Source organism: Solirubrobacter ginsenosidimutans, assembly GCF_027587205.1.
Genome location: NZ_JAPDOD010000003.1, coordinates 1 through 113,750, shown reverse-complemented (window position 1 = coordinate 113,750; position 113,750 = coordinate 1). Strand labels below are relative to the sequence as shown.

Below are 113,750 nucleotides of genomic sequence, written 5' to 3'. Positions count from 1 at the left end.
GTCGGAGATCGCGAGCACGCCGCCCTGGGTGATCGCGGCGGCCGGGCCGAGCAGCGGGTGGACGGCGCGGAAGAAGTCGGTGACCTCGCGGCGGAGCAGGTAGATCCGGTGGGTGGGCGCGTGCGCGCCCGAGAAGACCGTGTGCTCGACCTCCTCGATGTCAGATTCGAGCCCCTCGACCACCGGCGCGTAGTCGTCGACGATCTTGTCGAGGATCGCCCAGAGCACTGCAGCGGGGCCCTCTTCCAGGAGCTTCGGGTGCTGCTCGAGCTTCAGGCGCGCCTCGTGCAGATCCGCGGCGATTCCTTGGCGCACGGTGATGATGAAACCGGGACCGATGAAGATCGATACCTCGCCGAACTCGACCTCCTCGAGCTCTTCGACGTAGCGGGCGGTGCGCAACACGACGAACGTGACGCCGCCTTCGTAGGCCTCGACCTTGGGGCGCAGGTGGAAGCTCTGCGCGTCCTCGACCGCGAGCTCATGAAGGCCGAAGATGTCCTGGACGCGCGTCAGTTCCTCCGCGGACGGCTCGACCATGCCGAGCCACACGAATCCGGGGTCCTGCTTGCAGATCAAGGCGGCGGCCTCGGGGGCCATCTTGCCCTCGTGCTGGCGGCGCCCGTCGCGGTAGTGCGCGCAGTCGACGATCATCGAAGCGCGAAGTGTTCCAGCGCCTCATGAGCACTGCCGGCCACGAACGCGACCGTTGACAACTCCGCAACATCGAGCGCCCGGCGGAACGGCGCGCCGGCCGGAGCGACGACCGCGAGCCGGACGCAGCGGTTGGCCAGACCGAAGAGCACGCGCAGGCCGGCGCTGGCCAGGAACGCGAGCTCGGACAGGTCGACGATCAGCGGGCCGGGGGCGAGCGCGAGCAGCTCGGCTTCGATCGCATCCGCGTTGAAGCCGTCCACCTCGCCGCTCAGCCGCGCGATCGGAATCCGCCCGCCACGATCGACCTCGACCGCCGCCGGACCGATCTCCGGCACCCGCGCCGGCGCGGCCCCGCCCGGGCGATAGCGCGCGCTCACCGTCGTGCCGTCGGCGCCCTCGTCGACGTCGACCGCGTGCATCAGCGCCCGCACGATGCTCAACCCCCGCCCCCGGAACCCGGGATCGGCGGGCGGCGGACGCCAGCGCCCGTGATCGCGGACCAGGAGCGTCATGACACCGCCAGGCTCGCGCGCCAGGGCGACCTCGACCGAGGCGTCGGTGACCCCGCGCGGATACGCGTGCTCGACCGAGTTCGCGCACAGCTCGCCCCCGGCGAGCACCACCAGCTCGGCGTCGCCCGGCTCCACACCCGCGCCCGCGAGCCACGTGCGCATCGCCTGGCGCACGACCGACAGCTGGTCCGCGCGGGCGGCGAACCAGAGGTGCAGCGGAGTGACCCTCAGCGGCAGCGCCCGCGCGGCGAGCAGCGCGACATCGTCGCGGCGTTGCTCACCGCCCGCGAACAGCGCACCCACCAGCGCCGAGCACAGCTGCTCCGGATCCAGCCGTGCCGCCGCCGACGCCGCGTCGCGCAGCCGCTCGAGCCCGACGTCCAGCGGTTCATGCCGGCGCTCGATCGCCCCGTCCGAGTACAGGACGAGCGTCGCGCCCTCGGGCACCGCGGCCGTGGTGTCCGCGTAGACGTGCCCGAGCGCGCGATCGAGCGGAACCCCGCGCGCGCCCTCCAGGAACCACGCCTCGCCATCCGCGCTGACCAGCAGCGGCGGCGGATGCCCCGCGCAGGCGTAGCGCACCTCGTGCGCGCCGGGGTCCAGGATCGCGTAGGCCACCGTCGCTCCGCGCGCACCCGCCACGCCGTCCGCGTAGCGCGCCAGCAGCTGCAGCACCCGCGCCGGCGGGCGCCCCTCGAGCGCGTAGGCGCGCAGCGCGCTGCGCAGCTGTCCCATCGCCGCGGCGGCGTGCGGCCCGTGCCCGACGATGTCACCGACCGCGATCCCGACCCGCCCGCCCGGCAGCTCGACCGCGTCGTAGAAGTCCCCGCCCGCCGCGATGCCATCGGCCGCCGGGAGGTAGCGCACGGCCAGCTCGAGCCCGTCCGTCTTTGGCAGCGATTCCGGGAGCAGCGCGTGCTGCAGCGTCGCGGCGAGGTCGTGCTCGACCTGATAGCGCCGCGCGCGCCCGAGCGCCTGCCCGCACAGCCGCGTAAGCGCCAGGAGGTAGTCGCGGTCGTCGGGCGTGAAGCGGTGCGGAGTGTCGAAGACCAGCCCGATCGCCCCCAGCGCGCGACCGTCGTCGGCGAGCGGCAGCAGCGCGGCCGACTGAGCTTGCGGGCGGACCTCGGCGAAGCGCGGATAGCCGCCGAAGATCGCTGCCGCGCTCTCCAGCCAGACCGGCGTGCTCGTGCGCGCCGCTTCGGCGAGCGGCAACTCGGCGTCGATCGGCAGCGACGCGAAGCGCTCCCGGGTCTCCGGCTCGTGCCCGGCGGCGTGGGCCAGCTCGAGCGAGCGGCCGTCCTCGGCCAGCAAAGCGACCCACGCGCTGCTCGCTCCCAGCGCTTCCGCCCCCTGCGCCGCGGCCGTCGCCGCGACCTCCTGCGGCGTCAGCGCCCTCGCCAGAGCCGCGGTCATCGTCTGCAACCGGTGGAGGCGATCGTTGACCAGTTGCTGACGGCGATAGAGCCGCGCGCGTTCGAGCGCGAACCCGGTCTGGAGCCCGAGGGCCTCGAGCAGCTCGATGTCCGCGCCGGTGAACGCGTACGGCCGGCTGACGCCCACGGCGCCCAGCACCTCGTCGCCGGAGAGCAGCGGCACGCCGCACACCGCCTCGCCCTCCATCAGCGACGGGAGCCCGGGGAACTCCAGCAGCGTCGCGGCCGCGATCGTGCGCCGCTCGCGGGCCGCGGTGGCCGACGGGGTCTTCGCCGACAGCGGGAGTGACCGGCGCCCGTCGAGGTAGCGGACCGCGTCGCCCCAGTGGCCGATCACCCGCAGGACCGTCGCCTCCAACGCGAAGACCACGCCGCCGGTCCCGTCCAGCGCGCGGGCGCCGTGCTCGGCGATCGCTTGGCCGACCTGCTCCGGCGTGGCCGCCCCGGACAGCGCCGACGTGACGTTCTGCAGCGCTTCCAGCGCCCGCAGTTGCGTTGCGGAATCAGACGGAACAGCCAACCAATGCGGAACTCTACCCCCGCTCGGAAGTTGGAGCGCCCCATGCCGTCCCGAAGCCGCGGACGGCATGGAGCGCCGCCAGACTCAGCGCTTGAGCAGCGGCGAGACGACCGTCTGCGCCCGCAGCGGCGCGGGCACGCCGACCGGGTCGACCGTCCACTCCGGGTGGCCGGGCATGACCGGTGTCTTCGTGCCGTACAGCCAGTCGTTGAGGAACCCGCGCAGGTCCTTGTGGCCGATCAGCGAGGCGAGCAGGATGAACTCCTGCGTCGTCGCCGAGCGTCCGGCGAAGAGCGTCGGCCAGGCCTTCTCGAGCGTTGCGAACGCCCGCACACCGATCACCTGCCGCAGCGCGAAGAGCACGACCGCGCCGCTGTCGTAGATGTTCGGGCTGAACATGTTCGCGATGTCGTCCGCGCCGTGGATCGGCTGCGCCACCGGCCCGTAGAGCGCCCGCAGCTGATCGCCGGCGGCGTAGGCGGCATGGATCCGGTCCACGAAGTTGATGCCGAAGAAGTCGTTGCCGTAGTTCCACTCGTACCAGGTGGCGTGGCCCTCGTTGAGCCACACGTCGCTCCAGCGGGCGGGCGCGACGCTGTCGCCGTACCACATGTGCGCGAGCTCGTGGACCATGATCGGCTCGTAGAAGGAGGCCGGGAACGGCGGCAGGAACAGGAAGTCCGGGTACAGCGAGATCGTCTGCGTCTCCAGCGCGAACGGGAACGTCGCGTCGGAGGCGAAGGTGCCGTAGGAGCGGAACGGGTAGCGCCCGGCGCGAGCGGTCATCCAGTCGAGGTGGTCGAGCTCGCGCGAGAACGCGGGCTCCAGGGCGGCCAGCTCCGGGGTCGGCGCGAGGTCGCGGACGAAGATCCCGTGGTGGAAGCCGCGCACCTTGACCGTGTGGTTGCCGAACGCGAGCTGGATCAGCTCGCTCGCCATCGGCTCGCGCTCTTCGAAGACCCAGCTCGTGCGGCCGTTGCGGGTGGACTTGCCCGCCAGCTCGCCGTTGGCGGTGAAGTTCGACGTCGCGGGCGTCGTCGCGCGGATCGTGTAGGTCGCCTTGTCGGACGGGTGGTCGTTGGACGGGAAGATCCGGTGTGCGCGGCTCGGCTGCGCGGCCGTGATCGAGCCCGACGGAGTGGCGAACCACGCGGTGCCCAACACGGTGTTGAGGTCCGCGTTCGGCGGGATCTCACGCGGCCCGGAGGTGTAGGCGACCTGGACGGTGAAGTCGCGATGGTCGGCGAGCGAGGAGCGCGGCGTGACGACCAGTTCCTCGCCCTGGCGCGCGAAGTTCGCGGGCCGGCCGTTGACGCTCACCGCCTGGACCGAGTCGCCGTCGAAGTCGAGATCGAACCGCGAGAGCGCCTGCGTCGCCCGCGCCTCGATCGTCGCCTGCGCTGTGACGGATTGCACAGAGGCAGCGGTGGCGTAGTTGAAGTCGAGCGTGTAATGCTCGACGTCGTACCCGCCGTTTCCGAGACCAGGGAAGAGGCGGTCGCCGACACTCGGAGCACCGGGCGTGGCGGTATCCGGATGCGCCGCGGCCGACTCCGCGGCGCCCCAACTCGCGAGTGCCGTGACCGCGACGGCCAGCACCCGTGAACGGGATGATATGTGCAACATAAAGCTGAAGCTACGCCTGGGAGTAGGTCATGGCCACCACGAATGTCACTGAACGGGAGGCACGGCAGGTCGCCGAGGCCGCGCGCGAGCAGGAATGGAAGCTGCCGAGCTTCGGCAAGGAGCTGTTCCTCGGTAACTACCGCCTCGACCTGATCCATCCGCAGCCGCGCCTCGACGCCGAGGCCACCGAGAAGGGCGAGCGTTTCCTCGCCACGTTGCGCGCGTTCCTCGAGAGCGAGGTCGACCCGCTGCGCATCGAGCGCGAGTCCAAGATCCCCGACGAGGTCGTCGAGGGACTCAAGCGCATCGGCGCGATGGGCATGAAGGTCGCGCCGGAGTACGACGGCCTGGGGCTCTCGCAGGTCTACTACAACCGCGCCTTGTCGATGATCGGCACGTGGCACGCCGCGCTCGGCGCGCTCGTCTCCGCGCACCAGTCGATCGGCGTGGCCGAGCCGCTGCGCATGTTCGGCACCGACGAGCAGAAGCGCGCGTGGCTCCCTCGCGTCGCGCGCACGGACATCTCCGCGTTCCTGCTCACCGAGCCCGACGTCGGCTCCGACCCCGCGCGGGTGGCGACGAGCGCCGAGCCGGTCGACGGCGGCTACGTGCTCAACGGGACCAAGCTGTGGGCGACCAACGGCGTGATCGCCGACCTCGTCGTCGTGATGGCGCGGGTGCCGAAGTCCGAAGGCCACCGCGGCGGCATCAGCGCGTTCGTGCTGGAGTGCTCGACCGAGGGCGTCGCGGTCCTGCATCGCAACGCGTTCATGGGCCTGAAGGGGATCGAGAACTCGGTCACCAGGCTCGAGAACGTCTTCGTCCCGGCGGGCAACCTGATCGGCAAGGAGGGCTGGGGCCTGAAGATCGCCCTGTCCACCTTGAACACCGGCCGCCTGGCGCTCCCGGCGATCTGCGTCGGGCAGGCCAAGTGGGCGACGAAGATCGTGCGCGAGTGGTCCAGCGAGCGCGTCCAGTGGGGCCGCCCGGTGGGCAAGCACGACGCCGTCGCGCAGAAGAACGCGTTCATCGCCGCTTCCGCGTTCGGGCTGGAGGCGATGCTCGACGTCGCCTCGCGCCTGGCCGACGAGAAGCGCAACGACGTCCGCATCGAGGCGGCGATCGCCAAGCTCTACGGCTCCGAGCTGGGCTGGAAGGTCATCGACGAGCTCGTCCAGGTCCGTGGCGGGCGTGGGTATGAGACGGCGGAGTCGTTGAAGGCGCGCGGCGAGAAGCCGATCCCGGTCGAGCAGGCGCTGCGCGACATGCGCATCAACCGCATCTTCGAGGGCTCGACCGAGATCATGCACCTGCTGATCGCGCGCGAGGCCGTCGATCAGCACCTGCAGGTCGCGGGCGACATCCTCGAGGCCGACACGCCGCTGGGCGAGAAGGCCAAGAGCGCCGTCGCGGCGGGCGCGTTCTACGGCAAGTGGCTGCCGAAGCTGGTCGTGGGCGAGGGCACGAAGCCGAAGGGCTACGACGAGTTCGGCTCACTGGCGACGCACCTGCGCTACGCGGAGCGCGCGTCGCGCCGGCTTGCGCGCTCGACGTTCTACGCGATGGGCCGCTGGCAGGCCAAGCTCGAGCAGCGTCAGTCGTTCCTCGGCCGCATCGTCGACATCGGCGCCGAGCTGTTCGCGATCTCCGCCGCCGTCGTCTACGCCGAGACGATCGCGCAGGAGACGCCGGAGCGCGGCGACTCCGCCCGCGAGCTGGCCGACCTGTTCTGCGCGCAGGCGCGCCACCGCGCCGACGCGCTGTTCCACGACCTGTGGAACAACACCGACGACGCTGGCTACAAGACCGCCATGGGCCTGCTGGACGGGCGCTACACCTGGCTCGAAGAGGGCGTCAGCGACCCAGGAGATCGCTGAGGATCAGCGCCAGACCCTTCGTCCCCAGCACCAGATCCTCGACCGCGATGCGCTCGTCGCTGATGTGCGACAGCGCGGTGGTGCCGGGGCCGTAGACGAGCGAGTTGGTGATGCCGGCGTTGCGGACGACGAAGCGCTGGTCGTCGCTGCCGGCTGAGATCAGGATGCGCGGCGTGAGGCCGAGCGCTTTGACGGCTCGACAGGCGGCCTGGACGACCGGCTCGTCTTCGCCGACGAGCACCGGCTGCGTCGAGTACGTCTCGCGGTAGTCGTAGGGCAGGCCGAGGGCTTGGAGTGGCGCGAGGAGCTCGCGTCTCGCCTCGTCGAGGTTCTCGCCCGGCACGAGACGGCGGTTGAACGTCACCGTGCAGCGGTCAGGGACGATGTTGGTCGCGGCGCCGCCGTGGATCGTGTCGAAGGAGAGCGTGGCGTTGGGCTCCGGCGGAGTGACGCCATAGCTCGTGGAGCGCTGCTCGAGCAGCGGGCGGACGTGTGTGTCGATCGCCGTCAGGTAGCGCGCCATCGCCTCGACCGCGTTGATGCCGAGGCGCGGGCTGGACCCGTGCGCCTGCTTGCCGTGCAGCGTGATCTCGCCCCAGATCGCGCCCTTGTGGCCGATGCCGACGCCGTCGGGGCCGAAGGGCTCGGTGATGATCACGGCGTCCGCGTTTGCGAGCAGGCCCTGCTCCACCAGCCAGCCCATGCCCGCGTTGCGCACGCCGACGGTCTCCTCGTCGGGCACCGCGCTCTGCACGATCGTGCCGGCGAAACCCGCGCGGCGGACCGCCTCCGCGGCGATGATCTGCGCCGCGAGCCCGGACTTCATGTCGGCGGCGCCGCGCCCGTAGATCCAGCCGTCGATCAGCTCGCCGCCGAAGGGATCGGTGGTCCAGTCGTTGCCGACCGGCACGACGTCGTAGTGGCCATTGAGGTGGACGATCGGGCCGTCGCCGCGGTTGAGGGTCGCGAGCAGGTTCGGCCGCGGGAGGCCTTGCCCGAACGGCGCCAGCACCGGCAGGTCGGCTTCAGGGACCGTGTGGACCTCGGTCGTGTAGCCGAGCGCGTCCAGCCGGCCGCGCAGCTCGGTGACGAAGTCCTCGTAGCGCTCGCCGGGAGGGTTGATCGTGGGGATCTGGATCAGCGCCTGCAGGAGCTCGATCAGGTCGTCTTTGAGCTCGTCGACGGCGTTGAGGATCGTCTCGTTGCGGGTCATGCTCGCTTCTCCACCGCCGCGGCGATCAGGTCGACGCACGTCTCCAGCGGCACCCGCGTCGAGTCGACGACCAGGTGGTAGAGCGTCGGCTCGCGCGGATCGACGCAGTAGAGCGTCTGGTGATAGGCGAGCCGCGCCCGGTCGGTGCGTTCGAGGCGGCGCGCCGCGGTCGCCCGATCGATGCCCTCGATCGCCATGCCCTGCGCGATCCGGCGCTCAGGCGGACCGGTCAAGAGCACGCGCAGGACGTTCGGGTCCTCACGCAGCAGGAACGCCGCCGCGCGGCCGAGGACCACGCCTCCTCCGGTCGTTTGGAGCGCCTGGAGCTCCGCCTCGATCTCGCGCCGGCGCGCATCGCCCGGCACCAGGTCCTCCAGCTCCATCCCCGGCGGCGTCCCCCACGCCATCCCGATCGAGCCGAGCTTGGACAGCAACCCGCCCCGCCCTGGCTCGGTGTCCGCGGGCCGGTCCAGGAACGGCACGTCCAGCCGCTTCGCCAGTGCGGGCGCGACGCGGCTGCCGCCTGCGCCGTAGGGCGAGGAGATCGCGACTAACGCCATCGGTCCACCAATACCGCGCCGGAGGCCAGCGTGAACATGACGATCGCCATCGGTAGCGCGCTGGCGGTGCCGCCGATGCCGACCAACGGCGCCGCCAGCCCGCCGATCAGAAACTGCGTGACCCCGAGCAGCGCGGACGCGGTCCCGGCGACCTTGCCGTGCTCGGCGAGTGCGAGGGCGGTGGCGTTGGGCATGACGAACGAGAGGCTGGACATGACGACGAACGTGCAGAAGATCACCGGCCAGACGCTTCCGCCGCCGACGGCGACGATCACCAGCAGCAGCGCGGCCGCCGCCGTGATCACCGCCAGCGCGCGGCGCAGCAGGAAGCCGGGACCGTACCGGCCCACGAGCCGCGCGTTGATCTGACTGCCGGCGACCAGGCCGAGGCCGTTGGCGCCGAACGCGAGGCTGAAGGCCTGCGGGGAGAGTCCGTAGACGTCCTGCAGCACGAACGGCGAGCCGGAGATGTAGGCGAACAGGGCGCCGAACGCGAGGCCGGCGGTCAGCGCGTAGCGCAGGAAGGAGCGCTGCGCGAACAGCGCCTGCATGGTTCTTATGGTTGCCGCGAGGCCGCCGCGGTCGCGCTTGGCCGCCGCGAGCGTTTCGGGCAGGGCGAGCGCCGCCAGCGTGACGATCGCGAGCGCGAGCGCGGCCTGCACGACGAAGATCCCCTGCCAGGCGGTGAGCTTGAGCACCTGCGCGCCGATCACGGGCGCGAGGATCGGCGCGAGGCCGGTGACCAGCATCAGCGACGAGAACAGCTTTGCAGCGGCGGCGCCGTGGTAGAGGTCGCGGACGACCGCGCGGCCGATCACGATCCCCGCCCCGCCGGCCAGCCCTTGCAGGAAGCGCAGCCCGGTGAGTGCGATCACGTTCGGCGCAAGCGCGCACAGCAACGAGACGCCCGCGTAGGTGATCAGCCCGGCGAACAGCGGCCGCCGCCGTCCGAGCCGATCGCTCAGCGGCCCTGCCACCAACTGCCCGCACGCCAGCCCCGCCACGCACGCGGTCAGCGTGAGCTGCACCGCGGCCGCGCTCGCGTGCAGCGAGCGCGTGATCTCGGGCAGCCCGGGCAGGTACATGTCGATCGACAGCGGCCCGATCGCCACCATCGAGCCGAGGATCACGATCAGCGCAGGTCTAGAGGGCAATACAGACGTTCTTGACCTGCGAGTAGGCGAGCAGCGCCTCGATGCCCTTCCCGCGCCCGATCCCGGAGCGTTTCATCCCGCCGAACGGCAGCTCGACGCCGCCGCCCACGCCGTAGGTGTTGACGAAGATCTGGCCGGCGCGGATGCCCGCGGCGACGCGGTGGGCGCGGCTCAGATCGCTCGTCCACACGCCCGCCACGAGGCCGTAGGGCGTGGCGTTGGCGAGCGCGATCGCGTCGCCGTCGCTGTCGAAGGCGCTCGCGGTCAGGACCGGGCCGAAGACCTCCTCGCCGAAGATCTCCATGTCCGGTGTGACGTTGGTGACCAGCGCGGGGGTGAGGAAGAGGCCGTTCCGGTGCTCGCCGCCGATGACGTGCGCGCCGGCCGCGCGTGCGTCTTCGAGCATCCGCATCGCCCGCTCGAGCTGGCGCTGGGAGATCAGCGGGCCGAGTTGGTGGTCCTCGATCCCGGGGCCGATGGTGACCTTCTCCAGCGCCTTGGTGAGGAGCCGCGTGACGTCGTATAACGCGTGGCGTTCGACCAGCAGCCGCGTGCCCGCCGAGCAGCTCTGACCCGCATTCTGGATCAGCGCGTTGACGATCGCCGGGATGGCCTTGTCGAGGTTCGCGTCGGCGAAGACGACGTTGGGCGACTTGCCGCCGAGCTCGAGCTCGATCGGCGCCAGGCGGCGGGCGCAGACCTCGGCGACGCGGGCGCCGGTCGCGGCGGAGCCGACGAACGTGACGTGGTCGACGCCGGGGTGTTGCGCCAGCGCGGCGCCGGTCGTTCCGTCGCCGGTGGCGACCTGGATCATCCCGCGCGGCACGCCCGCGTCCTCCGCGAACTCGGCGAAGCGCAGCGGCGTCACCGAGGCCAGCTCGGACGGCTTGACGATCACCGCGTTGCCCGCCGCGAGCGCGGGCGCGGCGCAGCGGGAGGTGATCTGGAGCGGGTAGTTCCAGGGGACGATCTGCGCGCACACGCCCCACGGCTCGCGCACCGTGTAGTCGACGATGTCCGGGCCGAGTGGGATCTGGCGCCCTTCGAGGCGCTCGATCGAGCCGGCGTAGTAGTCGAGGTAGCGGACGGTGGCATTGACGTCGGCGGTGGACTGGGTGAGCGGCTTGCCGGTGTCGCGGGTCTCGAGCTCGGCCAGCACGCGCTCCTCGGCCTCGATCCGGCGGGCGAGGTTCGTCAGTGCCTTGGCGCGGGTGAGCGGGTGGCGCCACTCGTGCTCGACGTGCAGCGCGCGGTGCGCGTCCTCGACCATGTCTGCGACCTGCTCGCGGCTCGTGTCCGGCAGTTCGGCGAACTGATGCCCGGTGGCCGGGTCGGTCGCGACGAAGCTCACAGGTCGCGGCCGCCGTCGACGTTGAAGACCGCGCCGGTGATCGCCCTGGCGTCGTCGGAGGCGAGATAGGCCGCGGCGCCCGCGATGTCCTCCGGCTCGATCAGGCGCTTGAGCGGCAGCGCTTGCGCGGGGTCGGTCGCGAAGCCGAAGCCTTCGAGCATCGGCGTGTTGGCGGGACCCGGGTTGATGACGTTGACGCGGACGTCTGGGGCGAGCTCGGTCGCGAGGGCTTTCGCCAGCCCGACGACGCCGGCCTTGGAGGCGACGTACGCGGAGAGCCCGGGTCTCGGCCGGTTGGCGATGATCGAGGCGGTGACGAGCAGCAGGCCGCCCGGTTTCAGCTTCGGCGCGACCACCTGCGCGGCGACGAAGAGGGCGGTCAGGTTGACGTCGAGCGTCCGGTCCCACTCCTCGCGGGTGAGCTCGGCGAGTGGCTTCACCCGGGCGGGGACGCCCGCGTTGTTGAAGTAGACGTCGATGCGGTCGTGGGTGGCGACGAGCGCCTCGACGTCCTCGCGGCGGGTGACGTCGGCCTGGGCGGCGGTGGCGTTCGGCAGGTCCTTGCAGGTCTCGCGCGCGTTTTCGAGGTCGATGTCAGCCGCGATCACCGTCGCTCCCTCGTGGGCGAACCGGCGCGCGGTGGCGCGGCCGATCCCCGATCCGGCACCCGTGATGACCGCAACCTTTCCCGCAAGCATTGGCCGGTAGCGTGGCACGGATGCGCACCGCCAGGGTCATCCACTGCGTCGACGCCCACGCCGAGGGCGAGCCGAGCCGCATCATCGTCGGCGGCGTCCTCGACGTCCCGGGGGTGACGATGCTCGAAAAGGCGCGCTGGCTGGAGCGCGAGGGCGACTGGCTGCGGCGGCTGTGCCTGTTCGAGCCGCGCGGGTCGGCGCCGCTGTCGGCCGACCTCGTGCTCCCGTCCGCGCATCCCGAGGCCGACGCCGGCTTCATCATCATGGAGTCCTCGTCCTACGAGGGGATGTCGGGGACGAACACGATCAACACCGCGGCCGTACTGCTCGAGACCGGCATGGTCGAAATGGTCGAGCCGGTGACGTCTCTGGTGTTGGAGGCGCCGGCGGGGCTGGTGCGGGTGTCGGCGGAATGCGCTGACGGCGTCGTCGGGCCGATCACGTTCGAGAACGTCCCGTCGTTCTGCACCGTGCTGGACGCCGTCGTCGAGGTGCCGGAGGTGGGCACGTTGCGGGTGGACGTGGCGTACGGCGGCGCGTGGTGCGCGTTCGTGGACGCGACGGCGCTGGGCTTCTCGATCGTGCCAGACGAGGCGCGCTCGCTGGGCGAGCTGGGCGAGCGCATCCGCCCGCACGCGGCAGAGCAGCTCGCGGCCGCGCTCACCCACCCGCTCGAGGACGCGCTCTCGTACCTCTCCTTCATCGTCTTCGTCGCCCCGCCGCGGGTGGGCGGAGACGCCCGCCACGCCACGATCGTCTCCCCCGGCCGCCTCGACCGCGCCCCGACCGGCACCGCCACCTCCGCCCGCATCGCCGTCCTCGACAAGCGCGGGACGATGGGCGAGACCTACGTCGCGGAGAGCGTCATCGACACCCGCTTCACGGGCCGCATCACCGGCCGCACACAGGTCGGCGGTGTGGACGCCGTCATCCCGGCGATCACCGGCCGCGCCTGGATCACCGGCTTCCACCAACTCGTCGTCGACCCCACCGACCCCCTCGCCGCCGGCTTCAAGCTCCCGGACACCTGGGGCTCGGGAGCCCGCGAGGGAACCTTAAACCCCACCTAAGGGGTCTGGCCCCTTATCTCGCGCTTAGGTTTCGAACGCCGCGGGGTAGAGCCGTTTCGACCTAAAGGCAACCTAAGGGGTCTGGCCCCTTAGGTTAGGTTTAGGTTCGCGGGCGGAGGGTTGCTTCGGCCGGTTTGGCGCCCGGCGTGCTCGCGCGGACGGTCAAGTGCTTCGCCGAACGGAGAACGCGGGCGCGGAGGCGGATCGACACGGTCGTCGTGCCGGCGCCGAGGCGGGCGGTCGTCACGCCGGCGAAGCGCTTCTTGCCCGCGACGCGCACCGAGACCCGCACGGTTGCGGGGGCGCTGAGCGTGACCCGCGCCCGCAGGCCGTGCTTGCGGAGCGTCGCCCGGAGGGGGTGCGCGCGGGTGCGCACCGCGAGCGTGAGCACGGCGGCGGGCGGTGCGGCGCCGACCGGCGCCGCAGGCGTCGCCGGGGTCCAGTACGGCTCCCACGCGCCCGGCAGCGTCACGACCTGGTCGCGGATCGCCCCGCAGTCGCTCAACGCCCCGAGGTTCGCGACGTGGATCCCGTCGCTCTGCGCCCATGCGAGGCGGGTGCCATCGGGTGAGAATGTCGGGCTGGCGGAGCTGTAGGTGTCGGCGGCCTCGAGCGCGAGTTCGCAGCGGAACACGGGCGTGGCGCCGGGCGCATCGGCCGTGTAGAGCCGTAGGACGACGCGGGAGGGAACGCCGTCCTGGTCGGCGGCGTCGTCCTCCATCACCGCGATCCGCGTCCCGGAGCGCGACGCGGCGGCGTCGAACCCGGTCGCCCACCTCGCCGCGGAATCGCTGAACCAGGGGTCCGCCGAGCCGTCCTCACCGCCGATGCCGTAAAGCGAGAACGTCGCCCCGGGATCGTCGGATGCGACGTCGCGGCTCAGCAGCAGCGCGTCGCTGCCGATCCAGGACGGGGTGACGAGGCCGGCCTGCCCATCCTGCTGCCCCGGGAAGTCGAGGCCGGTCGCCGCGGACGGCGTCCACAGCGTCGTGGGGTCGCCGTCGATCACCTCGTCGTAGGCGATCCGCGCGCCGTCGGGTGAGATCCGCGCGTGGGTGGGTGTCTCCGCGGGGACATCCTGCGTCGCGGTCGTCGCCGCCGTCGGGATCGGCGGTCCGGCCACGACACCGTCCAGCGACATGCGCCACAGTTGTCCGACCTCGTCGGAGGCGACGATGGTGCCGTCGTCGGCGGCCGACGGCCACTCGTACCGCCGTTCTCCGCCGGTCAGCGCCGTCTGGCCGCTGCCGTCCGGCGCCATCCGCCAGATGTCGGTCCCGCGCCGGTAGACGATCGTGTCAGCGCTCGCGGACGAGGCGACGACCAGCAACACGAAGAGGGCGGCGACGAGGACCCGCATCGCCGCCGACGCTACCCGAAGGAGATGAGCCGATCGCATTAGGGCGACCTAATAAATCCTGATAGCGTTGGTCGGAAATGGACGGCTTCACACGCCTGGCGAGCGGCGGATGCCCGCCGATCGCCGACCTGATGCTCGCCCTCGCGGCCGAATTCCACGACGTCGACACCGACGCCGCGGACAGCCGATTGGACGAGCTCGCACTTCCCCTCTTCGGCCTCGCCGGCGGCGATCTCCGTCTCGCCGCCGCGCGACTGGCCAACGTCCTGGACACCGACCCGGGCTTCGACGCGGACCGCTCGAGCGTCGCCGGCCTGTGGTTCGACGCGGCGCTGGAGGCCCGCACCGGCCACCCGCTGGTGCTCGCCGCGCTGATGGCCGAGGTCGGCCGCCGCGCCGGCCTACCGGTCCACGTCCTCTCCGCCCCCACGGGCTGGTACGCGGGCCTCGCCGACGGCGAGCGCCTGTGGCTGGTCGACGCAACGATGGACGGCTCGACCGCCGACCCGTGGAGCCTGCGCCGCCACTGCACCCACGAACTCGCCTTCGCGGCGCTCCTCGGCCTCTCCGAGCGCTTCAACCGCGCGGGAAACCGCCGCGGCTCCGCCAAAGCGGCGCTGCTCCGGAGCCGCCTGCCCCTAAAGACCACCTAAGGGGTCAGACCCCTTAGGTTGCCTTTAGGTCGATTTCGCTCTGCAGCGGGCACGCGGAACCTAAACGTGAGCTAAGGGGCCAGACCCCTTAGGTGGGCGTTAAGTTCGAGGGAGCCCGGTGGGAGGTGCTCGCGGGCCATCCGGGTCGCGAGGGACTGGACGGCGGCGTTGACCGGGGTCGGGACGCCGTGGAGGCGGCCGAGCAACACGATCTCGCCGTTGAGGAAGTCGGTCTCGATCGTGCCGGTGCCGCGTTCGAGGCTCTGCCAGGACGAGGAGTTCGCGTGGCCCTCGCCGTGCACCGGGCGCGGCGTGGACATGCGCGAGCCGAGCGGCCCCAGCTGTGGCTCGTACTCCAGGCCGGCGGCGTCGAAGCAGGCGCGCGCTTCGGCCATCGCCCGCTCGTGCAGCGCCTCGGCCTCCTCGCCGTCGCCGATGACGACCTGGATGCCGTTGATCAGGTTCCCGAGCAGCTTGGCGCGCTTGAGCCGCATGACATCGGCGGAGGCGATGCCATCGGAGCCCGCCTCGGTGAACGCCGCGGCGAGCGCGCGCGCCGTCTCGTCCTCGCCCACCGGAACGCGCCCCACCGCGAGCACGCCGTTGACCGGCGCGCAGTAGACCTGCACCACGCCCGGGTCGACGTGCCGCGCCGGCAGCCAGACGAAGACGCCGTAGACGCGCTCGAAGCGCCGCAGCGCCTCGACCTCGTTCGCCACCCCGTTCTGCGCGCACACGATCGTCACGTCACGCCCGGCCAGCGACTCGAGCGCCGCGACGGTGTGCTGGCTCTTGACCGCGAGGATGACCACGTCGCCGTCGCGCACCCCATCCGCCGACGCGACCGTCGGCACCCGCAGCACCTCGTCCCCATCCGGCGTCTGCAACGTCAGCCCCGACGACCGCAGCACCGGCAATGCGGCGCCGCGGGCGATGAGCGTGACGTCGTGCCCGGCGCGAAACAGGCCGCCGCCCACGGCGCCGCCGATCGCACCCGCCCCCAACACCACGAACCTCACGACAGCGTGATCTCCCGCGCCTCGCGCGCTGACCGATACGCCGCGTCGACGACGCGGGCGAGCGCCGCCGCGGCGCGCCCGTCGTGCGCCGACCAGTCCCCGGAACGGATCTTCGCGACGAAGTCCGCGACCACCTCGGGATGCGCTCCGCCGATGTCAGCCCGGAACGACTCCACGGTGGCGTGCCCGTCGACGTCACCGAACAGCTTCAACGAACCCACCGGCACGTAGTCGTCGACATACCACTCGGCGCCGGCCTCGGTGCCATACAGCGTGGCGCCGAACTGGTCGCCGTCGGCGCGATGCATCGCCCACGACGCCTCCAGCAGCAGCGTGCCGCCGTCCTCCAAGCGCATGAAAACGGTCGCGAGGTCCTCGACGTCGAACTTCGCCGCCCCGTCGGCGCCTGACTTCGAAGATTCCCGCGACCCGCCGAACCCGTTGGACCCGAGCAGGTCGTACGTGGACGCGGACACCGACTTCACCGCCGGGTTGCCGAGCAGGAACAGCGCGAAATCGAGCACGTGCACGCCGATGTCCACCAGCGGGCCACCACCCGCCAGCGACGACTGCGTGAACCAGGAGCCCAGCGTGGGAATGCCGGTGCGCCGCAGCCACCAGGCCTTCGTGTAGTACGGGCGCCCGAGCCGGCCTTCCTCGATCAACGCGCGCAGCTTCTGGACGTCGCCGCGCCGGCGGTGATTGAACGCGACGTCGAGCACGCGGCCGGCCGACCGCGCCGCCGCCACCATCGCGTCCGCCTGCTCGCCGTCCAACGCGATCGGCTTCTCCGAGAGGACATGGATCCCGCGCTCCAAGGCCGCGGTCGCGATCGGCGCGTGCAGGAAGGTCGGCACCGCGACGCTGATCGCCTCGAGCCCGTCGACCTCCAGAAGGTCCTCCCAGCGCGCGACGCTGTGCTCGACGCCGAACTCCGCGGCGAGCTCCGAACGCGTCTCCTCCTCCAAGCCCGCGATACCCACGAGCGACACGCCGTCCATCGCCGCATACGCCTTGATGTGCTGCTGGCCGGCCCAGCCGACCCCCACCACGCCGACCTTCATTCCCACCATCCGACCGGCGACTCCGGCGAGCCCGCCGGCGCCTGCCGCAGCCGCGGCAGCGCCCACTGGACGCCGTTGGCCAGCACCCGCTTGACGTCCGGATGGTGGTAGACCGGATACTCCTGATCGCCCGGGCTGAAGTAGAAGATCCGCCCCGCCCCGCGCACCCACGTGCAGCCGCCGCGGAAGACCTCGCCGCCCGCGAAGGAGGAGATGAAGATCAGCTCGTCCGGGCGCGGGATCGCGAACGGCTCGCCGTACATCTCCTGCGCGTCGATGACGATCGGGTTCGGTACGCCCGCGGTGATCGGGTGCGCCGGGTCGACGGTCCAGACCAGCTCGCGCCCGCCGTCGTTGCGCCAGCGCAGATCGCACGGCGTGCCCAGCAGCGATTTGAAGATCTTCGAGTAATGCGCCGAATGCAGGACGAGCAGCCCCATGCCGCCCAGCACGGCCTGGTGGACGCGCGCCACCACCTCGTCGGAAACCCGGTCATGCGCGGTGTGACCCCACCACGTCAACACGTCGGTGTTGTCCAGGACGTCTTGAGGCAGACCATGCTCGTGCTGCTCGAGCGTCGCGGTTCGAACCTGCACCTCGTCACCGAGCAGCTCGGTGAGCCCCGCCGCGATCGCCGCGTGCATGCCATCGGGGTAAATCGCCCGCACAGCGGGCTCTTCACGCTCGTGGACGTTCTCGCCCCACACGGTCACCCGTACTGTTCGTTCGCTCACATCTGAACCACTAGCAGGCGGTCAACCACACCGCGTTCCGTGTGCAGTCCCCCTCGTCCGTTCCGGTCAGAGTTGGCACCTTGAGGGCATGTATTCGGCACACCACGTCGCGTGGGCCCACATGGAGGGTGAGAAGAAGTTCGGACGAGCGGCCCGTTCGCGGCGCCGCGCCTCGATCACGCGCACGCTGTTCCGGCGCTGCGCGGAGCGCGCCCAGCTGCTCGTCCACGACGAGCCGACCTCGGCGCGTGCGGGCGGCGGACGAGTCCGCGAGATCCCGCTCGACGCGATCACGGCGACGCTCGAGCCGGGCCGCGCGCGGGAGTTCGACTCCGAGTTCCGCCCGCTCCCGCGCATGCGCAAGCGCTGGCTGCGCGTGTGGGTGGCCGAGCACACCGGGCCCGGCCTCGGCCCGATCGAGGTCGTCCAGGTGGGTGAGACGTTCGCGGTCCGCGACGGTCACCACCGCGTGTCGGTCGCCCGCGCCCGCGGCGCCCGCACCATCGACGCGATCGTGGCGTAGCCGCAGTCCGGAACGTGCGCGATACTCCTCCTTAGCCAGGAGGAAACCGTGCACGTTCCGGATTTCAACGTGAACGACGACAAGGCGTGGTCGGTCCCGATCCGCGCCGGCCTCGCCGCCAAAGCGCACCGCACCACCGGCCACGCGGCCGAGATGGCGTTCTTCGCCGTCCTGACGCTCGTCCCCTCGACGGTCGCGGTGGGCTCGGTGCTCGGGATGAGCGAGGGCGTGATCGGCTCGGGGACGGTCGCCAAGGCCGAGGACGCCTCGGTCGAGGCCGTCAGCACGCTGATGGGGCCGGAGCTGGCGGACAAGGTGATCGCGCCGTTCGTGCACGCGCAACTCGCGCAGCCGCGTGGCGGCGTCGCGGCGATCGGCCTGCTCGTCGCCTGGTGGCTCTCCAGCCACCTCTTCATGTCGACCTCGCACGCGCTCGACCACGCCTACCACGTGGAGCACGGCCGCACGACCGTCGTCCAGCGCTTCATCGCGCTGGCGTTCGCGCTGATCTCGGTGGGCATCGTCGCCGCGAGCGTCGAGCTGATGGTCACCGGGCCGCTCGGCGATCCCGACGGCGGGCTGGCGCGGCGGATCGGGCTGAGCGACGAGTACGCGCTCGCCTGGTCGCTGCTGCGCTGGCCGCTGCTGCTGGCGATGGTCGTCGCGTTCCTGGCCTTCCTTTACCGCTTCAGCCCGAACGTCAAGCACTGCTGCCGCGAGTGCCTGCCGGGCGCGCTCGTGGGCGCGGCGCTGTGGATCGTCGCCGCCGCCGCGTTCCGGCTGACGGCGGGGATGCGCGACTCACTCGGCGTGGCGAGCGGAGACGCCAACGTGGAGCTGATCGGCCAGGCGGTCAACGCCGTCGTCGCGACCGTGATCTGGGCCTATCTAGCGAGCATCGCGATCCTGCTCGGCGGCGAGTTCAATGTCGCATGGCGCAAGCGCGCTGCCCGCCAGCAGGACGCGCGCGACCTGCTCGGGGTCGTCCCAGGTGGGCATGTGGCCGCACCCGCGGAGGCGAAATTCACGCGCGACGGCGGGAACGGTGCTCGGCCGGGCGACGAGCCGATCGTGCTCGGGCCACGCGAGCGTGAGCGGGACGTCGATCTCGGCTAGGCCGGTGAAGCGCCCCGCCCGCATGCCGGCGTTGGCGGCGTCGAAGCCGGGCGCGTCGGCGTAGGCGCGCACGAGCGCCAGCGCGGCCGCGTAGGGAATCCGCTCGGGATGGGCGATCGTGCCGCCGAGCGCGATCCGGCGCCCGCGGCCGCTCTTGAGCAGCGCCGGCAGCGCGGGGCGCAGCGCGCGGGCGAGCCGCCGCGCGGCGGAGCGCTTGGGCGAGAGTGGCTGCGCCCACAGCCCCGCCGGCGCGATCGCCGTCACCGACCGGGCGCGGCCGGCCAACGCCAGTTCGAGCGCCACCCACCCACCGAGCGAGTTGCCGGCCACGTGCGGGCGGTCGAGGCCGAGGGCGACGAGGTGGGAGTGAATCGCGGCCGCGAGGTCGGCCGGCGAGACGGCGCCGCCGGCGGCGAGCGCGGCGAGGCGCGCGTGGTCGACGCCGGCGAGATCGGCCGGCGAGGCTGGGCGCTCGGACGCGGCCAGGCCGCGGCGTGCCAACTCGGCGATCGTCGGCGACGCGCCGAAGCCGGGCATGTCCAGTGCGATCACGTCGCGTTCGGCGGCGAGGCGATCGATCACCGGGTCCCACATGTGCCGGTCGGTGCCGAGGGCGTGCAGGAGCACGAGCGGCTCGCCCACGCCCACGCGGCGTTGCGCGATCAAACGCGCTCCGCCACGAGGACGGCGGCGCTCAACGCGGCCGACCCGCCCGCGACAGCCGCGGTCTTCCCCACCGCTCCGTCCGGGATGCCGTCTCGCCCCGCGAACGTCGCGGCGATGTCGCCGAGGTCACCCGCGATGCTCATCAGCAACCATGGAAGCAGGGGCGCGCCGCGTGCCGCGGCGCCGAGGGCGAAGCCGTGCAGCGCGATCTCGCGCCCGCCGACGGCGCGCAGCGCGACCTTGGCCGGGTCGCCGACGGGCCCGAGCCAGGACTTCGCCATCCGCTCCGGCGCGGCGATCAGCGCGACGCCGTAGGCCACGCGGAGCCCGAAGACCGCGACAGCGGCGCGGTTCACAGGCTCGCCACCATCGACGGCGCCGTCAGCGCCTCGGCGGTGTCCAGGCGCCCGCGCCAGCGCGGCTTGGCGAGCACGATCTGGACGCTGCCGATCCGGCGCTCGGTGAAGCCCGCCTCGCAGAAGCTCAGATACAGGCGCCAGAGCCGCTGGAAGCGGTCGTCATAGCCCATGTCCGCGAGCCGCGCGGTGTGCGCCTCGACGTTCGCCCGCCAGCGCCGCAGCGTCTCCGCGTAGTGCGGCGTGATGTCCTCGAGGTCGACCATCCGCAGGTCGCTCTTGCGCGCGACGCTGCGCGCGATCACCTCGACCGACGGCAGGCAGCCGTTCGGGAAGATCAGCGAGTTCATGAACGAGCGCTGCGCCTTCTCGACCTCGTAGAGCCGGTCGTCGATCGTGATCGCCTGCAGTCCCATCACGCCGTCGGGCCGCAACAACCCAGCACAGCGGTCGAAGAACGTCCCGAAGTCCTTCCAGCCGACGGCCTCGATCATCTCGATCGAGACGAGCTTGTCGTAGGTGCCTTCCAGCTCGCGATAGTCGTCGAGCAGGACCGTGACGCGGTCCTCCATGCCGGCCTCGCGCACCCGCTCCAGCGCCAGGTCGCGCTGCTCGCGCGACAAGGTCGTCGTGGTCACGCGGCAGCCGCGGGTCTGCGCCGCGTGCAGCGCGAACCCGCCCCACCCGGTCCCGATCTCGAGCACGTGGTCGGACGGTTGCAGGTCGAGCTTCTCGCAGATCCGTTCCAGCTTCGCCCGCGACGCGTCGGCGAGCGTCATGTCACGGCGCTCGAAGATCGCGCTCGAGTACATCATCGTCTCGTCGAGCATCAGCTCGAAGAGGTCGTTGCCGAGGTCGTAGTGGGCGGCGATGTCCTCGCGCGAGCGCACCGGCGTGTTGCGCCGCAGGAAGGTCTTCGCGCGCTGGTAGGGCTCGCGGACCGGCGTGATCCGGCGGCGGAACGCATCGATGCCGTCGAGGTTGCGCGCGGCGACCTCGATCACCGCGGTCACGTCCGGCGAGTCCCACCAGCCGTCGACGTAGGACTCGGCGAGCCCCTTCCCGCCCCGCCGCAGCGCGATGAACGCGCGCGGGTCGCGGATGACGACGGTGGCCTGCGGCGACCCGGAGCCGAAGACGCGCCGGATGCCGTTCTCGACGAGCGTGAGTTGTCCGGACTCGATGCGCTCCAGCAGAGCGCAGACGAGGCCGCGGGCGACGTGGTGGATCAAGAGGCCTCCGGTCGAGGATGAGGGAAGTAGGGCGCGCCCTTGAGCTTCAGGGCGATCGCATGCGCGTAGATCAGGAGCAGCGTGCGGACGGACGCGCCGAGGAGCCGGGATCGGCGGTACGGACGGCGCCGCAGGTTGAGCGTGGCGTCGAAGGCGAGCTCGCCCGCCCGGTGGCTGGCGATGTGGACCGAGAGCGTCTCGCCGGGCGCCGTGGCACGGACCTCGTACTCGTGGTCCATGCCCATGAACGGCGAGACGTGGAAGGCCTTCTCCGGCGATCCCTTGCCCTGTGGCAGCACGTAGGCGTGCCGTTCTCCCCAGGGTGTGTTGGTGACCTCCGCCACGAGGTGCGTCAACTCGCCGCCGTCGTCGAAGCAGTAGTAGAAGGACACGGGGTTGAAGCCGACGCCGAGTGAGCGCGGCATCGTGAGCAGCTTCACGGACGCGATCGGCTCCGGGACCCCGAAGCGCACCGGTAGAGCGTCCAGGTCGAGGTAGGCGAACGCGATCCGGTGGCGGAACTCGTGCGAGCGGACGGCGAAGCGCCGGTGGCGGATCGTCCCCGCGTACATGGTCGCCGTCACAGGCGCGCCCCGAAGCGCTCGGCGACCTTGACCGCGCTCGCGACGCCGTCCTCGTGAAAGCCCCAGTGCCAGTACGCGCCGGCGAAGTGGGTGCGGTTGCGGCCGCTGATCTCGTGGTGGCGTTTCTGCGCCACGGCGCCTTCGGGCGTGAAGACCGGGTGCGCGTACTGAATCGTGCGCAGGACCTTCGCCGGATCGATCGCCTCCGCGCGGTTCAGCGTCACGCAGAACTCGCGGTCCGCGCTCAGTGCCTGCAGGCGGTTCATGTGGTAGGTGACCGTGGTCAGCCCGGTCGGCTCCGGGAGCAGGTGGTAGTTCCAGCTCGCCCACGCCCGCCGGCGTCGCGGCAACAACGCGCGGTCGGTGTGCAGGACCGCCTCGTTGGGCTGGTAGGGGATCGCGCCGAGGATCTCGTGCTCGCGGTCGGTCGCCTCGGCGCCGAGCATCCGCAACGCCTGGTCGGAGTGGGTCGCGAGCACGACCTCGTCGAAGCGCTCGGCCTGGCCGCCGCGCGGGGTGATCGACACGCCGTCCCCGTCGCGCTCGATCGCGGTGACCGGCGTGTCGAGGCGCATCCGGGCGGCGAACGGTCGCGTGATCGCGTCGACATAGGTCCGCGAGCCGCCGACGACCGTCTTCCACTGCGGCCGCTTCGCGAACCCCAGCATCCCGTGGTTGGCGAAGAACTCGACCAGGAAGCGCGCCGGGAACGTCCACATCTGGCGCGGGTCGGCGGACCACACCGCCGACGCCTGCGGCACGATCAGCCGCTCGACGAACGCCCGCGAGTACCCGCCGGCATCCAGCCAGTGGCCCAGCGACGGACCTTCGCCGCCCTGCGCGAGCAGCGTCTTCGCGTGCCCGTTGAAGCGCACGAGGTCCGCCATCATCCGGTGAAACCACGGCGTCACGAGGTGCGCGCGCTTGGCGAACAACCCGTTGGGCGACGAGCCGTTGTACTCGAAGTCGCCGCCGTCGGAGACCCCGAAGCTCATGTCCGACGGCTGCGACGCGACCCCGAGCCGGCTCAGCAGCCGCTCGAAGTTCGGGTAGTTGCGGTCGTTGAAGACGATGAACCCGGTGTCGACGTGATGCGTCGCGTCCTCGGTGTCGACGCGGACGGTGTTCGCGTGCCCGCCCGCCGTCGCACCCGCTTCGAACACGGTGATCTCGTGCCGCTGCTGGAGGAGGTGGGCGGTGGCGAGCCCGGAAATGCCGGCTCCGACGATCGCGATCTTCACACCTCCTTCTTCGTGCAACGACCCGTCTTCGGATCATTGCTGGCCGTGGTTGGCGCGCTCTGGTTCGCCTCGCCCGCCCACGCCCAGACCTAGCCGGCGACGTCGACCTGCGCAAGCGGCACTTCACCCACGCCAGGTTCCGGGTCGGCGCGGTGCTCGAGGTCAGGATCCTGGCGCCGAACGCGATCGCGAAGATCGCGCGCTTCACGATCCGCTCGCACAGGGCGCCGCTCAGCCGCTATCTCTGCCTGCCGCCCGGTGCCAAGAAGGCTGGCGCCTGCGCATGAAGTGACCTGCGAAGCTGCGGGTGATGCGGCAGCTGAGCACGCTCGACGCGCAGTTCCTCAACGTCGAATCGGCGCGGATCTACGGGCACGTGGCGTTCCTCGGGATCTATGACCCGACGACCGCTCCCGGCGGAAAACTCGGCGGCGCCGAGGTCAAGCAGCTCCTCGAGGACCGGTTGCATCTGCTGCCGCCGCTGCGGTGGCGGCTGGTGCAGGTCCCGCTCGGGCTCGATCTTCCGTACTGGGTCGACGATCCCGACTTCGACCTGGAGTTCCACATTCGTGAGACGGCGATCCCCGCGCCCGGCGACGACCGGCAGCTCGCCGAGACGGTGCAGCGGGTGTTCGGCCGCCCGCTCGACCGGGGCCGCCCGCTGTGGGAGCTCTACGTCATCCACGGCCTCGAGGGCGGGCGCGTCGCGCTGCTGACCAAGATCCATCACTCGGTCGTGGACGGGATCTCCGGCAACGAGATCATGGCCGTGCTGCTGGACCCGGAGCCGACCGGGCGGTACGTCGAGCCCAAGCCCGCCAAGACGCGGCCCGCGCCGCCGCTCCCGCGCGACCGGGACATGCTCGCCCGCGGTCTGCGCGGCATCCCTCGCCAGCCGCTGAGAGCGCTCCGCTCGCTGCCGACCACCATCGCCGGCTTCACCGACCTCCCGGGCGCCAACGCGCTACCCGGCGTGCCGACGCTGTCGCACGTCTACTCGGCCGTGCGGCGCACGTTCGGCGCCGACGAGAGCGCCGGGGTCCTGGAAGTGACCAAGGCGCGCCCGCCGAAGACGCCGTTCAACGGTCCCGTCTCGGCGCACCGGCGCTTCGCGTTCGGCTCGCTCTCGCTGGACTCGGTCCGGCAGGTGCGGCGCGAGTTCGGGACGACGGTCAACGACGTCGTGGTGACGCTCTGCGCGGGCGCGGTACGCGATTGGCTGATCGAGCGCGACGCGCTGCCCGAGGACCCGCTCGTGGCGCTGATCCCGATGTCGGTCCGCAAGCGCGACGAGCGCGGCGCGTGGGGCAACCGGATCTCGATGATGATCGTGCCCATCCCGACCAACGAGCCGGACCCGGCGGAGCGCCTGCGCCGCACCCACGAGTACCTGCGCAGCGCGAAGGAGCGCCACAGCGCGCTGCCCGCCTCGCTGCTGACCGACGCGACCGCGTTCATCCCGCCCGCGGTCGCTTCGCTGGCCGCGCGCAACACGGTCGACATCCTCAGCCGGACCCGCCCGCCGCTGAACCTCGTGATCTCCAACGTCCCCGGGCCGCGGACCTCGCTCTACTGCGCGGGCGCCGAGATGGTCTCCAACTTCCCGGTCAGCGTGATCGTCGACGGCGTCGGGCTGAACATCACCGTCGTCTCCTACAAGGACCGCGTCGACTTCGGGATCGTGGGCGACCGCGAGCAGATCGACGACGCTTGGGCGTTCCTGGAAGGCGCCGCCCACGCGTTGACCGAGCTGGAGGAAATCGGCAAGACGCGCAGATAGGACGCGCCCTGCGCGGCCTATCATCAATGCCGTGGACGACCGCACGCTGCGACTCGACGGAGTGGGTCCGCCGCACGTGCCACGCCGCCCGGTGCCGACGTTCCTGGATCTGCCCGAGCGCACGCTCAAGCCGCGCCGTGCAGGGATCACGCACGTGATCGATCGCGGCCTCTCGCCGCTCGCGCTCGAGTCGCTGCTCGTGACGGCGGGCGAGCACATCGACATGATCAAGCTCGGTTGGGGAACGGCCTACGTCAGCGGCGCGGTCGCGGACAAGGTCGCGATCTGCCGTGACGCCGGGATCGCGATCTGCCCCGGCGGCACGCTGCTGGAGATCGCCGCCCACCAGGGTCGCATCGACGGCTACGTCGAGTGGCTGCGGGAGCTCGGGATGGACTGCGTCGAGGTGTCCAACGGCTCGTTGCCGCTGGCGCGCGAGCGCAAGGCGGAGCTGATCGCCGAGCTGGCGCGCGAGTTCACCGTGATCGCCGAGGTCGGCAGCAAGACCGGCGAGGCGGTGGCCGGCGACTGGTGTGCGGAGATGCTCAGCGACCTGGCGGCCGGGGCCGCGCTCGTGATCGCCGAAGGGCGCGAGAGCGGGACGGTCGGCCTGTTCGACGAGACGGGCGCGGTGCACGGCGAACTGGTCGACGCGATCCTGCACGCCGTCGGCCAGGAGACGGTGATCTTCGAGGCCCCGCAGCGCGCGCAGCAGGCGTGGCTGCTGCGTCGCGTGGGGCCCAACGTCAACCTCGGCAACATCGGCACCGACGACGTGATCGCGCTCGAGACGCTCCGCCGCGGCCTGCGCTTCGACACGCTCGACCTGTTGCCTCAGCGCGCGAGCACCTGACCGCGGGGCTCGCCCACGCCGGCCTGCGCGACGAACGTGGTGTCAGCGCGCCTGCGCCCGCGCCTGCGCGACGAGCGCGGCTTCGGCACGGGTGATCGCGTCGCGGTCCCGCGCCACCTGCGCGGTCGCGGCTTCGACGGCCGCATGCGCTCCGGCGAGCATCGCTGACATCGGCGCCGGTGCCGCGCCGCCGGTGACGACCCGCGCCGCGAGCGCCTGCGCCGGGTCGAGCGCTCGTTCGAGCGTGGCCGCGTCGATCGTCACGGGACGGCCGAGCACGTCGCGCGCGGCTCGCTCGATGCCACTCGCGTCCAGCGCCCCGTCGGCGACCGCGCGCCCGACCACGCGATAGGCGGACCGATAGTCCAGCCCGCACTCGAGGCTGAGGACCTCCGCGACGTCGGCCGCCAGCGCCGCGCTCGCGTCGAGGGCGCGCGCACAGGCCTCGCGGTCGACGCGCAGGGTCTCGGTCACTGCCGCGGTGAGGTCGACCACCCGCCGCGCCAGCTCGACGGCGCCGCACACCTCGCCGTACGCGTACAGCAGGTTGTCGGTCCGGCCGGACGGCGTGTGCTGCGTGGCGAGGACGCCGGTGGCGCGGCCGAGCAGCGTGCCCGCGCCGCCGCGGATGACGACGAGCGCGTACGGGTTGCGCTTCTGTGGCATCAGCGCGCTCGCCCGGCAGAACGCGTCGTCGATCGCCAGGAGCGCGAACTCGTCGCTGCCATAGATCTCGAGGTCCTCGGCGAAGCGACTCGCGCCCATCGCCGCGGTCGCCGCGTGCCACGCGGCCTCGGTCAGCGGATCCGTCTGCCACATCGCGTCGCGGGTGTGCTCGATCGGCGCGCTGAAGCCGAGCAGGCCCGCGAGGCGCTCGCGATCGAGCGGGAAGCGCGAGCCGTTGACGCCGCCCGCGCCGGCCGGGCTGAGGTTGGCCGCGGCGAAGTCCCGCGCGAGGCGGTCGGCATCGCGCAAGGCGGGCTGCGCAAACGACAGCACCCAGTGCCCGACCGTCGTCGGCTGGGCGACCTGCAGGTAGGTGTAGTCCGGCATCGGCGTGTCGCGCTCGCGCTCGGCGAGGGCGACCAGCGCGGCCGCGAAGCGCAATGTCGCCGCCTCGAGGTCGAGGAGTCGCTCGCGCAGCGCGATCCGGAACGCGACTCGCCCCGCTTCGCGCCGCGGCCGGCCCGCGTTCAACCAGCCCGCGGCACTGCCGGCGCGCTGTTCGAGCGTGCGCTCGCGGACGTTGGCGAGATCGCCGTAGCGCGGGTCGTCGATCTCGGGCTCGCCGTCGTGCAGCTCGAGGAGGGCGCCTAGGAGCGCGCGGGCATCGTCGGATGAAATGGCGCCGCCCTCCGCGAGCGCGATCACGTGCGCCAGATCCGCGAGCCCGAGGCCGCGATGCAGCAGCGGCGCGTCGGCGAGCTCGAGCTCGTAGCCGGCGGCGACGAGCTCGGGCGCCGGCCCGCTGCGCACGCGCGCCTCGGCCCCGAGATATCCGGGCGGCGCCGCGTGCGCTCCCCCGCGGCGCGCGGTCATCGCGACCGCCCGCGGACGCCGCCGCGTGGCGCCCTGTCGGTGGCCCTGCGCCGCGCGCTCATCGCGACCACGCGCGGCGCCCCGTCCGTGGCCGTGCGCCGCGCGGTCACCGCGACCGCCTGCGGGCGATGACGTCGTCGACCGTCGTGCGGGCCGCGCCGAGTGCCTGCTCGACCCGCAAGTCGGTCTGTGGCAGCAGCGCGGCGATCTCCGGGTCCGCGGCGAGTGCCTCCGCGAACGTGACGTCTGCCTCCTGGCCCGCGAGCGCGGCGCGTTGCACGAGCTCGTGCGCGCGGTGCTTGCCGACGCGCTGCGCGAGCGCCAGCATCGCCGGCTCGGCGAGGACGTAGCCCCGCTGGGCGTCGAGGTTGGCCTGCATGCGGCGCGCGTCGACGCGCAGGCCCTCGACGAGCTCGCGTGCGAGGGTCAGGGCGGTCGCCGCGGCCGCGGTCGCCTGCGGGACGATCGCCCATTCGGTCTTCCAGGCCGCGCCGTCGCGCTCGTGCTCGCCGACGAGCCCCTCGAGCGCCAGCCCGGCATCCGAGCGGACCAGACGGGCGAGCGTCCAGAGGTGCTCCGAGCGTTCCGGGTTGCGCTTCTGGGGCATGGTGATGCTGCCCACGACGCCGGGCGTCGGCGCCTCCGAGAGCTCCCCGAGCTCCGGCCGCTGGAGGTTGTAGACCTCGTTGCCGATCTTGGCCAGCGTGCCGGTGACGAGCGCCAGCAGCGTGACGTACTCGGCGATCCGGTCGCGCGCGGTGAGCCAGCTCGTCTCGGGGACGCCGAGGCCGAGCCGTGACATCAACCGGCGCTGCAGCTCCGGCCCGGCGTCGCCCCACGCCGAAAGCGTGCCGACGGCGCCCGCCAGCTGCCCGACGGCGAGGCGCGGGCGCGCCTCGCCGATGCGGTCGAGGTGGCGCCCCACCTCAGCCGCCCAGACGGCGGCCTTGAACCCGAACGTGATCGGCAACCCCGGCTGCCCGTGCGTGCGGCCGAGCATCGGCGTGTCGCGATGCTCGCTCGCGCGCCGCAGCAGCGCCGTCTCGATCGCCAGCAACTCGCGCTCGGCCAGGTCGAGGACGTCGCGCATGACGAGCCCGAACCACGTGTCGGTGACGTCCTGGACCGTGGCGCCGTAGTAGATCCACTCGGCGGCCTCCGGGCCGAGGCCGCGCCGCAGGACACGGATCAGGCCGAGCGTCGAGTGCCCGCTCGCGCGCGTCTCCTCCCCCACCGCCTCGAGGTCCACCGTGCCGTCGAGCCGCGCCAACTCGGCGGCCGCCGCCTCAGGGATCACGCCGAGCTCTCCTTGGACTTCGGCCAGGGCGGCGATGATCCGCACCCACGCGCTCGTCCGGCCCGCGTCGCCGAGCAGTGCGCGCGTCTCGTCGGTCGCCCACAGGTGGCCGTAGATGACCGAATCGGCCAGGTCGATGCCACTCACGCCGCCACCCCCGCGAGCGAGCGCAGGGCCGCGCGGACCTCTTCCAGGCTCGCGCCCCACGGCACGGTCATGCGCGCGCCCTCGCGTTCGATGCCGCGTTCGCGCAGGCAGCACTTCAGGAGCGTCAGTTCGGGACCGGGCACGGAGCCCTCGATCAGCAGCGGGCAGAAATCCACGCGGGCGTGGGGCTCCTGACCGTACAGCGCCTCATGAATCTGGCGCGAGCGCTCACAACCCACGAGCGTCCAGTCGGCGGCCTCGGGCGGCCCCGCGTCGAGGAAGTCGACGGTCGCGTGAAGGTCCAGCCCGGCGCACCGGCACGGGAACAGATAGTGCTCCGCGGGGTGAGCGGCGGCGAGCTCGCGCAGGTCGATCGCCACGAAGTCCAGCTCCAGCGGCGGCAGGTCCTCGTCGTAGCCGAGGACCGTGGTCGCCATGTCGAGCAGCTTCGGCGGGTGCGGCGGGACCACCTCGACCACGCGGATGCGCAGCGGGGCGGGCGCGTAGATGAAGTTGACGTGCTGGTAGCGGCCCTCGACGACGTAGACGAGCGCATCCCGGCCGCTGCGCCGCGCGGCGCCGGCGAGCTGGCCCGCGTTGCCGGTGTCGACCGTGTCGTCGGTGATGAACGCGACCTCCTCCGGTCCGGCGAGCACGCGCGCGTCGCGGACGTCGACGACGATGCCGTCGCCCTCCGCCCGCTCGAGTTGGACCAGCGCACGCTCGCCGCCGCACACCGCGACGATGAACTCGGTGCGCCGATACACGCGCCGCGAGCGGATGCGATTGAGCAGTGCCGCCGATTCGAGGCTCGGCACGTCCTGCACGCTGACGCCGCGGTACGGGCGGGCGATGAAGTTCGGGCCGATCTCGTTCACGCGAACGCTCCCGCCGCGATGCCCCACAGGATCGCCGCGCCCGAGCTGGCGCCCCAGCGTGAGAGACCCGCCGCGCGCCGCCGCGCGGCGGCCACGTCACCGGCACGGATCGCCCGCAGCACGGCGGCGGCGGGCTCCGGCAACTCCCCTCGCGTGGCACAGCGCAGATAGGCGAGCCCGAGCGGCGCCGCCCGCTCGGCGGCGAGCGCGACGACGGCGGTTTCGCGCCCCTGCGCGTGACACCACGCGGCGTACCCGGCGAGGACGTCGTCGCCGGCCGGCGTCAGCCCCTCGCCGCGACCGGCGAGCTCGGCGACAGCCTCGCTCTCGTCGCCGCGCCGGAGGGCGGAGAGACCGGCGGTGAGCGCGTCGGGCGGGGAAGGAGCTGCGTCGAGAGCGGCGGTCACGGCGCCACGCCAGCCCGGCGCGAGCGGCGGCGGGACAAGCGTCGAGTGCGCGCGCCCGAGCCCGGCGAGATCGATGTGCAATGTCCCGGCACGGAGCGTCGCCGTGCCGCCGCACCGCGCCGCGGCGGTGTGTCGCGTGTCGGCGACCCCTCCACCCGGCCGCTCGCGGCCGCTGCCGCGTCCCGGCGGCGAGGTGTCGCCGGCGACCACACGCGCGGGCGGCGTGAGGGCTCGCGATGCGTCGTGGTCACTGAGGCACCTCACAGGTGGTTTCGCGACCACTCGCCGGTCCGCGTCGGCGCGTCCCGGCGGCCATCCGCCGTCCACTCCCCTCCCGCGCAGCGCGAAGTCGTACTCCAGCGCGACGTCGTCGCCCGCCGCCAAAGGCGTCGCCTCCAGGCCCGCGACCAGCAGCGTCAACGGTCCCCGCGGGGCGCGGGGGATCGCGAGCAGCAGCCACTCCCCGCCCAGCCGTGCGTACCCGCCCGGGTGCAGCGCGAACTCGACGACGCCGGTCCCGCCGCGCGCCAACACCCGCCATGCACCTGGACCGGCCCACAACGCCCGCGTCATCACGACGGTGCTAGTCACCGTCGAGCTCCGCCGCCAGGGCCGTGATCGCGGCGCGGAACGGCGCGACCGGCTGGTGGGCGACGCCCGCGCCGATCTGGCCCGTGCCCGCGTGGCCGTGCAGGACGCCGGTGGTGATCTGTGGCGTGACATCGAGTTCGGCGACGAGGCGCGCGTCGATGCCGACGGGCGTCCCGACATGGTCACGGTTGGCCAGCGTGAAGCGCTCCGAACGGGCGGCGCAGATCTGCGCCATCAGCTCGGTGCGTGCCGCCGCGGCCGCCGCGTTGCCACCGAAGAACGAGGCCACGACCGGCGCGGCGGCCAGCGCCATGCCGCCGAGACCGATGCACTCGATCACGGCCGAGTCGCCGATGTCGCGCGCCGCGTCGTCCGCCGTATGGCCGCCGCGGAGCAGCGCGTCGTCCACCGTGGCCGCCGGCGCGACGAACCAGCGTCCCGGCATGCCGGCCAGTTGCACGCCGACCTCCACGCCGTTGCGCGAGATCAGCGAGACAACGCTTGAGCCAAGACACCCGTCCAACGCCAAAGAGGCGCACTTCGAAGCCGCCATGGTCAGGTTCAGGAAGAAGTGGTGGTTGCCGGCGATGAAGCGCGCCGCCTCCTCCCCGCCCACCACCGCGATCGACGCGGCCAGCTCGCGCAGCAGCAGGTTCCCGGTGGCCTGGCTGCGCATGTGCAGCTCGTCGCCCATGTTGAGCCCCTGGGCCGCCAAACCGAACACGTCGATCGGCCCGCGGTGCTCGAGCATCCGCGCCAGCCGCGGGCCGAGATCGTCGCGGAAGAACCGTAGCCGCGACACGGCCTCGTCGTCACCCACCCCGAACCACAGCGTGTTCCCCGGACCCTCGTTCAAGGTCGAGAACGCGCGCCGCGCGCCGTCCTCGACCACCCACACGGGCATCGACGGCGAGCAGACACCGGTCATCGGCCCGACGTGGTCGTGCTCGTTGCCGGGCGCCAACGTGATCTCGCCGCGCTCCAGCAGCGACGCCGCCTCCGCACGCGAGGCGGCCCAGCCCTCGAACACGACCGCGGCCAGGAGCGCGCGGCGCTGCGGGTCACACACCCGCTCCCACGCGATCGGCGGGCCCGAGTGCAGCAGCACGCCGTCCTCCAGCCCCGGGACCACGGAACTCGCCGCAGCGACGGTGACCGCCCGCGGCGAGCACCCTTCGATCCGCGCCACGGCGTCCGCGTTGGCCGCGCCCACCACCCGCCCATGCCGGCCCCACAGTCGTGTGAGCACGTCGAGCATCGTCGCGTCGCCGCCGGCCGGTGGGCGCCAGTCGACCTGCACCACCGGGGCGTCCTGGGCGCGCAGCGCGTCCGCGAAGGTCGACAGACCCAGGTTCACCGCCTCGACTCGGGTGAGGACGTCGGCTCTCGGGGTCATGCGGTTCTCCGCGCTGGTTGAATGGTCGCGATGTCAGATCTGGATGCGCTGGTCGCGCTCGTCACGAACGCCCCGGGCCTCCTCGGCAAGCGCGACCTCGAGGTCGTCAAACGCTTGGACCCGTCGCTCGATGGCGACGACGCCGCGCTGGTGCCACACGGGGACGGATACCTGGTGCTCTGTGGCGAGGCGATCTCGCCGCCCTTCCTGATCGCCGACCCGTACGGCGCCGGCTCCGCCGCCGTGGTCACGAACGTGTCCGACGTGCGGGCCATGGGCGCCCGGCCGCTGGGGATCGTCGACATGTTGATCTCACCCGACCGCGAGCACGCCGAGGCGGTCCTCGACGGCATCCGCTGGGCGGCGGACAAGCTCGGCGTGCCGGTGGTCGGCGGCCACACCACGATCGGCCACGCACCCGCGCTGTCGGCCTCCGCCACCGGGTTCACCAAAGCCCCGCTGCGCGCCTCGGCGGCCCGGCCGGGCGACATCCTGCTGGCCGCGTTCGCGATCGACGGGCGATACATGAGCGACGCCAACGACTTCTTCACCGCGCTGCACGACCGCCGCCCGAACCTGCTGCGCAGCGACGGCGAGGCGCTGGTCGAGGTCGCCGAACAGCGCCTCTGCCACGCGGCGCGCGACGTCTCGATGCCCGGCATCGCCGGCTCGCTGCTGCAGATGATCGAGGGCGCGGGCGTCGGCGCGACCCTGGACGTCGATGCGATCCCACGGCCCACCGGCGTGCCCCTCGAACGCTGGCTGCTGACGTTCCCGAGCTTCGGCTTCCTGCTCGCCGCGCCCGAGAAGACCGCGGCGCAAGCCGTCGACGTCTTCCTCAGGCGCGGTCTGGCCTGCGCGCCCTGCGGGCGGTTCGATGACACGAAGCGGCTGACGCTGACGATCAACGGTGCCGGCTCCACCGCCTGGGACCTCACCGCCACGCCGCTCACTGCCCTGGACGGCGCAGCGCGATCGCCATCGGCTGGTGCATGACCCCGTGGTAGCGCGCCGCCTCGCCGTCACGGACCCAGCCGAGGCGTTCGAAGAAGCGCACGTTGGGCACCTGCACCTGCGCGACCATCCGCGAACCGCCCAGAGCGCCCCCGGTCCGCACTGCGAACTGCACCAGCTCACCGCCGAGCCGGTGCACCCGCGCGTCCGGGAGCACCGCCAGCCGGTCGCCCTTGAACAGGCCGTCGCCGAGCGGGTAGAGCCGCACGGTGCCGACCACCTCACCGTCGACCAGGGCCACGACGTGCAGCGTGTCGGCCAGATCGTCGTACGCGTCGCGATCTGAGCCCTCGAAGAGCCCCTGCTGCTCGACGAACACGCGCCGGCGCACGGCGAAGTGCGCCGACAGCTCGTCGAGGCTCGCCGCGATCGCGACCTCAGCCGTGTGCGCCGACGAAGAGATCATCGAGATCGGCGCCGTCCTCACGGCGCATGACGCGTTCCCACGCGGAGAGCCCGGAGCACGCCTGGCAGCGGGCGCAGCCGGCCTTCGCGTCCAGATGGTCGAAGCCGGCCTCGGAGAGCATCGCCGCGACCTCGCCGTACACCCGCCCCACGTAGTCCGGATCGGGCGTCGGGGAGTCCGCCATGAGCGTCCCCGGGACCGGTCGCAACGGCACCACGAACGGGTAGACGCCCATCGCGATCGCCCGCCGGCAGCCTTCGATGATCAGCTCCTCGCGCTCGCCCATCCCGAGCAGGACGTAGGTGGTGACGCTGCCGCGCCCGAAGACGTCGACCGCGCGTTCCCACGTGCGGAAGTACCCCTCGATCCCGCACTGCGCCTTGCCCGGGGCGACCCGCGCCAGCACCTCCGGATCGAACGTCTCGGAGTGGATGCCGACCGCGTCGACGCCGGCGCGCGCCACCTCGTCGAGCACCCGCAGGTCGTCCGGCGGCTCGAACTGCACCTGGATCGGCAGCCCGGACGCCTCCTTGATGGCCGAAGCGCAGCGCGAGATGTAGATCGCGCCGCGGTCGCGGCGATTCAAAGACCCCGTCGTCAGCGTGACGTCGACCGCGTGGTCGTAGTCGCGCGCGGCGGTGCACACCTCGGCGAGCTGCGCGGGCGTCTTGACCGGGATCGTCTGCTCGCCGCGGGTGAGCTCGATGCCACAGAACCCGCACTGCTCCGGCGTGTCCCAGTAGATGCACTTCTGGACCACGGTCGAGGCGATCGAGTCCAGGTGCAGCAGCGCGATCTTCCAGTACGGGACGCCGTCGGCGGTCTGCATGTCGTAGATCCGCGGCCGCGGCGGCAGCGTCACCGGGCCGACCAGCTCGTCGTCGCGGAACAGCGTCGCCCGCTTGCCCTCGACGCGCACCGTGTACGGCGAGGCATCGACGTAGCTCGCGTGCGAGGGCACCGTCAGCGGCAGCCCGCGCACCCACAGGAACAGGGCGTCCGACGGGCCCGCGCCGCCGAGGCGCCCGGGTAGCGGGCCGTCGGTGGCATCCTCCACACGGACGCCGAGCGACTGCAGCTCGACCAGGAGCTGCCGGTCATCGAGGCTGAGGCGCACCGGCTCAGGCATGCGTCCCGTAGGCCTCCTCGTAGTTCTGCCAGAACACCCGTTCCTTGAGCTCCTGCGAGATGTCACGGACCCCGTTGAGCTTCCAGTACTCGCTGTCGAAGTCCGACCACGGCTCGTCGGAGCCGAAGAACACGCGGTCTCCCCCGACGCCCTGCTTCTCGATCTCGGTCAGCAGCCAGCGGGCGCCGAACCCGACCGCCCACGAGGTGTCGGTGTAGACCTTGTAGCCGTCACGGACCCACTGCAGGAACTTCGGGACGAGCTTGATGTGCCCCGATACCCCGCCGCCGAAGTGGACGAGGTAGATCTTGCAGCGCTTGCCGTACTTCTCGACCAGCGGAACGAAGTTGTTGATGTCCGAGTTCCCGCCGGGTGACGTGTGGAAGTGGAACATCAGATCGTGCTTCTCGCAGACGTCGAAGATCTCGTCGGCCAACGCCAAGGTCTCCTCGTCCCAGGTCCCCGGGTCGGGGTTGCCACCGAGCAGGAACGTGGTCTTCAACGCCACCACGCGCGACTCCGACGCGAGCTTCAACGCCTTGCGCGTCATCTCGGCGTTGCGCGGCAGGAACGAGACCCAGATCGCCGCCAGGATGCGGTCATTCGAAGTGGCCGCGTCCATCACGACGTCGTTGAGGTCGAACGACAGCTCGTGGATCGGGACGCCGTAGTTGGAGATCGCCAGCGCCCGCTCGACCTTGAAGTAGTCCATGTGGCGCTTGACGAACTGCTTGGTGTCGGCGTAGTCGTAGACCGTCGGCTTGACCGGGTGCTCGAGGTCATAGAACTTCCACGGCGGGATCTCGCCGATGTGGCAGTGCGCGTCGATGATCTTCTTGGGATGTGTGGCCATGTCAGCGCTTCCCGAACAGGACGCGCGCCTGGTCGATGCGCGCCTCCCATTCCTCGCGGGTGTCGAAGGTCTGCTCCGGCATCGGCGGAGCCTTGTCCAGCCGCCACGCGCCGTCGTCCGGGTCGAGCTGGACGACCTCGAGCGTGAACTTCGGCCGGCCCGCGTCCAGCGGCAGCTCGGCCGCGGCGTGCAGCGCACGACCGGAGGCGACGTGCATCTCCAGGGTGTGCGAGCCGAGCGGCGTGACGTCCTCGAACAGGACCACCCACTCGGCTCCGTCGCGTTTCGCCCGCAGCAGGCGCTCGGCGGCCAGCGCCTTGCCCTGCTCGCGGGTGAGGTCGCGGTGGCGGTGGCAGAACGCCGCGTCGCGCACCGCGCCGAGGTCCATCAGCGCCAACATCGGCGGGGCGGAGCGCGAGACGACCTCGCGCACCAGATCACTCCGCTCGTGCCAGGCCACGACCAGGTCGTCCTCCGAGCGCACGTCGGCAAGCTCGTCGGCCACCGCGCGCACGACGCCGATGTACTGCTGGTAGAGCTCGGCGTTGACCATCACGGAGGGATAGATCCGCGCCTCGGCGCGCCGCCAGTGATCGATTGCGGCATCCCGGTCCAGCACGAGCATGGACTCAGACGGTCCAGGTGTTGAGCTGGAACGCCTTGTCGCGCCACGCCGTCAGCGCGGCATCGAGGACGTCGAGCGGATGGAACGGCTTGACGCCCTTCATCATCAGGTCCTCCGGGAACCCGTACAGCGCGCCCGAGGCGAAGCGACAGGCGTAGATCGTGCCGCCCTCGTCCATGAACGTCTGCAGCTGGTTGTTGATCGCCATGTGGCCCGGGAACGCCTCATCACCCACCTTGGGGAACCCGCGCGATCCCGATGCCATCAACACGCCAGGCCCGTAGAGCACCAGGTGCGTCTTGAAGCCCTTGCGCTGCACGCGCGTGGTGGTGAGCAGGTTGACCAGGCCGACCGACCCCTCGTAGGGCACGGTGTGCATGAACGTGTAGGCGCTCTCGCCGGGCTCGGCCTTGACGTCGGGAAAGACCTTCTCCGAGGTGTCGAAGAGCTCGGTGCCCTTCTCCGGCAGCTGGATTACGTCGGACTTCGCCACGTGTCCTCCTCTTCGGTCGACGAACGAGTTTCGACCGTATCGGATCGTGAACGCTCCGCAACATAGAGTGGTCACAACGGTGGGAAAACCCCCCTATCCAGCACCAAGTCGGCATATACGATAAGAAACGGATGACTTTCCACAGGAGGATCTGAGCGCCGTGCGCATCGTCGTCGCCGTCGGCGGCAACGCCCTCATCAAGGCCGGCCAGGCCGGCACCTGGCCCGAGCAGTTGGCCAACGTGCGTGAGATCGCGGAGGCCGTACTGGCGCTGCGCGCGCAGGGGCACGAGGTCGTGCTCACGCACGGCAACGGCCCGCACGTCGGCGCGCTGCTGCTGCAGAACGCGCTCGGCGAACAGGAGGCGGCGCCGCTGCCACTGGACGCCCTGATCGCGATGACACAAGGACAGATCGGCTACCTGCTCGAGAGCGCGTTCGCCGCCGTCGACCCGTCGGTCCCGATCGCGGTCCTGCTCACGCGGGTCCTCGTCGACGCGCAGGACGACGCCTTCCGCAACCCGACCAAGCCGGTCGGCCCGTTCTACGACGAGGACGAGGCGGACCGCCGCGCCGCCGAGCTCGGCTGGGACGTCGCCCCCGACGCCGGCCGCGGGTGGCGTCGCGTCGTGCCCAGCCCGTTCCCGATCAAGGTGCTCGGCCAGGACAACGTCGCCGCGCTGCTGGAGCGCGGGACGGTCGTGATCTGCTGCGGAGGCGGCGGGATCCCGGTCGCGATCACCGGCAGCCAGGTCACCGGCGTCGCGGGCGTGATCGACAAGGACCGCTGCTCCGAGTGCCTCGCCGTCGAGATCGACGCCGATGTCCTGGTGCTGCTGACCGGCGTGCGGCGGGTATCGCTCGACTTCGGGACGCGCTGGGAGCGCGAGCTGGCGAGGTTGACGGTCTCCGACGCGGGCCGCGGGCTCTCCGACGGCGATTTCCCGGTCGGGAGCATGGGCCCGAAGATGGAGTCGGCGGCACGCTTCGTCGAGGAGTCCGGCGGGCGCGCGGTGATCACCAGCGCCGACCGGCTCGTGGCCGCGGTCGCGGGCGACGACGGCACGTGGGTCGTGCCCGACGCCCACGGTCCCTCGGTGGTGGCCAAAACCGCGGTAACCGCATGAGCTGGGCGGTCCGCGTGGTCCGCAACCGCTACGTCGACAGCGTGCGGCTGATGAAGGTGGCGAAGGAGCTGCGCGCCCACGGCCGCGCCGAGGTGGCGATGGGCACGCCCGCGAACCTCGAGACGCTCGCGGCACTCGGTGTCACCTGCGATGCCGGCCCGACCGACGTCGTGATCGCCGTCGAGGGGCCGGAGTCGGCGCTCGACGCCGCCGAGCGCGAGTTCGCCGCTCCCGCGACCGCCGCGGACAACGGCGCCGTCGCCGCCCCACCGCGCTCGCTCGGCCTCGCCCGCCGCGGGCTCGCGGACGCCAATGTGGCATTGATCTCGGTGCCCGGTGAGTACGCCGCCTTCGAGGCGCACCGCGCGCTCACCGAGGGCCTGCACGTCTTCCTCTTCTCCGATCACGTCTCCGAGGCTGACGAGGTCGCGCTCAAGCGCCGCGGCGTCGAGTTGGGTCTGCTCGTCATGGGCCCGGGCTGCGGCACGGCGATGCTCGGCGAGGTCGGGCTCGGGTTCGCGAACGTCGTCCGCGCCGGGTCCGTCGGCATCGTCGCGGCCGCCGGCACCGGTGCCCAGGAGACGGCCAGCCTGCTCGACGGCGCCGAGATCGGCGTCTCCCAGATCGTCGGCGTCGGCGGCCGCGACCTGTCCAGCGAGGTGGGCGGGCTGATGTTCGGCGAGGCGATGCGGCTGCTCGCCGCCGACGACGGCACCGACACGCTCCTGCTCGTCTCCAAGCCGCCCGCGCGCGAGGTCGTCCAGAAGCTCGGCGAGGTCGACGTGCGCGGCAAGCGCGTCGTCGCCGCGTTCGTCGGCTGGGAAGGCGGCGACGCGCCGTTCGAGATCCATCCGACGCTCGCCGCCGGCGCGTTCGCCGCGGCCGGGGTCGCCGCTCCCGACGTCGGCGCGCTGGAGGCGGAGATCGACGCCCGGCGTACCGGCGGGCGGCTGCTCGGGCTGTATTCCGGCGGCTCGCTCGCGCACGAGGCGGTGACGATCCTCGAACCGCTGCTGGGCGCGATCGGCGGCAACGCCGGTCACGGCGACGACGACGAAGGGCACGCGATCTTCGACCTCGGCGAGGAGGAGTACACCCAGGGCCGCCCGCACCCGATGGTCGATCTCGAGGTCCGCATCGGATTCCTCGAACGAGCGGCCGCGAGCGACGGGCTCGGCTGCGTGCTGCTCGACGTCGTGATCGGGCACGGCTCCCACGCCGACCCGGCGGGCGGGCTGGCCCAGGCGCTGCGGGCGCTCGCCGGGCGCGTTCCGGTGATCGCCCACGTGTGCGGGACCGACGGCGACCCGCAGGACGCGAGCCGCCAGGCGCGCACCCTGCGCGAGGCGGGCGTGATCGTCGCCCCCACCAACGCGGCCGCGGCGCGGCTCGCCGGGCGGGCGCTGGCGGCATGAGGATCGCCATGCTCACCTACTCGGTCAAGCCGCGCGGCGGCGTCGTGCACGCCTTGGAGGTCTCAGAGGCGCTGGCCCGGCGCGGACACGCCGTCGAACTGATGACGCTCGGACGCCCAGGCGACGCGCTGTTCCGCGACACCGCGCTGCCGGTCCGGATCGTGCGCCACACGCCGCCCGACGTGCCCTTCGACGAGCGCATCCAGGCGATGCTCGACGCCTACACCGAAGGCCTGCGCCCGCTGCTGGCGGGTGGGCGCCACGACATCGTCCACGCGCAGGACTGCCTCTCGGCCAACGCGGCGCTGACGCTGCGCGACGAGGGCGTGATCGAGCACGTGGTGCGCACCGTGCACCACGTCGACGACTTCACCTCGCCGTCGCTGATCGCGTGTCAGGACCGGTCGATCACCGCGCCCGACCGCGTGCTCTGCGTGTCACCGCCATGGGTCGAGCGCCTGTCGGCGGACTTCGGCGTGACCGCCGCCGTGGTCCCCAACGGCGTCGACACCCACCGCTTCCGCCCGCCGCGCGACGCCGCCGAGCGCGACGACGCCCGCCGCCGCGCGGACGTGGAGGACCGGCTGACCGTCCTGACGGTGGGCGGAGTGGAGCCGCGCAAGGGCTCACTGACGCTGCTCGAGGCCTTCGCCCGCCTGCGCGAGACCCTGCCCCACCGCGACCCGCTGCTGCTGATCGCGGGCGGCGCCACGCTGTTCGACTACCGCCACGAGGTCGAGCGCTTCGACGCCCGCGTCACGGCCCTCGGCCTGACGCGCCACGTGCGCCGGCTCGGCGCGCTCGAGCCGGACGAGATCGAAGGGCTGTTCCGCGCCGCTGACGTGTTCGCCTTCCCGTCGGTGAAGGAGGGCTTCGGGCTGGTGGCGCTGGAGGCGCTCGCCGCCGGCCTGCCGCTCGTGGCGTCGGATCTCGACGTCCTGCGCGGGTACCTGACCGACGGCGAGAGCGCCCTGCTGCACCCGGTCGGCGATGCCGCCGCGCTGGCCGCGGCCCTGACCCGCGTCGCGCGCGACCCTGACCTGCGCGAGCACCTGCGCCGTGGCGGGAAGGAGGTCGTCGCTGGCTTCGGCTGGGACGCTTCGGGCCGCGAGCACGAAGCGGCCTACGCGTACATGGGGAGCGTGGCGCGATGAACGCGCTCGAGGTCACCGCGACGTTCAACGGCGGCTACTCGGCGACCGTCGAGGCGCGTGGGCACACGATCGCCGTCGACGAGCCGGAGTCGACCGGCGGCGCCGACGACGGCGTCATGCCGACCGAGCTGCTGGCGGCGTCGCTGGCGAGCTGCTTCGCGCTCGCCCTCGGCCACGTCTCCCGGCGTGACGGCGCCGAGCTGCCGGGCCTGCGCGTGGACGTGCGCGCCGAACGCGCCGGCCGCGAGCTGCGCTACGGCCGGCTGATCGTCACCGCCCACGCCGAGGTTCCCGCCGCCGAACTGGCCGCGCACGTCGAGCGGGCGCAACGTTTGTGCTGGGTCTCCAACACGCTGTCCCAGCCACCCGAAATCGAGTACCGAGCAACGGAGGACTCATGTCTGAGCGACTGATCGTGATCGGGGGCGGTGGCGCCGGCACGGCCACGGCCACGATCGCCAAGCGGCTGAACCCGAAGCTCAAGGTCACGCTGTTCACCGAGTTCCCGGACATCGCGTATTCCCCGTGCGGCATCCCGTTCGTCCACGGCCGTGAGATCGACAAGTTCGAGTCGCTGTTCCTCTCGACGGTCGACCGCTACGTCGAGGACGGGCTCGACATGCGGATGGAGACCGCGGTCACCGACATCGACCTCGCGCGCGGGACGATCACCTCGCGCAACACCCACGAGGGCTTCGACAAGCTCGCGATCTGCACCGGCTGGACCTGGGAGAAGCCGAAGGTCCCGGGCGCGAACCTCGAGGGCCTGCACTACGTCAAGGACATCCGCGCGGCGATGGAGTTCGACAAGGAACTGGACTCCATGAAGCGCATCGTCGTCTACGGCGGCACGCCGATCGGCGTCGAGATGGCCGGCAACCTCGCCCACCGAGGCCTCCAGGTCGAGTTCATCGACGAAGGCCCGTGGGCGCTGTCGGAGCTGCTCGATCCCGACGTCGCCGAGCCCGTCCACGAGTCGCTGACCAAGCGCGGTGTGACGCTGCGCTTCGGCACGCGCGTCGAGGAGTTCATCGGCGACGGCAACGGCCGCGTGCGCGCGGTCTCGACCACCGACGGGCAGATCGAATGCGACGCGGTGATCGTCTGCCTGCACAAGATCCCGAGCGCCCAGCTGGCCGAGGCCGCGGGCCTGAAGCTCGGCACCACCGGCGCGATCATGGTCGACGAGCGAATGCGGGCGTCGGAGCCGAACGTCTGGGCGGCGGGCGACGTGGTCGAGGTCCCGCACGGGCTCTCGATGATCCCGATCCGCGGGCTCACCGGCTCGCACGCCTACGCGCAGGGCCGCACCGCGGCGTTCGACATCGCCGGCCAGGACCTCAAGTACGACCCGGTCTGGATCCCGTGGGGCATGGTGGCCGGCGACTACACGATCGGCGGCTTCTCGATCGGCGAGACGCTGGCCACGGCGATGGGCGTGCCGTACGTCGTCGCCAAGGGCGTCGGCGTCTCCCGCGCGCGCTACTTCCCGGGCGCGACCCGCACCAACGTCAAGCTGCTGGCGGAGCCGGACACGCTGAAGATCATCGGCGCCCAGATCCACGGCGGCGAGGGCGTCAAGGAGCGCGCGGACTTCCTCGCCTTCGCGGCCAAGCGCGGCGCGACGCTGCACGACCTGGCATGGATGGAGAACATCTATTCGCCGCCGATCGGCGCGCTGTTCGAGCCGGTCGCGATCGCGGCCCAGAACGGCCTCGCGGCCCTCCGGGACAAAGCGGCGGCATGACACGGCTCTCGGAGGCCAAGCAGCGCCTGCGCGAGCAGTCCGAGCACTACCTGCTCCAGGACTCCGTGCGGCGGCTCGGCAAGGGCGTGCCGGGGACGGTCGAGCCCTACCGCGGGCGCGAGGGGCGCGCGTGGCGGCTGCTCTTCGTCCCGCTCTATCGCCGCGTGCCGTGGGCGGTCAAGCGGCGCGCGATGGACTCGCTGCAGATGACGGCCAAGGGCTGGACCCCGCCGCCGCGGGAGCCCGGAGAGCCCTGGAAGCCGCCGGAGCGCAGATACGATTGACCCGGTGACCTTGCCGCGCGCCGCCTCCGACCACGCTGAGATCGCGTCGGCCGCGCTCCCGGAGATCGAGCGCAAGGTCTTGGGCCTGGGCGCGAAGGTCGCGGCCGAGCGCGCCGAGCGCGGCTGGTCGCTGGCGCAGCTGGCGCAGCGGGCGGGCCTGTCGACGGCCTCGGTCCACAAGATCGAGAAGAGCGGGATGACGCCCACGATCGCCAGCCTGATGAAGATCGCGGCGGCGCTCGGCCGCAGCGTGTCGTTCTTCGTCGACGAGCCCGCCACGCCGGACGTCAGCGTCGTCCGGCACGAGGATCGCGCGAAGGTCTACACGTCCAAGCAGGGGCTGGACCTCCGCAACCTCTCGGGCCGCTACGGCCCGTTCCTGATCGCCGGCGCCGAGGCCATCGTCGAGCCGCTCGCCGACAGCGGGCCGACGCCGATGAACCACCCGGGCGAGGAGCTGGTGGTCGTCACCGCGGGCGCGATGGTCTTCACCGTGGACGGTCGCGAGTACGCGCTCGGCGAGGGCGACTCGATCCACTTCCGCACGCTGCTGCCGCACTCGTGGCGCAATCCGGCGGCCGAGATCGCCCGCGCGGTCTGGCTCGTCGTCCGCTCCTCCTGAGGGCAGGTATCGTTCGCCCGTGGACGACCTGCTCGACGCGGTCCTGGCCAGCGTCGCCGACGCGATCTATCTCGTCGGCGCGCGTGGCGAGGTGCGCTTCGTCAACCCCGCCGGATTGGCGGTGCTCGGCTACGACCGCCCGGAGGAGCTGATCGGGCGCGACAGCCACTCGACGATCCACTTCCGGCATCCCGACGGCTCGCCGTTCCCTGCCGAGGATTGCCCGCTGCTGCGAGCGCGGACGAGCGGCAGGACCGTGCGCGTCGAGCAGGACTGGTTCGTCCGCCGCGACGGCTCGATGGTCCCTGTCGGGTACGCGTCGTCACCCTTCTCCACCGAGGAGGGCAACGGCGCGGTCGTCGTCTTCCGGGACATCACCGCGCGGCTGGAGGAAGAGGCCGCGCACGCCCGCGCGGTCGCCGAGGAGGCACGGGCGGAGGAGATCGCCGCGTCGCGCTCCCGCCTGGTCAGCGCCGCCGCCGCCGAACGCCGCCGGATCGGCCGCGACCTGCACGACGGCGCGCAGCAGCGGCTCGTGCAGGCGCTGATCCGGATCGAGGAGGCGCGCCGGGTCGCTCCCTCACCCGCCTTGGACGCGGCGGCGGAGGAGACGCGGCGCGCGGTCCGCGACCTGCGCGATCTTGCCGCCGGAATCCATCCCGCGGTGCTCACCGACCACGGCCTCGCAGCCGCGGTGGAGGACCTCACCGCGGACGCCGTGCTGCCGGTAGAGCTCGATCTCGACCCCTGGCGCTGCTCGGCGGACGTCGAGGCCGCCGCGTACTTCCTCATCGCCGAGGCGCTGACCAACATCGCCAAACACGCGCAGGCTTCGCGGGCGGCGGTCACTGCGTACCGCCAGAACGGAGAGCTCGTCGTCACCGTCTCCGACAACGGTCGCGGCGGGGCGAACCCGATCGGCGGCACCGGCCTGCACGGGCTCGCCGATCGGCTGGCCGCGATCGGCGGCACGCTGGAGCTCAAGAGCCCGCCCGGGGGCGGGACGCTCCTCCTCGCGAAGCTTCCCCTAGCTTGAGGCGCGGAGGACGGCGAGCACGGCCAGCACCCGCCGGTGGTCGGCGCGGTCGTGGCCCAGGTCGAGCTTGTCGAAGATGCGGGTGACGTGCTTCTCGATCGCGGGCCCCCCGACGCTGAGGCGCTCAGCGATGCCGTGGTTGGACAGTCCCTCGACCATCAGCGCGAGCACGTCCCGCTCGCGCGTGGTCAGGCCCTCGAGCGGGTTCGCGACCCGCCGGCGCCCGAGCATCCGCGCGACGACGTCGGGATCGAGCGCCGTCCCGCCCGCCGCGACCTTGCGCACGGCGTCCAGGAAGTCGTCGAGGTCGGCGACGCGGTCCTTGAGGAGGTAGCCGACACCGCGCGCGTCATCACCGAGCAGCTGCAGCGCGTAGCGCTCGGCGAGGTGCTGAGAGAGCACGAGAACTCCGGTGCCCGGCAGCGCACGCCGGATCGCGATCGCGGCACGCAGCCCGTCGTCGGTCAGGTCCGGCGGCATCCGCACATCGGTGATGACCACGTCCGGCCGATGCGCGCGGGTCTTGCGGATCAGGTCGGGTGCGTCGCCGGCGGTCGCGACGACGTCGATACCGCCGTCGGTGAGCAGCCGCTCGAGGCCTTGCCGGAGCAGCAGCTCGTCGTCGGCGATCACCGCTCGTGGAGCCTTCACGACCGCGATCCTAGAAGCCGAGGACCGAGGCGGCGAACCGGCTCGGCGGCAGCCCGACGTACCGGCTGAACGCGGTGCTGAAGCTGCTCGCCGAGCCGTAGCCGACGCGCTCGGCGATCTCGGCGAGGGCCAGCTCGCGACGACGGAGGAGGTCCTTGGCGAGCGCCATCCGCCAGGCGAGCAGGTACTCCATCGGCGGTAGGCCGACGATGCGCGTGAAGCGCTCGAAGAACGCCGAGCGCGACAGCGCGGCGGTCCGCGCGAGCGCGGGCACCGTCCATGACCGCGCGACGTGCTCGTGCAGCTCGCGCAGCGCGGGCGCGATCCGTGCGTCGGCCAGGCCGCGCAGGAGGCCGGCCGGGGCGTCCTCGCCGGGCGTCGTTCGCAGCGCTTCGATCAGCAGCACCTCGACGAGGCGCGTGAGCACGAGGTCGCGTCCCGGCCGGGCCCCGATCGCCTCGTCGCCGACGAGCTGCACGAGTGTCGCCAGCCGCTCGGCGCCGCGCACATGGACCACGGGCGGGAGCACCGACTCCAGCAGTGCCGGGTCCGGCGAGTCGAACGCGAAGTAGCCGCCGAGCAGCCGCACGTCCGGAGGTCCCTCGAGCCGGCCGTGGCGGACCTCGTCGGAGACGGTTGCCGCCACCGTCGGGTCGATGTGCTCCGGGACCGCCGGCTCGAAGCCCGACATCACGAAGCCGGGCGTGCTCGGGAGCAGCACGAAGTCGCCCGCCTCGAGCGTGATGGCGGGCTGCTCGTCGACCGCCAGCCGGCAGCCGCCCTCGAGCACCGTGCAGAAGCTCGGCTCCCCGTAGCTGGAGTAGCGGACCGCCCAGCGGCCGGCGCCGCTGATGCGCTTCGAAAACACGGTGCGCGGCCGCAGCAGCGTGATGACCTCGGACAGGGGATCGCTCATTTTCGGACTCTCGCTAATGAATTGCGGACTCCACACGATAGACAGTCCTGCGCATCGGCGTATCTTCGCTGCCATGAACACCGTGATGATCACTGGCAGCTCCTCCGGCTACGGCCTCGAGACCGCCCGCCACTTCCACGAGCAGGGCTGGAACGTCATCGCCACGATGCGGACCCCGCGGACGGACGTCCTGCCACAGTCGGACCGGATGCGCGTGCTTGCGCTCGATGTCACGAGCACCGAGTCGATCTCGGCGGCGGTCGCGGCGGCCGGCCCGATCGACGTCCTGGTCAACAACGCGGGCATCGGTGCCTTCGGCGCCTTCGAGGTCACGCCCATCCCGACGATCCGCGAGCTCTTCGAGACCAACACGTTCGGCGTGATGGCGATGACCCAGGCGATCATCCCCCAGTTGCGTGAGCGCAGGTCCGGCGCCGTGATCAACGTGACCTCGAGCGCGACGCTGGCGCGGATGCCGCTGGTCGCCGCCTACTCCGCGAGCAAGACCGCGATCGAGGGCTTCACCGCGTCGCTCGCGCTCGAACTCGAGGCGTTCGACGTGCGGGTCAAGCTGATCGAGCCCGGACTCGGCCCCACCACCCGGTTCGCGAGCAACGGCGAGTCGCGCATCGACCCGATCCCCGAGCCGTACGTCCCGTTCGCGGAGCGCGTGATGACGGGCTTCCAGGAGCAGACCGCCGTCACGCGCGAGTCCGATGTCGCCGAGGCGGTGTGGCGTGCCGCCCACGACACGACCGGCCAGCTGCGCTTCCCCGCGGGCGCTGACGCCGTGGCGCTCGCGCAGGTCCGCTGACGACCTTCACGGTCAGGACTGCAAGGCGGTCCAGACCCGCATCGGGGACATCGGCAGCTCCTGCATCCGCGCCCCGGACGCCGCGGCGATCGCGTTGGCGATCGCGGCGGGGACGCCGCAGACCGGCGGCTCGCCGATCCCCTTCGCCCCGAACGGCCCGTCGGGCGCCGGAACCTCGACGATCAGGGTCTCGATCGGCGGGACCTGGTCGGTGCTGGGCAGCGCGTACTCGGCGAAGGAGCCGCCCTTGAGCTGGCCGTTCTCGTCGTGGCTGAGCTCCTCCAGCAGCGCCCAGCCGATGCCCTGCGCGGTGCCGCCGTGCATCTGGCCCTCGACGAGCGCCGGGTTGAGCGCCTTGCCGACGTCCTGCGCGATCACGTGGCCGAGAACGGTCACGCCGCCGGTCTCGCGGTCCACGCGGACGTGCGAGAGGTGCGCGGCGGCGCCCGGCGCGCGGCTGACCTGCGCGACGCCGCCGTAGCCCTCGATCGGCTCGTGCGGGCTGCCGAACGTGTACGTCTTGGCGGCGAGATCGGCGATCTTGACGCCGCGGCCGGGACTGCCGAGGGGGCGCACCTCGCCGTCGACCAGCTCGAGGTCCTCCGGGGCGATCTCGAGCTCGGTCGACGCCACCCGCAAGAGTCGCTCGCGCGCTTCGGAGGCGGCGCGCTCGATCGCGCGCCCGTAGGTGTAGGTGACCTTCGAGCCGCCCGCCACGCCGCCGTAGGGCGTGCTCGCGGTGTCCCCCGTCGTCACGCGCACGCTGTCCTCGTCGAGCCCGAACGTCTCGGCGGCGATCGCGATGAACGCGTTCTCGATGCCGCTCATGTCGGCGGCCGCGGTGACGACGGTCAGCTTGCCGTCCGCGTCGAGCTTGCAGATCGCGGCCGCGGGTTCCAGCCCGCCGGGCCAGAACCCGAGCGCGATGCCGACGCCCTCGTCCTCGGGCAGCTCGTCCCGGCCGACCCACAGCGGATGCTCCTGCACGCGCTCCAGGCATTCCTGCGCGCCGAACACCTTGATCTCTTGCCCGTCGATTCCCTTGTCGCCGGCCAGCAGGACGTTCTGCAGCCGGAACTCGATCGGGTCGAGGCCCAGCTCGCCCGCGACGCGGTCCAGCAGCGACTCGACCGCGAACGCCGCCGGCGGGGCGCCCGGCGCGCGATAGGCGCCCGCGCTGACGCGGTTGGTCGCCACGCCGACCGCGGTCAGGTCGTGCGCGCCCCAGCGGTACGGCCCGGCGGAGAGCATCGCCGAGATCGTCTCGACGCCCATCTCCCCCAGCCCGCCGCGATCGCCCACGATGCGGCCGCGGATCGCCGTCAGCTCGCCGTCTCGCGTCGCGCCGAGCTCGAGGTCGATCAGCTGCCCGGGCGCCGGGTTGGCGGCGGCGAAGTCCTCGCTACGGCGAAAGACGAGCCGCACCGGACGACCGAGCTTCAAAGCCGCGGCGGCGGCCAGCGGCTCGGAGATCATCAGCTTGCCGCCGAACGCCCCGCCCAGCGGCGCGGCCTGCACCCGGACCTTGTCGTTGGGCAGCCCGAGCATCTCGCAGAGACCCTGGCGGACCATGTACGCGCCCTGCGTGCTGGAGGTCACTGCGAGCGTCCCGTCGGGGTCCGTCCAGGCGAGGCACGACTGCGGCTCGATGTAGGCCTGGTGGATCCAGTTGGTGCGAAACCGGCCGGAGACGACCGCATCGGCCCGCGCCAGGCCCGCGTCGACGTCGCCGGCGGCGATCCGCATGCGGACCGCGACGTTGGGCGGCAGCTCCTCGGTAACCGCCTCCTCGCCTCCGCCGGCACCGTGCGCGCCCGCGCCGCCGTCACCCCCGCCGGCGACCTCGGTCACCCGCGCGAGGTCGGCGTCCTCGGCCATCGCCGACTCGAGGTCCAGCACGGCCGGCAGCGGCTCCTCCTCGACCCACACCAGCGCGGCTCCGTCCTCGGCCGCGGCGTCGGACTCGGCGATCACGAGCGCGACCGGCTGGCCGGACCAGACGATCTCCTCCCGCGCGAGCGGCTCGGCCACGCGGCCGGAGCCGCCCTTCAGGCCCAGATCCTTCGCGGTCAGGACGGCGACGACGCCGGGCAGCTCGAGCGCGGCGGTCGCGTCGATCGAGACGAGCTTCGCGTGCGCCTCGGCGGCGAGCACGGGGCGTGCGTGGAGCAGGCCATGGACCGGCATGTCACCCACGTAGCGGGTCTGGCCGAGGACCTTGGCCTGGCCGTCGCGCCGGCGGCGCGCGGTGCCGATCAGCCCGCGCGTGGCGTTCTGGAGTACTTCGGGCATTAATGCCCGATGCTACGCCAGCGCTGCCTCCGGCTCGGCCAGCGTCAGGACCCACGGGCGGTCGTGAGGGTGTCCGAAAGCAGTCATACGTCTGAATGGGTCCTGACGTCTCCATCGGCGAAGTGGCACGCTCTCTCAAGTGCCGATCTTCGATGCGCATTTCCATGTGATCGATCCGCGCTTCCCGCTGGTCCCCAACCAGGGTTTCCTCCCGGAGGCGTTCACGGTCACGGACTACCTGGAGCGGGTGGCGGGTCTGGAGGTGGTCGGCGGCGCCCTCGTCTCCGGCTCCTTCCAGGCGTACGACCAGACCTATCTGCTCGACGCGCTCGCGCGGCTCGGGTCCGGCTTCGTCGGGGTCGCCAACGTCCCAACGGACATCTCCGACGGCGAGGTGCTGACGCTGGCCGAGGCGGGCGTGCGCGCCTACCGGGTCAACCTCGTCCGCGGCGGCGACGTGTCGCAGGTTGCCCTGGCGCCGCGCCTGTTCGAGCTGGCGGGCTGGCACCTGGAGGTCTACCTCGATGCGCGCGACCTGCCCGAGCTGGCGCCGCGGCTGAAGGTCGCGCCCCGGCTGGTGATCGACCACCTGGGGATGTCGCAGGCGGGCCTCCCCGCGCTCCTGGAGCTCGTAAAGGCGGGCGCGTACGTCAAGGCCAGCGGTTTTGGGCGGATCGACGTCGATGCGTACTCTGCGCTGCGCGCGATCGCGATCATCAACCCGGCGGCCGTGGTGTTCGGCTCAGACCTTCCGGGCACGCGCGCCCGGCGGCCGTTCGAGACCCCGGACATCGACCTCGTGGGCGAGGCGGCAGGCCCGCGCGCGCTGTATGAGAACGCGCTGGCGCTCTATCGCTGAGCGACGACGCGGACGTCGACGTCGGGCAGCTCGCGCAGGATCTTCAGCAGCAGCGGCTCCTTGAAGCGGCTCACACGCGGAGGGCCGAGCAGGAGATACGTGATCCCGCGCTCGCGCGCGACGCGGGTCAGGACCTCCAGCGCGTCACCCGCCTCGACGAGCAGGTGGGCGCCGAGCATCGCGGTCAGGCGCCGCAGCGCCTCCAGCCGGGCGCGCTGCTCCGCACTGGGCTCGGAACCGGTGACGACGAGCACGTCGAGGTCGCTGTTGAGGCGCTGCGCGGACCGCCAGGCCCGGCGCACCACCCGCTCGTCGCGTTCGTCCAGCGAGACGAACGCCAGCAGCCGCTCGGCGATCGGCGGCTCGTCCGCCCGGAGGCCCTCGACGTTCTCGGCCAGCTGGCGCAGGGCGACCTCGCGCAGCGACCGGAGGTTCTCGACGCGGAAGAACCCGTTCAGCGCGGGCGCGATCCTGCCTTCGGGATAGACCTTTCCGGCCCGGAGGCGGCCGATCAGGTCCTCGGGCGGGAGGTCGACGAGCACGATCTCGTCGGCCTTGGCCAGTTCCTCGTCCGGGACGGTCTCGCGCACCTTGACGCCGGTCAGCTCGGCGACCTGGTCGTTGAGCGACTCGAGATGCTGGACGTTGATCGTCGAGAAGACGTCGATCCCGGCGTCCAGGACGTCCTTGATGTCCTCGTAGCGCTTGGGGTGCTCGAGCCCGGGCGCGTTGGTGTGGGCGAGCTCGTCGATCAGGCACAGCTCGGGGCTGCGGGCGAGGATCGCGGGCAGATCCATCTCCTCGAGCGTCACGCCGCGATAGGCGACGCGCCGCAGCGGGATCCGCTCCAGGCCGACCGCCTGCTTCTCGGTCTCCACCCGCTGATGAGTCTCGATCAGCCCGATCACGACGTCGCGCCCCGCCTCGGCCTCCGCCTGGGCTTCGGCGAGCATGCGGTAGGTCTTCCCGACGCCCGCGGCCATGCCCAGGAAGATGCGGTAGCGGCCGGGCATCGTAAGGTCAGCCTGCCATGAATGAACGAGTGCTGGTGGTCGACGACGAGCCGCAGATCCTGCGGGCGCTGAAGATCATCCTGCGCGACGCCGGGTTCGAGGTGCTGCAGGCGGGGTCGGTCGAGGAGGCGCTGGACGTCGCCGCGCTGCGCCCGCCCGCCGCCGCCATCATCGACCTCGTGCTGCCCGACGGCGACGGGATCGAGGTCACGAAGTCGCTGCGCGAGTGGTCGAAGATGCCGATCCTCGTGCTCTCCGCCGTCGGTGAGGAGGACGAGAAGGTCCGCGCGCTCGAGGCGGGTGCCGACGATTACGTGACCAAGCCGTTCGGGCCGCGCGAGCTCGTCGCCCGCCTGCAGGCGGCGCTGCGCCGCGCGGCGCCGGACGCGTCGGAACCGGTCCTGCGGGCCGAAGGGCTCGAGCTCGACCTCGCCGCCCACACCGTCCGCGTCGACGGCGCCGAGGTCCACCTCACCCCGATCGAGTTCCGCCTGTTGCGCTCATTGGCCGTCAACCGCGGGCGGCTGATGACCCACCGGGCGCTGCTGATCGACGTCTGGGGCCCGGAGTACGCGGAGGACGTGCAGGTCCTCCGCGTCCACATCGCCAACCTGCGCCGCAAGCTGGGCGCGCCGGCGTACATCCGCACCGATCCGGGGGTCGGCTACCGGTTCGCGGCCTGAGCCGCCAGCGCCTCGCGGACCTTCGGCGCCACCTCGGTGCCGAGAAGCTCGATCGCCCGCAGCACGTCCTTGTGCGGGAGCGTGCCGACGCTCATCTGCAGCAGGAAGCGGTCGTGATTGAAGATCTCGTACTGGAAGAGGATCTTCTCGACGATCTGGTCCGGGCTGCCGACGAAGTTCGCGCCGCGCAGCTCGTGCGAGGCGAGGTACTGCTCGCGGCTGAGCGGCGACCAGCCGCGCTCGCGGCCGATCCGGTCCATCATCGCCTTGAACGCCGGAAACGACGTGCGCACCGCCTCCTGCGAGGTCTCCGCGATGAAGCCGTGGGAGTTGATGCTCAGCGGCCGGTAGTCGTGGCCACCCTCGGTCGTCGCCCGGCGATGCAGCTCCGCGAAGGGCGCGAACCGCTCCGGGTAGCCGCCGATGATCGCCAGCGCCATCGGCAGGCCGAGCAGGCCGGCGCGGGCGGCGGACTCGGGGTTGCCGCCGACCGCGATCCAGACCGGGAGCGGGTCCTGCTCGGGCCGTGGGAAGACGCCGAGGTCGTCCCGCGAGCGGACCTCGAGCAAGCGCTCGAGCTTGGACGCGAAGAGGGCGTCGTAATCCTTCAGGTCATAGCCGAAGAGCCCGAAGCTCTCGACGAACGAGCCGCGGCCGGCCATGATCTCGGCGCGGCCCGCGCTGATCAGGTCGAGCGTCGCGAAGTCCTGGAAGACCCGCACCGGATCGTCGGAGCTGATGACCGAGACCGCGCTCGTGAGCCGGATGCGCTTCGTGGTGCGCGCGGCGGCCGCGAGCACGATCGCGGGCGCGGAGACGACGAAGTCCGGCCGGTGGTGCTCCCCCACGCCGAACACGTCGAGACCGACCTGGTCGGCGAGCTCGATCTCCTCGAGCAGGTCGCGCATCCGCTGCCCGGCGGTGCCGGACGTCAGCTCGCCGAACGTGTAGATCCCGATCTCCATCTAGCTGACCGCCCGCAGCGGCCGCAGCGTGTGCTGGTGCTCGTAGCGCCGCAGCCGCGGGTGGTTGGGCTCGTCCATGAACGGCAGGTCCAGCTCCGCGAGGTCCACGACGTCGAGCTCGAAGCCGCCGTGCTGTTGCGCCCGCGCGGCGAACCAGTCCGCCACGGGCAGACCCACCCGCCCGGGCCGGGTGCTGGCGATGATGATCTGCAGTGTCGGCATCACGAAACAGGATGGCTGGTCTGGGAGTCTTGTCGGCGTGCAGGCCTCGACGGTGCGCTACGGGATCGCGGTGGTGGCGGTCCTGTTTGCGGCGTTCGGCCTTCGCGTCGCCTACATGGAGCTCACGCCGGACTACCGGATCGTCAACGACGCGGTCGACTACGACACCCATGCCGTCTCGATCGCGATCGGCGACGGGTTCTCGAAGCGGCTGACCGGCAAGCCGACCGCGTTCCGGCCGCCCGGATATCCCTATCTCCTCGGCGGCGCCTACCGCGTCTTCGGCGTCGCGCAGCGCCCGGATGGCGACCGCATCCGCGTGGCGCGATGGCTGGGCGCCGTGCTCGGGACGCTCGGGGTGGCGCTGGTCGGTCTGCTGGCCGTCCGGTTGCTGGGGCGCGCGACGGGCCTCGCCGCGATGGTGCTGGCCGCGGTCTATGTCCCGGCGATCCTCGTCAGCGAGGCCTTGATGTCCGAGCAGCTGTTCGTCGTGCTGATGCTCGCGGCGCTGGTCGCCGCGCTCCATGTGCGCCGCTCGGCCCACCCCAACGCGACGGCGCTCCTCGCCGGCGTGCTCGCCGGGCTCGCGATCCTGACGCGCGCCAATGGGCTGATCCTGCTCGGCCCACTGGTGTTCGCCGTCTGGGCCGCGCCGCGGTGGTCGTGGCGATCGGTCGGCCCGCCGGCGGTGCTGGTCGCGGTGGCGCTGGCGACCGTCGCGCCGTGGACGATCCGCAACGCGGTCGAACTGCACGCGTTCGTCCCGGTCTCCACGCAACTCGGGTGGGCGCTGGCCGGCACCTACAACGACGAAGCCCGCAACGATCACGTCAACCCTGGCTCGTGGCGCTCGCTGCGGCGGGTCCCCGAGTACAAGCCGCTCGTCGCGAACTTCCCGACCGTCCCCGAGATCGTCATGGAGCGCAACCTCAGCCGGGCCGGCCGCGAGTTCATCCGCCGCCATCCGGGCTATCTCGCGACCGTCGCCTACTGGAACACCCGTCGCCTGTTCGATGTCGCCAACTGGCGGTGGTCCCGCCACACGGCGTCGACGATCAGCGTCGGCCCTGGCTGGGCGGATGCCGGGGTGATCAGCTTCTGGGTCTTCGCCGTGCTCGCGCTCGCCGGGGCGACGCGGCGCGCGGCCCGCGACGTGCCCTGGTTCGTCTGGGCCATGCCGATCGTGATGTACCTCAGCGTGATCTTCCTCGCCGCCGAGACGCCTCGCTACCGCGCCCCGCTGGACCCGTTCATCGTCTTGTTGGCGGCGATCGCCGTCAACGCCGCGCTGACGTCGCGGTGGGCGAAGACGACTTCCGGGCGCTCCTGCAGCACCTGGAGGTAGCGGGTGCCGAACGCGGTGTCCGGGTCGGGCGGCGCGAGCAGCGCGCGTGCCTGGTCGAGTGCGGCCTGGACGCTGTCGGCGTCGTCGTCGGTGCGCGCCTGGTCGAGCTCGGCGATCAGCTCGGAGAGCTGCGTCAGCCAGCTGAAGCGCAGGTCCTCGGTGGCGGCCTGGAGCAGCTCGCTCGCGCTCATCCGGCCGCCGTAGCGCTCGGCCTGGATGCGCTGCGCTTGAAGGAGGTGGCGGTGAAGTTCGAGGAGCGCCGTCCGGGCCGGGGCGGCGTCGGTCGGCGGGCTCGGGAGAGTCGTGAAGGTCATGCCTTCATTCTAGTTGCCTATGCAACCACTGCGGGTTACCAGCCCGCTGCGGGCTTCGCCGGCGGCAACGGCCGCGGCGTGACCTTGGGCAGCGTGAACTGGTGATCCAACGGGGCGGGGCTGGGGGCGGTGGAGGCCACGCCTTCATGTTCCGCGCCGACCCGGCGGAACCTTGTGGGCGAGTGTTAAGGCTCGACGGGCAGCTCTACGACAAATGACGTGGCTTGGCTGGGGAGCGACTCGACCCACACCTTCCCGCCGTTGGCCTCGACGAACCCGCGCACGATCGCGAGGCCGAGGCCGGAGCCGCGGTGGCCGGTGGCGGCGGTGCCTGAGCGATAGAACGGCTCGAAGATGCGCTCCCGCTGCGCCTCCGGGACACCCGGCCCGCGGTCGACGAAGCGCAGCAGGATGCGGCCGCCGACGTCGCGCGCACGGACCGAGACCGGGTGGCCGTTGGAGTGCCGGTACGCGTTCTCGAGCAGGTTCGCGAACGCGCGCTCCAGCTGGGCGGCGTCGGCGCGCACCGGCGGCAGCTCGGCGTCGATCGCGATCTTGAAGGCGTCCGCGGGCAGGTTGAGATCGTCGACGGCGGCGCGCACGACCTCCTCGATCGAGCACCACTCGGGGTGCGGCTCGGCGGCGTCGGCCTCCAGGCGCGAGAGGTCGAGCAGGTCGTCGATCAGCCTCGACAAGCGCCGCGCCTCGTCGGTGACGGAGGCGGCGAGCTCGGCGCGCTCGTCGGCGGTCAGGCTCGGCGAGTGCAGGGCCTCGGCGGTGGTCATGATCGCGGTCAGGGGCGAGCGCAGGTCGTGCGAGACCGAGCGCAGGAGCGCGGTCTTGATCACGTCGCTGCGGCGCAGCGCGGCGGTCTCGACGACCTCGGCCTGGAGCGCGTCCCGTTCCAGCGCGGCGGCGAGGAGCGCCTCGAGCGCGGGCGCGATGCGGACCTGCACCCGCCGCAGCACGTCCTCGCGGGCGCCGGACGGCAGCACGAGCGTGCCGATCTGGCGGGTGCCCTCGCGCAGCGCGAACACGACGCTGCGCTCGCCCGCGTCGACCGCGCGCAGCTCGATCGCCGCGCTCGCGAGCCCGAGGGCGTGGGCGAGCCGCGCGCCGACCGACGGCAGCGTCTCCTCCAGGCGCCCGCCGCGCAGCAGCAGGCGCGCCATCTCGGCCGAGAGGTCGGCTTCCTGACGGCGCTCGTCGGCCTCCAGCGCCCGCTTGCGCGCGATCTCCGCCAGCGAGCTCGCCCCGGCGGCAGCGAGGAAGAACACCGCCAGCGCGACCCAGTTCTCCCCCGTCGCGATCGTGAACCGGCCGGTGGGCGGAATGTGGAAGAAGTTGAACGCCAGGGCGCTGGCGACCGCCGTCGCGAGCGCCAGCCACGCGCCCCAGACCGTCGCCACCACCAGCACGACGAGCAGATAGACGACGCCCAGCGACAGGACGGGCGCGATGCCCTTGAGCGCGTAGACCAGCAGCGTGGTCAGCGCGACGCCGACCGCGGCGACGAGGACGCCCACGATCAGCGGCGGCCGGCGCGTCCAGGACATGGCGCGCCAGCCTATCCGCGAACGACGGACCTAGCCCCAGACCTCCTGCGCGGTCTCCACGATCAGGCGCAGCTTGTCGGCCTCCTGCTCGACGCTGAGCGCGTTGCCCTCGACCGTCGAGGAGAACCCGCACTGCGGGGAGAGGCAGAGCTGGTCGAGGTCGACGTACTTGGTCGCCTCCTCGATCCGGCGCTTGAGGAAGTTCTTGGTCTCGAGCTCGCCCGTCTTGGTCGTCACCAGGCCGAGGACGACGACCTTGCCCTTCGGGACGAAGCGCAGCGGCTCGAAGCTGCCGGAGCGGGCGTCGTCCCACTCCATGAAGAAGCCGTCGACGTTGAGCTCGTTGAAGAGCGCCTCGGCGACGAAGTCGTAGCCGCCCTCGGCGACCCAGCTCGAGCGGAAGTTGCCGCGGCACATGTGGGTCGTGATCGCCATGCCGTCCGGGCGCTTGGAGAGCGCCTCGTTGATGTGGCGGATGTAGTTCTCGTGCAGGTGCTCGGCGTCATCGCCCTTGGCCGCCATCTCGGCGCGCTGGTTGGGGTCGTTGAGGTAGGCGAGGCTCGTGTCGTCGAACTGCAGGTAGGTGCAGCCGAGCTCGCCCATCGCCACGACCTGATCGGCGTAGGCGGCGGTCAGGTCGTTCCAGAACTCATCCATGTCGGGGTAGATCGACTGCTCGATCGCGGCGCGCCCGCCGCGGTAGTGGACCATGCTCGGGCTGGGGATCGTGAGCTTGGGCGTGGCGCCGGTCGTCACGTCCTCCAGAAACTCGAAGTCGGCGGCGAAGATCGGCTTCTCGAGGGTCACCTTCCCGTCGATGTGCATCGCCGCGGGGGTGAACTCGATGTCGCCGTCGGCGTTGTGGAACTTGACGCTGAGGTTGCCGGGGGACTTCGAGATCCCGCCGAGCTGGTAGATGAAGTCCATGTGCCACGAGGCGCGGCGGAACTCGCCGTCGGTCGCGGAGCGCAGGCCCACGTCCTCCTGGAGCTTGACGACGTCGCGGATCGCCTCATCCTCGACCACGCGCAGTTCGCCGGCGGAGATGCGGTCGGCGGCGAAGTCCTGGCGTGCCTTCAACAGCTCCTGTGGACGCAGGAGGCTGCCGACGTGGTCGGCTCTGAACGGCGGAGTCGTACGATCGGACATGTCCGGCACCGTACCCCTTAGCCCATTTGTCAGACGTCGCCCACGTGACCTTCGAGGTCGCGCCCCTGCAGCTCGCACCGGCATTGATCGTGGGCGGGATGTACTTCGTGCGCGCGCGCACCCTGGCCGCGCGCGGCGCGCCGGTGCCGTCGTGGCGGCAGTGGTGCTGGTACGGCGGGCTGGGGCTGATGCTCGCGACGCTGGTCTCACCGCTCGCGCACCTCTCGGACGAGCTGTTCTTCGCGCACATGGTCGAGCACCTGCTGCTGGCCGACCTCGGCGCGCTCCTGCTGGTCCTCGGCCTGACGGGCCCGTTGCTGCAACCGGTGCTGTCGGCCCCGGGGCTGCGCTGGCTGCGCGTGATGGCCCACCCGGTCGTCGCGATCACCGCCTGGACGCTCAACTTCTACCTCTGGCACCTGCCCGCGCTCTACCAGGGCGCGGTCGAGCACGACGCCGTCCACGCGCTTCAGCACCTGCTGTTCGTCTCGTTCGGGTTCGGGATGTGGATGGCGCTGCTCGGGCCCTTGCCCAAGCCGGCCTGGTTCGGCAACGGGGCGAAGATCGGCTACATCGTCGCCGTCCGGCTGATCCAGAGCGTGCTCGCCAACGCGCTGCTGTGGTCCGGCGGCGTCCTGTATCCGCGCTACGCGGCAGGCGAGCGCTACTGGGGGATCACGCCGACGAACGACCAGAGCGCGGCGGGCGCGATCATGATGGTCGAGGGGTCGATCGTGACGATCCTGCTGTTCTGCTGGCTGTTCCTGCGCGCGGCGCGCGAGAGCGACGAGAAGCAGTCGCTCGTCGAACTGGCGGCGGCGCGGGGCGTCGAGCTATCGGACGAGCGGGCGGCGCGGGCGGTCTCCGCGGGGCGTGGGCCGGCGTTGCGCGAGAGGATCGAACGCGAGGGGCGCTAGTTCCAGGCGAGTGCGGCGCGGCGAGACCAGTAGGCCTCGCTGTCCTCGACGAGCGCGTCGAGATCGTCCGGCGGTGAGGCTTCCCGGGCACGGAGGTTCGAGCGCAGCACGTCGACCGAGGCCGCGCCGCTCAGCACCACCGTCGCCCACGGCTGCGCCAGGGCGGCGGCGAGCGCGACGTCGTCGCGATCGGCCAGGCGGCCGTTCGCCAGGCCCTCCTTGACGATCACCTCCAACCCGCGGGCGGCCGCGCGCGCGAGGGCATCCTCGGCCGCGCGCTCGTGGAGGTTCCAGGTCGCCTGGACCGCGTCGAACAGGCCCGTGGCCAAAGCGGCGTCGATCGTCTCGGCCTGTGACACACCGCTGACTGAGACGCCGAGCGGGAGGTCGGTCTCCTGCATCGCCGAGAGCAGCGCGTCGTCGGCGAGCACGCCGCTCTCGGGGGTGGCCGAGTGGATCTGGTAGAGCCCGAGCCACTCGCCGAGGTTCTCGCGCGACTCGTTCAGTTGCCGCTGGAAGGTCGCGAGGTCGTGGTGCTTGACCTCCGGCGGGTCGTGGTCGACCTGCCAGCCGGCGGTGTAGACGTAGCCCCACTTCGAGGACACGTGGACGCCCGACGGGTTGTGCGCGCGCAGCCACTCGCCGAGGAACTCCTCGCCGCGCCCGTAGGACCGGGCGACGTCGAAGTCGCGCACGCCGGCGGCGTAGGCGAAGTCGAGCACTTCGAAGGTCCGGGCGCGCAGCGCGTCGACCGAGCGGTCCTCGCCCAGCTCCGCGCCATGCCCCACGTTCAGGTACCCCGGGCGGCCGAGCGCCGCGAGTCCAAGTCCGAGTCGAGCTCCCACGGACCGCAAGCTACACCCCGCGCGTGCGTTGACGTCTCCATGCGGGCCCTGATCGCCGGGCCGTACTTCAACCACTCCGTCCAGACCGGGCCGGCGGGCCGATCGAGCAGGCCGAAGTGCTCGACTTCGGGGTCTTGACGGCGAGCGCCCGCTGACCCGGTGCCACACTGCATGAGTGCCTTCCCCCGACGACCTCCTGGCCGACGCCCCCATTCAGGCGGCGGTCACCGCGCTCGCCGAGCGCAATCGCCACCACCTCGAGCAGATGACCGATGCGGAGCGCAACGACGCGCTGTCGCATTGGCATGACCTGGCGGTGACGGTGCTCTCTGCCGCGGGCGCCGCGCTGGGCGGCGACGAGGACGGCGCCGACGGCAACGGCCCCGGCCGCGCGATCATCGTGCTCGAGGACGCCGGCGGCGACGAGGTGACGGTGCACGCGAGCTTCTTCCCGCAGCTCGAGGACCTCGGCGGCGAGGTCCTCGTGACGCCCGCCCAGGCGGCCGCGCTGGAGCTGCTGGACGCCATTTCCGGCGAGGACGCCGAGGAGTAACAAAACCGGGGTTCGACGGACCAATAGGCATGCTCCTATTTGGTTCGAAGACCCGCATGGTCGCCCCGGAGGACGCACTCCCCGGGCGGCCCGACCCCATCCGTGTCCCTGACCAGCACTACGTGCTCGGGACGCCCCTGAAGCCCCCGTTCCCGGAGGGCCTGCAGACCGCCGTCGTCGGCATGGGCTGCTTCTGGGGCGCCGAGCGCATCTTCTGGCAGGCGGAGGGCGTCTACAGCACCGCCGTCGGCTACGCCGGCGGCTACACGCCGAACCCGACGTACGAGGAGACCTGCTCCGGCAAGACCGGCCACACCGAGGCCGTCCTCGTCGTGTTCGACCCCGCCAAGATCACCTACGAAGAGGTCCTGAAGCGCTTCTGGGAGGGTCACGACCCGACCCAGGGCAACCGCCAGGGCAACGACGTCGGCACGCAGTACCGCTCGGCCGTCTACACGACGAGCCCCGAGCAGGTCGCCGCGGTCGAGGCCACCAAGGCCGCCTTCGGTGAGCGGCTGAAGCAGAAGGGCTACGGCGAGATCACGACGGAGATCGCGCCGCTCGGCGAGTTCTTCTACGCCGAGGACTACCACCAGCAGTACCTCGCGAAGGTGCCCAACGGCTACTGCGGCCTGGGCGGCACCGGCGTGAGTTGCCCAATCGGCCTCACGGCGTAGCTCACACTCCAACCACGGCGGCAGAGGTACGCTCTGCCGTCATGGCCGAGTCCACCTGCCGCGTCGGCGAGCTCGACATCGCGTACGAGACCTTCGGCGATCCGGGCGATCCCGCGATGCTGCTGATCATGGGCCTGGGCACCCAGATGGTCGCCTATCACGACGAGTTCTGCGCGGAGCTCGCGGGCCGTGGCTACTTCGTCATCCGCCACGACAACCGCGACATCGGCCGCTCCACCCACCTCGACGGCGCCCCCACCCCGTCGCTCGTCCAGCTCGCGCGGCGCGATCGCCGCGCGGCCGCCTACACGCTGGCCGACATGGCCTCAGACAGCGTCGGCGTGCTCGACTGCCTCGGTGTTCAGAAGGCGCACATCGTCGGCACCTCGATGGGCGGGATGATCGCCCAGACGATCGCGATCCGGTACCCGGAGCGAACGCTCAGCCTCGTCTCGATCATGTCCAACACCGGCGGCTTCTTCAACGGCCAGCCCGCGCTGACGATGTACGCCGTGCTGCTGCGGCCGTCCCCGCGCGACCGCGAGGGCTTCATCAACCACGCCGTCGCCATGTTCACCAAGATCGGCGGCTCCGGCTACGGGCCCGACGTCGAGGACCTGCGCCACATCGCCGAGCTCAGCTACGACCGCGGCCACGACGCCGCCGGCTCCCAGCGCCAGCTCGCCGCGATCATCGCCGACCGCGACCGCTCCGCGGAGCTGCGCAAGCTCGCCGTCCCCGCGACCGTCATCCACGGCGCCGAGGACAAGCTGGTCCGCCCCAGCGGCGGTCGCGCGACCGCGAAGGCGATCCCGGGCGCGCGCCTGGTGATGATCGATGGCATGGGCCACGGCCTCCCACGCGGCGCCTGGCCGAAGCTCATCGGCGCGATCGTCGACACCGCCGACCGCGCGGGAGTGCCTAGCCCAGCAGCAGGATGAGCACGACGACGAGGATCAGGCCGAGCACCACCGCGCCGGTGATGGCTGAGCCCTTCCACTGGCGCGCCCAGTAGCCCGGGTCGGCCTGGTCGCGCGTGTGGCGCCCCTCGGGCGGCTCGCCGCCGACCCAATCGTCGTCGTCAGCCAACGAGCTCGCGCCCGATCAGCTCGACCATCGCGATGTCGCGATGCACGAGGTGCTGGAGGTAGACGCCGGACACACCCGCGACCGCATACTCGGCCAACTGCGCCTTGACCTGCTCGACCGTCCCGACGAGGCCTGAGGGGGCGCCGCCGGTCAGGGCCTCGTACTCCGCCGCGCGGCGCTCGTACTCGGCCTGGTCCGCGCCGAGCACGCAGCCGGTCATCACGGTGAACGGGATCGGGTCCCGCCCCGCCTTGGCGCACGCCGCGTCGATGCTCGCCTTGCGCTCGGCGATCTCCTCGAGCGTCGGCATGACCGTGTTGTACTCGTCGGCGTAGCGGGCCGCCAGCCGGGCGGCGCGCGGGCCGGCGCCGCCGCCCATGATCAGCGGCGGGTGCGGCTGCTGCACCGGCAGCGGGCGGGCGCGCAGCTCCTCGAGCTCGTAGTAGGTGCCCTTGAAGGAAAAGGGGCCGCCGTGCCAGTGGCCCTCGTGGATGATCTCGAGCTGCTCCTCGAGCACGTCCATCCGCTCCTTCATCGAGAGGAACGGGAAGCCGTAGGCGGTGTGCTCAGTCTCCGACCAGCCGGTGCCGAGCCCGAGCGACACACGCCCACCGGACACATGGTCGGCGGTCGCGACGAGCTTCGCCAGCACCGACGGATGCCGGAACGACGAGGGCGAGACCATCGTGCCGAGCCGCAGCGTCGACGTCCGCGCGGCGAGCGCGCAGATCGTCCCCCAGGCGTCCAGCGAGCCGCGTTCGTCGTCGCTCAAGACCGACCCGTAGTGGTCTGAACGGAAGAGCGCCTCGATCCCCGAGCGCTCGCAGGCTTCGGCCAGCGCGACCCAGTCGTCCCAGGTCACGTCTTCTTGGCCTTCGATCATCAGCGCGATCTTCACGAGCGGGAGTCATACCCTCTTCGCGCCGTGACGCGCCCTCTCGTCTGGACTCTCTACGCCGCGTGCGTGCTCGTGTGGTCGAGCACGTGGGTCGTCATCGCCGTCGGGCTGGAGGACATCGCGCCCTTCTTCGGCGCCGGGATCCGCTTCTCCATCGCCGGTGCCGGCCTGCTGATCGCCGCCGCCGCGCTCCGCCGCCCGCTGCGCACCGACTTCGTGCTGTCGGCGATCGTCGGCCTGCTCCCCTTCGCCACCACGTACGGGCTGATCTACTGGGCGGAGCAGTACGTCACGTCCGGCCTGACGTCGGTCCTGTTCGGCGTGCTGCCGCTCTACGTGGCGCTGCTCGCGGCGGCGACGCTGCCGTCGGAGCGGCTGCGGCCGCGATTGATCGCCGGCGTCGGGATCGCGCTCGGCGGGCTGATCGTGGCGTTCAGCGAATCGCTCGACCTCGGCTCCGGCGAGCACACCGCGCTCGCCGCGCTGGCGGTGATCCTCTCGCCGCTGGCGTCGGCGATCGGCAACGTGGCGATCAAGAAGCGCGGCGGCAAGCTCGACCCGCTGGTCATGAACGGGTGGGCGATGCTCGGCGGCGGCCTCGTCCTGCTCGCCGTCTCCGCGCCCACGGAGGACTGGGGCGCGACGATCTGGTCGGCCGCGTCGATCGGCTCGATCCTCTACCTGGCCGTGTTCGGGACCGGCTTCACGTTCGTGACGCTGACGGTGCTGCTGCGCGAGCTGCCGGCCGTCACCGTGTCCTTCATCTCGATGATCATCCCGTTCGGCGCGCTGGCGCTGGGCGCGCTGGTCCGCGACGAGGAGGTCACCGCCCTCGCGGTCGGCGGCGCGCTGCTGGTGGTCGCGGGGATCGCTGTCGCACAGCTCCCGATCAGGCGGCGCGTCCCCGCCTGACACGATGGCGGAATGCCATCGATAGTCGTCCTGGGCGCCCGCAATCTCGGGGGCGCGATCCTCGGCCATCACCTGAACAACGGCTGGAGCGGCGCCTCCGTCGCGCGCTCGCCGGAGACGCTCGAGACCGTCCGCGCGGCGGGTGGGCTCCCGCTGCAGGCCGACGCGTCCGATCCCGACGAGCTGCGCGCCGCGCTGGAGCGGGCCAAGGCCGAGCTCGGCCGCATCGACGTGATCGTCAACGCGGTGTCCGCCGCACGCCCGACCAAGGCCGGCCCGTTCGGCGGCGGATCGCTCAACGAGGCCACGATCGAGGACTTCCGCGGCTGGACCGGTGCCGTGGCCGAGCAGGCGTTCGTCTTCCTGTCAGAGGGCGTCCGGGCGGGGGCGGGGACGCTGATCCAGGTGACGGGCGGCAGCGCCCGGCGGGCGATGGCCGGCCGCGGCCTGTGGGCCGCCGGCGCCGCCGCCACCCGCGCGCTGGTGCACGCCGCGGCGCAGGAGCTGCGTGCCGACGGCATCCACGTCGCGCTGTTGATCGTCGACGCCACGATCGACTCGCCGAAGACCGCGGCGATGACCGCCGGCAAGCCCGACAACGAGACCGCCGACCAGGCCGAGATCGCCCGCGCGGTCGAATACCTCGCCGGCCAGAGCCCGCGGGCCTACACCCACGAGCTCGTCGTCACCCCCGCGGGCGACCGCTGGCTACCGTGAGCTGAGCGCCAGCGGGAGCTCGGAGACCATCTCGAAGGCCTCGTCGACCGCGGACAGCGCGAACAGGCGCTGGATGTTCGGCGAGCCCTTGACGAGCAGCAGCCGGTGCCCTGCCCTGCGGGCGCGCCGGCGGGCCGCGAGCAGGCGGGCGAGCCCGCACGAGTCCATGAAGCGCAGCTCGCGCAGATCGAGCACCACGCAGGGCGGCCGCGCCTCCTCGACACGGCGCAACTCCTCGTCGAACGTGTACGCGTGAGCGAGATCGAGCTCGCCGCGGAGCGCGATCCGTATCGCACCGCCGTCCAGCTCCTCGATCGTCAGGCCGAAGCCCTGCATTGTTCCGTCCCTCTCCCGTGAGGATGTCCCGAAACTGACATCCCCGGAAACCAGCACTTCAAACCCGCCGGGCTCGCGGACCCATTACCGTTCGGCCGATGGCGAAGCGCTATGTCCACACCTGTGTCCGTGTGTTCGACGAGGAGAAGTCCGTCGCCTTCTATGAGGCGCTCGGCTACGAACGTCGCGGAAAGCTGCAGTTCGAGACGGCCTACAACGTCTACATGGGCCTGCCCGGCGATGCCGACACGCTCGAGCTGACGGTCAACATCGGCCGTGCCGAGCCGTATGACCTCGGCGACGGCTACAACCACATCGCGCTGACGGTCGACGACCTCGACGCGCTGCTGGCCGGACTGGCGACGATCGGCGTCGAGCCGGAGAAGCCGCCGTTCGCCCCGGGCGGGCGCCCCGAGATCGGCCGGATCTGCTTCGTGCAGGACCCGGACGGCTACCGCATCGAGCTCATCGACGGCGGCGAGTTCAAGACGCCGCAGGACGCTTGACCATCATGTAGCGGGTGCCGCCCGCGACCGTCGTCCGCCGCCGCCGCGCGGCCGTGCTCGCCGCCGCGGGGCTGGCGTTCGTCGCCGGCGCGTCGCTGGGGGCGTCCGGCGGGAACGACGACACACCACCGCCGCGCGCGTCCGCGGCCCCCGTCGAGGCGTCGGCGTCACCCGCCGCGCGGCGGACCCCGGCGCCGACGCCCGCTCCCGTCGACGCGCTGTCGCTCCAGCAGCAGGTCGGCCGGCTCGTGGTCCTGCGGTTCAGCGGGACCGAGGCGCCGAGCTACGTGCGCAAGATCCTGCGCGACGGGTGGGCGTCGGGCGCGATCCTCTTCAAGGACAACGTCGCTTCGCCGCAGCAGCTGCGGGCGCTGACGGCCGCGCTCGAGCAGGCGGGCAAAGCGGGCGGGGCGACGCCGATCATCTGCACCGACCAGGAGGGTGGGGAGATTCGCAACGTGGCGTGGGCGCCGCCGGGTCCGCCCGCCGCCGCGCAGGTTCCGGGGCGCGACGCCAAGGCGGCCGCGGTGGCGCTGCGCGGCGCCGGCATCAACGTCAGCCTCGCGCCGGTCGCGGACGTCCCCTCGGTGGACGGCGCCGCGATGAGCGGGCGGGAGTTCTCACGCGACCCGCGCCAGGTGGCGACCTCCACGCAGGCCGCGATCAAGGGCTGGCTGGCCGGCGGCGTCAAGCCCACCGTCAAGCACTTCCCGGGCCTCGGCGGGGCGACGGTCAACACCGACAGCGGCTCGGCGACGATCGGCGGCGGCGCGCCGACAGCGGACGATCTCGCGCCGTTCAAGGCCGCGATCGCGGCGGGCGTGCCGATCGTGATGAGCGCCAACGCCGTCTATCCACGACTGGATGCGCGCCATATCGCCGCCCAGTCGCCCGCGATCCTGACCACGCTGCTGCGCCGCCAGCTCGGATTCCGCGGGGTGGTGATGACCGACAGCATCGAGGCCGCGGCCGTCCGTGCCACCGGGCCGACCGAGGAAATCGCCGTCCGCTCGATCCGGGCGGGCAACGACATCGTGCTCACGACCGGCCAGGGATCGTGGATCCGGGCCTATCGCGCACTGCTCGCCGAAGCGCGTTCATCGAAGTCGTTTCGAGCCGTGGTAAGGGCCTCGGCCGCCCGAGTGCTCGCGCTTCAACGCTCTCTGGAGTAGGACATCCGTCCGTGCCTAAGAGGCATTTAAACAAGGACATCCGGGCCAAATCCTTGCGCGTACACTCAGCGGAATGAGGGAAGAGCCCCCGCGCCTGCAGCGGCGCGTCAATGATCAGGCGATCTCGCTCGCGCGTGAATGGCGCATGCTCGGCCGAGCCGCATCCGCCGTAGCGCTGCTCACATCGCCAGCGCTCTTCTTCCTCTTCTATTCGACGTACGACTGGCCGCTCGGGTGGTCGCTGCTCGCCGCGGCCGCGGGCGTCGTGATCTTCCGCGGCGGCGTGGACGTGATCGCGCACAAGATGATCCCGTCGCCCGCGCTCTACGGCGCCGAGGACGCGCTCAAGGAACAGGACGTCATGTCCCGGCGCCGCGTCTGGTACTGGCGCCACAAGTTCAAGATCTGGTTCTGGATCGGGGCGATCCTCCTCGTCGTCGGCTTCATCGTCTCGCGCACGAAGGACGAGTCGATCGCCGACGCCATGTCGAACATGATCAGCTCGATCCCGAGCGGGATCGGGCAAGCGGCGCAGCTCGGCGCCACGTTCTTCGTCTTCATGATCTTCAACTTCCTGATCCTGTTCGGGCCGCTGGTGATCATGGGCATCCAGCAGATCAAGACCTACGAGCCCGGCGACGCGGACTGGGGCGTCAAGCTCGACGACGTCCGCGGCCAGGCCGAGGCGAAGCTCGAGATCACCCGCGTCGTCTCGCTCTGGCAGTCCGGCGAGGAGTTCGAGAAGGCCGGCGGCAAGCGCGAGCGCGGCGTCCTCTTCCTCGGCGCCCCCGGCACCGGCAAGACGATGCTCTCCAAGGCGATCGCCACGTCCTTCAACTGCCCGTTCGTGACGATCCCGGGCTCCGGCTTCGCGCAGACCTTCATCGGCATGGACGCGGTGATCGTGCGCTACCTCGCGCGCAAGGCCAAGAAGATGGCCAACAAGTGGGGCGGCCAGTGCATCGTCTTCATCGACGAGATCGACGCCGTGGGCCTGCGCCGCAGCTCGCTCGGATCGGGCTACCAGCCGATCCAGTCGGGCACGATCCACGACTCGCACTTCTTCGGCCCGATGGGCGCGATGACGTCGACCGGCGACCTGATCGACGAGACCGAGGCGTGGCGCGAGAAGCTCTTCGCGATGCGCGCCGAGCCGACCCCGTCGCCCTACCCGCCGATCGTCACCAAGTTCGCCGCCGGCGTCAACAAGGCGATGATGCCGGGCGGCATGATGGGCATGGGCGGCGGCGGACTCGCGCTCAACCAGCTGCTGGTCGTGATGGATGGCATCGACGAGCCGCCCTTCATGAAGCGCTTCCGCACGCGCAAGTTCAACACGTTCCTCGACGCGATCTACTTCGTGCCGCAGCGCCTGTTCGGCCGCAAGCTGCGCCTGAAGCCGCCGAAGCCGCGCAAGGAAGAGGTGTACTTCATCGGCGCCTGCAACGTGCCGCTGGAGATGCTCGACCCGGCGCTCACCCGCCCGGGCCGCATGGGCCGCCACATCTACTTCCGCACGCCCACGTGGGAGGACCGGCGCGACATCTTCGACCTCTACCTCGGCAAGGTCGGGCACGAGGAGGCGCTGGACACCGCGAAGGCGCGTGACGAGCTCGCCCGGATCACCAACGGCTACTCGCCCGCGATGATCGACCAGGCCTGCTCGCTGGCCCTCACCTACGCGCACTCCAACGACCGCGTGGCGTTCAGCCGCCAGGACCTGCTCGAGGCGATGACGACGGTCGAGACCGGCGTCGCGATCGGCCAGCAGGGTCCGAAGCACGAGCTGCGGGCGATCGCGATCCACGAGGCCGGCCACGCCGTGACCAGCCACGTGTTCCGCGAGAACATGCTCGCGACCCGCCTCTCGATCAAGAAGCGCGGCGAGACCGGCGGCCACCATCAGGCGATGGCGATCGAGGATCGCTTCGGCTCCTGGCGCTCGGAGGAGGTCGGCAGCCTGATCACCGTCCTCGGCGCGATGGCGGCGGAGCTCGTCTTCTACGGCCAGAACGGCAACGGCGTCGGCGGCGACCTCGGGATGGCGACGGCGCGTGCCTCCTACATGGTCGGCTCCGCGGGCATGGCGCCCGCGCCGATCGACCTCTCCGACCGCATCCCGGACAAGGAAGCGCGCGAGAAGGCCGAGAAGAAGGTCGTCGAGCGCTTCCAAGAGCTGGGCACCAAGCTGCTGCACCGCTCCTCGAACATGGACGGCAGCATGTTCGGGTCCGCCGTCGGCGATCCCGGCAAGCGCAAGCTCGTGACCGGCCTGCTGGGCCAGTCGTTCGTGATCGCCTACGCGACGATCCGCCTCAACAAGGACGCCACCGAGCGGATCGCCGAACGCCTGATCGCCGAGACCGAGATGTACGGCGACGATGTGACCGAAATGCTCGACGAGGCTCGCCTCCTCAAGCCCGAAATCGACGTCCTGGATGAGAACGCATGGCCAGTGATCTGATCCCCCCGCCCTCCCCGGCCGGCAAGCCGCCCTCGCCGGACGGGGTCGGCATCCCGAACCTGATCGAGCTCCCGCCGGAGACCCCACTCGCGGCGACCGACAGCGGTCCCGCCGGCCCGCCGCCCGGACCGTCGGAGTTCCGCAACCGCTTCGGCTTCCTGCTCGGCGCGCTCGCGGGCGTGTTCATCGCGGCCGCGCTCGTCGCCGTGATCGTGATCTCCAGCAACAGCGGAGACGCCGCGGCAGACGAAGGGCTCGCGGCGAACTGGTCGCGCTGGCAGCCGCAGGACAACTCGATCGAAAAGGGCGCCAAGGAGATCGCGGCGCACGTCGGGCCCGAGTACAAGCATCCCGACGGCAAGCAGCTGGTCGACGTCAGTGGCGGCGAGCTGCCGCCGGACTACAAGCTGATCGTCCGGCCGACCACCGGCCCGCTCGCGACGATCGACGGCACGCGGGTGATCTACCAGCTCGACGGCCTGGGCACCGGCGGCTCGATCAAGGGCGGGACGCCTTCCGCCACGCGCCTGAAGGTCGTCCAGCGCGAGGCGCTCGAGCTCGCGCTGTACACCTTCCGCTACCTGCCGGATGCCGAGTCGGTGATGGTGCTGCTCCCGCCGCCGCCGAAGACCGCGGAGGCGCAGGCCGCGGCCGCGGCCGCCGCCACCACGGGGCAGACCTCGCCCACCGACACGGCGATCCCGGCGATCTTCTACCGGCCCGGCGACCTCAGGCAGCAGCTCCAGGTGCCGCTCGGCAACACGCTCGGGCCGAAGGCGCCGTCGACCGACGCGTTCAGCGGGCGCGAAGCGGACACCGTGGCCACGCTCACCCTGTCCAACACCTTCAACATGACCTCGCAGGGTTCGACGATCCTGCTCGACCGCCCCTGACGCGCCCTGACGCCGGCCTGTGTTCGGGATGCGCGCGCCAGCGCGTCATCTCGAACACCCGCGGGTCGGTGTTCTCGCTGTGCGAGCGCGGGCTTGCGGGCGAGCCCGGCTACGCCAAGTACCCGCGCCTGCCCGTGCTGGCCTGCCCGGGATTCGAACCGGACGCTAGATCCGGCGATGGCCCAGCTTCGCCAGGTCCTCGTGGTGACGCGTCACCCGGAGCTTGACGGGGTCGTCTTCAGGGCGGGCGTGGACGATGCCCCACATGGCATCGGCGACCTGCTCGGCGGTCTCAGGCGTGGCGCGGCGGCGCATCTCGTCGACGAGCGCGAGCTCGAGGCGCTCGATCTTCTGTTCGGCGGTGCCCTCGCCCAGCTTCGGGAACGGGACGCCCCGCAGCTGCTCTTCCCAGGCACCCTTCACCATCGCGAAGCGGTTGCGGAGGACGATCGGGTCGGTCATGCGATGCGCGAGTGTACCCCGGTCCTAGGTCTAAAAGCGGAGCCGGGCCGGACGAACCACGCCCTAAGGTGTTAGTTGCGTGCACACCTTTGGTCGACTCCTAGCTTTCCTGCGCCCCTATAAACGGGGCGTCGTCTGGTCGCTGGTCCTCGCGGCGCTCGCGATGGTCTGCACCGTCGCGATCCCGTGGCTCACCGGCCGCGCGGTCGATCAGATCTCCGACGGCGACAAGGCCGGGCTGCGCACGCTCGCGCTGGCCGTCGTGGGCGTGGCGGTCGTGCGGCTCGGGCTGTCCGTCATGCGACGGCTCGTCGCCGGCCAGGTCTCGCTCGCGATCGAGTACGACCTGCGCACGCTGCTCTACGCCCACCTGCAGAAGCTCGAGCTCGGGTTCTTCGCCGGTCAGCAGACCGGCCAGCTCATGTCGCGCGCCACGGTCGACCTCTCCTCCGTGCGCTTCTTCCTCGGCTACGGCCTGGTGTTCATCCTCCAGAGCAGCCTGACGATCCTGCTCGGCGCGGCGGCGATGTTCTGGATCGACCCCGTCCTCGCCGCGCTGGCGCTGATCCCCGTGCCGTTCGTCGTCCTCGTCGCCATGCAGTACGGCCGCCGCTCGCGCCCGGCGCTGCAGGAGGTCCAGCAGCGCATCGGCGAGGTCACCGCCGAGGTCGAGGAGAACATCTCCGGCGTCCGCGTGGTCAAGGCGTTCGCCGCCGAGCCGCGGCAGCTGACCCGGTTCCGCGGCAAGGTCGGCCGCGTCTTCGACCAGGCGATGATCGCCACCCGCCTGCAGGCGTTCTTCAACCCGTTCCTCGCGTTCCTCCCGAACCTGGGCCTCGCGGTGATCCTGCTCGTGGGCGGGCGCCAGGTCATCAACGGGACGTTGACGCTGGGCGACTTCACCGCGTTCTACACGTACCTGCTGATGCTGATCGGGCCGATGCGGATGTTCGGCGTCGCTCTGAATCTGGCGCAGCGCGCGACGGCGTCGGGCGCCCGCCTGCTGGAGATCCTCGACCGCGAGCCGCGGATCCTGTCCGGCGGCGCGCCGCTCCCCGCCGGTCGCGGGCGGGTGGAGCTGCGTGACGTCACGTTCGGGTACGGCGACGGGCCCGACGCGCTGCGTCACGTCGACCTCGTCGTCGAGCCCGGCTCGACCGTTGCCCTGGTGGGCGCGACCGGGTCCGGCAAGACCACCCTCGTCCAGCTGCTCCCGCGGTTGTACGACACCCGTTCCGGCGCGGTCCTGATCGACGGCGCGGACGTGCGCTCCGTCGACGTCGTCGACCTCCGGCGCGAGATCGCGATCGTCGACGACGACCCTTTCCTCTTCTCCGACACCGTGGCGGGCAACATCGCCTACGCCCGGCCCGACGCGTCGCGCGAGGAGATCGTGCGCGCCGCCGAGCGCGCCCAGGCCTCCGGCTTCATCGACGAGCTCCCCGACGGCTACGACACGCGGGTGGGTGAGCGCGGCCTCACGCTCTCGGGCGGACAGCGCCAGCGGATCGCGATCGCCCGCGCCTTCCTCGCCGACCCGCGCATCCTGATCCTCGACGACGCGACCTCGTCGGTCGACGCGACGACCGAGCGCGAGATCAAGGCCGCGCTGCGCGAGGTCATGGAGGGCCGCACGACCTTCGTCATCGCCCACCGGCTCTCGACGATCGCGTTGGCCGACGACATCGTCGTCCTGGAGAAGGGCCGCATCATCGCGCGCGGCAGTCACGAAGAGCTCCTGACCGAATCCGCGCTGTACGCCGAGATCGCCACCAAGGGCCTTCCGGACCAGGTCTTCCTCAACCGCGATCCGATCGAAAAGGTGGCAGGGCTGTGAGCGCGCCCGAGCTGTCCCGCCGCCATGACCTCGTCCGCCGCTGGCGGGCGACGTCGGGACGCGGGCGCAAGCTGCGCGGGCTCGCCGTGCTCCTGCAGCCCTACCGCGCGCGGGTGGCGCTGATGTTCGTGTCGCTGGTGCTCGCGACCGCCGCCGCACTGGCGCCGCCGCCGCTGGCCAAGCTCGCGATCGACAACGGGATCGTGCCCGGCGACTACCAGGCGCTGACCTGGATCGTCGTCGCGTTCCTGGCGACCGCGGTGATCTATTGGGGCGCGACCTACGTCCAGACGTACTTGACCGGGTGGGTCGGGCAACGGGCGCTGCAGGACCTGCGCATCCAGCTCTTCGCCCACCTGCAGACGATGTCCGTGGGCTTCTACTCGCGCCGGCGGGCGGGCGTGCTGATCTCGCGGCTCTCCAACGACGTCGAGGCGCTCGACACGCTCGTCTCCGACGGCATCGTCACGCTCTTCGGCGCCTCGCTGACCCTGATCGGCACCGCGGTGATCCTGTTCCTGCTCGACCCCGAGCTCGCGCTGATCACCTACACCGTCTTCCCGGTCCTCGGCCTCGCCTCGGTCGCCTTCCGGATCGTCAGCGCCGACGCCTACCGCGCGACCCGCGAGAAGGTCGCGTTGATCACGGCGTACCTCCAAGAGACGCTCTCGGGCATCCGCGTCGTGCGGTCCTTCGCCCAGGAGCCGCGGCACCTCGAGCAGTTCGCCGACCTCAACGAGGAGAACCGCAAGGCGAACATGAAGACGGTCTACCTCAACGCCGCCTACTTCCCGGGCGTCGAGCTGCTGTCGGCGGTCGCGACCGCCGGGATCCTGCTCTACGGCGGCATCCAGGCCGTCGAGGGGGACATCACGATCGGCGTCCTCGTGGCGTTCCTGGCCGCGCTGAACAACTTCTTCGACCCGATCCAGCAGCTCTCCCAGCTCTACACGACCTACCAGTCCGGCATGGCCGCGCTGGACAAGATCTTCGATCTGCTCGACGAGGAGCCGGAACTGTCCGACGCCCCCGGCGCCCGCGATCTCCCCCGCCTGCGCGGCGAGATCGTCCTCGACGGCGTGACCTTCGCCTACGGCGACGGCGCCCCGGCGCTGGACGGGATCGACCTGGTCGTCCCGCCGGGCCAGACCGTCGCGCTGGTGGGCACGACCGGCGCGGGCAAGTCGACGCTGGCCAAGCTCGTCGCCCGCTTCTACGACCCCACCGCCGGCACCATCCGCGTCGACGGCCACGACCTCCGCGACATCACCGCGCACTCCCTGCGCTCCCAGATGGGCATCGTCCCGCAGGAGGCGTTCCTGTTCAGCGGCACGATCGGCGAGAACATCGCGTTCGGCCGGCCCGAGGCCTCGGAGGAGGAGGTCCGCGCCGCCGCCCACGCCGTCGGCGCCGACGCGTTCATCGACGGGCTCGAGCATGGCTACGACACCCCGGTCGGCGAGCGCGGCATCCAGCTCTCCGCCGGCCAGCGCCAGCTCGTCGCCTTCGCCCGCGCGCTCGTCGCCGACCCGCGCATCCTCGTCCTCGACGAGGCCACCTCCAACGTCGACGTGCACACCGAGTCCCGGATCGAGAACGGCCTCCGCCGCCTGCTCGCCGGCCGCACCGCGATCGTCATCGCCCACCGCCTCTCCACCATCGAGCGCGCGGGCCAGATCGTCGTCCTCGAACACGGCCGGATCGTCGAACAGGGCACCCACGCCGAGCTCCTCGCCCTGCGCGGCGCCTACTGGCGCCTGCACGAGGACTGGCGCGAACAAGCCGCCGCGTAGCGTCGTATCGTGAAGCGGGTGGAGTGGCAGCCGTGCTCTTCCGCCGCCATCGACCGCTACCGGTACCGCGCGGGCGCCCTGGAGATCGTCTTCGCCGACAGCGACGAGTACTACACGTTCCCGTGCAGCGAGATGCTCTACGAGGAGTTCCTCGTCGCCCCTTCCAAGGGCCGGTTCGTGAACGGCGTCCTCAAGCCGCACGCCGAGACCCTCGGCTGGACACCCACGCCGAAACCGCTCTGAGCACCTCGTCGGGGCGCTCTTTGACCGCCTCCTCGGGGAAGCGGAGGACCGTGTAGCCCGCAGAGGCGAGGATCCGGTCTCTCGCCGCGTCGGCGCGCCGCCCCGCAGGCGTGTAGTGCTGCGGACCGTCGATTTCCACGTTGAGCTTGACCTCCGGCCACAGGAAGTCGACCTCGTGACCGAAGAGCTTCGTGTTGACGAGCGGTTCCGGGAGGTCGAGGCGGAGGAACAGGACCTCGCCGCGGCTCCGGGTACCCGCGCTGCCGTAGGCGTAGCGCTCCATGGCCCGGTCGAGAACCTTCAAGTTGTGCCGCCCGTTGGCTCGTGCCATGGAGTCACGGATCGCGAGCTCCACGTAGTGGCCATGGAAGTTGGCCTCCCTGAACAACGCGACGAGTTCGTGTGGCGTGAGGAGGTCTGACAGGTCGACGAAGGTGCGATGGACGGTCGTGACCGGAATACCGTGCTCGTGGGTGACGTCGCGCGGGTCGAGGCGACGTACGCAGTGGACGCGGATGCCCGGCTGTGAGCGCCGGTGGTGAGGCACGGTGACATCGACGAGCGCGCCTCGGGTGTATGTCAGCCGGTTGAGTTCCGCTCCAGAATGGTGGCTCAGGACCGCGCCGTCGCCGACGGCGAGGACCGCGGCCAGCCACTCGGCCTCCCGCGAGAGGACGCAGTGACCGATCGCGTAGACGCCGCGGTGAACGCGATGAAGGACGCCCCGAGCGACACGCTTCGTGATTGCTGGCCGGGTGAGACCCGCCGCGGTCAGTTGGCCGAGCGTGGCGAGCCCGTGCTGTCGCTCGGCGAGGGCCGCGAGCGCGATATCGACAGGGGGTGCTTCCGGAATGTTGCCGGTCAGGAAACTTTGCGAGGGCACCCCCTCAGGATCAGCCCTCGAGGTGAACGGAACAACACCTACCTGTTACAAAACTGCACCAAAACAGCAACAAATCAGAGCCGCGGGTCCACTGGCTCGGACTCGAGGGCCAATACTGCGAAGACGCACTCATGGACTCGGTACAGCGGCTCACGACGAACGAAGCGCTCAAGCGCCTCGACCCCCAAGGCGAACTCGCGCGACGCCATCGAGCGCTTGCGGCCGAGGCCGCGCGAACGCAGGCGTGGAAGCTGGGACGGGGCGTCGTACTCGGGGCCGTAGATGATCCGGAGGTACTCGCGGCCGCGGACCTTGATGCCCGGCTGGACGAGCCCGCGGCGGCCGCGGACCGTGAAGTCGTAGGGCTTGACGACCATCCCCTCCCCGCCGGCGGCGGTGAGCTCCTCCCACCACGTGGTCGCCGCGGCTTCCGACGACGGGTCGGTGACCTCGACCACCCGCCGCTCGGTGCGGCGGATCCAGGCCGGGTCGGCCTCGACGAGCGCGTCGCAGTGCTCCAGGTGCCAGCCGTGATCGCGGCCGGTGAAGACGCCGGACTCGGCGGCGAGCACGTGGAAGGGCGCGACCCGCAGGTCGTCGACACCGGCGACGGGCCAGTTGTAGCGCTCGTAGGCGGCGCGGTACGCCCCCACACGCGAAAGGCGATCGCGGGTGGACGCCAGCAGCGGCGCGACGTCGAGCCCGCGCGCCAGGGCCGTCTCGAGCACCGCGACCGAGGCGGAGAGCCCCGCCCCCGCCGCCGCGCCCACGGCGGCGTACTGGCGCTCGATCAGGTCCTTCGCCTTCGCCGACCACGGGAGGATCTCGCAGTCCAGCACGAGCCAGCCGGTGTCGAGCGCCTCCCACAGCCCGGCGCGCGAGACGGCGGCGCGCAGCCGGTCCAGCAGCGGGTCCACGTCGTCGAAGAAGGCGCGCCCCGTGCGGGAGTACACCGCGCCCGCCCCGCCGTCGGTCACCCCGAACCGCGCCCGCGCGACGTCCTCGTCGCGGCAGACGACGGCGATCGCGCGCGAGCCCATGTGCTTCTCCTCGCAGACCACCCGCGCGATGCCCTCCGAGCGGAACTCGGCGAACGCCTCCGCCGGGTACTCGAGCACGTCCTCACGGGCGGACGTCGCGGTCGGCGCCATCGTCGGCGGGAGATAGACGAGCCAGCGCGGGTCGATCGCGAACCGCGACATCACCTCGAGCGCACCCGCCGCGTTCTCCTCGCGGACCGTCACCTGGCGGGCCAGCCGCGTCGAGACGATCCGCTTGCCGGAGACATCGGCGACGTCGAGCAGATACGGCGGGCGATCGTCGGCCGCCGGTACGTCCAGGAACGGCCGCGCCGGGGCGTAGTGCTCGCGCACCGCCGGCACCGAGATCAGGTCGCGTTCCGGCCAGCGCAGCGCGGTCAGCTTGCCGCCGAACACGCAGCCCGTGTCGATATTGATCGTGTTGTTGACCCACTCCGGCTCGTTCACCGGGGTGTGGCCGTAGACGACGGTCGCGGCGCCGCGGTAGTCGTTCGCCCAGGCGCCGCGCACCGGGAGGCCGAACTCGTCGGTCTCGCCCGTCGTCTCGCCGAACAGGGCGAATTCCCGGATCCGCCGGGACCCGCGGCCCTGGTAGCGCTCCGGCATGCCGGCGTGGGCGACGACGAGCCGCCCGCCGTCGAGGACCAGGTGGGACACGAGCCCGTGCAGGAACGCGCCCACGGCGTCGCGGAACTCCTCCGGCTCCGATGCCAGCTGCTCGAGCGACTCCGCGAGCCCGTGGGTGATCTGGACGTCGCGCCCGGCGAGCTTGCGCGAGAGCTTGACGTCGTGGTTGCCCGGCACGCAGAACGCGCTCCCGGCGGCGACCATCTCCATCACCTGCCGCAACGCACCCACGACCCCCGGCCCGCGATCGACCAGGTCTCCGACGAACACCGCCCGCCGCCCCAGCGGGTGCACGCCGTCGACATAGCCGAGCGAGTCCAAGAGCGCCATCAGCTCCTCGTGGCAGCCGTGGACGTCGCCGATGACGTCGAACGGCCCGGTCTCGGCGCGCCGGTCGGTCCACATCGGCGCGCGCACGATCTCGACGTCGGCGACCTCTTCGACGGACCGCAGGACGAAGGCGCGCCGGAACCCGTCACGCTGGAGGTGACGCAGGGAGCGCTTGAGCGAGCTGCGCTGGCGCCGCACGACGTGCGCCCCGAACCCGCGGTCCGGCCGCAACGCGTTGCGAGCGAGGCACACCTCCTCGGGCAGATCGAGCACCACGGCGATCGCGAACAGGTCGTGCGCACGCGCGACCGCCAACAACGCGGCCCGCGCCTCGCGCTGGACGTTGGTGGCATCGACGACGGTCAGCCGCCCGCGCCGCAGGCGCCGTCCGGCGATCTCGTGCAAGACCGCGAACGCGTCCTCGGTCGCGTCCTGATCGTTCGGATCGTCGGCGACCAGGCCGCGGCAGAAGTCCGACGAGATCGTCTCGGTGGCCAGGAAGTGCGTGGCGGCGAACGTGCTCTTGCCCGAGCCCGACGCGCCGACGAGCACCACCAGGCATGGGTCCGGAAGCTCGATCCTCATCGCTCGAACACCCCCATCTGCGTCGGCGGGCCGACCGCCTCGTCCTCAGGACCCACCGGAAGGAACCGCACCCGGTACCCAAACCGCGAAGCGACGCCGGACGCCCACGAAGCGAACTCCGCCCGCGTCCACTCGAAGCGGTGGTCGGCGTGACGGAACGAGCCCGCCGGGAGCGTCTCCCACATGCGGTTGTACTCGGCGTTGGGGGTCGTCACGACCACGCACGCCAGGCCGGCGCCGAAGACGTTGGCCTCCAGCGCCGCCAGCCGCGGCGGATCGAAGTGCTCGATGACCTCGACCAGAGCGGCGGCGTCATAGCCCTCGAAGCGCCGGTCGCGATAGGTGAGCGGGCTCTGCCAGAGCGTGATGCGCGGGTCGGGCTGGCGTTCGAGCTTCAGCCGTCGCGCCGCCTGCTCGAGCGCACGGGGCGAGACGTCGACGCCCGTCACGGCCTCGTAGCCGTCGCGCCTGAGCCGCTCCAGGAGCGCGCCAGGCCCGCACCCGAGATCGAGCACCCGGCGCGCGCCGGAGGCCTTCAGGACCGCCTGCACGGTCCCCAGTCGCTGGTCACGCAGCAAGACCCGCTCCTCCAGCGCGTCCTCGGCCGGCTCGTCGTCGTCCGCCTCCGCCGGGAACTCCGCGAGCACCGGGTTGTACAGGCGACGCTCGTGCTTGAGGTAGCGGCGCGTGATCAGCTCGCGCTCCGGGTGCGCCGGCAGCCACTCCGCGCCGCGGCGCAGGAGCTTGGCGACCTCGGAGTCGTCCACCCAATAGTGCTTCTCGTCGTCGAGCACCGGCAGGAGCACGTAGAGGTGTGTGAGCAACTCCGCCAGCCGCACCGACCCGGCGAGCCGGAGCGACACGTACCGCGATTCCTCGACCCGGGACACCGAGACCTCGTAGCCGAGCGGATCGAACAGGCGCCGCACGAGCTCCTCCGACCCACGCACCGCCGGAAGCGTCGCCTCGAGCGGGAGCGGGGAAGCTGCCAGCTCCGGGCGCAAACCCTCCATCGCGGTCTTGAAGACCGTCACCAGGGCGACAGAGAGAAAGGACGACGCCACGTACGGGCGATCGTTGACGTACTCGGCCAGCGCGAACGCCGAGCGCCCACGCCGCACGAGCCCCACCGGGTCCACATCCATCAGCAGCGCCGCGGTGCAGCGCTCCTCGGACGCCTCCGGGTAGAAGACGTGGGCTGTCCCGAACGGCAGCGAGAACGTCTGCGCGCGCTCCGGGTGCTTGTGCAGCAGGAAGCCGAGGTCGGTCGCGGGCCGGTGGGTCGTTGAAATGGTGAGCAACACGAGCGCCGAGACCGTAGCGGGACCGCGCCACCGGAAGCCCGCCCGCGCGGTGAGGTCGCTACGAGGTTCGAGCCCGGAGCGTGATCCAGAGCGCCTCGGCGTAGGCGACCAGCCCGCCGTCGGCGTCGAACAACGCCGAGGCGCCGCGGTGCTTGCGGCCCTCGGTGGAGATCTTCCAGGCACTGATCACGTATTCGCGGCCGGCCTCGACCGGCCCCGGGACGTGGGCGGTCATCGATGCGAGCACGCTGGCCGAGCCGGGCGGGATGCAGGCGAACCCGGAAGGGCAGTCCAAGGCGGCCCAGACGAAGACGGGATCGGGCGAGCGGGGCGTCCAGGTGCAGGCGAGGCCGCTGTCGATCGGCCCCGGGTAGACCCGCAGCCCGTCGGGATGCGCGGGCCCGCAGACGAAGCAGGTCGGGAAGGCGTGCTCGGCCGGGTCCAGGCCCGCGAAGTGCCGCGCCGCGTCCCGCGCTTGGTCGAGCGTCGGCGGCGACGGGAGCGAGACGGTGGGAGTCGCGTGGCGGCCCTCGGCGATGACGGCGTCGCCGTTCAGCAACCGGACGCTGCCCGGAACCGTCTTCTCGAGCGTGAGCGGGACGCCCAAGGGCGGCGGGAGGAAGAGGCTCACCTGCGCGCTCGTCCCGACCGCAGTCGCGACGAGCCCGCAGACATAACCACCGTTACCGGTCCCGGGCGGACCGTTGAAACGCTCCGCGATGGTGACCGATACGGACAAACTGCCGGGCAGGGACTCGAACCCCAACTCCCAGATCCAGAGACTGGTGTGCTGCCAATTACACCACCCGGCAACGGGTCGGCGCTGCAGTATAGGACCCTCCGGCCGGACCACCCCGTCCCGTTGTCCTTCCCCAGAGGTATTCTCAGCGCTACATTGCAGGTCGGCCCAGTGGGGATGCCCGCTCCCTTCGAACGACGAGGGTTCTGCTCGTAATGCCAGACGCCGGTAACGGCTCCGTACAGCTTCTAGAAGCAGATCCTGAGCTCGCTCGCGGGCTCGATCCGAGGCGCGTACGCGAGGTCAGTCAACGTCTTTTCGCCCGGGCGATCGACGTCCCGCGCGGCCCGTGGTCGCCCGCTCGCGCTCTTGCGGGTGGGACGAACCCGATCGGCTTGCTCGTGCTCGACGGCCTGCTCGTCAGAGAAGCGATCGTCGGAGACCATCCCTGTGCCGAGTTGCTCGGCCCGGGCGATCTCCTGCGGGCGTGGGAGGATCGGGACGCGGAGGTCCTGCTTCCGCGCACCGTCGAGTGGAGTGCGCTGAGCACGGTCCGCCTCGCGGTGATCGATCAGGCCCTCGCGGTGCGAGCCGCGCAGTGGCCGGAGATCTTCGCCTCATTGGTGGAGCGCGCCGCCCGCCGGGCGGAACGCCTGGTCGTGATGCAAGCGATCGCCCACCTCACCCGCGTGGATGACCGATTGCTTGCACTGCTGTGGTGCCTGGCGGAGCGCTGGGGACGGGTGGCGCCCAACGGCGTCGTCGTCTCGCTCCGTCTGCCGCACCGCACGCTCGCCGGCATGGTCGGCGCGCGTCGCCCGTCCGTCACGACCGCGCTCGGCCAGCTGATCAGCCGCGGCGAGGTCGAGCGCCGTCCCGACGGTGGCTGGCTCCTGCTCGGTGACCCGCCTGAGGCGCGCCAGCGCCCCGTGGTGGAGCGCACCAGCGTCGCGTTCGAGCGCCACTCCGCCTAGCAGAGCGAAATTCGCGCAGCGCCGGCCTCACCCGAGGCCGGCCGCTCCGCCACGCCAGAACGAACGGCGGTGTGGCGGCCCGCCCCGGGGTAGGGGCGGACCGCCTGCCGCTCGCGTCGCCATCGCCCACTGGGCCCAGGGCGGAGGGGTGCCCTTGTTCGCAGGCAGAGCGCGGGGTAAGGCGCTCCGGCGACGTCGAGACTCTGTTGTGACGAATGGTACGGGAATGCGGCCTTAGCCGCAGCATTTGTGCTCAGCCGAGCCCGTTCTGTCCGACGAACTTGGCCGTGATGTCGTCCTCGATCCCCGGATCGAGCACGACCAGAACCTCGTCGCCGGCCTCCACGACCGTGTCCGCCTTGGGCACGAAACCCGAGCCTCCGCGCAGTACGGAGATCACCAGCGCGCCGTCGGGAAGGCCCATCTGGGCGATCGCCTGGCCCGCCGCGGGCGCGTCGTCAGAGACCACGAGCTCGATGATCTCGAGCCGCTCCTCCGGCAGGTCGAGCAGGTGCACGAGCCCGTAGCGCGGGACCTCGTGCTCGATCAGGCGCAGGATCAGGTCGGTCGCCGACACCGCAGGCTGGATGCCGAGCAGCTTGAAGTGGTCGAGGTTGCGGGGGTTGTTGACGCGGGCGATGATCCGCTCGCACAAATACTTCTCTTTCGCGACCTGGCAGATCAGGAGGTTGTCCTCGTCGTCGCCGGTGACCGCGACCACGAGGTCGGCGCGCTGGATGCCGGCGCGCTCGAGGACCCACAGCTCGGTGGCGTCGCCGTACTGGACTGCGTGCTCGAGCTCCTGCTCGACGGTCAGGTAGCGGCGCCGGTCCTGCTCGATGCAGGTGACCTCGTGCCCCTTCTCGAGCAGCTCGCGCGCGAGATTCCAGCCGACCTTGCCCGCGCCGGCGATGATGACGTAGAGATCGGTGTCCATTACGCGCTGAACGCCGCCTGCTGCAGCTGCTCGATGGCGATCTGGGTCGGGCAGATCGTCTGCAGGCCCTGCTCGGAGTACCACGCGGCGCGGCGCGGGTCGAGCACGCGGGCGATCACCCGGTCGACGCCGAACCGCCGCTGCGCGATCTGCGAGACGACGAGGTTGGTGTTGTCGCCGTTGGTGGAGGCGATGAACACGTCAGCCTCCTCGACTCCGGCCTCGATCAACGCATCGACCTCCATGGCCGTCCCGATCGTGAAGCGGCCACCCGCCTCTTCCCAGGAGCGCCCGAGCTCGACGTCCAGGCGCTCGTGCGAAAGCGGATCCTCGTCGAGGACCGACACGATGTGACCATTTCCCAGCGCTGAGGTTGCAAGGGCAGCTCCTACGCGCCCCGCCCCGACCACGAGTACGAACACGGTCAGAACCCTAGCGAGCGCCGTTGGATTCGGACACGCCGAGCGCGTGGCCGAGCGGGAGCGGCGGCTCCGAGGGCACCGGACCCATCGGATCGAGCGCCTTCTTGGCGGGCGGCGCGGTGAGAATCACCCTGCAATGCGCCTTGTTGACGACGTAGCGCGTCGTCTCCCCCACGCTCGTGTCGTGCAGTCCCGGCTTGCCACCCAGCCGCAGGCCGCCGCCCACCCGCGTGGGCTCCTCCGCGGCGAGAACGATCGCCTCGACGCCCCGTCGCTTGGCCTCACGCACGATCGCCTGCCCGGCGCGGCGGGCGCGCACGACGGCCGTGGCGACCTCGACGCCCTGGTACTCCTCGCCCACGGCCTTCGCGCGGTTCAGGGCCGCGCGGGCGCGCTTGAGCTCAGGGTCGGGCACGCGAGTGTCCAGGGGCAACGCCATCGGAACCTCGAAGATCCACAGCGCCTCGATCACCGCGCCGCCCTCGCCGTCGTCCGCGTTCTCCTCGGCGGCCAGCCGGCCGGCGGTCTGCATGATGTCGTCGTCCAGCGGCGTGCCGAGGATCGGGACGAGCATCGAGCCGAACTCGGCCTCGGCGGCGCGATGGGTCAGCGCGGCCTCGGGCACGGTGACCCGCTTGAGCACCGGCTTGCCCTGTGACGTGCGGTAGCCGACGTACAGCGAGACGCCCGCGGCCATCCAGATGACGCCGACCCAGCGCGCGCTGCCGTGCTCGATCAGCAGCGACAGGAACGCGATCGACGACATCACGACGCACAGCACGGCCGGGATCGGCAGCGACCCGCCGCGGAAGCGGACGTTGAGCGGCATCCGGTACGGCCGGTCGCGATCGGGCTCCTTGTAACGCAGCCAGACGACCGACGCGCCCACGATCGTGAACGCGATCGTCGCCCCGAACGCGCAGATCGCGGCCAGGAACTCGAGGTCGGCGGGGATCAGCAGGCAGATCGCCATCACCGCGCCGAAGCCGATGATGCCCACCGGCGTGGCGCGCGTGCGGCTGAGTGAGCCGACCTTCGACGGGATCTGCCGGTTGACGGCCAGCGCGTAGCCGAGCCGCGAGAGCCCCAGCATCGCCGCCTGGGCGGCGCTGATGAGGATCACGAGCGCGGAGATCGCCACGAGGTACTTCGCGGGCTCGCGAATCCAGGCCTGCTCGAACGCGTCGGCGATCCCCAGCATCGGCGCCTCGACGAACTTCCCGTCGGTCGGCGGCAGCGCGGCGGAGGCCACCAGCGCGATCCCGAGGTACGGCACCATCGCGGCGACCAGGCGCACGCCGATCAGCCGTCGCAGCCCCCGGCGGCCGATCGCCACCTGCCCCGCCAGGCCGGAGGACGCGTCGATCCCGCTGAACGCCACCAGCACGAGCGGGAACGCGAAGATCATGTCCTCCATCGACGGCGAGCCGGCGATCGAGGACGGATCGGTCAGCACCTCGGGCTGGAAGATCAGCGCCATCCCGAATCCGACGATCAGCAGCTGCAGGATCAGGTCGCCCAGCACGAACACGGCAGCCCGTTCGAAGTGCCGCGGCCCCGCCCCGCGGATCGCCATCAGCGCGACGTAGAGCACGATCGCGCTGGCGATCAGGAACTCGCTCAGGCCCTCGCTGAAGCCGCTCCAGAACAGCGCGAGGTAGTCGGTGGAGGCGAAGGCGCACAGCGCGACGAGGATCAGGTAGTCGAGGCAGATCGCCCAGCCGGCGATGAAGCTGACCAGCTCGTTGAACGCGTAGCGGGCGATCACCGTCGCGCCGCCGCGCTCCTGGTGCAGCGAGGCGCCTTCGACGTAGGACGGCACGATCACCGCGAACAGGACGCCGCCGGCCAGGAAGACGGCCCACGTGAGCCCCAGCGCGCGCTCGGCGACCAGCCCCGTCGAGAAGTAGATCGACGCGGCGATGAAGCCCTGGACGATCCCGAACAGCGCGGGCGAGCCCAGCTGGCGCTTGAGCGGTGTGACCTTCATGCGCGGCGCTCCAGGTAGATCCGGCCGGCGCCGGCGGCGATGAACAGCACGCCGAGGACGATCCCGATGATCGTCCCGATCGCGGCCATGCGGATGATCAGCGCGATGCCGATGAGCACCATCAGGATCGGCAGGAGCAGGCCCCTCATGCGGTCAGTGCCCTCTCTAGCGCCCGGCGCTTGGCCTTCTCGGGCGCGGGCGCGGACTCGATTATCACGCGGCAGGGCCGCTCGGCGAGCACGGTCTCCAGGGTCTTGCCGAACAGGGAGGCGCCGTTGACGCGCTCCGGCAGCGGCATCACGATCGCCGCCGCGCGCATGTCGATGGCCTCCTCGATGATCCGCCGCCCCGCCTGTCCCGTGCGGACCCGCTCGACGTGGCCCGACACCCGCGCGCCCGCCTGCACCCGCGCCTGCTCGATCAGCGACTGCGCGGCCGCCTCCTGCTCGGGCATCGGCCCGTCGATCGGCAGCGCGCTCGGCACCGTCACCATCGCCAGCACGTGGATCCCGCGCCGGCGGCGCGCGGCGAGCTTGGCCGCCGTCGCGACGACGGACTCGTCGTAGTGATCGGAGCCCATCGGGACCAGGACCGAGTCGTACTCGGCCTCGTGATCGACCACCGGCTGGGGAATGGCGACCTTGTGCGTCGAGGTGAGGTCCAGGCCCTGCCGGCGGCGGAAGAGCAGGTAGACGACCATCCCGAGGATCAGCCAGCCGACGCCGAACGCCGCCACGGTGGGGTTCAGGACGACGATCACGACGAACGCGATCGCGGTGAAGGTGCCGCCGGCGACGGCGAACAGCGGCCAATCGACCCCGCGCCATTTCGCGTTGCCCGGGCCGCGATAGGGGCGCGGGAAGTCCGGTTTGGTCATCCGCAGCCGGATCACCGCGAGATGGGCCATGGTGAAGCTCAGCAGGGCGCCGAAGGAGTAGACGCTGCCGAGGAACGTCGCCTTGCCGGGCAGCGTCACGAGGATCGCGAAGCCGCTGAAGACGATGATGCCGATCCACGGCGTGCGGTACTTCGGGTGCAGCCGGCGCAGAGCGTCGGGCAGCTGGCGGTGGATGCCCATCGAGTACACGAGCCGGGAGATGCCGATCAGCCCGGCGTTGGTCGCCAGGAACAGGATCGTGGCGGCGAGCAGGCCGACGTAGAGCTCCGCGGGCTTCTGCAGGACGCCGAGGTCCATCGCCCGCACCACGCCCAGCACCGGGTCCCCGGCCGAGCCGCCCTGATCGTCCGGCACGCCCAAGAGCGTCTGGTACTTGCCGTCGACCAGCTTCACCGGCAGCGCGGAGAGCGCGACGGCGGGCAGGGTGAAGTAGATCGCGAACACGGCCAGGCGCACGCGCGCGATCGCCTTCGGGATCGTCGTCGACTCGTCCTTGGCCTCCTCGGACATGTTCGAGACGGTCTCGATGCCCGTGTACGCGAGCATGCCGATCGGGATCGCGAGCACGAAGTTCGTCCACGTCGGCGCGACGCCGAAATGCACGTTGTCGATCAGCACCTGCGGGTCGAAGACGAGGAAGACGCCGATCAGTACCAGCAGCAGCTGCGTGAGGAAGTCCACGACGGCGAGCAGGACGTTGACGCCCGTGGACTCCTTGACGCCGACGATGTTGATCGCGCCGAGGATCGCGATCGTGATGCACGTGAAGATGACGTCGCCCGGGGAGTGCTTGAGGCCGTCCCAGAAGAGCCCGCCGAGGTAGTGCGGGACGAAGAACGCGCTCGTGGCGATCGTCGCCACATAGGTGAGCATCTGCGCCCAGGCGGCGAAGAACGACCAGAACTCGTTGAACGCGCGCCGTGCGAACGAGCTCGACCCGCCGGCCTCCGGGTACATCGTCGTTGCCTCGGCGTACGACGCCGCCGTGCAGAGGAAGAAGAAGCCGGTGATGATGAAGACCAGCGGCGTCAGGCCGAGCGCGTAGCTCGCCACCAGACCGAGCGCGTAATAGATCGAGGAACCGACGTTCCCGTAGGCCGTCGAGAAGAGGGCGTTGACCCCCAGAACCCGCTCTAGTCCTTCCAACCGGCGTCTTGCCATGTGCTGAGCGCGATTCTAGGCGGCCCGCGCGGACGACCGGGATGCGATCCCGTAAGCGCGTTCGTGAGAAAGCCGTCACCATCACGTGTCGTGATCGATGACCCGAATGCCGCCCTTCTCGTCGTCGACGTCCAGAAAGGGTTCGACGACGCCGACTACTGGGGCCCGCGCAACAATCCCGGCTGCGAGGCCAACATCGCCTCACTGCTCGCGCTCTGGCAGGTGAAGGATCGCCCGATCGTGTTCGTCCGTCACGACTCGACCGAGGTCGGTTCCCCGTTGCGGCCCGACAATCCGGGCAACGCGTTCAAGGACATGATCACCGGCGACCCCGACGTGATCGTCTCCAAGCACACCAACTCGTGCTTCTACGGGGACCCGGACCTGCACCGGTGGTTGCAGGACCGCCGCATCAAGACGCTGGTGCTGTGCGGGATCACGACGAACCATTGCTGCGAGACGACCGCCCGCATGGGCGGGAACCTCGGCTACGACGTGCGCTTCGTCATCGACGCCACCCACACGTTCGACCGCGGCGACATGACCGCCGACCAGCTCACCCACGCGACCGCGACGAACCTCGACGGGGAGTTCGCCACGATCGTGACGACCAAAGCGGTGCTCGACGCCTGACCTCCGGCGTCTCGGCTACTTCGTCGCGGTCGCGCAGGAGCGCAACTTCACGCGCGCCGCGCAGCGGCTGCACGTCGCCCAGCCCGCGCTGAGCCGCCAGATCCGGCTGCTCGAGCAAGAGCTCGGGACCGAGTTGCTCACACGCACCACCCACGACGTCGAGTTGACCGAGGCAGGCGCGCTGCTGCTCCGGCGTGCGCCGGCGCTGCTCGACGCCGCCGACGAGCTGTGGCGCGACGTCGAGCGGGTCGCGAGCGGTGCGAAGGGGTCGATCGAGCTCGCCTACGGGTCCAGCGCCGCCTACGAGACCGCGCCCCGGCTGCTCGCCGAACTCGCCGACCGGCTCCCGGACCTGCGCATCACGACCCGCGTCCTCCCGACTCCCGCGATCGTCGCGGGCGTCGCGGACGGGACGCTCGACGTCGGCATCGTCCGCTGCGCCGAGGGCGGGATCGTCATGCGCCGCGAGCCTCAGGGCGTCCTCCTGCCGCCCGGCCACCCGCTGGCCCGGCAGGCGACCGTCTCGCTCGAAGCAATCGCCGACCCGGTCCTCGTCCACCCGCGCGAGCAGAACCCGGGCCACTACGACGCGCTGCTCGGGCTGTTCGCGACGCCGCCGCGCGTGATCGAGCGAACCGTCGCCGTCGACTTCGCGTTCACGCCCGTGGCCGAAGGCGAGGCGGTGGCGATCGTCGGCGAGTCGGCCTCAGCGCCAGGCCTCGTCTGGCGCCCGATCGGCGCGACGCTCGACGTCCACCTGCTCGTCCGCCCGCTCAACCGCTCCCCCGCGACCACCCGCTTCCTCGAAGCGACACAGACGATCGCGACCGACCTCGGCTGGCTCTGACTTCATGCCGATCCGGTCTTTCCGTGCTCGCGCGGCCGGACGTACGGTCAACGGCATGAGCAATCGCGAACTGATCGAACGCTACGTCCACGCCCTCCAGACGGGCGATCAGCCGACCGTCCGTGCGTCGTTCGCCGAGCACGCCACGTGGACGCTCGACGGCGAACTGCCGCTCTCGGGCACGTGGAACGGCCGCGACGCGATCATGGACGACTTCTTCGGCCAGGTACGGAAGCTGTACGCGCCCGGCTCGGTGTCGCTCGAGATCACGAGCCTCACCGCCGAGGACGACCGCGTCGCGCTCGAATGGACCTCACGCGCGCGGACGGCCGACGGCGCGCCCTACGAGAACCACTGCGCCGCCGTGTTCACCCTCGCGGACGGCGAGATCGTCACCGTCCGCGAGTACATGGACACCGACTACGCGCTGAGTGCCTTTACGCGATCAGCGGGATGATCAGCAGGGCGACGATGTTCGCCACCTTGATCATCGGGTTGATGGCCGGGCCGGCCGTGTCCTTGAACGGGTCGCCGACGGTGTCGCCGGTCACGGAGGCCGCATGAGCCTCAGAGCCCTTGCCGCCGTGGGCGCCGTCCTCGATCAGCTTCTTGGCGTTGTCCCACGCGCCACCGCCCGACGTCATCAGAACGGCGAAGAAGAGGCCGACGACGATGACGCCGATCAGCAGGCCGCCGAGCATGGTGTCCGACAGGATGCCGACGATCAGCGTGATCACGATCGGGATCAGCGACGGGATGATCATCTCGCGCTGGGCGGCCTTGGTGACGATGTCGACGCACTGGCCGTACTCCGGCTGCTCGGTGCCGTCCATGATGCCCGGGTGCTCGCGGAACTGGCGGCGCACCTCTTCGACGACGGCCTGGCCGGCGCGGCCGACGGCCGCCATCGACAGGGCGGCGAAGAGACAGACCATCATGCCGCCGATCAGCAGGCCCATGAGGACGTGCGGGTCGTCGAGCAGGAACTGGACCGGCTTGCCGAGCTCGGCCTGCAGCTCGATCTTGAAGGCGGCGAAGAGCACGAGGGCGGCCAGCGCGGCGGAGCCGATGGCGTAACCCTTGGTGACGGCCTTGGTGGTGTTGCCGACGGCGTCCAGGGGGTCCGTGACGTTGCGGACCGACTCCGGCATGTTCGCCATCTCGGCGATGCCGCCGGCGTTGTCGGTGATCGGGCCGAACGCGTCGAGCGCGACGATCAGGCCGCAGAGCGAGAGCTGCGACATGACGGCGACGCCGATGCCGTAGGTCCCGGCCAGCTCCGAGGCGCCCCAGATGGCGAGCACGATGACGATCGCGGGAGCGGCCGTCGCCTGCAGGCCCATGGCGAGGCCCTGGATGATGTTCGTGGCGTGGCCGGTCTCCGACGCGGCCGCGGTCGACTTGACCGGCTTGAAGCGGGTCGACGTGTAGTAGTCGGTGATGACGAACAGCGCGCCGGTGACGCCGAGGCCGATCAGCGCGCAGAAGTAGATGTCGGTCCAGTCGGGCGCGCGCAGGCCGCGGAGGCTGTCCATCATCCAGTAGGTGATCGGGATGAACAGCACGGCGGAGATGACGCCGGCGACGATCACGCCCTGGTAGAGCGCGCGCTCGACGTTGTCGCCCTTGACGAAGAAGGTGCCGATGATCGACGCGACGATCGAGACGGCGCCGAGCACCAACGGGAACAGCACGACGGCCGTCTGCAGCGGGAAGGTCAGGACGCCGAGGAGCATCACGGCGACCGCGGTGACCGCGTAGGTCTCGAAGAGGTCGGCGGCCATGCCGGCGCAGTCGCCGACATTGTCGCCCACGTTGTCGGCGATCACGGCCGGGTTGCGGGGATCGTCCTCCGGGATGCCGGCCTCGATCTTGCCCACGATGTCGGCGCCGACGTCGGCGCCCTTGGTGAAGATGCCGCCGCCCAGACGGGCGAACACGGAGATCAGCGAGCCGCCGAAGCCGAGGCCGATCAGCGCGTCGACGGCCTTCTTGGTGTCGACGTCGAAGATCCAGGTGAGGATCCCGTAGTAGCCGGCGACGCCGAGCAGCGCCAGGCCGACGACGAGCATGCCGGTGACGGCGCCGCCGCGGAAGGCGACGTTGAGCGCCGGGCCGATGCCGCCGCGGGCCGCCTCGGCCACGCGGGCGTTGGCCCGCACCGAGACGTTCATGCCGATGAAGCCGGCCGCCGCGGACGCGAAGCCGCCGACGGCGAAGCCGATCGCGACCTCGATGTTCTGGATCGGGATCAGCGCGATGAAGAGCACCACGCCGACCGCGCCGATCACCGTGTACTGGCGCTTCAGGTAGGCCTGGGCGCCTTCCTGAACGGCTGCGGAGAGCCGCTGCATGGTCTCGTTGCCCGGCGACAGCGCGAGCAACGATCGCGTCGTCACGACGCCGTACGCCACGGCGAGCAACGCGCAGACGACGGCGAGCAATGCGCCGTGGTCGGACAGGAAACTGGACACGAGGACCTCTCTGGACTCAGACAACGCGAAACGACGGCCCGGAGAGGGCCGCCGTAGGAGGCGCGGAGTCTACCGCGCGGTTACTGACCGGGGACCCAGAGGCGTCCGGAGGATTGCGCCGGGCCCGCTCCCTCAGGCTTTTCCTCGACGGGAGCGGCGGGCGGCGGCGTTCCACCGGAAAGCTGCACAAAGGCCATCTGCAGGCGCGCGAGCGCGTCCTTGATCGGCGCGAGCTCCTGACCGTGGCGCGCCTCGAGCACCGGCAGCAGCGCGCGGGCGCCCTCGATGGCCTGACGGGTCTGCTCCAGATCGCGGTTCGCGGGCTCCTCCCCCGGCTGCGTGGCCAGGCCGGCCTTGCGCGCGCCGAGGTTGATCAGGGTCACCAGCGTCTGCAAAAGGACATCGTCGACCGTCAGCCGCTCCATCTCGGCTTCGATCGCCGCGATCTCCTCGTCGCTGAACTCACGCTGCGGAGGGGGCTGTGTCACTGGACCTTCTCCTGTGCCGGGTACGTCGCGCGCGTCTCTTCGACGCACTGCTTGAAGACTTCGTAGGGCGAATGGCCGGCGTCGATCATCCGCCGCTGGCGCTGGGCGCCGTTGAGCGTGGGCAACGCAACATCGACGCCGGTCCACGCCTTCAGGCGATCAATCGCCTCCGCTGCAGGATATTCCACGATCTTCGGGCCTTCGAGGTCGAGCAACATGCCGTCCTGGCCGTAGCGCAGCGCACGCCACATGTTCTCCTCGATCAGGTGCCCGGGCAAGTCGGGCGGCGTCTCGCCCGCGTCGACCTCGCGCAGCGCCTGCGCGACGCAGGCCACGATCAGCTCGACGAGGCCGTCAGCCTCGGTGCCGGTGGTCTGGGCATCGCAGATGCGGACCTCGATCGTCCCGAAGGAATGGTGCGCGCGGACCGACCACCACAGCTGGGTGAACTCGACGATCGAGTTGGTGTCCAGCAGCAGTTGCACGTAGTTCTGCCAGTTGCGCCAGGTGCCGAAGACGTCCGGGATGCCGCAGCGCGGGAAGGACTTCGTGAAGGTCTGCGTGCGGGCCGAGTGCAGGCCGGAGTCCTGGCCGTCGATGTAGGGCGAGTTCGCGCTGATGGCCAGCAGCGTCGGCAGCACGGGACGCAGCCGGTCGCAGACCTTGATCGCGCGGTCGCCACCCTGAACGCCGATGTGGACCTGCAGCGCGAACGTGTTGTTGCGCCGGGCGACGTACTGGAGCCCGTCCTGCACGCGGCGGTAGTGCTCGGTGTCGATGATGTGCTGCCGGCGGTAGTCCGACAGAGGGTGCGTGCCGGTGCTCGCCAGCGTCACGCCGTGCTTGTCGGCCAGGGCGAACAGCCGCCGGCGCGCTTCGCGCTGGAGTTGCAGCGCGTGTTGCAGGTTCTCCCCGCGGCCGGAGCGGATCTCGATCTCCGACGAGATCAGCTCGCCCGCGATCGCGTCCTTGAGCACGTCGTCGGCGAGGCCGTCGTCGCGCATCACCTCGAACTTCGGCACGAGCTCGAGCGTCGTCGGATCGACGAGGCCCCACTCCTCCTCGATTCCAACCGTCAGGTCCTGGGAGGTCTCGAAGACCTCCCGGGCAGCATCCAGATCCATCGGCCTCAGGTCAGGTAGAAGTAGAGCGCGTACAGGAGGTCCACAGCCGGGCTCGAGGTGTGCACCGTCACCTCGGGCGGCACCTGCAGCAACGCCTCGGAGTAGTTGAAGATGATCTTCACACCCGCGTCGACCAGCTTGTCGGCGAGCGCCTGGGCGGCGGCCGTCGGGACGGCGAGGACGCCGACGACGATGTCCTCCTCCTCGACCATCGCCTTCAGGTCGTCCGGATGGCGGACCAGCGCGGGCCCGACCTTCTCGCCCAACTTGGCCGGATCCGGGTCGAAGATCGCGACGACGCGGAAGCCGTGGTCGGCGAAGATGTCGCTGGAGGCGATCGCCTTGCCGAGGTGCCCGGCGCCGAAGAGCGCGATGTTGTGCTGGCCGCTGGTGCGCAGGATCTTGCGGATCTGGCTGACCAGGCTGTCGACGTTGTAGCCGACCCCGCGCTTGCCGAACTTGCCGAACCCGCTCAAATCGCGCCGGATCTGGGTCGAGTTCACATGCGTGTACTCGGACAGCTCCTGAGACGAAATGGTCTCCTTACCCATCTTGCGGGCCTGGGTGAGGACTTGGAGGTAACGCGAAAGACGGGCGGCCACGCCGAGCGAGAGGCGGTCGGAAAGCGGACCCAAGCCGCCATCGCCCTGCTGTGCGCCGCCGCCGCCGGTCTTGGTGGCGACGTCGCCGAAACTCATCCGCCCTCACGATAGAGAATGCGCCGCGTGAGAGCCTCCTCGTCGACGAAGTAGTCGAACAGCTCCTCACCGTCGAGGGCGATCACCGGGATCCGCTCGAGGTACCGGAGGTGCAGGGCATCGTCGGCCTCGATGTTGATCTCATGAAGGTTGAAGAAGACGGTCGCTTGCACGCGCTCGAGCACCACTTTGGCCTCTTCGCAGAGGTGGCAACCCGGTCGTGAGTACAGCGTGACCGTGCTCATCGGCGAATCAGCGCGCTGCGCTGGACGGTCGGGTCCTTCTGGCGGGGCGCCCAGGCGCGGACGCGGAAGGCGTAGCTCCCGCTGGGGAGACTCGCTCGGGGGATCGCGTAGGCGTACTCGGCGGGCATCAGATCGCGGGCACCGCCCTTGACCGTGAGGCTGCGGCGGACGTTGCCCTGGGCGTCGACGAGATCGAGCACCAGGCGCTCCGCCACCTGGATCTCGGTCTGCGCGCCGCGTTTGAACGAGCCGAGGGTGAAGCGCACCCGGCGACCGCCGGTGACCTTCAGCGCGCCGACCGTGACCGGGTCGACCGCGTCCGGGCGGACCAGCCACGGGACCGTCGCCGCGAGCCCGTTGCGGTCGGTGACCTGCAGGCGGCCGAAGACGGTCCCCGGCTTCGCGAGCCGCACGGTCACGGCCGTGGGTGTGCCCGGGACGAGCTGCGCGGTCGCCGGCTGGGCGGCGGCGCCGTCGGAGGCCTTGAGGGTCACGGCGTCGCTGGCCGTGCCCGAGAGCTCCGTGCTGACCGGGTCCAGCGCGCCCGAGACCGCGGTGGGCGGATCCGCGGTGACCGCGCTGAACCCGTCCTGCGCGGCGCCCGCGCCCGTCCGGCTCGCGGGGAGCCGTTCGGGAACGCCGCCGGCGATCAGGTTCGCGCGCAGCTCGGCCGGGCTGAGCTCCGGTCGCTGCTGCGCGAGCCGCGCGGCGTAGCCGGCCACGGTCGCCGCGGCGACCGCGCTGCCGCCGGCGACGACGGTCCCGCCGCCCACGCCGACCGTCAGCGCGCTGCCGAACGAGGCCAGATCGGGCTTCGGCAAACCGCTCGCCGTCGGTCCCTGCGACGTGTTGGGTGAGATCTGCTGCCCGCGCGGCGCGTCGGACTGCGCTCCGCGCGCGGTGCCGGCGAACGCGATCTCCGTGCCCGGCTTGGCGTTCAAGAGCTGCTTCGCGGGCTCGCCCGTGACGCCGATGACGGGCACCGCGGAGCGGCCGGCGGCCATCGCGGGCAACGGCTGATCGCGCGGATCGGCGATCACGACGGCGCGGGCGCCGATCGCGGACGCCGCCGCGGCCTGCAAGCTCGGGTTCGCGCCCGCCTTGACGATCACGATCTTGTCGCGGATGCGGGTCAGGGACTTGCCGAGCGCCGCCGTGTCGGTCGCCGTGACCGGACCCGCGGTCTGGCCGGAGGGCGGCGGGTCGCCGGCCAGCACCGCGCCGTCGACGAGGGCTTCGCCGGCCAGCGTGATCTTGGTGCGGGGTTGCGGTTCGCGGCCGGCCAGCGCGCCGACGGCCAGCGAGTCGGGGGCGGAGGCGGGTGAGCCGATCGTCCCGCTCCCCGGCGCCGCGGCGCCCTCGTTGCCGGCGGGCGCGACCACCAGCGTCCCCAGACCGGACGCACCCTTGACGGCTTCGGCCTCAGGCGAGTGGGTGAAGCCGGCGTAGGGCGCGTTGACGCCGATCAGCGCGACCGGGACGTGGTCGGACGTGTCTCCGTCCCCGTTGGGGTCGACCGCGTGCTCGAGGCCGGCGATCAGCTCGTCGGTGGTCGCCTGGGCCTCGGTGGCGCCGCCGACGGCGCGGAAGGAGGCGATCCGGATCGGCAGGACCCGCTGGTGCAGCTGGGCGATGACGCCCGCGAGGGCGGTCCCGCTGGTCTCCTTGCGGCCGTCCAGGCTCCCGGGTTTGGGGTCGCGGTCGCGATCGACGGCGTCGTAGCCGGGGTCGGCGTATCCCGCGAGCGCTTTGCTGTCGATCCCGGTGTCGAGCACGGCGACCGGCGGCGTCTGGTTGAGATCGGCCCTCGTGAGCGGGGACTTGGCGGGCACGGGGACCGGCTCGCTGGAGGCGGGGAACGCACGGCGGACGGTCCGCACCTGCGACCCGGGATAGCTCAACCGCGGGATGTCGCTCGTCTTGACCGTCGCCGCGAAGCCGTTCCACACGCGGTAGTAGGAGACGACGTCGCGCAACTGCACGCCGCGCGCCTGGAGGGCTCCGCGCAGCGCGATCTGCTCGCGCTTGAGCGACTTGATCTCGAGCAGCTGCTTGGCCGCCCCCAGCGCCCGCGCGTCCTTGAGCTCGCCGAGCGCGGGCCGCTGCAGCTCGATCAGCACCCGCTGCTCGGTCTCGGCGACGAGGATCGGGCTGCGCCCGTCGTAGGGCACCGGGTCGGCGAGCGACGGTTCCGGCTTCACGACCACGCCGGGAATCGGCCCGGCGCCGCCAGAGAGCAGGACCACGACCAGCACCGCGACGACCGCCAAGACGGCGATCCCGATACCCGCGCGGGTTTTGGTCACGTCAGGCGGCGCGGCGGGTCGCGTACGCGTCGAGCGCGAGGTAGTCCGGGAACGGCTGCGGCTCGACCCAGCGGGCAGCGGAGGCGATCATCGCCGCGTTGTCGGTGCACAGCGCGTGTTCGGGCACGTGGACCGGGACGCCGATCGCGGCGGCTCGCTCGCGCAGCAGGCGGTTCGCGGCGACGCCGCCGCCGATCGCCAACCGCGGCTCGTTCTCGGCCTCCAGCGCGCGTTCGACACGCATGATCAGCGCCTCGACGATCGCGAACTCGTAGGACGCGGCGAGGTCTGCCGCCTGCCGGGCGGTCTCCTCCGGGCCGAGGTCGCGGACCTTGTACAGGAGCGCGGTCTTCAGCCCGGCGAACGAGAAGTCCAGCCCCGCGACCCGCGCCGCGGTCGGGAACTTGAACGCGGTCGGATCTCCCTCCGACGCCAGCTTCGAGAGCGCCGGCCCACCGGGGTAGCCGAGGCCGAGCAGCCGCGCGCCCTTGTCGAAGGCCTCGCCGGCGGCGTCGTCAAGCGTCTGGCCGAGCGTCTCGTACCCGCGGTGATCGGTCACCCGCGCGATCAGCGTGTGGCCGCCGCTGGCCAGCAGGCAGATGAACGGCGGCTCGAAGCCCTCCTCGAGGAAGTTCGCCGCCACGTGGCCCTGCAGGTGGTCGACCGCCGCGAGCGGCAGCCGGCGCGACGCGGCCAAGCCCTTCGCCGTCGCGACCCCGATCAGCAGCGCGCCGACCAGGCCGGGCCCTTGCGTGACCGCGATCAGCTCCGCGTCGTCCAACGTCGCGCCCGCCTGCTGCAGCGCGAGGTCGACGATCGCGTTGACGTTCTCGAGGTGATGCCGCGAGGCCCATTCCGGCACGACGCCGCCGAAGCGCCCGTGCACTGCTTGGGAGGACACGACGTTGGAGCGGATCTCGCCCGCGCGCGTGACGACGGCGGCGCACGTGTCGTCGCAGGAGGTTTCGAGGGCGAGGATCATGTGCCGGGGACGTCGTCCAGGGTGCCGCGCAGGGTCGCGGGCGTCCGCCACATCACGATCGCGTCCTCGCCATTGTCCTGGTAATAGCGCCTGCGCACCCCGGCGGACCTAAAGCCGAAGCTCTCGTACAGCGTGATCGCCCCCGCATTGGAGCGCCGCACCTCGAGCGTCAGCTGCGCGTCCTGATGCACCCGCTCGAGCACGTGCGAGAGCAACGCGGTGGCGATCCCGCGGCGCCGTAGTTCCGGGTCCACCGCCACGTTCATGATGTGCCACACCGTGTCGTAGCGGGAGCAGATGAGGTAGCCGGCGAGCTCACGCTCGACCACGGCCGCCAGGCAGATCCCCGACGGCTTGGACAGCTCGAGCACGAACATCGCCAGCGACCACGCGCTCGTGAAGGCGCGCCGCTCGATGGCGACGACCTCGGGCAGGTCGGCGTAGGTGAGTCGGCGGACCTCGATGGCGGCGGCGGGTGGGGCTGTCATTAAGCGGGGGGGTCCGGGGGGCGGCAGCCCCCCGGTCATTCTCTGCGGGGCGGCGGGACGGCGTCCGGCTCGCGGCGGTAATCCGGGAGCAGGGCGTCGCGGTCGACCGGTTCCCTCGCTCGTCCCAACCTGCAGATCATCAAAGCGCTGACGCGGTGGGCGCGGGAACCGTCCGCCGGTACCGCCACTCCGGCCCGTTCGAGCTCCGAACGAAAGCGTACCGCCCCGTCCCCGATGCCCAACATCGGGCTGCGTCCCCACTCACGCCGCGCGGCCACCCGCTCGGCCAGCTCGGCGGGGGTGATCGCGATCGGCTCCATCGTCGTGCGGTGGTGGCGATAGGCGGAGGCGAAGACCTCGCCGCGGCGGGCGTCGATCACGGCCAGCACGGGGCCGTGGAGGTCCGGATGACCGGGAAGCTCGAGCTCCTTCGGGCCGACGAGCTCGATCCCGCGCGCGAGCGCCTCGAGGCTGGAGACGCCGACGATCGGCAGGTCGTTGCCCTGCGCGAGCGCGCGGGCGGTGGAGATCCCGAGCCGCAGCCCGGTGAACCCGCCCGGGCCGGTGCCGACGCAGATCCGCGCGACGCCCTCCCAGGTCACCTCGGCCTGCGCCAGCGCCTGCTCGAGGAGCGGCTGCAGCGTCTCGGCGTGGCGGGGCCGCTCGTCGCGGCCGGGATCGTCGCGCCGCTCCACCTCGCGGCCACCCGGAACGAGCACCGCGACGGAGGTCGACGAGGTGGAGGTGTCGATGCCGACGATCGCGCCGAGGGCACCGCTCACGTGACCTCGATCCTCCGCTCATCCCCGCCCGCGTGGGCGAGATGCACCCGGTGCGCGACGCGCGAGGCCGGGAACGCATCCATGGCGTGCTCCGGCCACTCCACGAACGCGATCGTGTCGTCGCCGAAAAACGGGTCCAGCAGGCCAGGATCCTCGGTTCCCATCCCGGCGAGCCTATAGAGGTCGAGGTGTGCGAGGGGACCGGTCTCCCCCTCATGGAGGTGACCGACCACGAAAGTGGGCGATGTGATGGGACCGGTTACACCCAAACTGCGCAATGCGCCGCGGACGAAGGTGGTCTTCCCCGCGCCCAGGTCGCCCGAGACGAGCACGACGTCGCCGGGTCGCAGGCGGGCGGCCAGCGCCGCTCCCGCTGCCTCGGTGCCGTCAGGTCCCGTCGTCAGCTCAGCTGGGCTCACGGAGGCGCGCGCGCAGAATCAGGCCGGCGCCCAGCAGGAGCGCTCCGCCACCGCCGGTCAGCCAGTCCTCGACGCCCGTGTACGGCAGACGCGGGCCCGGGGGCGCGGGCGTCGCGGCGGGCCCGGGTTGGCTCGGCACCGGGGTCGCGGCGGCCTGTGCGGGCACGGGCGTCGCCGTGGCGGTGGGCGCGCGCGGAGTCGCCGTCGGCGTCGCCTTCTCCTGGTCTGAACCGAACGGGTCGGAGTACTGGTCGTCGCCGGCGCCCTGCGCGAAGGCGCTCGCGGGCGTGAGGGCGACGATGGCTGCGCCTGCGGCGAGCCCTCGCCGGAGTCGCGGTCCGAGCGGCATGAGCGGGTGAGTGTAGACCGCCCCATCGGCTACGGTCACCGCGGCTATGCGGCACATCCTGCTGTTGACCGACCGCGATTGGACGCACCCGCAGGGCGGCGGCACCGGCGCGAACCTCTTCGGGCAGGTCGCGTTCTGGCTCGAGTGGGGCTATCGCGTGACCGTCGTCGCGGGCGCCTACGAGGGCGCGGAGCCGGTCTCCCATCCGGCCCCCGGCCTCGAGCTGCACCACATGGGCTCGCGCGTGACGGTCTTCCCGCGCGCGGCGTGGGCGGTGCGGCGCGGGCTCGCGCGCGACGCCGACGTCGTGCTCGAGGTCGTCAACGGGATCACCTTTCTGACCCCTTTGTGGTGCAAGACGCCGCGGGTGACGCTCGTGCACCACATCCACCGCGACCACTACGTCACCGAGCTCGGCCGCAAGGGCGCGGTGGCGGCGATGGTGGCCGAGACGCTGCCGCTCAAGCTCCTCTACGCGGGCGCGCCGTTCCTGACGATCTCCGAGTCGGCCAAGCGCGACATCGTCGACGTGGGCATCCCGCCGGACGACGTGCACGTCGGTTACCTGGGCGTCGTCCCGTTCGCCTCGGAGCAGCCCGCCCGCTCTGAGACGCCACGGCTGCTGTACCTGGGACGGTTGAAGCGCTACAAGCGGATCGAGCTGCTCCTCGACGTGCTCGAGGGCGTCCCCGGCGCGGTGCTCGACGTCGCCGGCGAGGGCGATCACCGGCCGGCGCTCGAGGCGGCGATCGCGGAGCGCGAGCTGGCGGATCGCGTCGTCCTGCACGGGCACGTGTCCGAGAAGCTCAAGGCCGAGCTGTACGCGCGGGCGTGGGTGAACCTCACCGCTTCCTCGGCCGAGGGCTGGTGCCTGACGGTGATGGAGGCCGCGACCTGTGGCACGCCGAGCGCGGCGATCCGCGTCGGCGGCCTGCCGGAGTCGATCGCCGACGGCCAGACCGGGCTGCTCGCCGACGACGGGCCGGGGTTGACCGCCGCGGTCCAGCGCCTGGTGGCCGACGACGAGCTGCGCGAGCGCATGGGCGCCGCGGCGAAGGCGCGGGCGGAGACGTTCACGTGGGAGCGGACCGCGCGCGAGTCGCTCACGCTGCTGGAAGCGACCTCGGCGAGCGAGCGGGTGCGGTTGCGCGACGTCGCCGCGCGGTCGGAGACCTTGAAGGCCGCCGGGATGGCCGCGGCGACGATGGCCAACAACGCGCTGGCGCTCGTGTTCACGGTCCTGTTCGCGCGGATCCTGGGCGCGACGGACTACGGCTCGCTGGCCGCCCTGGTCTCGATGTTCGTCATCTTGTCCGTGCCGGGGTCGGCCGTCCAAGTGGCCGTCGCGCGTGAGATCGCGCTGGGGCGGCTCGGCGAAGGTCCGGCGCTGGCGGCGACCCTCTCCGTGTGGCGAAGACGGCTCCTGCTGACGGGGGTCGCCGTCACGGCGTGCGCCGTGTTGCTGCGCGAGCCGATCGCGGATCTGATCTCGGTGCCGGAGGAGTGGGCCGCCGCGGCCGCCGCGCCGACCGCGGTGCTCTGGCTGCTGCTGTCGGTCGAGCGCGGCGCGCTGCAGGGCGCCCATCTCTACAAGCCGGTGGCGTGGTCGATCGTGCTCGAGGCGGCTGGGCGCCTGGCGTTCGGCCTGGTGCTCGTGGGCTTCGGCATGGGCGTGACGGGCGCGTACCTGGGCACGCCGCTGTCGCTCGCCGCGACCGCCACCGGTCTGTGGTGGATCTCGAGGACGCGGCTCGGTGCCCCCACGCCGGGGATGGCGACGCGGCGGCTGCGCGATCTGGTCGGCGGCGCCTGGCCCGCCGTCGTGGGGCTCTTCCTGGTGGCGCTGCTGCAGAACGTCGACGTGATCCTCGTCAAGCGCCAGATCGGCGGCGACGCGGCGGGTGCGTACGCGGCCGCCGCCGTGGCGGCGAAGGCCGTCGTGTGGGTGGCGATCGGGATCGGGCTCTACCTGCTGCCCGAGGCGACCCGCGCCGCCCGCCACGGGCAGGACCCACGGCCCGTTCTGGCGCGCGCGCTGGCGGTCGTGGCCGCGGTCGCCGTGCCGATGCTGATCGTTTACGGGCTGTTCCCGTCGACCGTGCTGCGGCTGGCGTTCGGGCCCGAGACCGTGGTGGCCTCCAACGCCCTCTTCGTGCTCGCGTGCGCGATGACGCTGTTGGCGGTCGGCTACCTCGGCGTGCAGTACATGCTGGCGCTCGGGCGGGTGGCGTTCCTCCCCGCGCTGGCCGTGGTCGCGGTGGCCGAATTGGCGCTGCTGTCGACGATCGGCTCGAAGTCGCTGGTCGTGTTCGCCGCGTGCGTGCTGGCCTTGCAGGCCGCGGCGGCGCTGTCGGTGCTGGCGATCGGGCTCGCTCCCGGCCGGCGCGCGGCGGCGGCGCGGTGACGGACGCGCTCGAGATCGAGGGCTGGCTGACCGAGGCGCAGGCCGAGCGGCTGCGCGCGTGCGCGGCCCGCGTGCGACCGGAGGGCGCGGTGGTCGAGATCGGGTCGTTCCGCGGCCGCTCGACCGTCGTGCTGGCGTCGGCGGCCGGCGCGGTGATCGCGATCGACCCGCACGCGGGCAGTGACCGCGGGCCGCAGGAGATCGAGGCCGAGGCCTCGCGCGGCGATGCCGACCATGCCGCGTTCCTGGCCAACCTGACCGCCGCGGGCGTCGCCGATCGGGTCGTTCACGTGCGCAAGTTCTCCTCGGATGCGCTCGGTGACGTCTCCGGATCGGTCTCGTTGCTGTACGTCGACGGCGCGCACCGCTTCGACCCGGCGCGGGCGGACCTGGTCGACTGGGGCCGCCGCGTGGTCCCCGGCGGCACGATGCTCGTGCACGACGCGTTCTCCTCGATCGGCGTGACGTTGGCGCTGCTCTTCGTCTGCGCGGGCTCGCGCTCGTGGCGCTACGTCGGCCGGACCGGCAGCCTCGCCGAGTACGAGAAGCGCGTCGCGGGCGACGGGCGGGCGCGCGATCTGCTGCGCCACCTCGCCGAGCTCCCGTGGTTCGCCCGCAACGTGGCGATCAAGGCGCTGGTGCTGGCGGGACGCCGCCGGTGGGCGGAGCGGATCGGGCTCGACCCGGCCGCCCCATGGCCCTACTGAGCGCCAGCACGAACAGCGCGATGCCCGCCACCGCGACCCAATGGACCGCGACGCCGTTGCTCGCGTACTCGGGGTTGTAGCCACCGCGGTTCTCCGGCCGGATCAGCAGCGTCAGCACCGGCACCGCGACGACGAGGATCGCGCCGCCGGCGAGCGCGAGCGTGCGCGCGCCGATTCCCCGCCAGAGGACGAAGAACGTGCCCAGCGCGAACAGCGGCACCCCGCGGGCGGCGAACACGAACCCGAACGCGAGCGAGACAGGCACGGCGATCAGCGCGGCGCGGGGAGCCGAGAGCGCGCGCGGCGCGAGTGAAGACGTATCCGTGCTCTGCCCGATCAAGCTTGCTTTCGCTGCGCAGCGGCGGCCCGCCAGCAACAGCGCGACGAGGAACAGCGCGACGACCAGCGAGAGCGCGTAGCCCGCGTTGACCAACCGATTCGGGGCGAACGCGATCGTCACCGCGCGGCACGACGCCGGCACGCGCCAGGCCGTGCCGAAGCCGTCGCCGACCTCGGGAGCACCGAGGTCCTTGCCGTCGCAGGTCGCGCGGCGGCCGCGGGTGAAGCTCTCGGCGAGGATCAAACGCGCGGGACCGGTCAGCGCGAGGCGGATGTCCTTGCGGCCGCCGCGGGTCGCCGTGCCCGCCGAGACGACCCGGCCAGGCGCGGCGACCGGCTCGCTCGTGCCGGAGCGCAGGCGCAGGACGTAGGGCGCGAACGTCCCCGGCGGGGCGGACAGACGGGTCTCCCCCGCCGGCAGGTCGACCGGCGTGCAGCCGGTCGCTCGCAGCGGGCGCCCCGCGTCGAGATCCTCCACGCGGCCTTCGACGGCGAGCCCGGCCCGCCGGCCGCCGAGGGTCACGCCGAGCGCGTCGCAGTCGTGAGCCAGCGTCCCGGTGCGCCGGACGGCGACGCGCGGGATCCCCTCCCCCTTGATCTCGGCGATGCCGACGGCGCGGCGCCGGCGATCGCTCCCTGACGTCCCGGGCAGGAACGCGGCGCGAAGGATCTCGAGCCGGAACCGGCGCCCCGCGAGCGGCTTCGGCAGGACGACCACACCGTCGGCCGGGACGGCGAGCGGCGGCGAGGAGCCGTTCTCGCTGCGCAGCCGCACCCGCGTCGGCTGGCGGACGCCGGGGGTCGGATCGAGCGTCAGCGAGCGCACCGTCGCCGCGCCCTCCCAGGCGATCCACGGTCGCCGCCCGTCCTGCCAGGAGCCGATCCAGGGGTCGCTCGTGCCGTCGAACGCGCGTGACGCGCGGTTCCCCGGCAGGCCCTCGAACCGACCCGAGGAGTCGAAGCCGCCCTTGAGCCCGACGACCGCGTCGAGTGCCGAGTCGGAAGCGTCCGCGGCGGCGCTCGCCCACCCGTCGAGGCTCCAACTGCGTGCCGCCGGGGGCGAGAAGACGCGCTCGATCCCCCGTTCGCCGTCGCCGCGATCGCGCACGAGGGCGCTGGACGAGCTGCCGTGCCAGGGGTCGCGCCGGAAGGGGTCGTCGCCCGTCGTGCGCTGGAAGACGTAGCTCAGCGCGGCGGTCGAGCCGGCGCGCAGCGCACGTTCGGCGAGGACCGGCGGCCGCAGCGCCTCGGTCGCCTGCACGCCGGGGATGCGCAGCTCCCTGATGCCGGCCGTGACGGTCGGTCCAGGGTCCTGCTCGACGACGATCCGCACCCGCAGGTCGGCTACGCCCTTCAGCCCGAGCCGCAGCCGGTTCATCCCCTCGCGGACCGGATACGTCCGCCCCGCGATCACGACCGCGATCACCTTCGCGCCGCGGTCGTCGTAGGGCGTCAGGTCGATGTACGGGACGTCGCGCGGAGCGGGAAACGTGACGTCGAGCTCGTAGCGATCCGGCGTCAGCGCGCGGTCGGCCTGCCAGTGCGTCGCGGGGTCGCCGTCGAGCGCCGCGAACGGCCGGTTCTCGGGGAACTGCGGGAAGCCGGGCGACGACGGCGCGGTCACGCCATTGATGCCGCCGCCGTACACGGCGACGGTCTGGGCGTCGCTGCCCTTCGCGAACGGATCCAGGACGGCGGCGTCGACCGACGGCGCCTCGTCGGCCGCCAGCACCGGGCCCGCATTCTGCGCGAGCCGCGACGGCACCAGCACCCGCCGGCGGTTGGAGTCGGTGATCACGACCGCGCGCGCACGGCGCAGCTGTTCCGGCGTGAGGTCGGCGGCGTAGGCAAGGCCTGAGAGCGGCGCACCGATCGCGGCCAGGCCCTCGGCGGATCCGTCGACCACCAGCCCCGGATCCGGCGCTTCCACGCGGAGGAGACCCGGTGCCTGCGGCCGGTCCCAGGCGCGAACGTCGCGCAGCACGACCGGTCTCCCGCTCGTCCCGGTGGCGCGCGGCCTCACCCGCCGAGCGCCCCAGGCGGCTGACGGCGGACCGAGCTGCTCGAGCGTGTCGGCCGCCTCGGCGGCGGGAGCGGCGCCGCTGCGGGTGCGGTCGTCATCGGCGCCGGCGACCACGGTCCTCGCGCCCATCAGGTCCAGCAGCGGCCCGAGCTGGCCCGGCAGCGCGCGCCGCTGCTGGACGAGCGCATCGACCGTCCAGAGCAGATCCGTCGCCCGCAGGTCCGCGTAGCCGACGGCGTTGCGGGTCGCGACCGGCTTGTCCGCCAGCACCGGGAGGATCGGGTCGATCGTCCCGCCCCAGTCGTAGTACGCGTAGAGCTGGCCCGGGAGCACCACCGCCCGCCCGTCGCCCGCGTGCTCGTCGACGTGGCGCGCCGCGTCGGTCCACGCCGCCGGGATCCGGTCCCAGAGCAGCTGGTCGTCGACGCCGCGCCCGCGGACCAGCGGCCAGCAGGCGATCAGCGGGAGCGCCAGCGCGGGGACGAGCAGCACGCGACGCGGCACCCGCGCGGCCGCCAGCCCAGCGAGCACGGCCAACCCGAGCGCCGCCAGCGGCCCCGCCTTGTACGTCGTGCGGAGGAACTGCACCGGCAAGAAGTGGTTGTACGTGAAATTCGACGCCCGCCGGAGCGGCGTCCCCTCGGGAAAGCCGGCCGTCATGATCAGCAGGCCGGCCAGGACGAGCAGCAGCGCGAACGGACCGTAGGGGTGCTTGCGGGTCCAGGCGAACCCGGTGAGCGCCAGAGCGGGCGTCAGCAGCCCGGCGATCACGACCGGGAGCGCGAACAGCAGGACGCCGCCGTCCCCGAAGTACGGCCGCAGGTTCCCGCCGTAGCCGACGCCCAGATAGGAGATCCAGTAGCCCATCAGCCGCAGCGACTCCGGCAGGCTCGTCGTGCTCCAGATCGTCCCCGGCTGCTCGGTGAAGCGCAGGAAGTCGACGCCGAAACGCGACTGCACGAGCAGCGGCACGACCCACCACGCCGAGACCAGCCCGGTCGCCAGCGCGGTCCGCCAGCCGAAGGCGAGCACCGCTCGCCACGTGACCGCGCCGACCCAGCGCTCATACAGCGCGAGCAGCAGGGGGCCGACGAGCACCCACGCCGTGACCGCGGCGTTGACCCCTCCCCCGCTCGCGGTGACGATCAGCGCGAACGCCGCCGCCCACCACCACGGGTTGCCCCGGATCCCGCGGCGCACCGCGATCAGCAGCCACGGCAGCGCCGCATAGCCGAGCAGCGTGACCGTCGTGCGGGCGCTGAAGACGACGACGTACGGATTGAGAATGATCAGCAGACCCGTCACCGCGTGGGCGACGCCCCGCGGCCGGCCGTTGAACTCGTCCATCAGCCGCACCGCGCCCCACGCGGCGAGCGCGAGGATCAGGCCCAGCCAGAGGCGCTGCACGAGCCACGGGCCGAGGCCGAGCGTGTGCAGGAGGGCGAAGAACGGCCCCATCGGAAACAGGTAGCCGCCGTACTGGCCGCCCTGGACGTGTCCGAGATCGCCGGTCGAGGACCAGGCGTTGGCGACGTCACCGAGGAACCCGACGGGATCGACGTGAAGATCGATCTTCGTGTCCGACGACGCCTTCCCGGGGCGCTGGATCAGCGCTAGGGCGAACGCGAGCACCGCCAGGGCGAGTGGCAGTGCCCGGTCTCTCTGGCGCGGCGACAAGGCCGCGAGGATACGTGGAGCCGAGTACGGTCCCCGGACTCGATGCGCCGGTTCGATCTCGTTCTCGCGGTGCCGGTCCTGCTCGGCCCGGCGGCGCTCGCCTTCGCCAAGGGCGGGTATTTCGACGTCCCGCGGCTGGTCGCGGGCGTCGTCGCCTGTGCGCTGGTGATCGTCGTCGCGGCGCGGGACGCGCGCCCGATCCCGCGCAGCGCGTACGTCGCCGTGGGCGGCCTGGCGGCGTTGACCGCCTGGACCGGGCTGTCGATCCTCTGGGCCCCGATCGCCGGGGCCGCCTCCGACGACTTCCAGCGCGTGCTGCTCTACCTGTTCGCGTTCGTCGCGGCCATCGCGGTGCTGCGCCCGCCGGAGGTGCGACGGCTGGTCGAACCCGTGCTGCTCGCGGGCATCGTCGCCGCCGCGCTCTACGGGCTGTCCGAGCGGCTGCTGCCCGGTGTCTTCTCGCTCGAGAACCTGCCGTCGGCGGACAACCGGCTGGCGTGGCCGCTGACCTACTGGAACGCGATGGGCGCGCTGGCGGGTATGGGCCTCGTGCTCGCGGCGTGGATCCCCTCGCGGGCGGCGATCGCGACCGCCCCGCTCCTCGGCCTCGCGTGCTACCTGACGTTCTCCCGCGGCGCGTTGGGCGCCACCGCCGCCGGCCTCGCGGTGCTCGTCGCGCTGGCGCCGACCGTGGCGCAGGCACGTCGCGCGGCGGTTGCCGCGGGCGGCGCCGCCCTTGCCGCCCTGGCGACCGTCCCGCTGTCCGCCGTCGAGGCGCCGGGGGGAAGCGCGGCCCAGGGCGCCGCGATGCTCGCGGTCCTCGTGGCGCTTGGCACCGCCGCGGCTTGGCTGGCCGAGCCGCGGGGGGTGCCCCGGCTAATTGTCGCGGACCGAGACCTTCCCGGGGCACCCCCCCGCGTCGCCTCGCCCGACCCCGCCACCCCGCCCGCGCGCGTCGTCCCCCACCTCCGCTGGGCCGCGCTCGGCGCGCTCGCCCTCGCGCTCGTCGTGACCGCGGTCGCCGTCACGCGGGTCGAGCGCACCAGCGGCGGCGGCCCCGCCCAGGGCGCCGACCCGTCGCGGCTCGTCTCCGCGCAGTCCAACCGCTACGAGTACTGGCGGGTCGCCGCGAGCGCCTTCGCCGACCACCCGCTCCAGGGCGGCGGCTCAGGGTCGTTCCGGACGGCGTGGCTGCGCGAGCGGACGATCGACGAGACCGTGCGCGACGCGCACTCGCTCTACTTCGAGACCGCGGCCGAGCTGGGGCTCGTCGGCCTGTTGGCGCTGGCGGTCTTCCTGTTCGGGATCGTGTCGATGGCGCGGCGGTCGCCGGAGGCGGCGGGGGCTATCGGGGCGCTCGCGGTCTACGCGGTTCACGCGGGGCTGGACTGGGACTGGGAGATGCCGGCGCTGACGCTGGTCGCGCTGACGCTCGCCGCGAGGCTCGCCACAGCGGACGCTCCACCAGACGCCAGCTGAGCGTCGCCAGCAGCACCGAGCCCGCGAACGCGAAGAGCGTCCAGAGCGCGTACGGGTGCAGATACCGCTCCCACGCAATCAGGCCCCAGCGCGAGAGCAGCGCCAGGACGAGCAGGTGGTAGAGGTAGAGCCCGTAGGAGATCTCGCCGAGGTAGACGAGCGGCCGCCAGCGCAGCGCCCGCGCGCCCGCCACGCCGGTCACCAGCACGCACAGCGCGATCGCGGCGTAGGAGAGGTGGCGGATGAGCCATTCCGTGTGCGTGTAGCCGTCCAGGCGCGCGTTCCACAGCAGCACCGCGGAGACGACGAACAGCGCCACGGCGCCCGCCGCCCACGCCCCGGGGCGCGTGAAGCGCACGCCGCGCGCCTCCAGCAGGGCGACGGCCATCCCCAGCGCGAACCAGTCCAAGAAGGCGGGGAGCGCGATCAGCGCGGGCTCCAGCGGCCCGACCTTCCCGTCGAACGTGGTGAGGATCAGCGCGTTGTACGCGACGCTCGCGACGAACAGCGCGACCAGAGGCCAGAGCGAGCGCGAGCGGGCGAGGAACAGGGCCCAGATCGGCAGGAACGCGTAGAAGAGGACCTCGATGCACAGCGTCCACGCCTGCCCGAGGCCCTGGCCGGCGGTCGACTCCCGGTAGACCTGCCCGAACCCGTAGAAGAGCGGGACATCGGCCCACACCTCGTGCAGCGGCAGGACGATCGCCGCCACCGTGAGCGCCACCCAGTACGCCGGGACGATCCGCAGCGCCCGCCGCCACGCATACGCGCCGATCCGCACCCGCCCGCGCAGGAACGGGCCGTAGAGCAGGTACCCCGAGAGCAGGAAGAAGATGGCCACGCCCACGTCGAGGCGCCCGACGAACGGCCGGATCGCCGCGTTCTCGCCCGACCCGCGGGCCCAGAACCCGACCGCGTGGAAGAGCAGCACGAGCAGTGCCGCGATCGCCCGCACGCCGTCGAGCTCGCGCCGCCGCGAAGGGGTCACTCCGACGGTCGCCACAGGAACCCGCCGAGCAGCGCGACGAAGGCCACCAGCGAGACGATCCACCCGATCCGCCAGCTCAGCGGCCGGTAGGTGAACTCGACGATGTGCGTGCCGGCGGGCACGCGGACGCCGCGGTAGAGGTAGTCGACGCGCTCGACCTTGAGCTCCTCGCCGCCCATGACCGCGTGCCAGCCGGGCGCCCACGCGTCGGAGACGACCAGGATCCCGGGCCGGGTGGTGCGCGTCTCGACGACCTGCCGGTCGTTGGCGGTGTGCAGGATCTGGGCGGGCCCGGCGAGCCCGGGCGTCCCCTCGGTCTTGCCCTCCTCGACGACGGCGTCGCGGCGCGGGTCGAAGCCCACCGACGTGATCTCCTTGTACGCGTCGCCCACGCGGCGCCGCGCCCCGACCACGAAGGCCCGCGGCAAGGCGGCGTCGTTGGCGTAGATCCGCGCGTCCGGGCCCGCGTAGACCACCCGCAGCCCTTCGGTCCGCAGCAGCGGGTCGGTCGGCGGCTGCAGGATCCGGCTGACGCCGAGGAACGACAGGTAGTGCAGGCGCTCCTCGTCGACCTTGGGCAGCACGAGCGGGATGAACGCGGGCAGCGGCCCGACCTGCGACGGGAACTCAGGCGAGAGCTTGGAGCGCCAGAGCCGGTCGAAGCGCTCCTCGACCGGCAGGTCGTAGCCGCGCGCCTCGGGGATCTTGTAGTCCATCGGGATCGCGTTCTCGGTGATGTTGCCGACCGAGACGAAGCGCGCCGGGGCCGCGGCCTGCAACTCGCGGATCGCGCCGGTCGACGGCTGCGCCGCCAGCGAGCGCTCGATCGCCGGGTTGTAGCCCACGCCCGCCCACGCCAGATCGGCGGCGACGAGCACGAGCGCGCCCACCGCCAGCCAGCGCCGTCGCAACAGCGCCAGCACGGCGAGCGAGACGCCCGCGACGACCATCCACTGCAGCGTCGCCGCCCCGCGCACCACGCCGCCGACGGTGGGATCTGAGAGCGCCGGCGCGCGGTCGAACCCGAACGTGACCGCCAGCGCCTCCCCCACGAGATCCCACGACGAGCGGCTGCGCAGGACCGTGTAGAGGACCGGGAACGCGAGCAGCCCACCCGCGAGCGCCAGCACGCGCCGCGAGACGCCGCGCTTGACGAGGTCGTCCAGTCCCCACCCCGCCAGCAGCGCCAAACACAGCAGGTACAGCACCGCCAGGCGCGTGTTGTGACCGCTCGAGAACACCGGGAGGCGGGAGACGACCCAGAACACCGGGGGAATGCCCAGCACGACGCACATCGCGACCGCGCCGAGCACCGCCGTCGCCACGCGTTCCCGCGTGGGCTTCGTCAGCGCGACGACGGCCAGGAGCAGCGGCAGCGCCCCGCCGTAGAACGCGCGCGCCAGCAGGAAGAAGTCGATCGGCGTCTGGGTCGGCTTGCCCCAGTAGAACGGCACCATCACGCCGAGCGCGAACTTCAGCGGCGTCTTGATGTTCTGCGCCTCTCCCGCGCGCTGCTGCAGGTCGGCCGAACGGAAGATCAGCTCGCCCACCGGGAGCAAGACCAGTGCCGCGAGCAGCGCGCCCCACACGAGGCCGCCGACCAGCCCGATCGCAGCGCGCCGCCACGACGGGCTCCTCCGCAGCCGCAGCGCGCTGAACACCACGACCGCGACGATCAGGTGGAAGCTCGACTCGGGATGCCCGCACAGGAACTGCAACCCGATCACCAGCGCGAGCAGCGCGACCCGCCGCGGGTCCGGCCTTCGCAGCACCCCCTCCGCGGCGAGCAGCGCCCACGGCACCAGCGCCCACACGCTCGCGTGCGGATAGGAGATCCACGTGATCATCCACAGGCTGAAGCCGTAGACCAGCCCGGCCATCGACGCGCCCGGCCAGCGCATCGACAGCGCCCGCGCCAGCAGGAAGGCGCCGAACGCCGCCACCCACAGCTTCAACGCCGCGATCAGCGCCAGCGCGCGCCACTCGTCCATCACGTACGCGATCCAGTTGAACGGCGAGAAGATCGCGGACTGCGCGTCCGCATGCAGCGGGCGCCCGGTCGTGATCCACGGGTTCCACAGCGGGATGTCCGGCAGGCTGCGCTTGACCTCGCGCAGGAAAGGCTGCATCTGCTGCGGGGCGTCGCCGAGCTCCGGGTTGGCGGCGCGCGCCAGCGACGCCGGCTTCGAGGCCGCCCACGGCGCCTGGAACCACAGCATGTCCGAGTTGGAGAGCACCTTGCCCGGCACCAGCGCGGGCGAGACGAACGCCAGCGAGAGCACGAGGAACGCAAGCGCGGCGCGGAGGTTGGTCATCGCCGCCACGCGAGGGCCGCCAGCGAGACGGCCGTCAGGAGCGAGACGATCCAGCCGATCCGCCAGCTCCACGGCACGTAGTTGAACGCGACGGTGTGCGTGCCCGTCGGCAGCACGACGCCGCGCAGGAGCTGGTCGGTGCGGACGATCGGTGCCGAGCGGCCGTCGATCGTCGCCTTCCAGCCGGGGAACCAGGTGTCGGCCAGCACGAGCAGGCCGCGATCGCTCGCGGTCGCGCGCACCACCACCCGCTCGGGCTCGTCCGTCACGATCCGGGCGTCGCCGGTGCCGGACACGTTCAGCCGTTGCGAGACCACAGCCGTCTTACGCGGGTCGAAGTCCGCCGCGGTCACCGCGGCCAGCTGATCGTCCGTGACCGTCTCCGCGCCCACGACGAACGCCCGCGGCACGGCGCGGGGGTTCGCGTAGACGCGGGCATCCGGGCCGTCATAGACGGGCGGGAGCGGCAGCGGCACGTCGCTCATCACCCGCGACACCGCCAGCAAGCCCATCGCCCTTAGCGCGGTCTCGTTGCTGTTGGCCATCGTGCTGGGCAGCGCGAACCCGAGCGGGTCGGGCTTGGTCACCGCCCGCCGCCACAGGTCGTCGTAGCGCTTGTCGGTCGGGTAGTCGTAGCCGCGCCCGTCGCGCAGCCCGTACCGCATCCCGACGTTCGCGGTCAGCGGCGTGATGCCCGAGTCCGGGTCGCCGACCGCGACGAAGCGCCGGCCGCCGATTGCGTCCATCGCTCCGGTGCGCGGGGTCACCGCGTGCGACACCGGGATCGCCGGGTTCTGCCCCATGCCGGCGCGTGCGAGATCGAGGAACGTCAGCACCAGGGCGGCCGGGACGAGCCAGCGCGGTCGCTTCCACAAGAGCGCCGCCGCGATCGCCGCGAACGGGATCCAGATCAGGATCGACGCCAGCGGCAGCACGTCGACGTCCTTCGGCGTCGCGAAGCCCCAGGCGACCTTCACCGCCTCGCCCACGGGATACGCGCCGGAGCGGGCGAGCCCGGCGACGACCGGCGCGAGCGCCACGAAGAGGATCAGCGCCCGCGAGCGCCGAGCCGTGTCCACTCCCCACCCGGCCAGGAGTGCGATGCACAGCAGCGTCACGATCGCCAGCCGCGTGTTGTGGGCCTGGCTGAAGCCCGGCACGTGGTTGGCGATGAAGAAGAACGGCTGCACGCCGAGGACGATCGCCAGCGCGACCGCGCCCGTCGCCGCGATCGCCACCCGCTCGCGCGTCGGTTTCAGCAGCGCGACCACGGCGAGCATCAGCGGCAGCGCACCCGCGTAGAACGCCCGCGTGACGATGAACGGCTGCGAGACGAGCTGCGTCGGCCGTCCCCAGTAGTCGGGCAGCGCGAGCGCCAGGCCGAAGCGCAGCGGCGTCTTGGCCGGGTCCCGCCCGGAGCGGTTCGCGAGGTCCGAGGAGTGCGCGAGCAACTCCAGGAAGGGAATCAGCACGACCGCGGCCAGCGCCGTTCCCGCGGCCACGCTCCCGAGGAACCACGCGATCTTCTTGGGTCCGCGCAGCAGCGCGAACAGGAACGCCGCGGCGAGGACGTGGAAACTCGTCTCCGGGTGCCCGCCGAAGTACTGCAGCGCCACCAGCAGCGCCAGCGCCGCGAACGCCCGGCGTGTCGGGCCGCGTACCACGTGGTCGGTCGCCAGCAGCACCCACGGCAGCCACGCCCACACGCTCGAGAGCGGCCAGGCGAGCCAGACCACGTGGAAGAGCCCGAACCCGGCGACCATGCCCGCCAGCAGCGACGCTCCCACGCTCTGCCCCAGCCGCCGCGCGAGCAGGAACATCCCGAACGCCGGCACCCACAGCTTCAGCGCCCCGATCAGCCCGAGCGACCACCAGAACGGCAGCACGTATGCGGGCCAGGAGAACGGCGAGAAGATCGCCGACTGCATGTTCGCGTTGAACGGCCGCCCGCCCTCGATGTACGGGTTCCACAGCGGGATGTCGGGCAGCCGCTCGCGGGTGTAGGCCAGGAAGGGCTGGAACTGCGCGACCGAGTCCGCCATCTCCCAGTTGGCGCCGAGGTCGCGCACGCCGTCGGGCCGGTCCGCGGTCCACGGCGCGATCGACCACAGCAGGTCGGTCGACGCGAGGGTACGGCCGGGGACGAGCGCGGGTGCGACGAACAGCAGCGCAAGCACCGCGTAGAGCGCTGCGGCGGCGAGCGACGGCCGCCGGCGAAGCGTGGCGGTGGCTGACACGGGCCGCGGAGCATACGATCCGCCCCGGTGGACGTCTCAGTTGTCGTGCCCGTGTTGAACGAGGAAGCGGGCCTCAGGGAGTTGCACGCGCGCATCGGCGCGGCGTTGCGCGACGTGTCGTACGAGGTCGTCTACGTCGACGACGGCTCGACCGACGGCTCCGCCGCGCTGATCGAGGCGTTGGGCGAGGAGACCGGAACGGCCGTGCTCGTCAAGCTCTCGCGCAACTTCGGGATGGAGGTGGCGATGTCGGCGGGCATCGACCACGCGCGGGGCGACTACGTCGCGCTCGTCCACGCCGACTTGCAGGACCCGCCCGAACTGCTGCCGGACATGCTGCGGATCGCCCGCGACGGCGCCGACGTCGTCTACGCCCGCCGCATCGGCCGCGACGAGCCGTGGCACAAGCGGGTGCTGGCCACGGCGTTCTACAAGCTGATGGAGCGCCTCGCGCGGGTCCCGTACCAGGGGCAGGCGGGCGATTTCCGGCTGATGTCGCGGCGCGTGGTCGACATCGTGCGCGAGATGCCCGAGAGCCGCCGCTTCCTGCGCGGGATGGTCGCGTGGGTCGGCTTCGAACAGGTGCCGGTCGAGTACCGGCGGGCGGGGCGGCTCAACGGGCGCGGCGCGTCCTATCGCTCCCTGTTCCGTCTGGCCGCCGAGGCGATGGCGGCGTTCAGCGACGTGCCGCTGGCGGTCGCGTCGATCGCGGGGATGGTCACCGCCGCGCTCGCAGGGCTCGCCGGTGTCGTGCTCGTGCTGGCGACGATCTTCGGGTGGGTGACCGCGAGCCTCGGCGTCTGGACGCTGATCACGCTGCTCTTCCTCGGCGGCGTGCAGCTGATCTCGGTCGGGATCCTCGGCCGCTACCTGGCGCGGGTGCACGAGCAGACGCTGCGCCGGCCGCTGTACCTGGTCGACCGTGTCGTGGAGCCGCTAGCGGACGGGCGGGGCGAGCCTGCGCGCGGCGGCGCTCGCCTCGGCGGCGAGCCGCGGGTCGGTCCGCTTGGCGGCTGAGGCGAGCAGGCCCCACGCCTCGATGTTCTCCGGCTCGGCGCTCGTGACCTTTTGGAACGCTGCGACCGCGCCGGGGAAGTCGCCGCGCCGGCCTTTGATCACGCCCTCGAACAGGTCCGGCCGGTGGTCGGGGTTGAGCAGCCGGTCGGCGGTCAGGAGCGACTGCGCGTCCTTCGCGTCGCCCTTCTCGAACGCGATCGCCGTGAGCTTGGTCTCCGCGCGGGCCGCGCGGACCTGCGTGGTCAGCCATGTGCCCGCGAGCAGCGCGGCGACGATCAGGACGATGCGCACGCGCTTAGTATCGCGACCCATGACGGATCCGAACTTCCTGGCTCCGGAGTGGGAGACACCGCCGGAGATGCCGATCAGGGGCGTTCGGCTCGGCGCGGCTGCCGGCGCCCAGGAGCTTGGCGCAACGCTGTACGAGCTGCCCGCGGGTACCGCGGTCTCGCCGTACCACCTGCACTACGGCAACGAGGAGTTGCTGTTCGTGCTCTTCGGGCGGCCGCTGCTGCGGACGCCGTTGGGCGACCGGCGGCTCGAACCGGGCGCGGTCGTATCGTTCGTGCGCGGGCCGGACGGCGCGCACGGCGTCAGCAACCCCGCCGACGCCGAGGTGGCGGCGATCGTCCTCCTCGTCTCGACGATGAACGTGCCGGATGTCGCCGTGCATCTCTCGACGGGAACCCTGCTCGCGATGACCGAATTGGGCGGCGGGAAGGTGTTCCGCGCCGGGACCGACGTCCCGGTGTTCGAGGCGCTCGCGGAGTCGCTCGCCGAGGATCAGCGCGGCACGAGCAGCGCGTAGTCGCCGTAGCGGGCGGATTCGCGGTAGGCGGTGTTCAGGTAGTCGTCGAGCGCGGTCGAGCCACTCGGCCGGCCGCGGCGATTGGGCTCCGGCTTGGCGGACTCGGGCGCGAGCCAGCGCACGATCGCCTTCGGCTTGGCTGCGTGCAGCGCCGCGACAATCCTCCGCTGCTCCTCCGGCTTGGCCTGCAGGAGGAAGTCACGGTGCAGGACGTTGGGGCGGTCGGCGAGGAAATAGAGCAGCGGGTTCGAGAAGGTCACGAGATCGGAGCGTTTCGGCGCGACGTAGATCGGCTCCCCCGGCGGGACCCGTCGCTGGACGCCGGCGATGAGCGCCGTGAGCGCGTCGCGCTCACGCGGCGGGACGCGGACGTGCTCGAACGGGACGAGCCGCGGCGGCCTGAGCAGCGCGCTGGCGCGATTCGCCCCGCCGACGGCGATCAGCAGCGCGAGCACCGTCGCCCCGACGAGCCTCGGCCGGATCAGCGCCGCCGCGGCCGCCGCGATCACCAGCAGCCCTTGCGCGTGCTCGAGATCCGCCCGCGATGCGAAGTAGATCGCCGCACCGACCCCGAGCACGAACAACCCGATCGTGCGCCGCCGAGCGGCGAACACGAGCGTCACGATCGCCGCGAACGGCAGCATCCACGTGACGAAGTCCTTCGCGTCACCGCCCCCGAATCCGAACGGCAGCCGCCAGTACGCGCCGTCCTTCGTGGCCTGCACGACGAGCGCGTCCCACACCGTGCGCGGCCCGGCCGCGAGAAGGAAGGGCGCGTAGAGCACCACGAGCGCGACCGCCGCGACGGCCAGGCACGTGAGGGCCGCGCGCGCACCGGAGGGCCGCGCGGCGGCGCGACCGGCCGGGCGGCCGTGTCCGCGTCCGCGCGACGTGTCGCCGCCCCGCGCCGCCGCGCTGCCCCGC

The 113,750-nt window shown here is 71.8% G+C and carries 106 protein-coding genes, 1 tRNA gene and 5 pseudogenes (1 of these 112 running past the window's edge); 44 read left to right on the top strand and 68 right to left on the bottom strand.

Features of this window, described 5'->3' with window-relative positions:
• The 3 genes from OM076_RS05470 to OM076_RS05460 form a co-directional block, all read right to left on the bottom strand.
• Positions 1-654: the 5' portion of a magnesium and cobalt transport protein CorA gene (locus OM076_RS05470; RefSeq protein ID WP_270038475.1), read on the bottom strand. 321 nt of this gene lie to the left of the window's left edge; only the first 654 of its 975 coding nucleotides appear in the window; its start codon is at positions 652-654; its stop codon lies beyond the left edge, outside the window.
• Positions 651-3,125: a SpoIIE family protein phosphatase gene (locus OM076_RS05465; protein ID WP_270038474.1), complete on the bottom strand. Its 2,475-nt coding sequence runs from the start codon at positions 3,123-3,125 to the stop codon at positions 651-653. Before OM076_RS05465 ends, OM076_RS05470 begins: the two co-directional genes overlap by 4 nt.
• A gap of 84 nt (positions 3,126-3,209) precedes the next feature.
• Positions 3,210-4,724: a M1 family metallopeptidase gene (locus OM076_RS05460; RefSeq protein ID WP_270038473.1), complete on the bottom strand. Its 1,515-nt coding sequence runs from the start codon at positions 4,722-4,724 to the stop codon at positions 3,210-3,212.
• A gap of 56 nt (positions 4,725-4,780) precedes the next feature.
• Between OM076_RS05460 and OM076_RS05455 the strand changes: the two genes are divergently transcribed.
• Positions 4,781-6,628 (top strand): acyl-CoA dehydrogenase family protein, encoded by a 1,848-nt coding sequence (locus OM076_RS05455; protein WP_270038472.1) that lies wholly within the window; start codon positions 4,781-4,783, stop codon positions 6,626-6,628.
• Here the strand turns inward: OM076_RS05455 and OM076_RS05450 are convergent.
• From OM076_RS05450 to OM076_RS05430, 5 genes are read right to left on the bottom strand one after another with little or no spacing between them, the layout of a single operon-like run.
• Positions 6,606-7,841, bottom strand: coding sequence for a M20 family metallopeptidase (locus OM076_RS05450; RefSeq protein WP_270038471.1), 1,236 nt, complete (start codon positions 7,839-7,841; stop codon positions 6,606-6,608). The genes OM076_RS05455 and OM076_RS05450 overlap by 23 nt on opposite strands.
• A complete protein-coding gene (locus tag OM076_RS05445) occupies positions 7,838-8,401 on the bottom strand; it encodes a cytidylate kinase-like family protein (protein WP_270038470.1) in 564 nt (187 codons plus the stop codon). The genes OM076_RS05450 and OM076_RS05445 overlap by 4 nt, the downstream gene beginning before the upstream one ends.
• A complete protein-coding gene (locus OM076_RS05440) occupies positions 8,392-9,555 on the bottom strand; it encodes a multidrug effflux MFS transporter (RefSeq protein WP_270038469.1) in 1,164 nt (387 codons plus the stop codon). Before OM076_RS05440 ends, OM076_RS05445 begins: the two co-directional genes overlap by 10 nt.
• The gene (locus tag OM076_RS05435; RefSeq protein WP_270038468.1) at positions 9,545-10,906 is read right to left on the bottom strand and encodes an aldehyde dehydrogenase family protein; all 1,362 of its coding nucleotides are present in this window, start codon (positions 10,904-10,906) and stop codon (positions 9,545-9,547) included. The genes OM076_RS05440 and OM076_RS05435 overlap by 11 nt, the downstream gene beginning before the upstream one ends.
• Complete coding sequence (locus tag OM076_RS05430) at positions 10,903-11,604, bottom strand: SDR family NAD(P)-dependent oxidoreductase (RefSeq protein WP_270038467.1); 702 nt, start codon at positions 11,602-11,604, stop codon at positions 10,903-10,905. Before OM076_RS05430 ends, OM076_RS05435 begins: the two co-directional genes overlap by 4 nt.
• Positions 11,605-11,624: 20 nt before the next feature.
• On the opposite strand from OM076_RS05430, the gene OM076_RS05425 reads away from it, so the two are divergent.
• Positions 11,625-12,674 carry a proline racemase family protein gene (locus tag OM076_RS05425; protein WP_270038466.1) on the top strand — a complete coding sequence of 350 codons (1,050 nt, stop codon included), beginning with the start codon at positions 11,625-11,627 and terminating at the stop codon, positions 12,672-12,674.
• Between the two features lie 100 nt (positions 12,675-12,774).
• Here the strand turns inward: OM076_RS05425 and OM076_RS05420 are convergent, their stop codons facing one another.
• Complete coding sequence (locus OM076_RS05420) at positions 12,775-14,034, bottom strand: TolB family protein (protein WP_270038465.1); 1,260 nt, start codon at positions 14,032-14,034, stop codon at positions 12,775-12,777.
• Positions 14,035-14,111: 77 nt separating this feature from the next.
• Here OM076_RS05420 and OM076_RS05415 point away from each other — a divergent pair, with 77 nt between their 5' ends.
• Complete coding sequence (locus OM076_RS05415) at positions 14,112-14,687, top strand: transglutaminase family protein (RefSeq protein ID WP_270038464.1); 576 nt, start codon at positions 14,112-14,114, stop codon at positions 14,685-14,687.
• Between the two features lie 71 nt (positions 14,688-14,758).
• Here OM076_RS05415 and OM076_RS05410 read toward each other — a convergent pair whose 3' ends face one another.
• The 3 genes from OM076_RS05410 to OM076_RS05400 are packed head-to-tail and all read right to left on the bottom strand — an operon-like array spanning position 14,759 to position 17,504.
• The gene (locus tag OM076_RS05410) at positions 14,759-15,706 is read right to left on the bottom strand and encodes a ketopantoate reductase family protein (protein ID WP_270038463.1); all 948 of its coding nucleotides are present in this window, start codon (positions 15,704-15,706) and stop codon (positions 14,759-14,761) included.
• The gene (locus tag OM076_RS05405) at positions 15,703-16,770 is read right to left on the bottom strand and encodes a Gfo/Idh/MocA family protein (protein ID WP_270038462.1); all 1,068 of its coding nucleotides are present in this window, start codon (positions 16,768-16,770) and stop codon (positions 15,703-15,705) included. The genes OM076_RS05410 and OM076_RS05405 overlap by 4 nt, the downstream gene beginning before the upstream one ends.
• Positions 16,767-17,504, bottom strand: coding sequence for a ThuA domain-containing protein (locus OM076_RS05400; RefSeq protein ID WP_270038461.1), 738 nt, complete (start codon positions 17,502-17,504; stop codon positions 16,767-16,769). The genes OM076_RS05405 and OM076_RS05400 overlap by 4 nt, the downstream gene beginning before the upstream one ends.
• 88 nt (positions 17,505-17,592) lie before the next feature.
• On the opposite strand from OM076_RS05400, the gene OM076_RS05395 reads away from it, so the two are divergent.
• Together OM076_RS05395 and OM076_RS05390 are read left to right on the top strand one after the other, a co-directional pair.
• Entirely contained in the window at positions 17,593-18,027 is a 435-nt protein-coding gene (locus OM076_RS05395) for a hypothetical protein (protein WP_270038460.1), read from the top strand.
• A 153-nt stretch (positions 18,028-18,180) separates the two neighbouring features.
• Positions 18,181-18,930: pseudogene (locus tag OM076_RS05390) on the top strand (YihY/virulence factor BrkB family protein); the annotation flags it as partial.
• Here OM076_RS05390 and OM076_RS05385 read toward each other — a convergent pair.
• Genes OM076_RS05385 through OM076_RS05365 form a run of 5 tightly spaced genes read right to left on the bottom strand, consistent with a single transcriptional unit; the run spans position 18,916 to position 23,222 of the window.
• Positions 18,916-19,809: an alpha/beta fold hydrolase gene (locus OM076_RS05385; RefSeq protein ID WP_270038459.1), complete on the bottom strand. Its 894-nt coding sequence runs from the start codon at positions 19,807-19,809 to the stop codon at positions 18,916-18,918. The pseudogene OM076_RS05390 and the gene OM076_RS05385 overlap by 15 nt on opposite strands.
• Entirely contained in the window at positions 19,806-20,165 is a 360-nt protein-coding gene (locus tag OM076_RS05380; protein WP_270038458.1) for a hypothetical protein, read from the bottom strand. Before OM076_RS05380 ends, OM076_RS05385 begins: the two co-directional genes overlap by 4 nt.
• Positions 20,162-21,397 (bottom strand): SAM-dependent methyltransferase, encoded by a 1,236-nt coding sequence (locus tag OM076_RS05375; protein ID WP_270038457.1) that lies wholly within the window; start codon positions 21,395-21,397, stop codon positions 20,162-20,164. The genes OM076_RS05380 and OM076_RS05375 overlap by 4 nt, the downstream gene beginning before the upstream one ends.
• The gene (locus tag OM076_RS05370) at positions 21,394-21,981 is read right to left on the bottom strand and encodes a DUF1365 domain-containing protein (protein WP_270038456.1); all 588 of its coding nucleotides are present in this window, start codon (positions 21,979-21,981) and stop codon (positions 21,394-21,396) included. Before OM076_RS05370 ends, OM076_RS05375 begins: the two co-directional genes overlap by 4 nt.
• Entirely contained in the window at positions 21,978-23,222 is a 1,245-nt protein-coding gene (locus OM076_RS05365) for an NAD(P)/FAD-dependent oxidoreductase (protein ID WP_270038454.1), read from the bottom strand. Before OM076_RS05365 ends, OM076_RS05370 begins: the two co-directional genes overlap by 4 nt.
• Before the next feature lie 152 nt (positions 23,223-23,374).
• Here OM076_RS05365 and OM076_RS05360 point away from each other — a divergent pair, with 152 nt between their 5' ends.
• Genes OM076_RS05360 through OM076_RS05350 form a run of 3 tightly spaced genes read left to right on the top strand, consistent with a single transcriptional unit; the run spans position 23,375 to position 25,855 of the window.
• A complete protein-coding gene (locus OM076_RS05360) occupies positions 23,375-23,509 on the top strand; it encodes a hypothetical protein (RefSeq protein ID WP_270038452.1) in 135 nt (44 codons plus the stop codon).
• 23 nt (positions 23,510-23,532) lie between these two features.
• The gene (locus OM076_RS05355; RefSeq protein WP_270038451.1) at positions 23,533-25,002 is read left to right on the top strand and encodes a WS/DGAT/MGAT family O-acyltransferase; all 1,470 of its coding nucleotides are present in this window, start codon (positions 23,533-23,535) and stop codon (positions 25,000-25,002) included.
• Positions 25,003-25,033: 31 nt separating this feature from the next.
• Positions 25,034-25,855 (top strand): phosphosulfolactate synthase, encoded by an 822-nt coding sequence (locus tag OM076_RS05350; RefSeq protein ID WP_270038450.1) that lies wholly within the window; start codon positions 25,034-25,036, stop codon positions 25,853-25,855.
• Positions 25,856-25,897: 42 nt separating this feature from the next.
• Here the strand turns inward: OM076_RS05350 and OM076_RS05345 are convergent, their stop codons facing one another.
• From OM076_RS05345 to OM076_RS05325, 5 genes are all read right to left on the bottom strand, one after another.
• Positions 25,898-27,394, bottom strand: a complete 1,497-nt coding sequence (locus OM076_RS05345) for a lyase family protein (protein ID WP_270038448.1) — start codon at positions 27,392-27,394, stop codon at positions 25,898-25,900.
• Positions 27,395-27,500: 106 nt separating this feature from the next.
• A complete protein-coding gene (gene xcbD / locus OM076_RS05340; RefSeq protein ID WP_270038446.1) occupies positions 27,501-28,838 on the bottom strand; it encodes a 3-sulfopropionylcysteine synthase XcbD in 1,338 nt (445 codons plus the stop codon).
• The gene (locus tag OM076_RS05335; protein WP_270038445.1) at positions 28,835-29,716 is read right to left on the bottom strand and encodes an XcbA family protein; all 882 of its coding nucleotides are present in this window, start codon (positions 29,714-29,716) and stop codon (positions 28,835-28,837) included. Before OM076_RS05335 ends, xcbD begins: the two co-directional genes overlap by 4 nt.
• Positions 29,713-30,714 carry an oxamate carbamoyltransferase subunit AllH family protein gene (locus OM076_RS05330; RefSeq protein ID WP_270038444.1) on the bottom strand — a complete coding sequence of 334 codons (1,002 nt, stop codon included), beginning with the start codon at positions 30,712-30,714 and terminating at the stop codon, positions 29,713-29,715. Before OM076_RS05330 ends, OM076_RS05335 begins: the two co-directional genes overlap by 4 nt.
• Complete coding sequence (locus OM076_RS05325; RefSeq protein WP_270038442.1) at positions 30,707-32,110, bottom strand: YlbE family protein; 1,404 nt, start codon at positions 32,108-32,110, stop codon at positions 30,707-30,709. The genes OM076_RS05330 and OM076_RS05325 overlap by 8 nt, the downstream gene beginning before the upstream one ends.
• 30 nt (positions 32,111-32,140) lie before the next feature.
• Between OM076_RS05325 and OM076_RS05320 the strand changes: the two genes are divergently transcribed.
• A complete protein-coding gene (locus OM076_RS05320) occupies positions 32,141-33,106 on the top strand; it encodes an AIR synthase related protein (RefSeq protein WP_270038441.1) in 966 nt (321 codons plus the stop codon).
• Here OM076_RS05320 and OM076_RS05315 read toward each other — a convergent pair.
• The 5 genes from OM076_RS05315 to OM076_RS05295 are packed head-to-tail and all read right to left on the bottom strand — an operon-like array spanning position 33,060 to position 36,630.
• The gene (locus tag OM076_RS05315; RefSeq protein ID WP_270038440.1) at positions 33,060-33,530 is read right to left on the bottom strand and encodes an MSMEG_0567/Sll0786 family nitrogen starvation N-acetyltransferase; all 471 of its coding nucleotides are present in this window, start codon (positions 33,528-33,530) and stop codon (positions 33,060-33,062) included. The two genes, OM076_RS05320 and OM076_RS05315, sit on opposite strands and share 47 nt — an antisense overlap.
• The gene (locus tag OM076_RS05310; RefSeq protein ID WP_270038439.1) at positions 33,502-34,659 is read right to left on the bottom strand and encodes an MSMEG_0568 family radical SAM protein; all 1,158 of its coding nucleotides are present in this window, start codon (positions 34,657-34,659) and stop codon (positions 33,502-33,504) included. Before OM076_RS05310 ends, OM076_RS05315 begins: the two co-directional genes overlap by 29 nt.
• The gene (locus OM076_RS05305) at positions 34,652-35,512 is read right to left on the bottom strand and encodes an amidohydrolase family protein (RefSeq protein WP_270038438.1); all 861 of its coding nucleotides are present in this window, start codon (positions 35,510-35,512) and stop codon (positions 34,652-34,654) included. Before OM076_RS05305 ends, OM076_RS05310 begins: the two co-directional genes overlap by 8 nt.
• Before the next feature lies 1 nt (position 35,513).
• The gene (locus OM076_RS05300) at positions 35,514-36,137 is read right to left on the bottom strand and encodes a hypothetical protein (RefSeq protein WP_270038437.1); all 624 of its coding nucleotides are present in this window, start codon (positions 36,135-36,137) and stop codon (positions 35,514-35,516) included.
• Between the two features lie 4 nt (positions 36,138-36,141).
• Positions 36,142-36,630, bottom strand: coding sequence for an MSMEG_0572/Sll0783 family nitrogen starvation response protein (locus tag OM076_RS05295; RefSeq protein WP_270038436.1), 489 nt, complete (start codon positions 36,628-36,630; stop codon positions 36,142-36,144).
• Positions 36,631-36,790: 160 nt separating this feature from the next.
• On the opposite strand from OM076_RS05295, the gene OM076_RS05290 reads away from it, so the two are divergent.
• From OM076_RS05290 to OM076_RS05255, 8 genes are read left to right on the top strand one after another with little or no spacing between them, the layout of a single operon-like run.
• Positions 36,791-37,756 (top strand): carbamate kinase, encoded by a 966-nt coding sequence (locus OM076_RS05290; RefSeq protein WP_270038435.1) that lies wholly within the window; start codon positions 36,791-36,793, stop codon positions 37,754-37,756.
• On the top strand, positions 37,753-39,171 hold the full coding sequence (locus OM076_RS05285; protein ID WP_270038434.1) for an AllF/FdrA family protein: 1,419 nt from the start codon (positions 37,753-37,755) through the stop codon (positions 39,169-39,171). The genes OM076_RS05290 and OM076_RS05285 overlap by 4 nt, the downstream gene beginning before the upstream one ends.
• A complete protein-coding gene (locus OM076_RS05280) occupies positions 39,168-40,325 on the top strand; it encodes an MSMEG_0565 family glycosyltransferase (protein WP_270038433.1) in 1,158 nt (385 codons plus the stop codon). Before OM076_RS05285 ends, OM076_RS05280 begins: the two co-directional genes overlap by 4 nt.
• Positions 40,322-40,738, top strand: a complete 417-nt coding sequence (locus OM076_RS05275; RefSeq protein WP_270038432.1) for an OsmC family protein — start codon at positions 40,322-40,324, stop codon at positions 40,736-40,738. The genes OM076_RS05280 and OM076_RS05275 overlap by 4 nt, the downstream gene beginning before the upstream one ends.
• Entirely contained in the window at positions 40,723-42,072 is a 1,350-nt protein-coding gene (locus OM076_RS05270; RefSeq protein WP_270038431.1) for an FAD-dependent oxidoreductase, read from the top strand. The genes OM076_RS05275 and OM076_RS05270 overlap by 16 nt, the downstream gene beginning before the upstream one ends.
• Positions 42,069-42,356 carry a hypothetical protein gene (locus tag OM076_RS05265; RefSeq protein WP_270038430.1) on the top strand — a complete coding sequence of 96 codons (288 nt, stop codon included), beginning with the start codon at positions 42,069-42,071 and terminating at the stop codon, positions 42,354-42,356. The genes OM076_RS05270 and OM076_RS05265 overlap by 4 nt, the downstream gene beginning before the upstream one ends.
• Before the next feature lie 4 nt (positions 42,357-42,360).
• On the top strand, positions 42,361-42,978 hold the full coding sequence (locus tag OM076_RS05260; protein WP_270038429.1) for a cupin domain-containing protein: 618 nt from the start codon (positions 42,361-42,363) through the stop codon (positions 42,976-42,978).
• Positions 42,979-42,997: 19 nt separating this feature from the next.
• Positions 42,998-44,014, top strand: a complete 1,017-nt coding sequence (locus OM076_RS05255; protein ID WP_270038428.1) for a PAS domain-containing sensor histidine kinase — start codon at positions 42,998-43,000, stop codon at positions 44,012-44,014.
• Here the strand turns inward: OM076_RS05255 and OM076_RS05250 are convergent.
• Together OM076_RS05250 and OM076_RS05245 are read right to left on the bottom strand one after the other, a co-directional pair.
• Positions 44,006-44,665 carry a response regulator transcription factor gene (locus tag OM076_RS05250; RefSeq protein ID WP_270038427.1) on the bottom strand — a complete coding sequence of 220 codons (660 nt, stop codon included), beginning with the start codon at positions 44,663-44,665 and terminating at the stop codon, positions 44,006-44,008. The two genes, OM076_RS05255 and OM076_RS05250, sit on opposite strands and share 9 nt — an antisense overlap.
• Before the next feature lie 10 nt (positions 44,666-44,675).
• The gene (locus tag OM076_RS05245) at positions 44,676-45,581 is read right to left on the bottom strand and encodes an AraC family transcriptional regulator (protein WP_270038425.1); all 906 of its coding nucleotides are present in this window, start codon (positions 45,579-45,581) and stop codon (positions 44,676-44,678) included.
• Between the two features lie 73 nt (positions 45,582-45,654).
• Here OM076_RS05245 and OM076_RS05240 point away from each other — a divergent pair, with 73 nt between their 5' ends.
• Positions 45,655-46,395: an SDR family oxidoreductase gene (locus OM076_RS05240; RefSeq protein ID WP_270038423.1), complete on the top strand. Its 741-nt coding sequence runs from the start codon at positions 45,655-45,657 to the stop codon at positions 46,393-46,395.
• Between the two features lie 12 nt (positions 46,396-46,407).
• Here the strand turns inward: OM076_RS05240 and OM076_RS05235 are convergent, their stop codons facing one another.
• On the bottom strand, positions 46,408-48,687 hold the full coding sequence (locus OM076_RS05235) for a xanthine dehydrogenase family protein molybdopterin-binding subunit (RefSeq protein WP_270038421.1): 2,280 nt from the start codon (positions 48,685-48,687) through the stop codon (positions 46,408-46,410).
• A 139-nt stretch (positions 48,688-48,826) separates the two neighbouring features.
• Here OM076_RS05235 and OM076_RS05230 point away from each other — a divergent pair, with 139 nt between their 5' ends.
• Positions 48,827-49,546: an amidohydrolase family protein gene (locus tag OM076_RS05230; RefSeq protein ID WP_270038420.1), complete on the top strand. Its 720-nt coding sequence runs from the start codon at positions 48,827-48,829 to the stop codon at positions 49,544-49,546.
• Here the strand turns inward: OM076_RS05230 and OM076_RS05225 are convergent.
• On the bottom strand, positions 49,537-50,559 hold the full coding sequence (locus tag OM076_RS05225; protein ID WP_270038418.1) for a histidine kinase: 1,023 nt from the start codon (positions 50,557-50,559) through the stop codon (positions 49,537-49,539). The two genes, OM076_RS05230 and OM076_RS05225, sit on opposite strands and share 10 nt — an antisense overlap.
• 17 nt (positions 50,560-50,576) lie before the next feature.
• Here OM076_RS05225 and OM076_RS05220 point away from each other — a divergent pair, with 17 nt between their 5' ends.
• The gene (locus OM076_RS05220; RefSeq protein WP_270038416.1) at positions 50,577-51,242 is read left to right on the top strand and encodes a response regulator transcription factor; all 666 of its coding nucleotides are present in this window, start codon (positions 50,577-50,579) and stop codon (positions 51,240-51,242) included.
• On the opposite strand, the gene OM076_RS05215 is transcribed toward OM076_RS05220, so the two are convergent.
• Positions 51,224-52,207, bottom strand: coding sequence for an LLM class flavin-dependent oxidoreductase (locus OM076_RS05215; RefSeq protein WP_270038415.1), 984 nt, complete (start codon positions 52,205-52,207; stop codon positions 51,224-51,226). The two genes, OM076_RS05220 and OM076_RS05215, sit on opposite strands and share 19 nt — an antisense overlap.
• Before the next feature lie 21 nt (positions 52,208-52,228).
• Positions 52,229-52,429 (bottom strand): annotated as a pseudogene (locus OM076_RS05210) (NADPH-dependent FMN reductase); the annotation flags it as partial.
• Positions 52,430-52,466: 37 nt separating this feature from the next.
• Between OM076_RS05210 and OM076_RS05205 the strand changes: the two are divergent.
• Positions 52,467-53,774, top strand: coding sequence for an ArnT family glycosyltransferase (locus tag OM076_RS05205; RefSeq protein WP_270038413.1), 1,308 nt, complete (start codon positions 52,467-52,469; stop codon positions 53,772-53,774).
• Here the strand turns inward: OM076_RS05205 and OM076_RS05200 are convergent.
• The 3 genes from OM076_RS05200 to OM076_RS05190 form a co-directional block, all read right to left on the bottom strand.
• A complete protein-coding gene (locus OM076_RS05200) occupies positions 53,657-54,088 on the bottom strand; it encodes a hypothetical protein (RefSeq protein ID WP_270038412.1) in 432 nt (143 codons plus the stop codon). The two genes, OM076_RS05205 and OM076_RS05200, sit on opposite strands and share 118 nt — an antisense overlap.
• 185 nt (positions 54,089-54,273) lie before the next feature.
• Positions 54,274-55,644 (bottom strand): sensor histidine kinase, encoded by a 1,371-nt coding sequence (locus OM076_RS05195; protein WP_270038410.1) that lies wholly within the window; start codon positions 55,642-55,644, stop codon positions 54,274-54,276.
• Between the two features lie 30 nt (positions 55,645-55,674).
• Positions 55,675-56,793 (bottom strand): 5-methyltetrahydropteroyltriglutamate--homocysteine S-methyltransferase, encoded by a 1,119-nt coding sequence (locus OM076_RS05190; protein ID WP_270038409.1) that lies wholly within the window; start codon positions 56,791-56,793, stop codon positions 55,675-55,677.
• 26 nt (positions 56,794-56,819) lie between these two features.
• On the opposite strand from OM076_RS05190, the gene OM076_RS05185 reads away from it, so the two are divergent.
• Entirely contained in the window at positions 56,820-57,710 is an 891-nt protein-coding gene (locus OM076_RS05185) for a cytochrome c oxidase assembly protein (RefSeq protein ID WP_270038408.1), read from the top strand.
• Here the strand turns inward: OM076_RS05185 and OM076_RS05180 are convergent.
• Positions 57,707-58,555 carry an aldo/keto reductase gene (locus OM076_RS05180; RefSeq protein ID WP_270038407.1) on the bottom strand — a complete coding sequence of 283 codons (849 nt, stop codon included), beginning with the start codon at positions 58,553-58,555 and terminating at the stop codon, positions 57,707-57,709. The genes OM076_RS05185 and OM076_RS05180 overlap by 4 nt on opposite strands.
• 175 nt (positions 58,556-58,730) lie before the next feature.
• Between OM076_RS05180 and OM076_RS05175 the strand changes: the two genes are divergently transcribed.
• The 3 genes from OM076_RS05175 to OM076_RS05165 are packed head-to-tail and all read left to right on the top strand — an operon-like array spanning position 58,731 to position 60,726.
• Positions 58,731-59,108: a hypothetical protein gene (locus tag OM076_RS05175; RefSeq protein WP_270038406.1), complete on the top strand. Its 378-nt coding sequence runs from the start codon at positions 58,731-58,733 to the stop codon at positions 59,106-59,108.
• A 29-nt stretch (positions 59,109-59,137) separates the two neighbouring features.
• On the top strand, positions 59,138-59,785 hold the full coding sequence (gene msrA / locus OM076_RS05170) for a peptide-methionine (S)-S-oxide reductase MsrA (RefSeq protein WP_270038405.1): 648 nt from the start codon (positions 59,138-59,140) through the stop codon (positions 59,783-59,785).
• A gap of 41 nt (positions 59,786-59,826) precedes the next feature.
• Positions 59,827-60,726 (top strand): alpha/beta fold hydrolase, encoded by a 900-nt coding sequence (locus OM076_RS05165; protein WP_270038404.1) that lies wholly within the window; start codon positions 59,827-59,829, stop codon positions 60,724-60,726.
• Here the strand turns inward: OM076_RS05165 and OM076_RS05160 are convergent.
• Together OM076_RS05160 and OM076_RS05155 are read right to left on the bottom strand one after the other, a co-directional pair.
• Entirely contained in the window at positions 60,707-60,874 is a 168-nt protein-coding gene (locus OM076_RS05160; RefSeq protein ID WP_270038403.1) for a hypothetical protein, read from the bottom strand. The genes OM076_RS05165 and OM076_RS05160 overlap by 20 nt on opposite strands.
• On the bottom strand, positions 60,867-61,772 hold the full coding sequence (locus tag OM076_RS05155) for a TIGR03560 family F420-dependent LLM class oxidoreductase (protein WP_270038402.1): 906 nt from the start codon (positions 61,770-61,772) through the stop codon (positions 60,867-60,869). The genes OM076_RS05160 and OM076_RS05155 overlap by 8 nt, the downstream gene beginning before the upstream one ends.
• A gap of 27 nt (positions 61,773-61,799) precedes the next feature.
• Between OM076_RS05155 and OM076_RS05150 the strand changes: the two genes are divergently transcribed.
• Positions 61,800-62,684 carry a DMT family transporter gene (locus OM076_RS05150; RefSeq protein WP_270038401.1) on the top strand — a complete coding sequence of 295 codons (885 nt, stop codon included), beginning with the start codon at positions 61,800-61,802 and terminating at the stop codon, positions 62,682-62,684.
• A gap of 12 nt (positions 62,685-62,696) precedes the next feature.
• Complete coding sequence (locus OM076_RS05145; RefSeq protein ID WP_270038400.1) at positions 62,697-63,401, top strand: SDR family oxidoreductase; 705 nt, start codon at positions 62,697-62,699, stop codon at positions 63,399-63,401.
• On the opposite strand, the gene OM076_RS05140 is transcribed toward OM076_RS05145, so the two are convergent.
• Complete coding sequence (locus OM076_RS05140; protein ID WP_270038399.1) at positions 63,393-63,737, bottom strand: STAS domain-containing protein; 345 nt, start codon at positions 63,735-63,737, stop codon at positions 63,393-63,395. The genes OM076_RS05145 and OM076_RS05140 overlap by 9 nt on opposite strands.
• Positions 63,738-63,835: 98 nt before the next feature.
• On the opposite strand from OM076_RS05140, the gene OM076_RS05135 reads away from it, so the two are divergent.
• The 4 genes from OM076_RS05135 (at position 63,836) to OM076_RS05120 (ending at position 68,772) form a co-directional block, all read left to right on the top strand.
• Complete coding sequence (locus OM076_RS05135; protein WP_270038398.1) at positions 63,836-64,243, top strand: VOC family protein; 408 nt, start codon at positions 63,836-63,838, stop codon at positions 64,241-64,243.
• Between the two features lie 14 nt (positions 64,244-64,257).
• Complete coding sequence (locus OM076_RS05130; protein ID WP_270038397.1) at positions 64,258-65,415, top strand: glycoside hydrolase family 3 N-terminal domain-containing protein; 1,158 nt, start codon at positions 64,258-64,260, stop codon at positions 65,413-65,415.
• Between the two features lie 73 nt (positions 65,416-65,488).
• Positions 65,489-67,879 carry an AAA family ATPase gene (locus tag OM076_RS05125; protein ID WP_270038396.1) on the top strand — a complete coding sequence of 797 codons (2,391 nt, stop codon included), beginning with the start codon at positions 65,489-65,491 and terminating at the stop codon, positions 67,877-67,879.
• Entirely contained in the window at positions 67,864-68,772 is a 909-nt protein-coding gene (locus tag OM076_RS05120) for a hypothetical protein (RefSeq protein ID WP_270038395.1), read from the top strand. The genes OM076_RS05125 and OM076_RS05120 overlap by 16 nt, the downstream gene beginning before the upstream one ends.
• Positions 68,773-68,937: 165 nt before the next feature.
• Here OM076_RS05120 and OM076_RS05115 read toward each other — a convergent pair whose 3' ends face one another.
• The gene (locus OM076_RS05115) at positions 68,938-69,234 is read right to left on the bottom strand and encodes a hypothetical protein (RefSeq protein WP_270038394.1); all 297 of its coding nucleotides are present in this window, start codon (positions 69,232-69,234) and stop codon (positions 68,938-68,940) included.
• 79 nt (positions 69,235-69,313) lie between these two features.
• Between OM076_RS05115 and OM076_RS05110 the strand changes: the two genes are divergently transcribed.
• Genes OM076_RS05110 through OM076_RS05100 form a run of 3 tightly spaced genes read left to right on the top strand, consistent with a single transcriptional unit; the run spans position 69,314 to position 73,107 of the window.
• Positions 69,314-71,071: an ABC transporter ATP-binding protein gene (locus OM076_RS05110; protein ID WP_270038393.1), complete on the top strand. Its 1,758-nt coding sequence runs from the start codon at positions 69,314-69,316 to the stop codon at positions 71,069-71,071.
• Positions 71,068-72,864, top strand: a complete 1,797-nt coding sequence (locus OM076_RS05105; protein ID WP_270038392.1) for an ABC transporter ATP-binding protein — start codon at positions 71,068-71,070, stop codon at positions 72,862-72,864. Before OM076_RS05110 ends, OM076_RS05105 begins: the two co-directional genes overlap by 4 nt.
• Before the next feature lie 9 nt (positions 72,865-72,873).
• The gene (locus OM076_RS05100) at positions 72,874-73,107 is read left to right on the top strand and encodes a KTSC domain-containing protein (RefSeq protein WP_270038391.1); all 234 of its coding nucleotides are present in this window, start codon (positions 72,874-72,876) and stop codon (positions 73,105-73,107) included.
• Here OM076_RS05100 and OM076_RS05095 read toward each other — a convergent pair.
• From OM076_RS05095 to OM076_RS05075, 5 genes are all read right to left on the bottom strand, one after another.
• Complete coding sequence (locus OM076_RS05095) at positions 73,055-73,990, bottom strand: DUF559 domain-containing protein (protein WP_270038390.1); 936 nt, start codon at positions 73,988-73,990, stop codon at positions 73,055-73,057. The genes OM076_RS05100 and OM076_RS05095 overlap by 53 nt on opposite strands.
• A 74-nt stretch (positions 73,991-74,064) precedes the next feature.
• On the bottom strand, positions 74,065-76,572 hold the full coding sequence (locus OM076_RS05090) for a polynucleotide kinase-phosphatase (protein ID WP_270038389.1): 2,508 nt from the start codon (positions 76,570-76,572) through the stop codon (positions 74,065-74,067).
• Positions 76,569-77,876, bottom strand: coding sequence for a 3' terminal RNA ribose 2'-O-methyltransferase Hen1 (locus OM076_RS05085; protein ID WP_270038388.1), 1,308 nt, complete (start codon positions 77,874-77,876; stop codon positions 76,569-76,571). Before OM076_RS05085 ends, OM076_RS05090 begins: the two co-directional genes overlap by 4 nt.
• A gap of 58 nt (positions 77,877-77,934) precedes the next feature.
• Positions 77,935-78,507: a hotdog fold domain-containing protein gene (locus OM076_RS05080; RefSeq protein ID WP_270038387.1), complete on the bottom strand. Its 573-nt coding sequence runs from the start codon at positions 78,505-78,507 to the stop codon at positions 77,935-77,937.
• Positions 78,508-78,616: 109 nt separating this feature from the next.
• A tRNA-Gln gene (locus OM076_RS05075) sits at positions 78,617-78,688 on the bottom strand.
• Positions 78,689-79,016: 328 nt separating this feature from the next.
• Between OM076_RS05075 and OM076_RS05070 the strand changes: the two genes are divergently transcribed.
• Positions 79,017-79,589, top strand: a complete 573-nt coding sequence (locus OM076_RS05070) for a helix-turn-helix domain-containing protein (protein ID WP_270038697.1) — start codon at positions 79,017-79,019, stop codon at positions 79,587-79,589.
• A gap of 253 nt (positions 79,590-79,842) precedes the next feature.
• Here OM076_RS05070 and OM076_RS05065 read toward each other — a convergent pair whose 3' ends face one another.
• Genes OM076_RS05065 through OM076_RS05045 form a run of 5 tightly spaced genes read right to left on the bottom strand, consistent with a single transcriptional unit; the run spans position 79,843 to position 84,997 of the window.
• The gene (locus OM076_RS05065) at positions 79,843-80,526 is read right to left on the bottom strand and encodes a potassium channel family protein (protein WP_270038386.1); all 684 of its coding nucleotides are present in this window, start codon (positions 80,524-80,526) and stop codon (positions 79,843-79,845) included.
• Positions 80,526-80,948: a potassium channel family protein gene (locus OM076_RS05060; protein ID WP_270038385.1), complete on the bottom strand. Its 423-nt coding sequence runs from the start codon at positions 80,946-80,948 to the stop codon at positions 80,526-80,528. Before OM076_RS05060 ends, OM076_RS05065 begins: the two co-directional genes overlap by 1 nt.
• Positions 80,949-80,958: 10 nt before the next feature.
• Positions 80,959-82,938, bottom strand: coding sequence for an amino acid permease (locus OM076_RS05055; RefSeq protein WP_270038384.1), 1,980 nt, complete (start codon positions 82,936-82,938; stop codon positions 80,959-80,961).
• Positions 82,935-83,087, bottom strand: coding sequence for a hypothetical protein (locus OM076_RS05050; protein WP_270038383.1), 153 nt, complete (start codon positions 83,085-83,087; stop codon positions 82,935-82,937). Before OM076_RS05050 ends, OM076_RS05055 begins: the two co-directional genes overlap by 4 nt.
• Complete coding sequence (locus tag OM076_RS05045) at positions 83,084-84,997, bottom strand: amino acid permease (RefSeq protein ID WP_270038382.1); 1,914 nt, start codon at positions 84,995-84,997, stop codon at positions 83,084-83,086. Before OM076_RS05045 ends, OM076_RS05050 begins: the two co-directional genes overlap by 4 nt.
• Positions 84,998-85,087: 90 nt before the next feature.
• Between OM076_RS05045 and OM076_RS05040 the strand changes: the two genes are divergently transcribed.
• The 4 genes and pseudogenes from OM076_RS05040 to OM076_RS05025 all read left to right on the top strand — a co-directional run bounded on the left by OM076_RS05040 (position 85,088) and on the right by OM076_RS05025 (position 86,934).
• On the top strand, positions 85,088-85,630 hold the full coding sequence (locus OM076_RS05040; RefSeq protein WP_270038381.1) for a cysteine hydrolase family protein: 543 nt from the start codon (positions 85,088-85,090) through the stop codon (positions 85,628-85,630).
• Positions 85,631-85,691: 61 nt separating this feature from the next.
• Positions 85,692-85,748, top strand: a pseudogene (locus tag OM076_RS47100) (hypothetical protein); the annotation flags it as partial.
• 15 nt (positions 85,749-85,763) lie between these two features.
• The gene (locus tag OM076_RS05030) at positions 85,764-86,477 is read left to right on the top strand and encodes a LysR family substrate-binding domain-containing protein (protein ID WP_443732128.1); all 714 of its coding nucleotides are present in this window, start codon (positions 85,764-85,766) and stop codon (positions 86,475-86,477) included.
• 55 nt (positions 86,478-86,532) lie between these two features.
• Entirely contained in the window at positions 86,533-86,934 is a 402-nt protein-coding gene (locus OM076_RS05025; protein ID WP_270038380.1) for a nuclear transport factor 2 family protein, read from the top strand.
• Here OM076_RS05025 and OM076_RS05020 read toward each other — a convergent pair.
• From OM076_RS05020 to OM076_RS04970, 11 genes are all read right to left on the bottom strand, one after another.
• A complete protein-coding gene (locus OM076_RS05020; RefSeq protein ID WP_270038379.1) occupies positions 86,915-88,951 on the bottom strand; it encodes a sodium-translocating pyrophosphatase in 2,037 nt (678 codons plus the stop codon). The two genes, OM076_RS05025 and OM076_RS05020, sit on opposite strands and share 20 nt — an antisense overlap.
• 80 nt (positions 88,952-89,031) lie before the next feature.
• Entirely contained in the window at positions 89,032-89,439 is a 408-nt protein-coding gene (locus OM076_RS05015) for a hypothetical protein (protein WP_270038378.1), read from the bottom strand.
• Positions 89,436-90,563, bottom strand: coding sequence for a carboxylate-amine ligase (locus OM076_RS05010; protein WP_270038376.1), 1,128 nt, complete (start codon positions 90,561-90,563; stop codon positions 89,436-89,438). The genes OM076_RS05015 and OM076_RS05010 overlap by 4 nt, the downstream gene beginning before the upstream one ends.
• A 5-nt stretch (positions 90,564-90,568) precedes the next feature.
• Positions 90,569-91,261: a redox-sensing transcriptional repressor Rex gene (locus OM076_RS05005; RefSeq protein WP_270038375.1), complete on the bottom strand. Its 693-nt coding sequence runs from the start codon at positions 91,259-91,261 to the stop codon at positions 90,569-90,571.
• Positions 91,258-91,506: a glutaredoxin family protein gene (locus tag OM076_RS05000; protein ID WP_270038374.1), complete on the bottom strand. Its 249-nt coding sequence runs from the start codon at positions 91,504-91,506 to the stop codon at positions 91,258-91,260. The genes OM076_RS05005 and OM076_RS05000 overlap by 4 nt, the downstream gene beginning before the upstream one ends.
• Entirely contained in the window at positions 91,503-93,812 is a 2,310-nt protein-coding gene (locus OM076_RS04995) for a S8 family serine peptidase (RefSeq protein ID WP_270038373.1), read from the bottom strand. The genes OM076_RS05000 and OM076_RS04995 overlap by 4 nt, the downstream gene beginning before the upstream one ends.
• 1 nt (position 93,813) lies before the next feature.
• Positions 93,814-94,794 carry a tRNA (adenosine(37)-N6)-threonylcarbamoyltransferase complex transferase subunit TsaD gene (gene tsaD, locus OM076_RS04990; protein WP_270038372.1) on the bottom strand — a complete coding sequence of 327 codons (981 nt, stop codon included), beginning with the start codon at positions 94,792-94,794 and terminating at the stop codon, positions 93,814-93,816.
• On the bottom strand, positions 94,791-95,282 hold the full coding sequence (gene rimI / locus OM076_RS04985) for a ribosomal protein S18-alanine N-acetyltransferase (protein WP_270038371.1): 492 nt from the start codon (positions 95,280-95,282) through the stop codon (positions 94,791-94,793). Before rimI ends, tsaD begins: the two co-directional genes overlap by 4 nt.
• Positions 95,283-95,317: 35 nt before the next feature.
• Positions 95,318-96,064, bottom strand: a complete 747-nt coding sequence (gene tsaB, locus OM076_RS04980) for a tRNA (adenosine(37)-N6)-threonylcarbamoyltransferase complex dimerization subunit type 1 TsaB (protein ID WP_270038370.1) — start codon at positions 96,062-96,064, stop codon at positions 95,318-95,320.
• Positions 96,061-96,483 (bottom strand): tRNA (adenosine(37)-N6)-threonylcarbamoyltransferase complex ATPase subunit type 1 TsaE, encoded by a 423-nt coding sequence (tsaE, locus tag OM076_RS04975; RefSeq protein WP_270038369.1) that lies wholly within the window; start codon positions 96,481-96,483, stop codon positions 96,061-96,063. The genes tsaB and tsaE overlap by 4 nt, the downstream gene beginning before the upstream one ends.
• The gene (locus tag OM076_RS04970; protein WP_270038368.1) at positions 96,470-96,832 is read right to left on the bottom strand and encodes a hypothetical protein; all 363 of its coding nucleotides are present in this window, start codon (positions 96,830-96,832) and stop codon (positions 96,470-96,472) included. The genes tsaE and OM076_RS04970 overlap by 14 nt, the downstream gene beginning before the upstream one ends.
• A 46-nt stretch (positions 96,833-96,878) precedes the next feature.
• Here OM076_RS04970 and OM076_RS04965 point away from each other — a divergent pair, with 46 nt between their 5' ends.
• Positions 96,879-99,236, top strand: a complete 2,358-nt coding sequence (locus tag OM076_RS04965) for a glycosyltransferase (RefSeq protein WP_270038367.1) — start codon at positions 96,879-96,881, stop codon at positions 99,234-99,236.
• Positions 99,233-99,943 carry a class I SAM-dependent methyltransferase gene (locus OM076_RS04960; protein ID WP_270038366.1) on the top strand — a complete coding sequence of 237 codons (711 nt, stop codon included), beginning with the start codon at positions 99,233-99,235 and terminating at the stop codon, positions 99,941-99,943. Before OM076_RS04965 ends, OM076_RS04960 begins: the two co-directional genes overlap by 4 nt.
• Here OM076_RS04960 and OM076_RS04955 read toward each other — a convergent pair.
• A complete protein-coding gene (locus tag OM076_RS04955) occupies positions 99,864-103,982 on the bottom strand; it encodes an alpha-(1->3)-arabinofuranosyltransferase domain-containing protein (RefSeq protein WP_270038365.1) in 4,119 nt (1,372 codons plus the stop codon). The two genes, OM076_RS04960 and OM076_RS04955, sit on opposite strands and share 80 nt — an antisense overlap.
• Positions 103,983-104,024: 42 nt before the next feature.
• On the opposite strand from OM076_RS04955, the pseudogene OM076_RS04950 reads away from it, so the two are divergent.
• Positions 104,025-105,257: pseudogene (locus OM076_RS04950) on the top strand (O-antigen ligase family protein); the annotation flags it as partial.
• A 70-nt stretch (positions 105,258-105,327) separates the two neighbouring features.
• Here OM076_RS04950 and OM076_RS04945 read toward each other — a convergent pair.
• Genes OM076_RS04945 through OM076_RS45860 form a run of 3 tightly spaced genes read right to left on the bottom strand, consistent with a single transcriptional unit; the run spans position 105,328 to position 111,001 of the window.
• The gene (locus OM076_RS04945) at positions 105,328-106,464 is read right to left on the bottom strand and encodes an acyltransferase family protein (protein ID WP_308214333.1); all 1,137 of its coding nucleotides are present in this window, start codon (positions 106,462-106,464) and stop codon (positions 105,328-105,330) included.
• A complete protein-coding gene (locus OM076_RS04940) occupies positions 106,446-108,764 on the bottom strand; it encodes a hypothetical protein (protein ID WP_270038363.1) in 2,319 nt (772 codons plus the stop codon). The genes OM076_RS04945 and OM076_RS04940 overlap by 19 nt, the downstream gene beginning before the upstream one ends.
• Positions 108,761-111,001 carry a YfhO family protein gene (locus tag OM076_RS45860; RefSeq protein WP_270038362.1) on the bottom strand — a complete coding sequence of 747 codons (2,241 nt, stop codon included), beginning with the start codon at positions 110,999-111,001 and terminating at the stop codon, positions 108,761-108,763. Before OM076_RS45860 ends, OM076_RS04940 begins: the two co-directional genes overlap by 4 nt.
• A gap of 27 nt (positions 111,002-111,028) precedes the next feature.
• On the opposite strand from OM076_RS45860, the gene OM076_RS04930 reads away from it, so the two are divergent.
• Positions 111,029-112,018 (top strand): glycosyltransferase family 2 protein, encoded by a 990-nt coding sequence (locus OM076_RS04930; protein ID WP_270038361.1) that lies wholly within the window; start codon positions 111,029-111,031, stop codon positions 112,016-112,018.
• Here the strand turns inward: OM076_RS04930 and OM076_RS04925 are convergent.
• Positions 111,938-112,309, bottom strand: a complete 372-nt coding sequence (locus OM076_RS04925) for a tetratricopeptide repeat protein (RefSeq protein ID WP_270038360.1) — start codon at positions 112,307-112,309, stop codon at positions 111,938-111,940. The genes OM076_RS04930 and OM076_RS04925 overlap by 81 nt on opposite strands.
• A gap of 19 nt (positions 112,310-112,328) precedes the next feature.
• On the opposite strand from OM076_RS04925, the gene OM076_RS04920 reads away from it, so the two are divergent.
• Entirely contained in the window at positions 112,329-112,826 is a 498-nt protein-coding gene (locus tag OM076_RS04920; protein WP_270038359.1) for a cupin domain-containing protein, read from the top strand.
• Here OM076_RS04920 and OM076_RS04915 read toward each other — a convergent pair.
• Positions 112,802-113,750 (bottom strand): annotated as a pseudogene (locus OM076_RS04915) (hypothetical protein); the annotation flags it as partial. The gene OM076_RS04920 and the pseudogene OM076_RS04915 overlap by 25 nt on opposite strands.

Bases quoted from the DNA above. Each gene is read 5' to 3' on its own strand.
- OM076_RS05450 (WP_270038471.1), bottom strand. From the start codon at position 7,841: ATGACCCGCAACGAGACGATCCTCAACGCCGTCGACGAGCTCAAAGAC.
- OM076_RS05280 (WP_270038433.1), top strand. From the start codon at position 39,168: ATGAGGATCGCCATGCTCACCTACTCGGTCAAGCCGCGCGGCGGCGTC.
- OM076_RS05420 (WP_270038465.1), bottom strand. From the start codon at position 14,034: ATGCGGGTCCTCGTCGCCGCCCTCTTCGTGTTGCTGGTCGTCGCCTCG.
- OM076_RS05005 (WP_270038375.1), bottom strand. From the start codon at position 91,261: ATGAGTTTCGGCGACGTCGCCACCAAGACCGGCGGCGGCGGCGCACAG.
- OM076_RS05405 (WP_270038462.1), bottom strand. From the start codon at position 16,770: ATGAAGGTCGGCGTGGTGGGGGTCGGCTGGGCCGGCCAGCAGCACATC.
- OM076_RS05165 (WP_270038404.1), top strand. From the start codon at position 59,827: ATGGCCGAGTCCACCTGCCGCGTCGGCGAGCTCGACATCGCGTACGAG.
- OM076_RS05135 (WP_270038398.1), top strand. From the start codon at position 63,836: ATGGCGAAGCGCTATGTCCACACCTGTGTCCGTGTGTTCGACGAGGAG.
- OM076_RS05065 (WP_270038386.1), bottom strand. From the start codon at position 80,526: ATGGACACCGATCTCTACGTCATCATCGCCGGCGCGGGCAAGGTCGGC.
- OM076_RS05430 (WP_270038467.1), bottom strand. From the start codon at position 11,604: ATGCTTGCGGGAAAGGTTGCGGTCATCACGGGTGCCGGATCGGGGATC.
- OM076_RS05190 (WP_270038409.1), bottom strand. From the start codon at position 56,793: ATGTCCGATCGTACGACTCCGCCGTTCAGAGCCGACCACGTCGGCAGC.
- OM076_RS05000 (WP_270038374.1), bottom strand. From the start codon at position 91,506: ATGAGCACGGTCACGCTGTACTCACGACCGGGTTGCCACCTCTGCGAA.
- OM076_RS05395 (WP_270038460.1), top strand. From the start codon at position 17,593: ATGTATTCGGCACACCACGTCGCGTGGGCCCACATGGAGGGTGAGAAG.
- OM076_RS05310 (WP_270038439.1), bottom strand. From the start codon at position 34,659: ATGCCTGAGCCGGTGCGCCTCAGCCTCGATGACCGGCAGCTCCTGGTC.
- OM076_RS05115 (WP_270038394.1), bottom strand. From the start codon at position 69,234: ATGACCGACCCGATCGTCCTCCGCAACCGCTTCGCGATGGTGAAGGGT.
- OM076_RS05270 (WP_270038431.1), top strand. From the start codon at position 40,723: ATGTCTGAGCGACTGATCGTGATCGGGGGCGGTGGCGCCGGCACGGCC.
- OM076_RS05265 (WP_270038430.1), top strand. From the start codon at position 42,069: ATGACACGGCTCTCGGAGGCCAAGCAGCGCCTGCGCGAGCAGTCCGAG.
- OM076_RS04965 (WP_270038367.1), top strand. From the start codon at position 96,879: ATGCGGCACATCCTGCTGTTGACCGACCGCGATTGGACGCACCCGCAG.
- OM076_RS05355 (WP_270038451.1), top strand. From the start codon at position 23,533: ATGCGGCAGCTGAGCACGCTCGACGCGCAGTTCCTCAACGTCGAATCG.
- OM076_RS04940 (WP_270038363.1), bottom strand. From the start codon at position 108,764: ATGACCAACCTCCGCGCCGCGCTTGCGTTCCTCGTGCTCTCGCTGGCG.
- OM076_RS05140 (WP_270038399.1), bottom strand. From the start codon at position 63,737: ATGCAGGGCTTCGGCCTGACGATCGAGGAGCTGGACGGCGGTGCGATA.
- OM076_RS05125 (WP_270038396.1), top strand. From the start codon at position 65,489: ATGAGGGAAGAGCCCCCGCGCCTGCAGCGGCGCGTCAATGATCAGGCG.
- OM076_RS05320 (WP_270038441.1), top strand. From the start codon at position 32,141: ATGTCAGATCTGGATGCGCTGGTCGCGCTCGTCACGAACGCCCCGGGC.
- OM076_RS05455 (WP_270038472.1), top strand. From the start codon at position 4,781: ATGGCCACCACGAATGTCACTGAACGGGAGGCACGGCAGGTCGCCGAG.
- OM076_RS05240 (WP_270038423.1), top strand. From the start codon at position 45,655: ATGAACACCGTGATGATCACTGGCAGCTCCTCCGGCTACGGCCTCGAG.
- OM076_RS05425 (WP_270038466.1), top strand. From the start codon at position 11,625: ATGCGCACCGCCAGGGTCATCCACTGCGTCGACGCCCACGCCGAGGGC.
- tsaD (WP_270038372.1), bottom strand. From the start codon at position 94,794: ATGATCCTCGCCCTCGAAACCTCCTGCGACGACACGTGCGCCGCCGTC.
- msrA (WP_270038405.1), top strand. From the start codon at position 59,138: ATGCTCCTATTTGGTTCGAAGACCCGCATGGTCGCCCCGGAGGACGCA.
- OM076_RS05300 (WP_270038437.1), bottom strand. From the start codon at position 36,137: ATGCTCGTGCTGGACCGGGATGCCGCAATCGATCACTGGCGGCGCGCC.
- OM076_RS05285 (WP_270038434.1), top strand. From the start codon at position 37,753: ATGAGCTGGGCGGTCCGCGTGGTCCGCAACCGCTACGTCGACAGCGTG.
- OM076_RS05050 (WP_270038383.1), bottom strand. From the start codon at position 83,087: ATGAGGGGCCTGCTCCTGCCGATCCTGATGGTGCTCATCGGCATCGCG.
- OM076_RS05315 (WP_270038440.1), bottom strand. From the start codon at position 33,530: ATGATCTCTTCGTCGGCGCACACGGCTGAGGTCGCGATCGCGGCGAGC.
- OM076_RS05025 (WP_270038380.1), top strand. From the start codon at position 86,533: ATGAGCAATCGCGAACTGATCGAACGCTACGTCCACGCCCTCCAGACG.
- OM076_RS05235 (WP_270038421.1), bottom strand. From the start codon at position 48,687: ATGCCCGAAGTACTCCAGAACGCCACGCGCGGGCTGATCGGCACCGCG.
- OM076_RS04970 (WP_270038368.1), bottom strand. From the start codon at position 96,832: ATGCCGCTCGGACCGCGACTCCGGCGAGGGCTCGCCGCAGGCGCAGCC.
- OM076_RS05090 (WP_270038389.1), bottom strand. From the start codon at position 76,572: ATGAGGATCGAGCTTCCGGACCCATGCCTGGTGGTGCTCGTCGGCGCG.
- OM076_RS05415 (WP_270038464.1), top strand. From the start codon at position 14,112: ATGGACGGCTTCACACGCCTGGCGAGCGGCGGATGCCCGCCGATCGCC.
- OM076_RS05200 (WP_270038412.1), bottom strand. From the start codon at position 54,088: ATGACCTTCACGACTCTCCCGAGCCCGCCGACCGACGCCGCCCCGGCC.
- OM076_RS05120 (WP_270038395.1), top strand. From the start codon at position 67,864: ATGGCCAGTGATCTGATCCCCCCGCCCTCCCCGGCCGGCAAGCCGCCC.
- OM076_RS05445 (WP_270038470.1), bottom strand. From the start codon at position 8,401: ATGGCGTTAGTCGCGATCTCCTCGCCCTACGGCGCAGGCGGCAGCCGC.
- OM076_RS04920 (WP_270038359.1), top strand. From the start codon at position 112,329: ATGACGGATCCGAACTTCCTGGCTCCGGAGTGGGAGACACCGCCGGAG.
- OM076_RS05215 (WP_270038415.1), bottom strand. From the start codon at position 52,207: ATGGAGATCGGGATCTACACGTTCGGCGAGCTGACGTCCGGCACCGCC.
- OM076_RS05305 (WP_270038438.1), bottom strand. From the start codon at position 35,512: ATGGCCACACATCCCAAGAAGATCATCGACGCGCACTGCCACATCGGC.
- OM076_RS05055 (WP_270038384.1), bottom strand. From the start codon at position 82,938: ATGAAGGTCACACCGCTCAAGCGCCAGCTGGGCTCGCCCGCGCTGTTC.
- OM076_RS05275 (WP_270038432.1), top strand. From the start codon at position 40,322: ATGAACGCGCTCGAGGTCACCGCGACGTTCAACGGCGGCTACTCGGCG.
- OM076_RS05225 (WP_270038418.1), bottom strand. From the start codon at position 50,559: ATGCCCGGCCGCTACCGCATCTTCCTGGGCATGGCCGCGGGCGTCGGG.
- OM076_RS05220 (WP_270038416.1), top strand. From the start codon at position 50,577: ATGAATGAACGAGTGCTGGTGGTCGACGACGAGCCGCAGATCCTGCGG.
- OM076_RS05010 (WP_270038376.1), bottom strand. From the start codon at position 90,563: ATGGATCTGGATGCTGCCCGGGAGGTCTTCGAGACCTCCCAGGACCTG.
- rimI (WP_270038371.1), bottom strand. From the start codon at position 95,282: ATGACAGCCCCACCCGCCGCCGCCATCGAGGTCCGCCGACTCACCTAC.
- OM076_RS05145 (WP_270038400.1), top strand. From the start codon at position 62,697: ATGCCATCGATAGTCGTCCTGGGCGCCCGCAATCTCGGGGGCGCGATC.
- OM076_RS05195 (WP_270038410.1), bottom strand. From the start codon at position 55,644: ATGTCCTGGACGCGCCGGCCGCCGCTGATCGTGGGCGTCCTCGTCGCC.
- OM076_RS05045 (WP_270038382.1), bottom strand. From the start codon at position 84,997: ATGGCAAGACGCCGGTTGGAAGGACTAGAGCGGGTTCTGGGGGTCAAC.
- OM076_RS05325 (WP_270038442.1), bottom strand. From the start codon at position 32,110: ATGACCCCGAGAGCCGACGTCCTCACCCGAGTCGAGGCGGTGAACCTG.
- OM076_RS05245 (WP_270038425.1), bottom strand. From the start codon at position 45,581: ATGAGCGATCCCCTGTCCGAGGTCATCACGCTGCTGCGGCCGCGCACC.
- OM076_RS05345 (WP_270038448.1), bottom strand. From the start codon at position 27,394: ATGACCGCGCGCCGCGGGGGAGCGCACGCGGCGCCGCCCGGATATCTC.